The following is a 113,208-nucleotide window of genomic DNA, read 5'->3' on the forward strand; positions in this document are numbered from 1 at the left end:
CGATGTGGCGCTGTTCGCCGCGGCATCCGCCCCGCACCGTGCCGAGGCCTTCGATGCCTGCGAGCGCCTGGTCGAGATCATCAAGCGCGAGGTGCCGATCTGGAAGCGCCAGCACTACGACGACGGCGTATCGGAGTGGGTCGGGCTCTGACCCGCCGCGCGGCTCTGTGACAGGATGACGGCGTGATCGAAGCGCTCGCCGAACTCCTGCCGATGGCGTTCGTGCTCGCGCTCAGCCCGCTTCCGATCATGGCGGTGATCCTGGCGCTGATGGCGCCCTCGGGACTCCGAGGCGGAATCATGCTGGTCCTGGGGCGCCTGCTCAGCCTGCTGGTCGCGGTGGGGCTGGCAGGGGTCGCCGCCGAGTACCTCGCGGATCTCTCCGGAGGCGGGGTCTGGGGCGCCGTCCTCCAATTGCTCCTGGGTTCCGGGCTCGTCATCGCGGCCTTCGTGAGCTGGTCCCGTCGCCCGCGCGGCGGGAAGGCCGCGCTGCCCGCCATGCTGGAGTCGATCACCCGGGCCCAGCCGGCGCGTGCCTTCGGCCTCGGCCTGCTCGTGACGGTGACGAATCCGAAGGACCTCGCGATCGCGATCGGCGCCGGCCTGAGCATCGGAGCCACGATCGATGGCATCCCCGGCGCATTCGGCGCGGCAGCGGTGTTCGCGCTGATCGCAACGCTGACCGCCGTGGCACCCCTGGTGGCCTTCGTCGTGCTCGGCGAAGGCGCAGGTGACGTGCTCACAGCCGTGCGCGACTGGCTGACGACGAACCTGACGCTCGTGCTGGCGGTGATCCTGCTGCTGATCGGCGTGCTGCTCATCAGTGACGGCCTGGCCTTCTTCGGCGAATCGGCCTGATCAGCTCGGCGTCAGCCGCCGATGTAGCTCATCTCGATGCGCTTGCGCTGCTCGCGCAGCTCTGGCGTGAGGCTGGAGCGGATCTCGGAGTAGCGGTCCTCGCGACCGCCCCAGATGGACGCCATCGCCGCCGACAGCTCGTCATCGGATGCCCCGCCGCGCAGCAGCGCGCGCAGGTCGTGGCCCTCCGAGGCGAACAGGCAGGTGAAAAGCCTGCCCTCGGTGGAGATGCGCGCCCGGTTGCAGGTGCCGCAGAACGCGTTCGTCACGCTGGAGATCAGGCCGATCTCGCCCGATCCGTCGGCGTACCGCCAGCGCTTCGCCGTCTCGCCGTGCACGGCCTCACCGAGCGGCTCGAGCGGGAAGACCTCATTGATGCGTGCCACCACCTCGGACGACGGCACCACCTCGTCGAGAGACCAGCCGTTGGTGTTCCCCACGTCCATGTACTCGATGAATCGCAGCGTGTAGGGCGTGCCCTTGAACCGGCGCGCCATGTCGATGATCTCGCCGTCGTTGAGTCCCCGCTTGACGACCATGTTCAGACGGATCGGGCCGAGACCCGCCTCGTGAGCGGCATCGATCCCGTCCAGCACACGGCTGACCGGGAAGCGGACGTCGTTCATCTTCTGGAACAGAGCGTCGTCGAGGGAGTCCACCGACACGGTGACGCGGGTGAGACCGGCATCCCTCAACGCCGCGGCCTTCACGGCCAAGGCCGATCCGTTGGTGGTCAGCGCGATGTCGAGCTTTTCGCCCTCCGGAGTGCGCAGCTCGGCGAGCTGAGCAATGAGTTCCTCGATGCCCCGGCGCAATAGCGGCTCGCCGCCGGTGAGGCGGATCTTGTGCACCCCGTGGGCCGCCGCGACCCGCGCGATGCGAGTGATCTCTTCGAAGGAGAGCAGTTCATTCCGATCGAGGAATGCATAGTCGCGACCGAATACCTCTTTGGGCATGCAGTACACGCAGCGGAAGTTGCAGCGATCGGTGACCGAGATCCGCAGGTCGCGCAGCGGCCGGCTGAACCGGTCGGTCAGCGCGATGGGCATGCCGGTGGACGGCAGCCTCTCGGCGCCGTTAGGCCCATCGATGTGCGTGATCGTCATCGGTCATCCCCTTACGGATCGCAACGGTAGCACCGGTTTCCGAGTGCCGGATGCCGCGGAAGCCGGATCGTCACCGGCCGCTGGCTGCGTGTGCTCAGGTCGCAGTTCGCGTGGGTTGGGCCGTCTCGCAGCTGCCCAGGTTGCAGCTCGTCCCGTTCTGATGCCCGGAATCTGGGACCAGGTGCGACCCGGGCGGAACGAGGCGACACCCGGCCAGCGTGGCCGGACGGGGCCGAGCGGCGCGCTCCGCGGCGCTCGGGTCGCAGTTCGTCTCGCTCTGGCCGCGCTGCGATCGTTCAGAGCGCAGCTCGTCCCGTTCTGATGCCCGGATTCCGGGACTCAGCGCGACCTGAGCGGGGCGCTGCACGAGTCAGGACCGGCGCACCGAGACATCGTCGGGATGCACGGTGAAGCGCAGCCGCACGCCGGGGGCGACCCCGGCGGCGACGGCCACGGTCGACGGGCAGTCCACGGCGATGCCGGGCTGCTCCGTGGAGCGCAGCCGCATGCCGCCGGGCAGCGGCTCCAGCGTTGCGACCGTGCCTTCCCAGGTGTTCGCGGCGGTCGTCGCTGCGGTGTCGGAGCGCTGGATCCGCACCGATCCCGGCGCGAACGCGACAGTCGCCGCAGCACCGACCGGCACGGCTTCGCCGGCGCCTTGCCACACGAGATCCGCGCCGGGGGGCGCCGAGAGTTCGGATGCCGACCCGGTGGATTCGGTCGCGGCAGATACCTGGGCGGACTCGTCCGCGGTGCCGCCCTCCGGGGCACTGCGCACGGTTCCGTCCGCCGCACCGACGCCCGACACCAGGTTCACTCCCGCCAGCGCAGCGACGAACGTCGATATCGGGTGCCCGAGGACCTCGGCGGTCGGCCCCTGCTGCACGATCCGGCCGTCATGCACGATCGCCGTCCGCGCCGCGAGCACGACGGCATCGAGCGGATCGTGCGTCACCAGCACCAGCGGGATGCCGGCGCCGTCGCGCTGCTCGCCGATCAGGCGTCGCGCCTGCGCGGCGGTCTCCACATCGAGCGCGGCGAACGGCTCGTCCAGCAGCAGCGCGGCGGGCCGTGCCGCCAGCGCCCTGGCCAGGGCGACACGCTGCTGCTGGCCGCCGGACAGCTGCGCAGGTCGGTGACCGGCGAGTTCGCCGAGGCCCACCCGGTCGAGCCAGCCTCCCGCATCCGCCCGCGCCTGAGCGCGCGGCACCCCCTGCGCGCGCGGACCGAACGCGACGTTCTCGAGGGCGGACAGATGCGGGAAGAGCAGTGGCCTCTGGCCGAGCAGCCCGATGCGGCGCTGAGCCGGGGGCACGCCTGCGGCCCGTCCTCCGGCCCCCGAGCCGTCGAGCTCACGCCCGTCGAGCGCGATGCGCCCGTCGTCGATCGGCAGGTGCCCGGCCAGGGCGGCGAGCAGCGTGGACTTGCCCGAGCCGTTGGGCCCGAGCACGGCGAGCACCTCGCCGGGCGCGGCATCCAGCGCCATGTCCACGTGGAACGCGCCGGCGTGCGCGCGGAAGTCGGCAGAGAGGGTCATCGCGCACCTCGTCGCACTCGGGTCGCAGTCGGTTCCGGATCCCGCCGCACCGTGCCGCCCTGGTCGCAGTCGGTCCCGTTCGCGCCGCAGAACGTGACGAACTGCGACCGGAACGTGGGGGATGAAGCCGCAGTCCGACGGCCGAAGGCTGACGATCGGCGACCTGAACGGGAATCGTCCCGGCATACTGACGCGCTCATCGCACCGCATCCGCTCGCCAGCCGCGCATCAGCACGAGCACCGCGATCGCGACGAGGATCAGCATCAGCGAGAGGGCGATCGCGGTGTCCTCGCCGACGCCGGCGCCGTTGAACGCGGTGTAGATCGCGAGCGGCATCGTGCGCGTGACCCCCGCGGCGTTGCCGGCGAACAGCGCCGTCGCGCCGAACTCGCCGAGCGCTCGCGCGAAGCAGAGCACGGTGCCGGCGATGAGACCGGGCGCGACCAGTGGCAGCGTGACCCGGCGGAACACCGTGAAGGGCCGGGCGCCGAGCGTCGCGGCGACCAGCTCGTGCGCCGTGCCGCCGGTGCGCAGCGACCCCTCGACCGAGATCACAAGGAACGGCATCGCGACGAACGTCTGCGCGATCACCACGGCCGCAGTCGTGAACGGAACGCGGATGCCGACCTCGGCGAGCAGGTCGCCGAGCACGCTCTGCCGCCCGAGCAGGGCCAGCAGCGCGATGCCGCCGACCAGAGGCGGAAGCACCAGCGGCAGCGTGGTCAGGGTGCGCAGCACCGCGGCCAGCCAGCCCGGCGCGCGGGCGATGAGCATCGCCAGCGGTACGCCGAGCAGCAGGCAGAGCGCGGTCGCGATCGCCGCCGTGCCGAGTGACAGGCCGAGCGCCTGCAGCGCGGCATCCGAGGTGATCGCGGCCGGCACTCCGGCCCAGTCCAGTCGCGCCAGCAGGGCGACGAACGGCAGCACCAGCAGCGCCGTGCCCAGCGCCGCCGGAGCGATCAGCCAGGCCGGCAATCGGGTGCCGGACGCCTGACTCACGGCGCCTGGAACCCGAACTCCGCAAGCACCGCGCGGCCCTTGTCGCCGGTGACGAACGCCACGAACGCGGCGCCCGCATCGGCGTTCGGCGCGTCCTTCAGGGCGACGATCGGATACACGTTCGTCGCGGCATCCGCGCCTTCGATGTCGACGCCGGTGACGGCGTCGCCTGCGGCCTTGACGTCGGTCACGTACACGAGGCCGGCATCCGCCTCGCCGCTCTTGACCTTGGTGAGCACGGCGGTGACGTTCTGCTCCTCGCTGGCCGGCGTGAGCGTCACGCCGGCGTTCTTCAGCAAGGTCTGGGAGGCCGTGCCGCAGGGCACCTCGGGTGCGCACAGCACGACCGTGAGGTCCTTCGCCGTCAGCGACGCCAGATCGGTGATCCCCTTCGGGTTGCCCGGCGCTGTCACGATCTGCATGACGTTCGCGGCGAAGTCCACCGGGTCAGCCGCGAGCCCGGCATCCGTGACCTTCGCCATGTTCTTCTCGTCGGCCGAGGCGAACACGTCGGCGGGCGCCCCGCCGATCAGCTGGGTGGCGAGCACGGACGATCCGTCGTAGTTGATCGGCTTGACCGTCACGCCTGGATGCGCGGCGGTGAACTCCTTCGCGAGCTCGTCGAAGGCGCCCGAGAGGGATGCCGCGGCGTAGACCGTCAGGTCGCCGGAGAGGGAGTCCTCCGTCTGTGTGGCCGTGGGCTCGGCCGCGGGCGAGCCGGAGCAGCCCGCCAGCAGCAGGACGGCGGTCACGGCGGCGGCGAGGATGCCGGTGCGGCGGATGTTCACGGGTGGGTCTCCTTGTTGGTTGCTTCGATGATGACGGTGGTGGCCTTGACGATCGCGACTCCGCGATCTCCGACCTCCAGACGCAAGTCGCGCGCGGCCTCGGCCGACATCAGCGACACGACACGGAACGGCCCGCACTGCAGCTCGACCTGGGCCATCAGGCCCTCGATCTCGACCCGCGTGACGAGCCCGACGAACCGGTTGCGGGCGCTGAGCCGCCGGTCGCCGTCCTCGTTCGCCGCGCTGGCGAGCCATTGCGCGTGGGCGGCGAGCTCGTCGCCCGGCACGACCTGGCGCCCGGCTTCGTCGTGCGAGACGGTGAGCAGTCCGTCGCGCACCCAGCGTCGGACGGTGTCATCGCTGACTCCGAGCAGGGTGGCCGCCTCAGCGATCCGAAAATGCGTCATGGGAGCGACTGTAGCGCCGCAGATGCGGAAGTACAAAATGAAATACCGCGATGCGGTAAATGACTTTCGAATTCGCTGGACGAAGTGAGAAACGGTTGTTATGCTCATCAAGCCGCGGCGCTCACGAATTGTGCCCGGCAAGAAGCACAACCTAGCGGTTCGACGTATATCTCGTGGAACGACCCGATCCGGGCCCGACCCGATAAGCCGTATCACTGCGACGACAGCAAGGGAGCTTTCCGTGCACAGCACCGCTATATCCGATTCCGCGACTCGGCACACGCCGGCGGAGTACCTCGCCGAGGCGGTTCGCATAGCCGTCGACAACGTCCGCAACGAAGGCGGCCCGTTCGGGGCGATCGTCGTCTCTGCTGACGGGCAGGTCTTCGAGGGCGTCAACCGGGTCACCGCGAACCTCGATCCGTCCGCACACGCCGAGGTCACCGCGATACGGAACGCCTGCCAGGGCCTCGGCACGTTCGACCTCACCGGCGCCACGCTCTACACGAGCTGCGAGCCCTGCCCGATGTGCCTCGCGACATCGCTGTGGGCGCGGCTGGACCGGGTGTACTTCGCGGCCAGTCGTGACGACGCCGCTGACGGCGGCTTCGACGACGCCGTGTTCTACCGCTACTTCGAGGGTGATGCGGCCGATCGCGAGATCCTGCCCGTCGCCCAGGAGCCGCTGCCGCCGGCGGAGCGCGTCGCGCCCTTCACCGAGTGGAAGCTCACCACCACCCGCGTCGAGTACTGACGCGCGACCTCACCACCGCGTCGAGTACTGACGCGTGACCGAAACGTACTGACAACCCGGAGCCGATGATGTCTTCTGAACGCCCTGCTTCCACACGCCCATCCGCCCCCGACACGTCGTCGAATGCCGTTGCCGGCAACGACGCGACGGGGCTCTTCACCCGCAGCGAAGAGGAGCTGCCGCCCCTGTCCACAGGGGCCACCACCACGGTCGACGCCCAGCCGAAGAGCGCGTTCGACCGCTTCTTCGAGATCACCCGCCGAGGCTCCACACTGGGCCGTGAGATCCGCGGCGGCATCGTCACCTTCGTGACGATGGCCTACATCGTGATCCTGAACCCGCTGATCCTCGGCGGCGTCGACGACGTCGCCGGGAACGCCCTGGATGCTGCACAGATCGGCGCCGCCACCGGCCTCACCGCCGGCGTCATGACGATCCTGTTCGGCGTCGTCGCGCGGCTGCCGTTCGCGATCGCGGCAGGCCTCGGCATCAACTCCTTCCTGGCCGTGTCCGTCGTAGGACAGGTCACCTGGCAGGAGGCCATGGGCCTGGTCGTGATCAACGGCATCCTGATCGTGATCTTCGGTGCCACCGGCATCCGGACCGCGATCTTCAAGGCCGTGCCGCAGGCGCTGAAGGCCGCGATCACGGTCGGAATCGGCCTGTTCATCGCCTTCATCGGTTTCGTCGACTCCGGCTTCGTGAACCGCACGCAGGCCGGACCGCCCGTTCAGCTCGGCGTGGATGGGTCGATCACCTCCGTGCCGACGCTGATCTTCCTGCTCGGGCTGGTGCTGATCGGCATCCTCGTCGCGCGCAAGGTGCCCGGCGGCATCCTGATCGGCATCGTCGTCACCACCGTCGTGGCGCTGATCGCCCAGTCTGTGCTGAAGCTCGGTCCTTCGTTCAAGGACCCGAACGGCTGGCACATGACGATCCCCGAGCTGCCCAGCTCGTGGGTGACGATCCCCGACTTCGGTCTGATCGGCCAGTTCGACCTGTTCGGCTCCTTCGGCCGCGTGGGCGTGCTGTCTGCGACGATGCTCGTGTTCACCCTGGTGTTCTCGAACTTCTTCGACGCGATGGGCACCATGACGGGCCTGGCCAAGAACGCCGGTCTCGCCTACAAGGACGGCACGTTCCCGCGCCTGCGCTCGGCGTTCGTCGTCGAGGGCTTCGGCGCCGTCGCCGGCGGCATGACCTCGACCTCGTCGAACACGGTCTACGTCGACAGCGCCTCGGGCATCGGTGAGGGTGCACGCTCGGGCGTCGCCTCGCTGGTGGTGGGTGTGCTGTTCCTGCTGTCGATGTTCCTCACGCCGCTGACGCTGGTGGTGCCGATCGAGGTCGGCTCCGCTGCGCTGGTCGTGGTCGGCGCGATGATGATGGCGCAGATCCGCGAGATCAAGTTCGACAAGTTCGCGGTCGCTCTGCCGGCGTTCCTGACGATCGTGACGATGCCGCTGACCTACTCGATCGCGAACGGCATCGGCATCGGCTTCATCTCCTGGGCGCTGATCAACGCGTTCTCAGGACGTGCCCGCAAGGTGCACTGGCTGATGTGGGTGGTCGCGGCGGGCTTCGCGCTGTACTTCGTCCGCGGTCCCATCGAGGCGATGCTGGGCAACTGAGATCCCGTAGTCGCAGAAAAGAAGACCCGGCCCCGAAAGGGGCCGGGTCTTCTTTCATTCATCGGGCCAATTGCGCGCCTAAAGGAAACGCGAATATCCCGCAGCGGAATTCGCTGTGGGAAATGCCCGAAGACAATTCAGGCGGATGCCGCGGGCGCGGCCTCCTCGATCAATTGAAGAATTCTCGCCGCGACGCTCACGGCGATCACCGCCGGCTGCTTTCCGGAGACCTCAGGAATGCCGATCGGGGTGGTGACCCGTTCCAGGTCGGAAGGGGAGTGCCCGGCCTCGCCGAGCTTCTTACGGAATCTGGCCCACTTCGACGCAGACCCGATCAGGCCGATCGACGCCGGGGCGTCCGAGCGCAGCGCCTGATCGACGATCGCGAGGTCCTCGACATGGTCGTGCGTCATCACCAGCACGTGCGCCCCGGCCGGGATCTCGGCCAGGGCCGCCTCCGGCACGGGGGAGTGGTGCACCTGTACGCGGGCGACGGCACCCGAGCGCACGGGCTCGAGGCGCGCGGCATCCAGCATCTCCGCCCGGGAGTCGACCAGATGCAGGTCGATCTCGTGTCGCGACAGGATGCGGGCGAGCTCGACGCCGACGTGCCCGAGGCCGAACACGGCGACGGAGGGCACGACTCGGACGGGTTCCAGCATGATGGTGACCTCTCCTCCGCAGCACTGCACGCCGTACTCGGTCGTCGCGCGGTCGCTGAGCGTGAGCGTGAGCAGCTCGGGCTCGGCCGAGCCCGAGGCCAGCATGGCGCGCGCACGATCGGCGGCGGTCGCCTCGAGGTTCCCGCCGCCGATCGTGCCGAACATCCGTTCCGGCGAGACGACCATCTTCGCGCCGCCGTTGCGGGGCGCGTGCCCGCGCACCATGGCGAGCGTGACGATCACCGCGGGGGTGCGGGAGTCACGCAGGTCGCGGAGGGCGTCCAGCCAGTCCATGGTCTTCCTCAGGCGGTTGCCGGAACGAGTTCTCGCTCCGGCGCGCTCTCATCCGCGGCCGCACGGGCGGCCTCGACCGCCCAGAACACCGCCTCGGGGGTGGCCGGCGAACCCAGCTCGACCATGTGACCGACGGGACCGAAGGCCCCGACGGCCTCGCGGAGCGCCTCGCGTGCGCTGAACGCGAGCATGAACGGCGGCTCGCCCACGGCCTTCGAGCCGTAGACGGCGCCGTCCTCACGGGCGTTCTCGAACAGGCGGACGTGGAACTCCGGCGGCATCTCCGAGAAGCTGGGCAGCTTGTAGGTCGAGGCGGACTGGGTCTGCAGGCGACCGCGGTTCGGGCCGTCGCTGGTGTCCCAGCGCAGCTCCTCGAGGGTCAGCCAGCCCAGGCCCTGCACATAGGCGCCCTCGACCTGCCCGATGTCCAGCATCGGCGAGAGCGAGTCGCCCACGTCGTGGACGATGTCGACGCGGCGCACCGTGTAGGCGCCGGTGAAGCCGTCGACCTCGACCTCGGTCGCGGCGCAGCCGTACGCGAAGTACTTGAAGGGCGAGCCCTGCATGATGTCGGGGTTCCAGTGCAGGCCCTCGGTGCGGTAGTAGCCCGCGGCGAACAGCTGCACGCGCTGCAGGTAGGCCGCGTTCGCGACCTCCGCGAACGTGAGCCGCTGGTCGCGGTTGCCGAGCCCGGTCACGTACCCGCCCGAGAAGCGGACGTCGCGCTCGTCGACGTTCAGCAGCCGGCCGGCCACCTTCGCCATGCGCTCACGGATCTGGTCGCAGGCGTTCTTCACCGCACCGCCGTTGAGGTCGGCGCCGGAGGACGCCGCGGTGGCCGAGGTGTTCGGCACCTTGTCGGTGCGGGTCGGGGCGAGCCGCACCTGGTGCAGTTCGAGCCCGAGCGCCGTCGCCGCGACCTGCAGCATCTTCGTGTGCAGGCCCTGGCCCATCTCGGTGCCGCCGTGGTTGATCAGGACCGAGCCGTCCTTGTAGACGTGCACGAGGGCGCCGGCCTGGTTGAACGCCGCGAAGTTGAACGAGATGCCGAACTTGATCGGCGTCATCGCGATCGCGCGCTTGACGTCGGTGTGAGTGCGGTTGAACTCGGCGACCTTCGCCCGGCGGGCGTCGAGGAAGCTCTCGTCGCGCAGCTGGTTCCAGATGGCGGGCAGGCGATCGGCGTCCTTCACGAGCTGGCCGTACGGCGTGGACTGACCCGGGCGGTAGAAGTTGCGCTGGCGCAGTTCGAGCGGGTCGATGCCGAGCGCGGGCGCGACCCGGCCCAGGATGTCCTCGATGAGGAAGACGCCCTGCGGGCCGCCGAAGCCGCGGAACGCGGTGTTCGAGGTCTTGTTCGTCTTCGCGATGCGGCCGTGCGCGTGCACGTTCGGGATCCAGTACGCGTTGTCCAGGTGGCACAGTGCGCGGCCGAGCACGGGCTCGGAGAGGTCGATGCTCCAGCCGCCGTCGGCGGTGAGCACGGCATCCAGCGCCTGTAGGTAGCCGGCGTCGTCGAAGCCCACCTTCCAGCTGATGTGGAACGGGTGCCGTTTGCCGGTCATCGTGATGTCCTGCGTGCGATTCAGCCGCAGTCGCACCGGGCGGCCGGTGAGCTTGGCACCCAGCGCGGCGATCGCGGCGAAGCCGTGCGGCTGCATCTCCTTGCCGCCGAATCCGCCGCCCATGCGCAGCTGCTGCACGGTGACCTGGTTCGAGGAGATGCCGAGCACGTGCGCGACGATCTCCTGGGTCTCGGTGGGGTGCTGCGTCGAGCACTGCACGAAGTACTGCCCCTCGGTGTCGACGATCGCGAAGGACGCGTGCGTCTCGAGGTAGAAGTGCTCCTGTCCGCCGAACTCGGTGACGCCCTCGAAGACTCGCGAGGAGCCGGCGAGAGCGGATGCCGCGTCGCCGCGCTCCACGGTTCGCGCGATGCCCTGGAACGAGCCCGCGTCGACCGCGTCCTGCACGGTGATCAGCGAGGGGAGCGGCTCGTAGTCGACCTTCACCGCGGCGGCGCCGAGCCGGGCGGCCTCCTGGGTCTCGCCGAGGACCCACACCAGGGCGTGACCGTAGAACATCGCCTCGGAGGGGAACAGCGGTTCGTCGTGCTTGATGCCGGCGTCGTTCACACCGGGCACGTCGGCGGCGGTGAGCACGCGGACGACACCGGGCACGTCATACGCGGGGGAGACGTCGACGGTGACCTTGGCGTGCGCGTTCGTGGACTGCACGGGCCACGCGGTCAGGGTGCCATACGTGTGCGCGGCGACGTCGTCGGTGTACATGGCCGCGCCGGTCACGTGCAGCACCGCGCTCTCGTGCGGTGCGCGGGTTCCGACGACGGGGTTCTCGGGGCGGTCGGCGAGAGCGCTCATGCCGACACCTCCTTCGACTGGATGATGGTCTGGCTGTAGAACTTCAGAAGGGCGGTGCCCAGCATGTGCGACCGGTAGTCGCTGCTGGCGCGGTGGTCGGACATCGGGGTGCCCTCGCCCTGAAGGATCGCGGATGCGGCCTTGACGGTGGCGATGTCCCACGGGCGGCCGATCAGGGCCTCCTCGGTCGCGCGTGCGCGCAGCGGGGTGGCGGCGACGCCGCCGAGCCCGATCCGTGCGGCGGTGACGACGCCGCCGTCGATGTCGAACGCGAAGGCGATCGCGACCGACGAGATGTCGTCGAAGCGGCGCTTGGCGATCTTGTGGAAAGCGGTGGTCGTGGCCAGTGGCAGCGGGATGCGCACCGCGGTGATCAGCTCGTCCTTCGCGCGCACCGACTGGCGGTAACCCGTGAAGTACTCCGCGAGATCGACTTCGCGCTCGCCGTCGACGGAAGCCAGCACGAGGCGCGCGCCCAGGGCGAGCAGTGCCGGCGGGGTGTCGCCGATCGGCGATCCGGTGCCGAGGTTGCCGCCGAAGGTGCCGCGGTTGCGGATCAGGCGCGAGGCGAACTGCGGGAACAGCTGGGCGAGCAGCGGGATGCGGCCGTCCAGCCGGCGCTCCACCTCGGACAGCGGCAGGGCCGCGCCGATCTCGACGTACTCGTCGGTCTCGGTCAGGCCGCGCAACTCGTCGAGCTGGTCGATCGCGACGACGAACGGAGCGCGGCTGCCGCGGATGTTCACCTCGACGCCCCAGTCCGTGGAACCGGCGACGATCAGAGCGGTGGGCTCGTCGCGCAGGACCTGCAGGGCCTCGGCGAGGTCGGCTGGCCGCAGGAAGCGGGCGCCGTCGACGACCGCGTCGGTCGCGACCGGGGCGGGGGCCGGCTCCGTCAGGCGCTGCTGCAGCGGATCATCCGCCTCGGGGAAGCCCAGCGTGTACGCGGCATCCCGGATCGGGCGGTAGCCGGTGCAGCGGCAGAGGTTTCCGCTCAGGGCGTGCAGGTCGAAGCCGTTCGGGCCGTGCTCGGGGTCGTCGTGGACCGGGCATCCGTCGTCAGCGGCATCCGCCAGCGGCACGGCGCGATCGACGCCGTTCCTGTCGGCGCGGTAGTACTCGCCGGCCATCGAGCAGGCGAAACCGGGCGTGCAGTAGCCGCACTGCGATCCGCCCGCCTCGGCGAGCTTCTCCTGCACGGGGTGCAGATCCTCGACCGTGCCGAGTCCCTCGGCGGTGACGATCTCCTGCCCGTCCAGTGCGTACACCGGCACCAGGCAGGCGTTCACCGGCGTCCAGGAGGTGCCGCCGGCGGCATCCGGCGTCGCGAGCAGCATCGCGCACGCGCCGCACTCGCCCTCGGCGCAGCCCTCCTTGCTTCCGGACAGGCCCGTCTCACGCAGCCAGTCCAGTGCCGTCGCATGAGTCGCGACCCCGTCGAGGGGGCGGCTCTGCCCGTTCACCTTCACGGCGGGAACGGTGACAGCGATGTCAGTCATCCTGTGTCTCCTCAGGTTCTGCGCCGAAGCGCTCTGGCGGCACGTCCTGACGTGCCATCTGGAGATCCCGAGGTTCCCGCTCCGGCGGGCTGATCAGACGGCGCGCGCGGATGCGGTGAGTCTACGCCGCTTCGGCGCAGGGTGGAGGCCTCGGAATCGCGGTGGATTCCGGGGCGTCTCAGGCGCCGTGTGCGTACCAGTTGCCCCATGCGAAGGGGCGCTCGGAGGAGGGGGTGCAGGCATCGATGTGCGGCATGACGCTCCCTCTCTTCTTCGAGTTCCAGGATGTGGAAGGCCAATTCTGACCAATGAACATCGTAAGCTCTGGCGCGCGGGTGGTCAAGATGTTAAACTTGAGTCGTCTTAACTCAACTTTGAATAAGGAGTCTCCTCAGGAGGAACGAATGACCAACCCCAGCCAGCAGCAGGAAGAGCAGCAGAGCGCCCTCGAGCAGTTCGGAATCAACCTCACCGACCGTGCCCGTCAGGGCAAGCTAGATCCGGTGATCGGCCGCGACGGTGAGATCCGTCGCGTGAGCCAGGTGCTCACCCGCCGCACCAAGAACAACCCCGTGCTCATCGGTGAGCCCGGCGTCGGCAAGACCGCCGTCGTTGAGGGCCTCGCCCAGCGCATCGTCGCGGGCGACGTTGCCGAATCGCTCAAGGACAAGGAGCTGATCAGCCTCGACATCTCCGCCCTCGTCGCCGGTGCGATGTACCGCGGCCAGTTCGAGGAGCGCCTGAAGAGCGTGCTCAAGGAGATCACCGAGTCCGACGGCAAGGTCATCACCTTCATCGACGAGCTGCACGTGCTGATGGGCGCCGGCGGCGGCGAGGGGTCGGTCGCGGCATCCAACATGCTCAAGCCGATGCTCGCCCGCGGCGAGCTGCGCATGATCGGCGCCACCACGCTCAACGAGTACCGCGAGTTCATCGAGAAGGATGCCGCTCTGGAGCGGCGCTTCCAGCAGGTGTACGTCGGCGAGCCGTCCGTCGAGGACACGATCGCGATCCTGCGCGGGCTGAAGGGCCGGTACGAGGCGCACCACGGAGTGACGATCGCCGACAGCGCGCTCGTCGCCGCAGCGGCACTCTCGAACCGCTATCTGCCCAGCCGGCAACTGCCAGACAAGGCCATCGATCTCATCGACGAGGCCATGTCGCGGCTGAAGATGGAGATCGACTCCTCGCCGGTCGAGATCGACGAGCTCAAGCGCCAGGTCGACCGCATGAAGCTCGAGGAGCTGGCCCTGAAGAAGGAGAAGGACGACGCCTCGAAGGAGCGTCTGGCCACCCTGCGCGAGCAGCTCCGCGATCTCGAGAAGGAGCTCGCCGTGCTGCAGGAGCGCTGGTCGCGGGAGCGCCAGGGCCTGAACCGCGTGGGCGAGTTGAAGAAGCAGCTCGACGACGCTGTCACCCAGCGCGACCTCGCCATGCGCAACGCCGACTACACGAAGGCGTCCAAGCTCGAGTACGAGACCATCAAGCGCCTGGAGCGCGACATCGCCGAAGCCGAGGCGGCCGAGCGTGCGGTGTCGAGCGAGGGGCGCATGGTCAACGAGCAGGTCACCGACGAGGACATCGCCGGCGTGATCGCCGCGTGGACCGGCATCCCGGTCGGCCGTCTCATGCAGGGCGAGAGCGAGAAGCTGCTGCACCTCGAGAATGAGCTGGGCAGGCGGCTGATCGGGCAGAAGGATGCCGTTCGCGCGGTGTCCGATGCCGTGCGGCGCTCGCGCGCCGGCATCAGCGACCCCGGACGCCCCACCGGATCGTTCCTGTTCCTCGGCCCCACCGGCGTCGGCAAGACCGAGCTGGCGAAGGCCCTCGCCGAGTTCCTCTTCGACGACGAGCACGCCATGGTGCGCATCGACATGTCGGAGTACGGCGAGAAGCACTCTGTCTCGCGACTGGTCGGCGCCCCTCCCGGGTACGTCGGATACGAGCAGGGCGGCCAGCTCACTGAGGCCGTGCGACGGCGCCCGTACAGCGTGGTGCTGCTCGACGAGGTCGAGAAGGCGCACCCCGAGGTGTTCGACGTGCTGCTGCAGGTGCTCGACGACGGCCGACTCACCGACGGCCAGGGCCGCACGGTCGACTTCTCGAACGTCATCCTGATCCTGACGAGCAACATCGGCTCGCCGATCCTGATCGAGCCGACGCTGTCGGTCGAGCAGAAGCGCGAGCAGGTGATGGCGCTGGTACGGCAGTCGTTCCGCCCCGAGTTCCTGAACCGTCTCGACGACATCGTGATGTTCCAGGCGCTCAGCGAGGACGACCTCGCGCAGATCGTGTCGCTGTCGGTCGATCAGCTGCAGAAGCGGCTGCACGAGCGCCGGCTCTCGCTCGCCGTCACGCCGGATGCCCGGTCGTGGCTGGCCGAGCGCGGCTACGACCCGGTGTTCGGAGCGCGGCCGCTGCGTCGCCTCATCCAGACCGAGGTGCAGAACCGCCTCGCAACCGCGCTGCTGTCGGGCAACGTGCACGACGGCGACACCGTGCGGGTGGATGTCGCGGCCGACGGATCGGGCCTGGTGCTCACCAGCGCCGCGGCCTGACCGCGCTCAGAGCGCCTCGTGCACCAGTTGCGTGAGGCGCTCTGCCATCGCCTCCGGGTTCCAGGAGTGCTCGGATCCGCGCAGCTGTTCGGCGCTGCCGTGTGCGGCCGCGGCGGCGATCCCGTCCGCCGTCTCCTGCATCCCGGGGTAGGTCTCGGTGCCCGTCAGCGCGAGCACCGGGGCCGTCACTCCGGCGAGGACGTCAGTGTTCCCGCGCTGCTCGACCAGGGCGAGCGCCTCGCCGTCGGGCACCCAGCCGAGCACGAGCTGCGGGTACGCGGGTGAGGACTTGAGCTCCTCCAGCCACTCCGGCGGCATGCCGACCATGTAGCCGGCCACGGCCCCCTCGAGGTCGCCGTCGTCGATCGACGATCGCACTCCGCTCCACCAGGCGGGGGCGCCCTCGGGGAACAGGCCCAGCGGTGCCTCCCAGAGCACGAGCCCGGCGATCGTCGGCACGCGCGGTGCCGCGAGCATCCCGATGGCGCAGCCCGAGGAGTGCCCGACGAGGATGACCGGCGCCTGCGCGACCGCGGCGAGCTCGGCGATCGCCGACAGCTGCGCATCCAGTGTCACCTCCCCCTCCGACGTGCTCTCGCCGCGTCCGAGGCGGTCTGCGAAGAACGAGCGGATGCCGCGTGCGGCCAGCGCCTCTGCGGTGGCGAGTGTGATCGGGTCTGCGCGCGTCGGACCCGCGCCGGTGATGAACAGCACGGTCGGTGCGCTTTCGGGGCCGAGGTCGTCGTAGACGATGCCGTCGCCGCGCTGGGTGGTCAGGGTGCTCATGTTCGCTCACTTTCAAGACTGGACGGTATGATTTCTCTAAACTAGACTCATCGGTATGAAGACGTCAAGAGGTGAGCGGAAGCTGCGCCCGAGCTCGGTCGCCAAGCGCGAGGCGATCCTCGATGCGGCACAGGCGGCTTTCCTCGCGCACGGGTACGACGCGGTGACCATGGACGCGATCTCCCGCGACTCCGGTGTCGCGAAGCAGACGCTCTACGGGCACTTCGGCAGCAAGGAGGCGCTGTTCCTCGAGCTCGTCCGGTCGCAGACGCGCGGAGCCAGCGAACGCGTGCTCAGCGAGCCGCCCGTCGTGGCGCCGGGCGACGACGCCCGCGCCGTGCTGGCCCCGGTGCTGCGCGAGCAGCTGGCGACCGTGCTCGCGCCGAATCTGCTGGCGCTGCGTCGGCTGGTGATCGGGCTGCTGTCGCAGTTCCCCGATCTGGCGCGCGAACTCTACGAGCACGGTGCACAGCGCGCGATGCGATCGCTCGCGGGGCTGATCGCCGACCTCGAGGGCATCGGCGCGCTCGCCGTCGATGATCCCGACCGCGCCGCGGTTCAGCTGAACTGGCTGGTCATGGGTGATCCGGTGAACCGGGCGATGCTGCTCGGTGACGAGGCTGCCAACGAGAACCTCGACATCGCGGCCCACGTCGACGCCGCACTCGACGTCTTCCTCGCTGCGTACGCCGCGCCCGTTGCATCCGCATAGTGAGAATCTGCATCCGACATCCGGAAAAGTCTTGACCTGCGAGCCGGTATCGGTCATCATCGGATATGCCTTCGACGCCGAAGGCCCTGGATCAGCAGACAGGCGAACTGAGCTGGCTCACCACGGAGCCGCGCAGCGGCCCCGCCGATCCGACGATGGAGCCACTGAATGCCCGCCCCACTGCACACCACCTGGCTGAAGAACCCGCTCGGGATCCACACCGGCGACGCCGCAGATGCCCGTGGAGGCATCGTCATCGCGGGCGACCGCGTGCTCGAGAGCGTTCCGCTCGGAGCCGAGCCGGCGCAGCCGGTCGACGACGTCTTCGACGCCTCGCGGCACGTGATCATCCCCGGCCTGATCAACACGCACCACCACTTCTACCAGACCCTCACCAGGGCCTGGCGGCCGGTCGTCAGCGCCGAGCTCTTCCCCTGGCTCAAGGGTCTCTACGGGGTCTGGGCCGGGCTGACCCCGCGCGATCTCGAGCTCGCGACCACCGCCGCGCTCGCCGAGCTGCTGCTCTCCGGCTGCACCACCGCCGCCGACCACCACTACCTGTTCCCGAACGGGCTGGAGGAGGGCATCGACGTGCAGGTCGAGGTCGTGCGCAGCCTCGGGATGCGGGCCACGCTGACGCGCGGATCGATGTCGCTCGGCGAGAGGGACGGCGGCCTGCCCCCGCAGAGCACCGTGCAGGACGCCGACACGATCCTCGCCGACAGCGAGCGGCTCATCGGCGCCTACCACGAGCGCGGCGAGGGCGCGCAGGTGCAGATCGCCCTCGCGCCCTGCTCGCCGTTCTCGGTGACCACCGGCGTCATGCGCGACACCGCCGACCTCGCCGCCCGGCACGATGTGCGCCTGCACACCCACCTCGCAGAGACCCTCGACGAGGAGGACTTCTGCCGCGAGATGTTCGGTCTGCGCACGGTCGACTACCTGGAGAGCGTGGGCTGGCTCGGCGATCGCACCTGGCTCGCGCACGGGATCCACTTCGACGACGACGAGATCGCGCGACTGGGCGCCGCCGGCACGGCCGTGTCGCACTGCGCGACATCGAACATGCGCCTCGCATCCGGCATCGCCCGCGCGGTCGAGCTGGAGGAGGCCGGCGCGCCCGTCGGCCTCGGCGTCGACGGCTCGGCCTCGAACGACGGATCGAACATGATCCAGGAGGTGCGCCAGGCGCTCTACCTGCAGCGGCTGCGCTACGGCGCGGCATCCGTGACGCCGGAGCGCGCGCTGGACTGGGCCACGGCCGGCTCGGCGCGCGCCCTCGGACGCAGCGACATCGGCGTGCTCGCCCCGGGCAGGCAGGCCGACCTGGCCATGTTCACACTCGACGAGCTGCGCTTCTCGGGCAGCCACGACCCGGTCGCCGCGCTGCTGCTGTGCGGCGCGGAGCGCGCCGACCGCGTGATGGTCGGCGGCACCTGGCGCGTGCTCGACGGCCAGATCGTCGGGCTCGACGTGCCGCAGCTGATCTCCCACCACAGCGAGGCGGCGCGCGCGCTGCTCGCCCGCCATTCCTGAACCGCCCGAACCCCACCCACAACGACGAAGAGGTCGAACAATGTCACAGAGAGAGAAGAAGGTCGCGTCGAGGCCGGAGGACGAGCGCCTGCCGTTCGGCGCCACCCTCGGATACGGCATCCAGCACGTGCTGACCATGTACGGCGGCATCATCGCCCCGCCGCTGATCATCGGCCAGATGGCGGGGCTCAGTCAGGGCGAGATCGGCGTGCTCATCGCCGCCTGCCTGTTCATGGGCGGGCTCGCGACGATCCTGCAGACGGTCGGCGTGCCGTTCTTCGGCTCCCAGCTGCCGCTCGTGCAGGGCGTCTCGTTCTCCGGTGTCGCGACGATGGGCGCCATCGTCACGAGCGGAGGCGGCCTGCCGGCGGTGTTCGGGTCCGTGATCGCCGCTTCGGTGATCGGCCTGCTGATCGCACCGGTCTTCGCCACCGTCATCCGGTTCTTCCCGCCGGTGGTGACCGGCACCGTGATCACGACGATCGGCCTCACGCTGCTGCCGGTCGCGGCAGGCTGGATCGTCGGGGCCGGCGAGGACGCGGCGAAGGGGGCATCCGCCGACAACCTGCTGCTCGCCGGCATCACCCTCGTCATCGTGCTGGTTCTCAGCAAGATCCCCGTGGGTGCGATCTCGCGCCTGGCGATTCTGCTCTCGATCGTGCTCGGCACGATCGTCGCGGTCATCATGGGAAAGGCCGACTTCAGCTCGGTCGGGGAGGGCCCGATCTTCGCCTTCCCCCAGGTCTTCGGATTCGGTATGCCCACCTTCGAGGTCGCGGCGATCATCTCGATGTTCATCGTGATCCTGGTGACCCTGACCGAGACCACGGCGGACATCCTCGCCGTCAGTGAGATCGTCGGCACCAAGGTCGACTCCAAGCGCATCGCCGCAGGCCTGCGCGCCGACATGCTCTCCAGCGCCGTCTCGCCGATCTTCGGCACCTTCACCCAGTCCGCGTTCGCGCAGAACGTCGGTCTGGTCGCGATCACCGGCGTGAAGAGCCGCTTCGTGGTCACAGCCGGCGGTGGCGTGCTGGTCGTGCTCGGTCTGCTGCCGGTGCTCGGACGGGTCGTCGGTGCGATCCCCTCGCCGGTCCTCGGCGGCGCCGGCCTGGTGCTGTTCGGTTCGGTCGCGGCATCCGGTATCCGCACCCTCGCGAAGGTCGAGTACAAGAACAATATGAACCTCGTCATCGTCGCGACGTCGCTCGCCGTGGGGATGCTGCCGATCGCGATCCCGACGATCTACCACCAGATGCCGGACTGGTTCGTGACGATCTTCCACTCCGGCATCAGCTCGGCCGCGGTGACGGCCATCCTGCTGAACCTGCTGTTCAACCACCTCGGAAGCGTGCAGCGGAAGAACGCGTTCGTCGCGGCGCCGACGCGCAGCATCCCGATCGCGTATCTCGAGGCGTTCGAGGACGGCGACTCGATCATCGACGGCAAGATCGTCGACCGCGAAGGCAACGAGGTGGAACTCGCCAGGCCCGAGCACTGACGGCGGCGCGAGATCTCGGCGAGACCCCGAGCTCGGCACGAGACCCACGTTTCTGACGTGGGTCTCGTGCCGAACTCGGGGTCTCATGCAGAACGCGGCACGCGCGGGTTCAGATCAGCGCGAGCGTCGCCGCCAGCAGGGTGATGGTGACGCCGTTCAGTGCGACCCGCAGCGGGAGGACCGACTCCCACCGCGCCTGCAGCGCGCGGGCGTCGTCCGGAACCTCGTCGGCGAGAGCGGCCGCGGTCAGTGCCGTGTTGATCGGCTTCGCGATGCGCGCGTAGACGAGCAGCCAGGTGACCAGCAGGACGAGTCCCACCGCAGAGAGGATGCCGGAGAGCGTCGTGCCCCAGAGGAACGCGGCTGCCGCCGTGAGCGCGGTGAGGACGGTGGCGGGGATGCCGACGGCCGGCATCCGCCGGTCGGCGTAGAAGTGGCCGCGCCCCACGACCTGCACCATGGCGCGGTCGTCCAGGTCTGCGTAGACGGAGCGCTGGACGAGGACGCCGACGACGTCCGCGCCGAAGATCACGGCGAGGCCGAGCACGGCGAGTGCTCCGGTGATGGCGATGATGGCGGTCATGATTCCTCCATGGTCCAGGTGTTAGCAATGCTAAGTGTTAGCGGTGCTAATGTAGCTGCATGCCCCGAGCAGCGCAAGACATCGAGCGGATCCGCGAGCGCGAACTGCGAATCGTCGCTGCGGCGCGCGAGATCGCGGAGCAGGAGGGGTGGCCCGCCGTCACCGTGCGCCGCCTCGCCGACGCGATCGGATTCAGCCAGCCCATCCTGTACCGGCACTTCCCGCGTGGCCGGGACGAGATCGTCGAACGCGTCGTCATCGACGGGTACGCCGATCTCCTCGCCGCGATCAGCGCCGACGGTGAAGGGCTGGCGGCTCTCGTCGCCGCTTACCTCAGGTTCGCGGCGGACCATCCCGCCGTCTACTACGCGATGACCATGGCGCGCACAGGCGTCGTGTTCGCATCTGACGAGACGCCGGAGATCCTTCGGCAGGGATTCGCGATGTTCGAGCGCGCCGTCGGCGGTGAGATGCCGCGCGAGCGCGCGGTTCGCGCCGAGCTGCTCTGGAGCACCCTGCACGGCGTCAGCCGGTTCGCCGCCGACGGCCGACTGGATGCTGCGCTCGACGACCTGCGCGAGGACGAGATCGTCGCGCTGTTCAGCGCTCCCGCGTCCGGCTCCGGCTCCGGCTCCGGCTCCTGCCCCGGCTCCTGAGCGAGGAGCGCCAGCGACGAGACGAAGGACGCCCTTCGTCCCTTCGTCTCGTTTCGCTCGCTCAGGGTGCGGGGTGGAGGGCCGCTCGCTCAGGGTGTGGGAAGGCTTCGGCTCCTGAGCGAGGAGCGCCAGCGACGAGACGAAGGACGCCCTTCGTCCCTTCGTCTCTCAGCGCTTCGACGTCGCCCAGTCCGCAGGCCCCGTCGAGCCGGCCGGGTAGTCCTCGATCGGGACATCCCCGCGGTTCCAGGCATCCCGCACCGGCTGGATGATGCGCCAGCACTGCTCTGCGGCATCCGCCCGCACCGACAGCGCGACGTCGCCGTCGAGGATGTCGCTGATGACCTCGGTGTACGCCAGCAGGGTGCCCTTGCCGAGCTTGGTGGAGAGCACGTCGCGGCGCAGCGCGAACGGGTCGTCGCCGCCGTTGACGTTCAGCTCGAGGTCGATCCGGTCCGGGCCGAGCACGAAGCGCAGCACGCCGCCGTCATCCGGCTTGCCGGTCAGTCCCTCCGGAATGTGCCGCACAGGCCGGAACGTCACGACGATCTCGGCATGGCGGTCGGCCAGTGCCTTGCCGCTGCGCAGCGTGAACGGCACGCCCGCCCAGCGCGCGGTGCGCACCTCGCAGGTGATCTCGGCGAGGGTCTCGGTGTCGAGATCGGGGTCGACGCCCTCCTCGTCGACGTAGGACGGCACGTCGCGGCGGTGCTCCTTGTCGCCGATCGTCCCGGCGGTGTACCGGCCGCGGCGGGAGGAGCGCACCGGATTGTCGTCCCAGACGACCGTGGCGCGCAGCGCGGCGGCCATCGCGTCGCGCAGATCGATCTCGTCGAGGTCGGCGGGCTGCTCCATCGCGAGGATCGCGAGCACCTGCAGCAGGTGGCTCTGGATCATGTCGATCATCGCGCCGGCCCTGTCGTAGTACCGCGCGCGGTTCTCCAGGGCGAGCGACTCGTCGTAGCGGATGAGGACCGACTGCACGTGATCGGCCGACCACACCGGCTCCACCAGCCGGTTCGCGAACCGCACGCCGATCACGTTCAGCAGCGTCGACCGGCCGAGGAAGTGGTCCACCCGGAAGATCCGTTTCTCGGGCACCAGCTGCTGCAGCAGGTCGTTCAGCTCCCTGGCGCTCTTCTGGTCGCTGCCGAACGGCTTCTCCAGCGCCAGCACCGTGTTCTCGGGCAGTTTCACGTCGCGCAGCACCTCGCAGGCGGCCACGGCGACGGCCGGCGGCAGGGCGAAGTAGATCACCAGTGGCCCCTCGACGCCCTCGACCAGCCCGGCGAGGGCGTCTCGATCCGTGACATCCGCCATCGTGTACGTCGTCCCGGCGATACGGGCGACCTGATCCGCGGCATCTGATGACGCGAACGCCGTCTGCACGGCCTCCTGCCAGCGCTTCGCGCTCCAGTCATCGGAACCGGCGCCGTGCAGTGTGAGCTTTCTGCTCGGCTCGCGGCGCAGCAGCTGGCCGATCGCGGGCAGCAGCAGCCGCGAGGTGAGGTCGCCGGAGGCGCCGAGGATGAGCAGCGTGGTGTCGCGTGACATGCCTTCACGATAGGCCGCGAGGATGCCAGACTGCGAGGATGAGCGTGCCGATCGAGGAATACGCGCTGCTGAGCGACTGCCGCACGGCGGCACTGGTCTCGCGCGAGGGCAGCATCGACTGGTTCTGCCCACCGCGGCTGGACGCCGCATCCGTCTTCGGGGCGCTGCTCGGCGACGCGGAGCACGGATGCTGGTCGCTGCGCCCCACCGACCCGGATGCCGCGGCCACGCGGCGCTACGACGGCGACACGTTCACGCTCGTCACCCGGTGGGAGACCGACGACGGCGTCGCCGAGGTGCGGGACTGGATGCCGGTGGCCGGCGACCGCCCGGGGCGCACCGACATCGTGCGCGAGATCGTCGGCGTGTCCGGCCGGGTGGAGTTCGCGCAGGAGCTGCGGATGCGGTTCGACTACGCCCGCGCGCTGCCCTGGGTGCACCAGAGCGGCACGGCGGATGCCCCGGAGCTGACCGCCGTCGCAGGGCCGGATGCCGTGGTGATGCGGGGTGCTGCGCTGCACGCGCACGGACACCTGCACACGGGCACCGTCTCGGTCACGTCGGGGGAACGCGTGCCGCTCACGCTCACCTGGCATCCGTCCTTCCTGCCGGCGCCCGACGGTCTCGACCTGTCCGTCGCCGACCTGCGCACCCGGGACTGGTGGCAGCAGTGGGCCGCCGGGATCGCACACGACGGCCCCGACGATGCTGCGGTGCGGCGCTCGCTGCTGATCCTGCGCGCCCTCACCAACCGTGACACCGGCGGCATCGCCGCCGCGGTCACCACCTCGCTGCCCGAGGACTTCGGCGGGGAGCGCAACTGGGACTACCGCTACGTCTGGCTGCGTGACGCGGCCCTCACCCTCGAGGCGCTGCTGGACCATGGGATGACCGATGCGGCCTGGCACTGGCGGGACTGGCTGGTGCGGGCGGTCGCAGGCGACCCCGCCGACGCGCAGATCATGTACGGGCTGGCGGGGGAGCGCGAGCTCGCCGAGTACACCCTGCCCTCGCTGCCCGGCTACGCGGCATCCGCTCCGGTGCGTGTCGGCAACGGGGCATCCGGTCAGTACCAGGCCGACGTCGTCGGCGAGGTGATGGTGACCCTCGGCGCTGCCCGGCGGGCGGGGCTCGCCGAGTCGCACCGCTCCTGGGCGGTCGAGCGGGCGCTGCTCAAGCACGCCGAGACCCAGCTGGACCGACCGGACAACGGGCTCTGGGAGATCCGCGGCGAACCGCGCATGTTCACGCACTCCCGCGTGATGATGTGGGCGGCCTTCGACCGCGGCATCCGTGCGGTGGAGGATTTCGGCCTGCCGGGGCACGAGGACCGCTGGCGTGCTGCGCGCGACCGGCTACGCGAGGAGATCGACGCGCACGGGGTGCGCGGCGGCGCCTTCGTGCAGCACGCCGACACGGATGAGGTGGATGCCTCGCTGCTGCTCATCCCGCAGGTCGGCTACTGCGCGGCCGACGACCCGCGGATGCTGGCCACGGTCGACCGCATCGAGAAGACACTCATGCACGACGGGCTGCTGCTGCGGTACCGCACGACGTCCGGTGTGGACGGGCTCGCAGGTGCGGAGCATCCGTTCCTGGCCTGCTCGTTCTGGCTCGTCGAGCAGTACGCGGCGACTGCACGGCTGACGGAGGCGCGGGCGCTGATGGATCGGCTGTGCTCGTTCCGCAACGACGTCGGCATGCTGTCAGAGGAGTACGACCCGGTGGGGGTCCGCCAGGTCGGCAATACCCCGCAGGCGTTCTCGCACCTCGCGCTCGTGCGCGCCGCCGACGCGCTCGCCGCGGCCGCGCAGCGCGGGCGGTGAGGCCCGCGCGACATCCCGGTGAGGCCCGCGCGACATCCCGGTGAGGCCCGCGCGACATCCCGGCGAGGCCCGCGCGACATCCCGGCGAGGCCCGCGCGACATCCCGGCGAGGCCCACGCGACTTCCCGACTTCTGCACGAGGCCCATGACCCTGCAGCGGGTCTCGTGCAGAACTCGGGGTCTCACGGAGAACTCGCGCGGCTGCGAGTCAGAACCGCTGATCCCGGATGGTGCGGGCGCCCGCCGCGGCATCCGCTTCGAGCTGCTGTCCGAGCAGCGAATGCCTGCGCGAGTAGCCGAAGTAGATCACGAAGCCGATCAGCAGCCAGATCACGAACCGCAGCCAGGTCTCGGTCGACAGGTTCAGCATCAGCCAGAAGCAGGCGATCGCCGAGATCCACGGCAGCCACGGCGACAGCGGCACGGTGAACGGACGCTGCAGGTCGGGGCGGGACTTCCGCAGGATCGGGACGCCGACGCTGACCAGGACGAACGCCGACAGGGTGCCGATGTTGATCATGTCGCCGAGCACCTGCACGTTGGTGAAGCCGGCGATGATCGCGATGATCACGCCGACGATCAGCTGGATGCGGATCGGCGTGCCGCGCTTCGCGTCGGTGACGCTCAGCGACCGGGGCAGCAGGCCGTCGCGGCTCATCGCGAACACGATGCGCGCGAGCCCCAGCAGCAGCACCATGACGACCGTGGTCAGGCCGACCAGGCTGCCGATCGAGATGACCTTCGCCGCCCAGGTCGCGCCGACGATCTCGAAGGCGCTCGCCAGCGACGGCTCCTCGAGCTTGGCGAGCTCGGTGTACGACACCATGCCGGTGATCGTGATCGCGACCAGCACGTAGAGCACGGTCACGATGCCGAGGCCGAGCAGGATGCCGCGGGGCACGGTGCGCTTCGGATCCTTGGCCTCCTCGGCGCTGGTCGCGACGACGTCGAAGCCGATGAAGGCGAAGAACACCAGCGCGGCGCCGGAGAGGATGCCGAAGACGCCGTACACCTGCGGCGAGGCGCCGGTGAGCAGCGAGAAGAACGACTGCGTCCAGGCGCTGTCGGCGGCGGGCCCGGGCTGCGCCGGCGGCACGAAGGGGGTGAAGTTGGTCGGGTTGATGAAGAACAGTCCGACGACGATCACGAACAGCACGATCGCGACCTTGATCGCGGTGAACACGGCGTTCACGCGGCTGGAAAGGCGGGTGCCGAGGGCGAGCAGCAGCGTGAAGATCGCGACGATCACCACAGGGCCCCACTCGAACTGCAGCGAGCCGATCGGGATGGTCATCGGGATGTCCAGGTTGAACAGGGAGACCGTGTTGCCGAGGTAGACGCCCCAGTACTTCGCGATCACGGCGGCTGCCATGAGCATCTCGAGGATGAGGTCCCACCCGATGATCCAGGCAAGGAACTCACCGAGCGTGGAGTACGTGAAGGTGTACGCGGAGCCGGCGACCGGGATCGAGGAGGCGAACTCGGCGTAGCAGAGGATCGCCAGCCCGCACACGACGGCGGCGATGATGAAGGACACGATGACCGCGGGGCCCGCGTGGTGGGCGGACGCCTCGGCGCCGACCGAGAAGATGCCCGCTCCGACCGCGACGGCGACGCCCATGACCGCGAGGTCCCAGGTGTTCAGCGCCCGTTTCAGTGAGCGCTTCTCGTCATGCGTCTCGGCGATCGACTGCTCGACGGTCTTGATCCTCCGCGTGCTGCTCATCACAGCAGGGTACGCGGGGTGCGCCGGCCGGGGGGAACGTCCGGCGGAGTCGCCGAGTTCTGGGTCATCCCCCGAGTCCTCCGCGAGTTTCTGGCTGATCCCCCGAGTTCCGTGCGAGACCCATGTTCCTGCGGTGGGTCTCGCGCGGAACTCGGGGTCTCGCGCGGCGGCCTTCACCGCGCCCGGAAATGCCGAGACCCCTCCACGGACGTCGGCGCGGAGGGGCGCCGACCGGGAGGGGTCTCGGAACCGGGGGTCAGGCGCTGAGCAGCACCGTCTCGTCGATCGGGCGGCGCACGCGCGGGGCGACCTCGCGCTCCTGCAGCGGCTCGGGCAGGACGCCCGCGTCGCCGAGCTCGCCGAGGGCGAGGACGGTGGTCGGTGCGAAGCGCTCGTCGAGGCCGGTGATCTCGCGGATCTGCTCGGCGACGAAGCCGCTCATCTGGTGCACGACGAGGCCGTCGTGGTGGGCCTGCACCGAAAGGTGGGCGACGGCCTGGCCGAGGTCGTACACGGCGTGGGTGAGCGGGGTGCCCTGCTCGTCAGCGGTCTCGGCGACGGCGACGACCAGCACAGCGGCGTTGCCTGCCCAGGCCTGGTTGAAGCCCATCAGCGCGCTGTGGATCTGCTCGTGCAGTGCGGTTCCGCGGCGGGCCACGATGAAGCGCCACGGCTGCGTGTTGTTGGCCGACGGCGTCCAGCGGGCTGCCTCGAGAGCGGATGCCAGCTTCGCCTCGTCGATCGCGGTCTCGGCGTCGAAGGCGCGCGGGCTCCAGCGGTCGGCGAGCACGTCCAGGACGGGGTGCTCGGTGTCGGCGGTGCGGGTGGCGGTGGCGGTGCTCATCGGGTCCTTCAGGGGTACGGGGTGTCTCGCAGTACCCCGTTGTCCGCGCTCAGCACACTGTAACTCATGCGCCTGCATGGATATTCCGAGCCCGCGGGCAGAAGCCCGCGGGCTCGGAACGTCAGCCCCGCAGCGCCTCGCCGAGCTTGACCCTCGCCCCCATCCGCAGCAGCGAGTTCTCGTAGATCTTCGCGCCGACGAGGATCGCGCCGATGCAGGTCGCGATCAGGATCACCAGCGAGATCAGCGGCTCCCACCACTGCGCCTCACCGACGAACAGCCGCACCGGCATCGCGACGGGTGCCGAGAACGGGACGTACGACATGACCGTCATCACGACCGGGTTGTCGTTGAAGAAGATCACCAGGAAGTACGGCGCCATGATCAGCATCATCAGCGGCATGGTCGTCGAGCCGATGTCCTCCTGACGGGAGACCATCGAGGCGGCCGCCGCGTACAGCGCGGCGAGCAGGATGAATCCGAACAGGAAGAACACCGCGAACCAGAGGATCGGGGCGCCGATCCCGCTGAGCACCTGGTTCTGCCCGGTGACGATCAGGCCGATCACGGCGATCGCGGCGAGCAGGATGATCTGCGCCATCGCGAGCACGGTGTTGCCGATCACCTTGCCGGCCAGCAGGGCACGGGTCGGGATGGCCGAGATCAGCAGCTCGACCACGCGGGTCTGCTTCTCCTCGACGACGCTCTGCGCGATCGTGGCCCCGAACGTCGACGCCGCCATCAGGAAGATCACGCCGAACCCGATCGCCACCAGATAGCGCACGAGCGGATTCGTGTCGGCGGGTTCGAGGATGACGACCTGCGGCGCCTTCGACAGGCTCGCGACGAGCGACTGCGGGGCATCCTTCTTGGCGAGGATCACGAACCCGAAGCCGTCGTCCTCACCGGGCACGATCGCAGCGCTGACCTTCTCGCTCTTGACCAGCTTCTCGGCCTCGGCGCGGTCCGACACCTCGACGACTTTCACGTTCGGCAGCGCCGAGACCACGGCCGAGGTCTGAGAAGTCGCGGCGATCTCGTCCGGCGCCGACGTCTTGCTGGCGAATCCGCCGATCAGCACGCCGGCGAGCGCGATCAGCAGCAGGATGCCGGTGGAGATCAGGAACGCCTTGCTGCGCAGCTTCGACGCGATCTCGCGCTCGGCGACGAGCCAGACGGCGGACGACGTGGACGCGGGGGCGGGGGCCGTGGGGATCACTGGATGACCTCCTTGAAGATCTGGGCGAGAGACGGATGCTGCGGGGTGAAGCTCGAGACCGGGCCGCGCTCGACGGCGCTGCGCAGCACGCGCTGCGCGGTCTCGGGGCTGTCGACGTCGAAGACGGCCTCGCCGCCTTCGAAGTCGACGACCGTTACGCCGGGCTCGGCGCGCAGCCATCCGGCATCCCCCGATGACGCGAGCTCGTAGCGCGGGGCCGAGTGCGCCGCGCGCAGCTCGTCGCGGGAGCCGGCCGCGCGGATCGTGCCGCCGGCGATGATGACCAGATCGTCGCAGAGCCGCTCGACGACGTCGAGCTGGTGCGACGAGAACAGGATCGCGGCGCCCTGCGCGGCGCGGCTCTGCAGCACGCCCGCGACCACATCGACGGCGATCGGGTCGAGGCCCGAGAACGGCTCGTCGAGGATGAGCACCTCGGGGTCGTGCACCAGAGCTGCGGCGATCTGCGCGCGCTGCTGGTTGCCCAGCGAGAGCGATTCGATCAGGTCGTCGAGGCGCTCGCCCAGACCGAGCTCGGTCAGCAGCGCGGTGGCTCGGGCCGTGGCATCCGCCTTCTCGAAGCCGTGCAGCCGGGCGAGGTAGACGACCTGCTCGAGCACCTTCATCTTGGGGTACAGCCCGCGCTCCTCGGGCATGTAGCCGAAGCGGCGCCGGTCGGCGGTGCCGACCGGCGCTCCGCCCAGCGAGACCGTGCCGCCGTCGGCTGCGAGCACGCCGAGGATGATGCGCATGGTCGTGGTCTTGCCTGCACCGTTGCCGCCGACGAAGCCGGTGAGGCGTCCGGGGGTGACGTCGAAGCCGACATTGTCGAGCACGCGCCGCGAGCCGTAGCTCTTGGTGATGCCCTCGAGGTGGAGCGTTCCTGTTCGCATGCCCCCACGCTATTGATGCCGGATGCTGTCCAGCATCCCCCTGTGGGGGGAGCGTGCGACATCCGCCGTGCGGGGGAGCTCAGGAGATTTCCATTCACGGGAATGCACCGCCCGGGTGCCGCGTTGCAACCCCCGTCAGACCAGAAAGGGACACCCTCGTGACTCACAAGATCGGCTACATCGTCGGCAGCATCTCGTCCACCTCGATCAACCGCCAGCTGGCCACCGCGCTGGCGAAGCTGGCCCCGGCGGGCGCCGAGCTCGTGGAGATCCCGATCAAGGACCTGCCGTTCTACTCGCCCGACCACGACGCGGACTTCCCTCAGGTCGCCCGCGACTTCAAGCAGGCCATCGCCGACGTTGACGGCGTGATCATCGTCACGCCGGAGTACAGCCGCTCGATTCCCGGCGTGCTGAAGAACGCCCTGGACTGGTCGGCCCGTCCGTATGGTCAGGCCTCCTTCGACGGCAAGCCGGTCGCCGTCATCGGCGGCTCCGGCGGCGGCATCGCCACCGCGGCAGCGCAGCAGCACCTGCGCGCGATCCTCGGCCACTACAACGCCGTCACCATGGGCCAGCCCGAGGGCTTCATCCAGATCACTCCGGGCCTGATCGCCGAGGACGGCACCGTCACCGTCGAGAGCACCCGCGAGTTCCTGAGCGCGTTCGTCGCCGCCTTCGACCTGCTGATCTTCCGCGTCGAGGCCGCACGCGCGCACGTCGCCGCCTGATCATCGCGTCACGCCCGGATGCCCCGGAGCCGCACGGCTCCGGGGCATCCGTCGTGCGGGGGAGTCAGCGCAGGGTCGTGACGACCATCAGGTGGTCGGACAGCTGCGAGGGCACCACCTCCGCGTCCACCACGGTGAGGCCGGACACCAGCAGGTGGTCGATCTCCTCCTTCGGCGCATCCGCCGGAGAGGTGCGTGCCGGGCGGATGCCGGCGAGCGCATCCTCGGCACCGGTGGAGAGCAGAGTGTCCCAAGCATCCGAGCCCGGCGTCGTGTTCAGGTCGCCGCCGCCGACAGCAGGGCCGTCGCCTGCGCCGAGTTGATCGGCGAAGACCTGCGCGGCGCGCACGGTGGCGTTCGTCTCGTTGCCGTCTGGCTGCAGGTGTGTGGCGAGCACGCGCACCGGGGTGCCGTTCCAATCGACGGTCGCCATCGTGATGCCCGCACCGGTCAGTGCGTCGAACATCGGGTACTTCTCCGATCCAGCGCCGCTCACCGGCAGGCTGGTCAGGATCGCGTCGCCCCAGACCGGATCGGCAGCGGGGCCGAAGACCGCCCGCATGCCCAGCATCCTGGCGAGGATGGCGAGCTCGTCCTGCCCGCCGTTGAGCAGCCAGCCCCGGTCGACCTCGCTGAGCAGCACCACCTGCGCGCCCGTTTCGCGGATCTGCGCGGAGACCGCGACCGGGTCGAACCGGCCGTCGATGCCGTAGCCCATGCGCAGGTTGTACGCGGCGACGGTGAGGTCGTCGCCCCGCGCTGCCGTCGCGGATGCCGGCACCGTGACGAACGGCCCCACCAGTGCGATCACGGCCGCAGCGACCGCACCGATCGCGACACCGGCGACCGCCGGTCCGCCGGAGTCGTCCATACGCCTTTCGCTGGCCTGCACCTGGGCGACCGAGACCGGGCCGCCAGGTCGGTATGCGAGCGTCCATCCCGCGATCAGGACGGATGCCGCGACCAGCGCGACATCCGCGCGATAGCCCAGGTCGTACCCGGCGTAGTAGGCGAAGAAGAGCACGGTCCACAGCACCGAGCCGAGTCCGGCGGCGAGCGCGGTGCCGCGCGGCGAGCGACCGGGACCGGCGTGCAGCAGCAGCCGCGCGGCCGCCGCGGGGCCGACCAGGAACGCGACGAGCGTCCACGGCGGAAGCACCCCGGCGAAGCCGTTCCAGGTGATCTCGCCCAGCAGGGACAGGGCGATCGATGAGGCGAACAGCACGGCGGAGATCCACGGTCGCCTGCGCGGTGCGGGCAGCAGCGCCACCACGGCCGCGGCGCCGCAGCCCAGCACCGCGAAGACCGGGCCCCAGACGGTCGCGACCGTCGAGGCGCGGCCGATGTCGCCGAGGGCCAGAAGCACCAGCAACAGGGTCGGGAGCAGCAGCAGGGCGGTGCGCGACGAGACCGGCTCGCGCGGAGCCGCGTCGGCGGTGCGCACTGCGAACACGAGCAGCACGGCCTGGATCACCAGGAGCGACACGTCCCAGGCATCCGACCGCCAGACCGCGCCGAAGCCGCCGAGCATGGCGTGCGTCGCCGCACTGAGCAGCAGGCCGAGGAAGACGCTCGGCACGAAGGTGCGGCCCAGCGACCCGGCCGCAAGGCACAGTGCCGACACCGCGAGCACCACGCCGACCGAGCTGCCGTACAGCTGGATGTCTCCGCCGTCTGGGTTCATGCGCAGCAGTAGCCGCACCGCGAAGGCGGCGACCAGCATCCAGGCCGCGAGCACGGGTGCGGCACGGCGCACGAACGCGACGACGACGAGCGGCAGCGCCATGACCAGCAGCGCGTACGCGCCCATGATCTCCGGCGGTGTCTCGGCCGCACGGCCGAAGAGCGTGATGAGGGAGGGCGTCCAGAGGCGCCACAGATCGATGAGCAGCCACGCGGCGACGATGCCGGTCAGGCTGAGCGAGAGCCTTCTCATGGCCCGAGTCTGGCCGAACTCGGCGGCCGGCCCGCGGTCGGCGCGCCGGTCTACGCCAGCCCGTGCCGGTGCGCCAGCACGACCGCCTGCACACGGTCGCGCGCGCCGAGCTTCTGCAGGACGCGGGAGACGTGCGTCTTCACGGTCGCCTCGCCGATGTACAGCTCCGTCGCGATCTCGCCGTTGCTGCGGGCATCCGCCATCAGTGCCAGCACCTCGGCCTCACGATCCGTGAGCGGCTCGGCGAGGATGCTCGTGTCAACCGCTCGCGCAGTACGGCGCTCGTCGCGGCGCTCCTCGCTCAGGACCCGGGGGGAGGGCGGCGACGAGAACCGTGTCAGCACCCTGCGGGTCACCTCGGGTGCCAGCATCCCGTCGCCGGCGGCCAGGGCGCGCACGGCAGTGAGCAGCTCCTCGGGTCCGGCGTTCTTCAGCAGGAAGCCGCTCGCCCCGGCGTCCAGCGCGTCGAAGAGGTAGTCGTCGCGGTCGAAGGTCGTCACGATCACGACGGCGGATGCCACGGCAGGGTCGGCCACGATCCGCCGTGTCGCCTCGAGGCCGTCCATGTCGGGCATCTGCACGTCCATCGTGATCACGTCGGGCTGCAGAGCGGATGCCGCGGCCACGGCCTCCGCACCGCTGGATGCCTCACCGACCACCTCGATGTCGGGCTGCGTGCCGAGGATCGTCCGGAACCCCGCACGCAGCATCGCGTGGTCGTCGACCAGAAGCACCCTGATCATCGGGCCACCTCCTCCAAGACGCGAAGCGGCACGGTCACCCGCACCCGGAAACCGCCCTGCGGGCGAGGGGCGAGCTCGATCGTGCCGCCCGAGGCGTGCGCGCGCTCCCGCATGCCGAGCTGGCCGAGCCCGGGCCGCAGCGCGGTGATCGCGCGCCCGGTGTTGACGACTTCCAGCTCCACGGCATCCGGCTCGTACCGCACCCGCACGTCGGCGGTCGCGCCGATCCCGGCGTGCCGGCGGGCGTTCGTGAGCGCCTCCTGCGCGATGCGGTACAGGTTCACCGAGACGACGCCCGGCACCGGGACCGGGGCGCCGACGACCGTGTACGCGGTCGGAAGCCCGGCATCCGCCGCCGACGAGGCGAGCTGAGCGATGTCATCCAGCGTGTGAGTCGAGGCGGGCTCGTCGGTCTCGCCGCCGGGCGCGCGCAGCGTCTCGAGCAGCTGCCGGAAGTCGCCGATCGCCGCGCGGGACGCCTCTTCGATGCTCCCGAGCAGACGCTTCGCCTGCTCCGGATCCTGGTCGACGACCAGGCGCGCGGCGCCGGCCTGCACGCCCATCACCGACACGTGGTGCGCGACCACGTCGTGCAGCTCGCGGGCGATCCGCACCCGGTCCAGCGCGACCGCCTGCGCGGCCGACACCTCGCGCTCGGCCTCGAGCTCGGCAGTGCGTCGGGCGAGCGTGTCGCGCTCCTGCGCGGCGTGCCAGGAGCGCTCGCCGAAGTAGTACGCCCCGCCGAAGTACAGCACGTTCACGAGCAGGTTCAGCATCATCATCGCCACGTAGGGCGAGAACAGCCCGGCTGCGACATCCGCCTTGTCGGCCTGCTCGATCGCATCGCGGTACATCACGATGATCAGCCAGACGAACATGCCGAGGATGATCCCGGCGCGCACGTACATCGCGCGGCGACGGTCGTTCATCCAGGCGCCCACCGTGTACAGGGCGATGAACATCGCGATGTTGCCGACGTACATCTCGGGGATGCGCAGGGTGACGGCGACGAAGTACGCGAGCGAGACGACGATCGCGACCGTCGCCGGATACCTGCGGCGCAGGGCGAGCGGCCCGGTGACGATCAGCACGTAGGGCAGGGCGGTCCACGGCTCGGCCTGCGCGTCGCCGTAGATCCCGGCGATCGAACTGAGCGCAGCGCTGAGGATGCCGCCGACGAACAGCACGCCCGCGAGCAGCAGGTCGCCGCGCCGGTCGCGCTCGGACGGGGTTCGGGTGAACATGCCTTCCACGCTAGGCGGCGGCGGCCCTCCCGGCATCCCCCGCGAGGCGGATGCCGGGTGCGAGAATCGAGCGTGACCAGACCGCGGCTCGCACCCCTGTATCTCGCCGGCTTCACCACGGCCTTCGGTGCGCACGGCATCGCCGCGGCGCTCGGCGCCGAGAGCGAGGACATCGGCTGGACGCTGCTGGCCTTCGGGTTCACGCTCGCGCTCTACGACCTCGCCGAAGTGCTGCTCAAGCCGGTGTTCGGCGCGCTCAGCGACCGGATCGGCGTGCGACCGGTGATCGTCGGCGGCCTGCTCGCCTTCGCCGCGTTCTCGGTGCTCGGTGCGCTGGTGCCCGGAACCCTCGGGCTGGTCATCGCGAGGTTCGGGCAGGGGGCTGCGGCATCCGCGTTCTCGCCGGCGTCCTCGGCCGCGGTCGCGCGGCTCTCCGACGATTCGAGTCGCGGCACCTACTTCGGCCGGTACGGCTCGTGGAAGAGTCTCGGCTACGCGCTCGGCCCGCTGATCGGCGCGGTGCTGGTCATCTGGTCGGGCCTGCCTGCACTGTTCTGGGCGCTCGCCGTGTTCGGGGTGGCGGCGGCCGCATGGGTGCTGCTCGCCGTGCCGAAGGTGCCGGTGCTGCCGCGCAAGCGGGTCACGCTGGCCGATCTCGGCCGGGAGCTCACCGCTCCCGGATTCCTGCTGCCGACCCTCGTGCTCGCCGCGACCACCGGTGCTCTCGCCGTCGCGGTCGGCTTCCTGCCGCTGCTCGGCCGGCAGATCGGCATCGGCACGATCGGCAGCATGGCGCTGGTGACCGTGCTCGCCGTGGTGTCGAGCGTCGCGCAGCCGTGGGGCGGCGCCCGGCACGACAGGGGACGGATGCCGGTGCGCGCCGGCGCCGTCTCGGGACTGGCGCTGATCGCGGCGGGCATCGCGCTCGCCGCGGGCGTCGCATTCGCGGTATCCGGATCGTGGCTCGCGATCGCTGGACTCGTGGCATCCGCTCTGCTGGTGGGGGCGGGCGTCGGAACGGCGACACCGGTCGCGTTCTCGCACCTGGCCGCGTCGACGCCCGCCGACCGGATGGGACGGACGATGGGCAGTGCCGAGCTCGGTCGCGAGCTCGGCGATGCGGGCGGGCCGCTGGTCGCCGGGGCTGTTGGCGCGGCATCCGTTCCCGGGGTCGGTCTGGCAGTCGTCGCGGCGCTGACCGCGGGCGCCGGCGTGCTCGCGGCGGTCGGGCTGCGCCGGACGCACTGATTCTCACTTGCTATTGACAAGTTCGGTTGTTTTTTGCAAGCTAGCTTCGACGGGCTCAGCAACCGCAGAGATCCAGACCGTCATCGACAGAGGAGTCATCATGACCAAGGTCTTCGTCAACCTGCCCACCACCGACCTCGAGCGCGCCAAGGCGTTCTACACGGCGCTGGGCTGCACCATCAGCCCCGAGTTCACCGACGACAACGCCGCCTGCGTCGTGTGGAGCGACGACATCTACTTCATGCTCGTCACCCGCGACTACTTCTCGACCTTCACCGAGAAGCCGATCGCCGATCCCAACGCGGTCCTGCAGGTCTCGACCGCCTTCTCCCAGGACTCCCGCGAGGACGTCGACGCGATCATCGCCAAGGGCCTCGCCGCCGGCGGCGTCGAGCCCAAGCCCGCTCAGGACTACGGCTTCATGTACTCGCGCGACCTCGACGACCCCGACGGCAACTCGCTCGGCTTCCTGTTCATGGAGCCCGCCGCCGTCGAGCAGGGGCCGGAGGCGTACATGGCGGCCCAGGGCGACGCGTCGGCCTGACATGGCGGCGCGCAGCTACGGCCAGTACTGCGGAGTCACGACGGCCGTCGAACTGGTCGGGGAGCGGTGGGCGATGCTCATCATCCGCGATCTGCTCGTCGGCCCCCGGCGTTACACCGACCTGAAGCAGGGACTGCCGCGCATCCCCACCAACATCCTGTCCACCCGGCTCAAGGAGCTGCAGGAGGGAGGGGTGGTGCGGCGCGTGCCGCTGCTGAACTGCGGACTGGTATACGAGCTGACGCTCTACGGCAGGGCGCTCGAGCCGATCATGCTCGCCCTCGGACGCTGGGGGTTCCAGGCCATGGGCGATCCCGACGAGGGCGACGTGGTCACCCCCGATTCGCTCACCATGGCGTTGCGCACGTCTCTCGCGGACGGCGCCGACGACCTCGACATCGAACTGCACGTGGGCGACGTCTCGCTGCGTGTGCAGGTCGAAGGCGGCGAACTGCGCGTCGCGCAGCTCGCTCCGCCGGCACCTCCCGTGAGTGGCCGGCTCCCCGACGGCGAAGCGGATGCGGTGATCGTCGCAGGTCCCGGCATCCGCCGCCTGATCGCAGGAGAGGTGACCGCCACCGAGGCGGTCGCTCAAGACCTCGTCGCCGTGGTGCGTGGCGACGAGCGGATGCTGGATCGCTTCGCATCCGCTTTCCACATCGCACCGATACCGATGGGAGTTCTCTCATGACCGGACGCATCATCATCGACCTGTTCACCACCCTCGACGGCGTCGCCCAGGCGCCGGGCGGGCCCGAGGAGGATCCCTCTGACGGCTTCGTCTTCGGCGGCTGGCAGGCCGGTTATCCGAGCGAGGCCGTCATGCGCAGTGTGAGTGCGGGGATGGAGACCCTCGACGCGCTGCTGCTCGGCCGGCGCACCTACGACATCTTCGCCGGCTATTGGCCCCACCACACCACCGGACCGGAGGGCTTCATCGGGCAGCTGTTCGACCGGGTGCCGAAGTACGTCGCCTCGCGGGATGCCGGGATCGAGCTGGACTGGCAGGGATCCTCGCGGGTCGGGGACGATCTGGCATCCGAGATCGCTGCGATGCGCGAGAAGCACCAGGACGTGCACGTGATCGGCAGTGTCGACTTCGTGCAGACGCTGCTCGCGGAGAAGCTCTACGACGAGTTGCAGCTGTGGGTGTACCCGGTGGTGCTCGGGCAGGGCAAGAAGGTGTTCCCCGACGGAGCGGCCCCCGGGAACATGCAGCTGCTGAGCGCCGAGGCCGGCGACGGCGGAGCGGTGCTGCTGCGCTACGCGCCCCTGCCGGGGGAGGTGCGCACGGGGGTCATGGGGGAGTAGATCACCCGCGGCGGGTGATCGGGAGCGATTCGTTGCCTTCTGTACTAGGTGCAGATCCATTCGAGCGGATATGTTCATCACAATGCGCAACCGGCGCAGCATGACATTTGGTTGCGCGGGTGGCGAGGACGCCGTCCGCCGGAAGGACGGCGATGGTTCGATCGCTTTCACGCGCGCGCTGGCGCGCGTTGGTGGCGGGTGCTGCGGCACTCGCGGTGGTAATGACGGGAGCCGTAGGCGCATCTGCAGAGGACGATCCGGCTCCGGGGTCGATCTCCGGGGTCGTGACGAGTGATGTGGATGGTTCGCCTGTCGAGGGCGTCTCCGTCTCGGCCTGGACCGATGACGGCAGCAGTTCCGGCTACGCGACGTCCGGGGCGGACGGCAGCTACACACTCGAGGGGCTGACCCCCGGTGACTACAAGGTCGAGTTCGCCGGAGCGCCGGCGCCGCTCGTGGGCGAGTACTACGACGGGGTGCACGAGAGCTGGGAGGCGCAGTGGGTGCCGGTGGCTGCCGCCGCGTCCGTCACCGGGATCGACGCGTCGCTCGAGAAGGGCGGCGCCATCTCGGGGCGCGTGACGCGCGAGGCGGACGGGTCGCCCCTCCTCGACGTGATCGTGCAGGTGTCCAACCAGACCGGCGCCGGCTTCGCATTCGCCAGCACTGATGCCGACGGTGTGTACACCGTCTCGGGACTTCTGCCGGGGGACTACTCCGTGAGCTTCAACGGTGCGTCGGCATTCCCCGGTGAGACGGGGCTGGCGCAGGAATACTACGACGGCGTCGGGGTGTCCGAGGATGCCACGCTGGTGACCGTCGCGGGCACGGACACCACCACCGGCATCGACGCATCTCTGGTCCAGGGCGGTGTGGTCTCCGGGACCGTCACCCGAGAGAGCGACGGGACACCTGTCGCCGGGGTGAACGTCAGCGTCAGCACCGTCTCCGGTCTCGGTTCCGCCTCCGCGATGACGGACGAGAACGGCGCGTACCGGATCGTCGGGATCTTCCCGGGCGAGTACACCGTCGCATTCTCCGGTTCGGACGACGGCGAGCTGGCCGGGGAGTACTGGAACGGCGTGCACGAGATCGGCGAGGCGCAGCACCTTGTCATCGAGGCCGGAGCGGAGACCGCGTCCGTCGATGCGTCGCTCGAGGCGAAGGCGACGATCAGCGGGACCGTCACGAGGGAGAGCGATGGCAGCCCGGTCGCCGCGCAGGTCAACATCGCGGGCGAGGTCGTCGACACCGACGCCGAAGGGCGGTTCGAGGTCCGCGTGAACCCCGGGACGCACACCGCGTGGATCGTTCCCCAGGATCGGCTGCTGATCGACGAGTACTGGCAGGACACCCGCGACTGGTCGCAGGCGACGCCGATCACCGTCGCCGCGGGCGAGAACCGTGGGGGGATCGATGTGCAGCTGGCGTCGGCCGGCGTGATCTCGGGGACAGTCACGACGGATGCCCCGATAGCGGAGGCGTACATCGAGGCGTGGGACGGTGACGAGTTCGCAGGCGTGGCCTCTGTGAGCGAGGACGGGTCCTACTCGCTGTACGTCGCCCCGGGAACCTACACGCTCAGGGCAAGTGGCTTTGCCCAGTTCGGTGGCCACTTCGTGACGGAGTACTACGACTCGGCGTTCGCACCGGAGGACGCCACGGCGGTCACGGTCTCGGCCGACGGCACTATCGAGGGCATCGACTTCTCGCTCGAGCGCGGCGGGGACATCCGAGGCACGCTGTCCGCGTCCGACGACGGCGAGCCCGTGACGGCGGAGATCACCGCCTACCGTCGCAGCGGCGACGAGTGGCAGGCGATCCGCACCGTCACGACCACCACAGGTGAGTACTCGATCAGTCAGATACCCGCCGAAGAGTCGGGCGGCTGGCTCCCTGCGGGCACCTACACGCTCGGCGTGAAGGCGGACGGATACTGCGAGAGCTTCTACGGCGGCGGCACGTCGCTCGCCGGCGCGAAGACCTTCACCCTCGGAGCCGCCGAGACACTCACGGGCATCGACCTGAACCTCCAGCGTGAGTGCGCCACCCCGGCAGTCGTCGCGGGCACGCCGACCATCGAGGGCGAGCCCCGCATGGGCAAGGTGCTCGTGGCGCAGCCGGGCGAGTGGGGTCCGTCGGGCGTCGAGCTGCAATACCAGTGGTTCGCAGACGGCTCACCGATCCCCGGCGCGCAGAGCGACAGCCTGCACGTGACTGGCCGGCTGCGCGGAGCGCGCATCAGTGTCGCCGTGACCGGCACCCTCGCGGGGCATGTCACCGCCGAGGCGAGCTCCGTGATCCTCGAGCCGGCATACGCCGGCAAGAAACCGAAGGTGCCCGTCGGCTGACACGCCGACAGCCGAGAAGCGCCGCTCCGTGCGGAGCGGCGCTTCTGCGTGTCAGAGGTGCTCAGCCCGCCAGCATCCGCTCGATCACGACGGCGACGCCGTCGTCGGCGTTCGAGGGGGCGTGCTCGTCGGCGGCATCCCGCACGGCCGGCTCGGCGTTCGCCATGGCGACTCCGCGGCCGGCCCAGCGCAGCAGCTCGAGGTCGTTGAGCGCGTCGCCGAAGGCGAGCACCTCGGAGCGGTCGATGCCGAGGCGCGTGCACAGCTGTGCGACGCCGGTGGCCTTCGTGACGCCCTCGGCCATCACCTCGACGAACGGCGCCCCTGACAGGGTGGCCTCGAAGCCGGTCAGGCCGAGGCTCTGCAGGGCGGCGAAGATCTCCGGGATCGGCACAGACGGATGCCGGATCACGAGCTTCAGGCTGGGCGCGCCGAGCACGGACTCGAGCGGCACGCCGCCCATCGTCGCGGGGTCGCGTTTGTGGTCACTGAGGCTGGCGAGCTCGGCGTAGCCGTGCTGGGCGACGAAGCTCTCGCCGGCGTCGCGCACACTCGCGTAGACGAGGTCGGGGATCACCGCGCCCAGAGCCTCGGCCAGCTGCTGCTGCACGGCCGCTGGGATCTCCTCGGCGAAGAGGTGCTCGCCGGTGGTCAGGTGCACGCCGTAGGCGCCGTTCCCGCAGAGCGCCCAGTCGTCGAAGCCCGCGCCGGCGGCGATCATCCGCAGTCCGATCGGCTGTCGTGCGGTCACCGGCACCGTGCGGATGCCGGCCGCGCGGGCGGCATCCAGCGCGGCGCGGGTGCGTGCCGAGACGACGCTCTGCTCGTTCAGCAGGGTGCCGTCGAGGTCGGTCGCGATCAGTTTGAACATCGGTCCCTGAGCCTGACGAGGGTCAGGCGAAGATCATCGGCATGTCGTCGTCGTCCTCGGCGCCACCGAGGTCGAGATCGACGACCACAGGCACGTGATCGCTGGGCTGCTCGCCCTTGCGCTCGTTGCGGTGGATCTCCGCGCCGGTCACAGCGTCGGCGAGCGGCTTCGAACCGAGGATGAAGTCGATGCGCACGCCCTCATTGCGGGGGAACTTCAGGCGCTGGTAGTCCCAGTAGGTGAAGCCCTCCGGGATCAGCGGACGCACCACGTCGCTGACGCCGGCCGACTCGAGCGCGAAGAACGCCTCGCGCTCCTCGGGGGAGACGTGCGTGGAGCGGCCGATCACGATGTCGGGGTCGCCGTTGTCCTTGTCGAACGGGATGATGTTGAAGTCTCCGACCAGGGCGAGGGGGAGCGACGGGTTCGCCGCAGTCTCCGCAGCGGTCGCGTCGCGCAGCGCCTTCAGCCAGTGCAGCTTGTAGGCCAGGTGCGGGTCATCGAGCGAGCGGCCGTTGGGCACGTACAGGCTCCACACCCGCACGCCGCCGACGGTCGCGCCGAGCGCGCGGGCCTCGAGCGGGGCATCCGGCCCCTCGTGTCCCTTCGCGAAGCCTGGCATGCCGGCGAAGTGCGTCTCGACGTCGGTGATCGGTTCACGGCTGACGATCGCGACGCCGTTCCACTGGTTCAGGCCGTGCGCCTCGACGTGGTAGCCGGCGTCTTCGAAGGGCCCGTAGGGGAACTGCTCGGGCTTGCACTTGATCTCCTGCAGGGCGAGCACGTCGATGTCCTCGCGCACGGCGAAGTCGACGGCGCGGCCCACGCGCGTGCGGATCGAGTTGATGTTCCAGGTGGCCAGACGCATGGTTCCAGGCTATCGGTGGGGGCGGACACAGCTCGGACCGGGTCTCATGAGGACAGGATGCGACGGAGTGTGTCGAGCCGAGTTCGATCCGTAGGCAGCCGTCGTGCATCCAGAAGCCGGGCGACTTCGGCATCTAGCTGGAGAGTATCGAAGTGCTGGCCTCCCCGGTCGACCCACTCGCGGTCGTTCCTCTCGGGTCGAGACTCTCCAACAGGGGAGAGTGCGCAGACCACGCGGTCGAGCCATGCCATGGCCTCTTGGCCGAACCACGCGCGATTCCGATCGCGGAATGACTTGACTGCGCCGCGGGTGCTGTTCCTTCGGGTCGCACCATCAGGGACCTTACCCGCGCGGATGCTCTGGATGTATCCGGTGTAATTGGTGACCCAGCCATGGGTCTTGGAGCCGGCAATCTGGGAGTTCGTCAGTCCGTCGCGCTTGCCCCGAAACACGTCGCCTAGGCGAGTGTCGTCGTGTGCGAGTGCATCGTCAATCTCTTCGAGGGCATCGGGTGTTGGTTGAGTGTCCGTTTCAGGCTCCCATCCGTGATTCCGCCATGTTCGCTGCGCTGGGGGACGGATGCAACTGCGGGGCGAGGGCCTGGCCGCGATGCGGTAGGTAATGCGTGGGGCGGTTTTACCGTTTAGTCTGCTTTATTAGAACTTGATAAAGGTGTATAACACTTGTAAACCGAGGGAGTGGACATGGACAGCGTCTCCAACCCGTACACGCCGAACGCCGGTGCATCGCCAGACATCATCGTAGGGCGGCAGGAGCAGACCAAGGCGTTTGAGACACTACTCCGTCGATTGGCCCGCGGGCGTACACACCAATCGATGATCATCACCGGCTTGCGTGGGGTAGGTAAGACGGTGCTCCTGAACGAGTTCGGCGACATCGCCAGGCGCGAACACTGGGAGGTGATCGAGATCGAGGCGAGCAAGCACGACGACACGCGCTTCCGGCAGACGATGGCGTCGCTGCTCAAGGGTGCGCTCCTACGGTTGTCGCCTCGAGCGAAGTGGACGGATCGTGCTCGGCGAGCCGCCGCGGTGGTCGCATCATTCGCCCTGTCCGTCGATCAGCAGGGCACGTGGTCCCTGGCCTGGGATGTCGAGCCAGAAGAAGGGCTTGCCGATCACGGTGATCTGAGTCTGGACCTGACCGACGTGCTTGTCGCGATCGGTGAGATCGCACAAGAGCGGGAGCGCGGTGTTGCCATTCTCATCGATGAGGTGCAGTTTCTTAGCCCGAGACAGCTCGAAGCTCTCATCCAGGCGGTGCACAAGACCGTTCAACGCAAGCTGCCTGTTACCTTCGTCGGGGCAGGATTACCGCAGATCGCTGAATTGGCCGGGGATGCCAAGTCATATGCCGAGCGGCTCTTCCAGTTTCCGAAGATCGATTCCCTGGACGAGGATGACGCGGGCGAGGCGCTCACTGAACCGGCCGTGGGGGAGGACGTTGAGTATGAGGCTGACGCCGTCGCGCTTGCGATCCAGATCACCCAGGGGTACCCATACTTCATCCAGGAGCTCGGATACCAGGTCTGGGAGATCGCGGAGCAGTCTCCGATTACGCGCGCCGATGTGGAGAACGCGCGGGAAGGTTACGAAGCGAAACTCGACAGTTCGTTCTTCCGGGTGCGACTCGACCGTGCAACTCCGTTGCAGACCGCGTACATGCGCGCGATGGCGGAGCTCGGCCCTGATGCGCAGAAGGCGGCGGATGTCGCGCGTGTCATGGGACGCGAATCCACGCAACTGGGCCCTACTCGGGCCGAGCTGATCGACATGGGATTGCTCTACACACCTGAGCACGGTTACGCGGCGTTCACGGTTCCGGACTTCGACAAGTTCATGCTTCGTGCGGTGCCGGCCTTGGTCGTTCCGGAGGTGCAGAAGCGGCGAAGGAAGACGGCGAGACCGGTCTGACGAGCAAGCGCACCAGAGTGACGAAGGGGGCGGATGCCGCAGCATCCGCCCCCTCACTCATGACTGTCCGTCAGGCCTGCTCGGCCTTCTTCTCGCGGCGCAGGCCGTGCAGCAGCGGCTCGGTGTAGCCGCTGGGCTGCGCTGCGCCCTCGACGATCAGGCGGCGGGCCGCCTGGAACGCGATGCCGGGCTCGTCGCCCTCGGCGAAGGCCAGCTTCTCGTAGTTCGCGTCCCCGGCGTTCTGCTCGTCGACCACGACAGCGAGGCGGCGCAGGCTGTCGTCGATCTGCTCCTCGGTGATCACGCCGTGGGTCAGCCAGTTGGCCAGCAGCTGGCTGGAGATGCGCAGCGTGGCGCGATCCTCCATCAGGCCCACGTCATGGATGTCCGGCACCTTCGAGACGCCGATGCCCTGGTCGACCCAGCGCACCACGTAGCCGAGGATCGACTGAACGTTGTTGTCGATCTCGGTGGCGACGACCTCGTCGGTCAGGTCGCCCTCGCCGGCGAGCGGCGGAACCAGCAGAGCGTCCAGCGCCTCCTCGCCGACCGGCGGCAGAGTCGCGCGCACCGCGAACGGGTCGACCTGGTGGTAGTGCAGCGCGTGCAGCGTGCCGGCCGTCGGCGACGGCACCCACGCGGTGGAGGCCCCGGACTGCGGGTGCGCGATCTTCTTCTCGAGCATGTCGTGCATGAGGTCGGGCTCCGCCCACATGCCCTTGCCGATCTGCGCGCGGCCGTCCAGGCCGGATGCCAGGCCGATCGCCACGTTGCGGTCCTCGTAGGCCTTCATGAACGGCTGCTGCTTGATCGCGGCCTTCGGGAGGAAGGGGCCTGCGTGCAGCGAGGTGTGGATCTCGTCGCCGGTGCGGTCCAGGAAGCCCGTGTTGATGAACACGACGCGGTCGGACGCGGCGGCGATCGACGCGGCGAGGTTCGCCGAGGTGCGGCGCTCCTCGTCCATGATGCCGACCTTCATCGTGCGCGCAGGCAGGCCGAGCAGCTCCTCGACACGACCGAACAGCTCGGCCGCGAACGCGACCTCCTCCGGGCCGTGCATCTTGGGCTTGACGATGTACATCGAGCCGGTGCGCGAGTTGGTGCCCCTGTTCGGGCCCTCGAGCTCGGGCAGGGAGCCGAGCGCGGTCATGATCGCGTCGACGATGCCCTCGAAGACCTCGTCGCCGTTGCGGTCGAGCACGGCGGGGGTGCGCATCAGGTGTCCGACGTTGCGGATGAACAGCACGGCACGGCCGGGAAGAGTGATCTCGCCGCCGTCGGCGGTCCGGTAGGTGCGGTCGGCCGCCGGCACGCGGGTGAAGGTGCGTCCGTTCTTGGTCACGGACTCGGCGATGCTGCCGTCCATGAATCCGCGCCAGTTGCTGTAGCCGAGCGCCTTGTCCTCGCCGTCCACGGCGGCGACCGAGTCCTCGAGGTCGAGGATCGTCGTGATCGCGGACTCCAGGATGATGTCCTGCACGCCCGCGGCATCCGTCGCGCCGATCCGGCCCGAGCGATCGATGACGATCTCGGCGTGCAGGCCGTTGTGCACGAGAAGGATGCCGGTGGGGGCATCCGCCTCGCCGGTGTAGCCGACGAACGCGGTGGGCGTCGCGAGGCGGCGGTCGCCGGCGGCGGTCTGCGCGAGCAGGCCCTCCGCGTCGATGCGGTAGCCGGTGGCATCCGTGTGCGATCCCTCGGTCAGCGGGGCGATCTCGTCGAGGAACCGGCGGCCGCGGGTGACGACGGCGGCGGCACGGGTGAAGTTGAACTCCTTGCCGGGGGCCAGCTCACCGGTCTGGTCGATGGCGTCGGTGCCGTACAGAGCGTCGTAGAGCGAACCCCAGCGGGCGTTCGCGGCGTTGATCGCGAAGCGGGCGTTCAGCAGCGGCACGACCAGCTGAGGGCCGGCCATGGTGGCGATCTCGGGGTCGACGTTCTCGGTGGTGATCGTGACATCGGAGGGGACCGGAACCAGATAGCCGATCTCATTCAGCAGCGTACGGTAGGCGTCCTTGTCGGGCATGCCCGGGTTCGCCTTGTGGAACGCGTCGATGCGCTCCTGCAGCTCAGCGCGCTTGGCGAGCAGCTCGGCGTTGCGGGGGACGAGGTCGTGCACGATCGCACTCGCTCCGGCCCAGAACGCGTCGACGTCGCGACCGGAGTCGGCGAGCGAAGCCTCAGCGAACTCGACGATCGGCGCGGCGACCGAGAGGTCTGCGCGGCTGAGGTGCGAGGTCATATTTCCATTCCTTCTGTACGGGCGCCGAGGCGCGTGAGGGTCTCGGCGCCGATCGCGGCATCCACGGCGGGCGGGCCGCCGGCGATGCCGAGGCCGCCGACGTGCTGGTCGCCGAAGTAGATCGGCACGCCGCCGTCGATCGTGGTGAGCGCGCCGCCGGTTCCGAGCGGCAGAGTGGTCGAGAGCGCATCCGGGATCTGCGCCGTGCGACGCCGGGTGGATGCCGCGGTCGCGGCCTTCCGCCGGCTGGTCTCGGCGCTGTGCGGTGTGGCATCATCTGCCATGCCGTACGCGATCAGCGTCATGGACGGGTCGGCGACGGCGGCGACGACACGCACGCCGTGTTCTGCGCCGACCTCCATGGCGATGGCGACCGCGCGGGCGGCCGTCTCATAGGTGATCGTGGCGATCTGACGGTGTGTGGACAACGATGTCTCCTCACTTCTCGACCAACAAGAATTCACATCGCGAAACCGAAGTATCGCATGATGGAAGTATATGTCTTGATATCGAGAAATGTCCAGCGCCAGTCGCGGGCACGCCGAACGCCGCCCCGAGGGGGCTCACCGGTCGGTCGCGTCAGCGGTCGGCCGGGTCGGCCGTGCCGACCAGCACACCGCGGGCGAGGCAGTGGAAGTGACGGTTGAAGCCCAGGTACGCGGGTGTTTCGTCGCCGTCCAGGTCGATCTCGTCGACGTCCAGCGCATCCACCACGAAGAAGTAGCGGTGCACGCCGGTTCCGGGCGGAGGAGCGGCGCCGATGTAGCGCTGGAGTCGCGCCTCGTTCGGCAGTACGACTGCGCCGGCGGGCAGCGACGCGGCATCCCCGTCGCCGGCGGCCAGGGAGCGCAGGTCGGCGGGCAGGTTGCCGACCGCCCAGTGCCAGAAGCCCGATCCGGTCGGGGCATCCGGATCGAAGCACGAGATCGCGATGCTCTTCGTGCCGGCCGGCGGCTGCGACCACTCCAGCGTCGGATGCCGGTCCTCACCGCCCCTGCTGGACGACCAGGCCCACGCGGGCACCGGCCCGCCGGCCTCGAAGTCGGGGCTGGTCAGCGCGAGCGGCGCCACGGGGCGCAGCTCGGCGAGCAGGGCATACGGGTCGTAAGAGAACATGGACGACCTCCTCGGATGCCACGATAGGCGCCCGCGCAGATGAGGGCCAGCGCGCTTGCCGGTCTTCCACGACAATGGGCGCATGCTCTCCGTCCGAGTGACTGCGGCCGCCGGCATCTCCCGGCGCATCCAGGACCACCTCCGCGACGACCCGACCGTGTGCGATCTCGTGGTGCTGCCCGCCGCGGCGATGGACGGCAAGGGCGATCTCCTGCTGTTCGAGATGACCAAGGAGAACGCCAACAGCGTGATGCGGATGATGCGCAACGCCGGCGTGGCCGACGAGGGGGCGATCGTCGTGACCGATCCGCTTCTCGTCGTCTCCGCTGAGGCCGATGAGGCGGAGCGGACCGTCCCCGGCAATCCGGACGACGGTGTGCTCTGGATGCAGGCGGATGCCACGTCGCGGCAGAACTCTCGGATGTCGGGCACCTTCCTGGTGTTCCTGCTGCTGGCCACGCTGATCGCGAGCGTCGGCCGACTGCAGGATCAGCCGATCCTCATCATCGGTGCGATGGTCGTCGGACCGGAGTTCGCGCCACTCGCGGCGATCTGCCTGGCGCTCGTGCGGCGCCGGAAGGGGATCATCCTGCCGGCGATCGGCACGCTGTTCGGCGGCTTCGCGCTGTGTGCGCTGATCGCCTGGGGCCTCTGGGCCGTGGTGTACGCGTTCGGCGGGTTCAGCTATGAGGACGCGACCTCGGGGCCGCTCACCGACTTCATCATCTCGCCCGACATCTGGTCGTTCGTGATCGCGCTGCTCGCCGGCGTCGCGGGGGTGCTGTCGGTCACCACCGCGAAGTCCTCCGCGCTCGTGGGTGTCTTCATCTCAGTGACGACCGTGCCCGCGGTGGGTGCTCTCTCGCTGGCCCTGGCCGTCGGGGCGTGGCCGGAGGCGGGCAGCAGCATCCTGCAGCTCGTCCTGAACCTCGCCGGACTCTTCATCGCCGGAACGATCACCCTGTTCGTGCAGCTGCGCCTGAGCCGGTGGATCGGCCTGAGGGCTGCGCGACTGCGCCGTCGGGTGCGGCGAATAGACTGGTTGCCGTGACCGACCTCGCCGCAGACCGCCAGACCCTGCTCGATCTGATCAAGGGAGAGGCGGTGTTCCACGGCGACTTCACGCTCTCCAGTGGCAAGAAGGCCACCTACTACGTCGACATGCGCAAGCTGACGCTCGACCACCGGGCCGCTCCGGCCATCGGGCGCATCATGCTCGACCTCATCAAGGACACCGAGGTCGTCGCGGTCGGCGGACTGACGCTCGGTGCCGACCCGATCGCGAACTCGGTCATGCACGCCTCGGTCGCGTCTGCCGATCGCCCGCTGGATGCATTCGTCGTGCGCAAGGAGCCCAAGGACCACGGCCGCGGCCGCCAGATCGAGGGCGCCGACATCAAGGGCAAGCGCGTCGTCGTGCTCGAGGACACCTCGACCACGGGCCAGTCCGCGCTGAAGGCCGTCGAGGTGCTGCGCCGCGAGGGCGCGGAGGTCGTCGCCGTCGCAGTGATCGTCGACCGCAAGACCGGCGCGCAGGCCGCGATCGAGGCCGAGGGCCTGCAGTGGCTCGCCGCCTTCGACCTCGACGATCTGGGTCTCGCCCCCCAGTAAGCACTGTTCATCCGCCCGCTGAGGCGGGTGCCGCGTTGCCGATTCTGGACTCGGCAACGTTTTCATGCCACCCTTCTCAGCGAGGCGGATGATGAGCGGAATGAGCGACGGGCGGGGTGGACGCCCCACCATGAAGGATGTCGCCGCGCGCGCCGGCGTCGGGCTCTCCACGGTCTCCCGCGTGGTCTCCGGCAAGGTCGGCGTCAGCCGCGCCAAGACCCGCGCCGTCGAGCGCGCCATCGCCGAACTCGGCTTCAGCCGCAACGACTTCGCGCACACCCTGCGCACCGGCTCAGCCCGCACCATCGGTGCGGTGGTCACCCGTATCTCCGATCCGTTCTACTCCGAGCTCGTGGGAGCCATCGAGCGGCGGGCCCAGGAGCGCGACCTGCTCGTGCTCGTGGCATCCGCCGGAGACGACCCGGCCGAAGGAGAACGCGTGCTGCGCCGCATCCTCAGCCGCCGCCTGGACGGGCTGATCGTCGTCGCCCACGAGGAGGCCGAGGTCTCGTTCCTCACCGCCGAGCTCGCCGCCGGCACCCCGATCGTGTTCGTCGACCGGCCCCCGCAGCACCTGCAGGCCGACCTGATCGTGGTCGACAACGAGCGCGGTGCGGCCGAGGCTGTCGCCCACCTGGTGCAGGCAGGGCACCGCAGCATCGCCTGCCTCGCGCACACCTCGGGTCGGTTCACGTCGGAGCGCCGGCAGACCGGCTTCCGGCAGGGGATCAAGGATGCCGGGCTGCCGCCGAGGCCCGAACTCATCGTCGCGGTGGACGACGATGTGGACGTCTGCGTCGAGGCGCTGCGCGAACTCGCCTCCCTCGACGATCCGCCGACTGCGCTGTTCACGACCAACAGCCGCACGACCAAGGCGGTGCTGAAGGCGCTGCGGCTGCTGGACGATCATCCTGCGCTGGTGGGCTTCGACGACTTCGAGCTCGCCGAGCTGATGACGCCGCCGGTGACGACCATCGCGCAGGATCCGTGGGCGATCGGCGAGGCCGCGGCCGATCTCCTGTTCGACCGCATCGCGGGTCTCGCCGGCCCGGAGCGGCGCATCGTGCTGGGCACCCGTCTGGTCGAGCGCGGCTCCGGCGAGACTCCGCCGACCGCATCCTGAGCCAGGGTGTCCTGCCCGGTGTTACCGGGTTGTGACCGCACCCGGGTTGCGTTTGGCAACGTTTTCATATTTCATGGCAGACGGGCCGGCGGAACGCGGGCTGTACTCATCCAATGGAGGATCACATGCGCAAAGCACTCGCCGCAGTCGCGGGTCTTGCCGTCGCCGCCCTGGCGCTCGCCGGGTGCTCCGGCAGCACCGACGACACAGGCAGCAAGGGCTCTGACGACGCCAGCCAGGTCGAGGTGTTCACCTGGTGGGCTTCCGGTTCGGAGAAGACCGGTCTCGACGCCCTGGTCAAGGTGTTCAACGAGCAGTACCCCGACACCAAGTTCGTCAACGCCGCCGTCGCCGGTGGCGCGGGCTCGAACGCGAAGAACGCTCTCGCCTCGCGTCTGAAGGCGAACAACCCGCCGGACTCGTTCCAGGCGCACGCCGGTGCCGAGCTCACCGACTACATCGAGGCGAAGAAGATCGAGGACCTGAGCTCGTTCTACAAGGACAACGGCCTGAACGACGTCTTCCCGTCGACGCTGATCGACCGTCTGACCGTCGACGGCAAGATCTACTCGGTGCCCAGCAACATCCACCGCGCGAACGTCGTGTGGGTCAACAACGAGCTGCTCACCAAGGCGGGCATCGACCCGAAGACCGCCCCGGCGGATCTCGACGCCTGGCTCGCCGACATGAAGAAGCTCAAGGCGGCCGGCGTGCAGACGCCGCTGTCGGTGGCGACCGACTGGACCCAGGTGCAGCTGTTCGAGAACGTGCTGCTCTCCACCCTGGGCGCAGACGGCTACCAGGGCCTGTGGGACGGCAAGACCAAGTTCGACGACCCGAAGGTCACCGACGCGATCGACAAGTACACCGAGCTGCTGAGCTACGCGAACACCGACGGCACCGGTCAGGACTGGCCGGTCGCCACCGACATGGTCATCGACGGCACCGCCGCCTACAACGTGATGGGCGACTGGGCCCTGGCGGAGTTCGACGCCAAGGGCAAGACCTACGGCACCGACTACACCACCTGGCCGACGCCCGGCACGGACGGCATGTTCGACTTCCTCGCCGACTCGTTCACCCTTCCGGTGGGCGCACCGCACGCCGGCGGCGCGAAGAACTGGCTGAAGACGATCAGCTCGGCCGATGGTCAGAAGGCGTTCAACCTCGCGAAGGGCTCGATCCCCGCGCGCACCGACGCCGACCCGAAGGACTACCCGGAGTACCAGCAGGGCGCGATGGCCTCGTTCGCCAAGGACACCGTCGTCAGCTCGCTGGCTCACGGCGCCGCGGTGAAGGTGTCGTGGCTGAACGACATCACCTCCGCCATCGGTCAGTTCGTCTCCACCAAGGACGGCAAGACCCTGCAGGACGCTCTCGTCCAGGCGCAGACCAAGGGCCTCGGCCAGTAATCACCGTTCCGTGCGCGGGGCGGCGCGACAGCGCCGCCCCGCGCACCTCCTCGTGAGGAGCACTCCGATGCGCAAAGGCATCCGCAACTGGGGACCCCCGCTGCTGCTGATCTCGCCGACGATCGTGCTGCTGGGCATCTTCGTCTACGTGCTCATCGGCGTGAACTTCTCCACCGCCATGACGAAAGACTCGGCGCTGAGCGCCTCGGAGTTCGTCGGGCTGCAGAACTTCGTCGACCTGCTCACCGAGCCGCGCTTCCTGCACTCGCTGGCCAACCTCGGCATCTTCACGGTCGTGTTCATGTCCGGCACGATGCTGTTCGGGTTCCTGTGGGCCTGGATGCTCGACAAGGGCGTCACCGCCGAAGGCGCGTTCCGGTCGATCTACCTGTTCCCGATGGCGGTCTCATTCGTGGCGTCCGGTGTCGTCTGGCGCTGGCTGCTCGGCTCTGCGGTCGACGACCGGGCATCCGGTCTGAACCGCCTGCTGCTGTCGATGGGTCTCGGCGGCATGCAGAACGACTGGTACAACCAGCCGCTGTGGGGCATGGCCGCGATGGCCATGCCGGCGATCTGGCAGCTGTCCGGCTACGTGATGGCGCTGTTCCTGTCGGGCTTCCGCGGCATCCCCGAAGAGCTCCGCGAGGCCGCCCGCATGGACGGCGCCAGCGAGTGGAAGCTCTACCGGCACGTCGTCTTCCCGCAGCTCAGCCCGGTCGCGCTGTCGGCCCTCGTGATCGTCGCGCACATGTCGCTGAAGGTCTTCGACCTGATCATGGCCATCACCGGCCCGGTCTACATCACCGAGGTGCCCGCGACGTACATGTGGACCGCACTCACCGGCGGTGAGTACGGCAAGGCATCGGCGATCGCCACCATCCTGCTGCTGCTGGTCTGCATCTTCATCGTGCCGTACCTGATCTCCACGGCCCGCGCCGAGAGGAGGGCGCGCAAGTGAGCGTCGCAACCGGAATCGAGCGCCGCACCACGGCGCCGGCAAGCGCCCCCACCGCCCACAAGGGCCGGGCGCGGATGAGCCGCACCGTCAAGTACGTGCTGCTGCTGCTGTTCGTGGTCATCGTGCTGATGCCCGTCTACGTGCTGGTCGTGACGAGCCTGAAGCCGCCATCCGACGTGAGCGCGGTCAGCTCGTGGGCGTGGCCGTCGATCTGGCCCTGGCAGGCGGATGCCTCAGGCGCGACCGGCTTCGACAACTGGAGCACCGCCTGGGAGGCGCTCGCCGCCCCGCTCGGTCGCACCTTCCTGCTGGCGATCCCCGCCGCGATCATCTCCGCCATGCTCGGCTCGATGAACGGCTTCGTGCTGTCGCGGTGGAAGTTCCCCTACGCGAACATCGTGTTCACGCTGATCCTGTTCGGCATGTTCATCCCGTACCAGGCGATCATGGTGCCGCTGGTGCAGATGAAGACGTCGCTGGGCATGCCGAGCAACATCGCCACCCTGCTGATCGTGCACGTCATCTACGGTCTGCCGATCTGCACGCTGATCTTCCGCAACTACTACGAGGGCGTGCCCGAGGAGCTCATGGAGGCGTCCCGCGTGGACGGCGCCGGCATGCTCAGCTCGTACTGGCGCATCATCCTGCCGCTGTCGCTGCCCGGGTTCGTGGTGACGATCATCTGGCAGTTCACCTCGGCCTGGAACGACTACCTGTTCGCACTGTTCCTGTCCGACGCGAACCAGGGACCGGTGTCGCTGTCGCTGGTGAACCTGTCGCAGGGCGCGCAGCTCTCGAACTACGGCGCATCGATGGCCGGGGCACTGATCGCCTCGATCCCGACGCTGGTCGTCTACATCCTGCTGGGCAAATACTTCATCGGAGGTCTCATGAGCGGTTCGGTCAAGTCGTGACGCGGGTCGCACTCGCCGTCGACATCGGCGGCACGAAGCTGGAGGCCGCCCTGGTGCGCGAGGACGGGGCGCCGATCGCGGCGAGCCGCGTGCGCCGCCCGACGGGGCGGGATGCGGATGCCGAGGCGCTGCGCGCTGCGATCGGTGACGCCGTGGCCGTGGCGCTGGCCGCGCTGCCCACCGACGACGAGCTCGTCGGCGCGGGCATCGGCAGCGCCGGCCCGATCGACAGGGGCGCGGGCGTCATCAAGCCGGTCAACATGCCGTTCGCGCGCGGGTTCCGCGTCGCGGATGCGGTGCGGGATGCCGCTACCTCGGTGCTCCGCCGCGAGGTGCACACGGTGCTCGGACATGACGGAGGCGCGCTCGCGCTCGCCGAGTCGTGGCTCGGCGCGACGGAGGGGGCGAAGGCCTCGCTGTCGATCGTCGTGTCGACCGGAGTCGGCGGCGGCTTCGTGCTGAACGGCGTCTACGCGCCCGGCGCCACCGGAAACGCCGGGCACCTGGGCCAGGTGCGCCGCGAGGGAGGGCTGACGCTCGAGGAGATCGCCTCGGGACCGGCATCCGTCGCCTGGGCGCAGACGCAGGGCTGGACGGGAGAGGTCGGCGAGGACCTCGCGCGGGACGCCGCGGCCGGCGACGCCGTCGCGCGGGCCGCGATCGAGCGCTCGGCGAAGGCGGTCGGCGAGGCGCTGGCGGATGCCGCGACGCTGATCGACCTGGACGTCGTGGCGATCGGCGGCGGGTTCTCGCGCGTCTCGCACGACTACGTCGACCTGGTGCAGCACGCGCTCACGGCGCACGCCGCGCACGACTACTCCCGCCGCACTCGCGTGGTGCGCTCGGCACTGGGCGACGAGGGCCCGCTGATCGGCGCCGCGGCGTTCGTGCTGCGGTAGCCCTTGCCGAGGCGGCCGGCTCTCAGTCCGCGACGCGTGCCCGCACGGTGACGATGCTTCGCGGCGGCAGGGTCAGCGTGATCCGGTCGCCGCGCACCTGCACGCCCTCGAACGGGGTCACCGTCACGGCATCCGGCGTCTCGAACGTGTTGTGCGCGTCGGCCCGCTCCGCGGTGAGGATGTCGCTGCGCAGCAGCGCACCCACCGCGCCCGGCAGTACGATCTCGACCTCGGCCGGCCGGTCGAGTCCGTAGTTCACGGCGCTCGCCGTGTATGCACCGTCGCGGCGCGAGAGCGTGACATCCGTGTGCGCGGGCAGGACGCCTCGCGCGGGCACCGATGTCGCATCGTGGTGAGCGGTGTACATCGCGAACGCGTGATAGGTCGGGGTGCGCAGCATCCGCTCACCGTCGGTGAGCAGCATCGCCTGCAGCACGTTGACCATCTGCGCGATGTTCGTCATGCGCACGCGGTCGGCGTGCCGGTGGAAGACGTGGAAGTTGAGCGCGGCGACCATCGCATCGCGCATGGTGTTCTGCTGGTACAGGAAGCCGGGGTCGGTGCCCTGCTCGACGTCGTACCAGGTGCCCCATTCGTCGACGTACAGGCCGACTCGTCTCGCCGGATCGTGCTTGTCCATCAACTGGCCGTGACGGGTCAGCAGGGTGTCCATCATGAGAGTGCGGCGGATGGTCTCGTGCCACTCCGCGTCGCCGAAGCCTATTGCGGCGCCCTTCACGTCCCACTCGCCGGTGGGCAGGGTGTAGTAGTGCAGGCTCAGCGCGTCCATGTGGTCGGCGGCGCGCGCCATCACCACGTCGGTCCACTCGTAGTCGTCGGCGTTCGCGCCGCAGGCGACCTTGGTGATGCGGTTGTCGCCGTAGTCGCGCACGTAGGTCTGGTACTGCCGGTACAGGTTCGCGTAGTGCAGCGAGGTCATGTTGCCGCCGCAGCCCCAGCTCTCGTTGCCGACGCCGAAGAACTGCACCTTCCAGGGCTGATCGCGGCCGTGCCGCTTGCGCAGCTCGGCCATCTCGGTGTGGCTGTCGAGCGTCATGTACTCGATCCAGTCCTGCATCTCGGCCACCGCGCCGCTGCCGACATTGCCGTTGATGTAGGCCTCGGCGTCGAGCTGGTTCAGCAGCTCGAAGTACTCGTGGGTGCCGAACTCGTTCGGGTCGACGACCCCGCCCCAGTGCGTGTTGACCATCGCGCCGCGCTGCTCGCCGACGCCCTTCAGCCAGTGGTACTCGTCGGCGAAGCATCCGCCCGGCCAGCGCACGACCGGCACCTTGATCGCCCGCAGCGCGTCGATCGCGTCGATCCGCAGGCCGTTCCGGTTCGGGATCGGGGAGTCGGGTCCGACCCACAGGCCCTCGTAGATGCCGCGGCCGAGGTGCTCGGCGAACTGGCCGTAGATGCGGCGGTCGATGACCGGAGCGAGAGCGCTCGGTGCGGCGGTGATCATGGAGCTCCAGGCGTCGACGGGGGGCGGTTCCAGATCAACCTAGGGGATCGGGAAAACGTTGTCCAGCCCGGGAGCGCCGGTGTCAGCGATCGGGGTTCTGCGGGCCGCGGGGCTTGTCGTCGTCGTCCCAGGGGCCCTCGTACCAGGTGCCCTTGTCGTCGTGCTTCGGTCGGCGCAGCAGCTGCACGGCGAAGACGGTGGCCGCGGAGAGCCCGATGCCGATCATCACCAGGAACAGCAGATCCTGCTGGTTCATGGTCGTTTCCCTTCCGCGGCATCCGCCACGATCTTCGCGATTCGATTCGCGCGGGTCTCGGCGCGCTTGGCCATCGCGATCTGCGTGAGTCCCATCTTGCGCGCGGATGCCGGGAACGAGTCCCAGCCGGCGCGCGCCGCGGGCGCGGCGTCGAGCGCGGCGGTGAGCTCCGGCGGTTCGATGCCCGCCTCGGGGCCCTCCAGGATCGTCCACGAGCCGTCGCTCTTGGCTGCCTCGATCACTCGGATGCCCGCGGGCGCCAGCTGCCCCGCGGCCTCGAGATCGGCGATGCGAGCTTTGTTCGTCGCCGCCCACATGCTGCCTCGTCGCCGGGGCGAGAACCACTGTGCGTTCACCCCGTCGAAGACTCGCACCGGGCCGTCGATCCAGCCGAAGCACAGCGCCTGCCGCACGGAGTCCTCGTAGCCGACACCGACGGCATCCGTGCCGCGCACGCCCAGCAGCCACACACCGTCGGTGCGGGTGTGGTGCTCCTCGAGCCAGTCGCGCCAGTCCGCGGCATCCGCCGCCCTGATCCGCTCGCCGTCGTCGAGCGCACCCATCAGGGGTGCTCCCGGAAGAACTCCGCGACGCGGTCCGGCCAGGCCTTGATGGTCGGGATGTCCTCGGCGACCTCGAGCTCGGTGTGCGGCATCAGCTCGGCGAGCCGCTCCGCCGTGGAGAGCGGATGCCCGGGATCGGTCGCCCACGGCAGGATCAGCGTCGGGGTCTCGATGCGGGCGATGTCGGCTGCGTCCGGCAGGTCGCTTGCGCCTGCGCCGCGGAACACCGACGGCAGCACTGCCATGTCGATGCTGGGCGGACCGGGGTTCCACCGCTCGGCGAAGATCTCCGGCACCGGTGCGGCGGCGGATGCGGCGACGAAGTCGTCGAGCGTCATCGTCTCGGCGGCCGCGGCGGTCGCCGCGTAGGCGCGCTGCTGAAGCTGCCTGGTCTCCCAGGCGGTCGGCGGGGCGGTGAGGGCGACCGAGCGGAACCGCTCCGGGCGGCGCACCAGTGCGTGCAGAATCGTCGCGGTGCCCATCGACGAGCCGATCGCGTGCACCGGCGCATCCGGCGAGATGGCATCGGCGAGGGCGAGCAGGTCGGTCGCGAGGTTGTCCCAGCGGTAATCGTCGGGCTCGGCCCGCCCGGCGGTCTCGCCGTGGCCGCGGGCGTCGTAGGAGATGACCTGGAACCCCTGCTTCGCGAGCCGCTCCCACGGCGTGAGCCCCTGCTCGCGGTCGGCGGCGCGGCTCATCGTCAGTCCGTGCGCGACGATCACGACCGGCCCTTCACCGTGGACATCGAACGCCAGCAGCACAGAGCCGGCATTGAAGAAGCGCGTTCCCATGCGGACAGCCTATTCAGCCGCGCGGACAGCCGTCACGCGCTGAGCCAGATCACGCCGTCGGAGCCGTCGGGCAGCAGGACTGCGCGGCCGTCGCGCTCGACACCGGCGGCGGTCACGAGGAGTTCGGATGCCACATCGATGCCGAGCGCTTCCAGGGCGCGGAGCAGCTCCGGGTCGCGGTCGTCCACCCGCAGTACGCGGCCGGAATGGCCGGGCGGGGCATCCGCCAGCAGCACGAACGGCTCGCGGACGACCTGTCCCGCAGCATCAGGGATCGCATCGCCGTGCGGGTCGAACCGCGGGCGGCCCAGCCGCTCGTCGATGCCCTCCAGCAGGCGGTCGCTGATGGTGTGCTCCAGCACCTCGGCCTCGTCGTGCACCTCGTCCCAGGTGTAACCGAACTCGCGCACGAGCCACGTCTCGATCAGTCGGTGCCGGCGCAGCATCTCGAGGGCGCGCCGCTCACCGGCATCCGTCAGCTTCACGGCGCCGTAGGGGACGTGCGAGACGAGGCCCGCGGATGCCAGCTTCTTGACCATCTCGGTGACGCTGGACGGCGCGATCCCGAGCTTCGCCGCGAGCTGCGACGGCGTGATCGGGGCGTCCTGCCACTCGGTGTGCGAGTAGACCGTCTTCAAGTAGTCGTCCGCGGCGGGGGAGGCCATGATCAGCTCGCGAGAGACATGATGACGCCGAACGCGTACTGTCCGGCGAAGAAGCAGATCGCGAAGCCGCCCAGCGCGGCCAACAGCGAGAGACGGCCGTCGTAGTGGTTCACACCGCGCATGCCGATCGCGCGGGCGCGGAACGCGAAGATCAGCGTCAGGACGCCGAGGGCGAGCTGCACCCACGGGTCGCCGACGGGCACCAGCTTCGGGAAGAACAGCAGCAGCACCCCGAGTGCCGCTGTGCCGAGCGAGATCCAGGTGCAGATGCGCACCGCGCGGCGTGCGTCGGAGTCGTCTCGGTTCTGGGTGGCGGACACCCGACAAGCCTACCGGCGGGCCGGGGTGCGTCCGTCCCGGCTCAGGCGTGAGACAGGGCGTCCGTCTCGGCGGGCGCGAGGGGCTCGACCGGCTTCGGGCCCGCGAACAGCATCGCGATCAGCCCCACGACGAGGCCGGCGAGCAGACCGGTCAGCGCCGAGACCAGCACGTTGGCGATCAGCTGGCCCGCGTAGGTGCCCAGATCGGAGTGCAGCAGGAAGCTCTGCGCGACGCCGCGCGCGACGTTGCCCGCGACGAAGGCGAGGACCGTGGTCCACACGCCGCGGCCGAAGGCGCGCCGGCGCCCGGGACGCGGATGCTTCCGCGCGGCCGCGCGCAGCTGCACCCACGCGGCGAGCAGCATGACGGCGACGCCCGCCAGGTCGATCAGCCACACCGCGACCGTCGTCTCGCCGAGCGGCCACAGGCGCAGCGGCGGCCACAGCGCCGGCAGACCCGCGGCCGGTGGGAAGAGCAGAGCCGAGACCCAGGTGGCCGCCCAGCCGGACACATGCCAGATGCCGGCGAGCACCGCCAGCACGAGCAGCGAGACCAGCACGACCCACGAGACCCGGTCGATTCGCGGGTGGGACTGAGTGTCGGGCTCCGGTGCCATGGTGCACACGCTACCGTGCGAGGAGGCGACGAGGCCGGAAGGAGACACGGGATGCGGAATCCGAGTCGGTGGGCGCTGGCCGGAGCGCTCGTGCTCCTCGTCGCGGGCGGTGCTGTCGCGGCATCCCTCCGCGTGGCGCCTGAGGCCTCCACGCGGTTCATCACCGACTCCGAGGGCCGCAGCATCGTCGCGCATGGATTCAGCACGGCATCCAGCGCGAAGAGCACGCCCGACGGGTTCCCGCTGTTCACCGAGGGTGATCTCGCGCGGGAGCAGTCCGACATGGGCACGAACTTCGTGCGCTTCCTCATCTCGTGGCGGGCGGTCGAGCCCGAGAAGGGCGTCATCGACCAGGGCTACCTCGACGGCGTCGAGGAGCGCGTGCAGTGGTACGCCGACCGCGGGTACAGCGTCATGCTCGACATGCACCAGGACCTGTGGGGCTCGGCGATCACGCCGAGCGGCGACTCGGGCAACGGCGCCCCCGCGTGGGCCACGTTCACCGACGGCCTGCCGGTGAACACAGGGGACATGTGGGAGCTGGTGTACCTCGAGCCCGGCACGATCCGCGCGTTCGACCAGTTCTGGAACACCACCGGGAAGCATTCGGAACTCGCCGAGCACTATGCCGACGCGTGGCGCGCCGTCGCCGAGCGCTTCGCCGACAACGATGCGGTGGTCGCCTACGACCTGATGAACGAGCCCTACGGCGGCACGCTGCAGGGCGTGGCTTTCGAGTCCGGCCCGCTGACGGAGTTGTACCAGCGCACCACGGATGCCATCCGCGAGGCCGACCAGGACACCTGGGTGTGCGTCGAGCCGCAGGCCTTCGGATTCAACTGGGGGCTGCCCAGCGCGCTCGGCGCCATCGACGACCCGCGCGAGGGCGACGCGCGCGTGGCGTTCTGCCCGCACCTGTATCCGCTGCCGATGGACCTCGGCGACGGCTTCGCCGGCGCCTCGAAGGGACTCGTGCAGGGCACCGTCGCACAGTGGCGATCGAACGTGCTGCGCACCGCCGAGGTGCTCGGCCAGGGGCGCGGAGCCGTGCCGGTGATCCTCGGCGAGTTCGGCCTTGACACCACCGGCGAGGGGGCAGGCGACTACGTCAAGCTCGTCTACGAGACGGCGGATGCCGCGGGCATGGGTGTCGTGTACTGGTCTCGAGACGACGGCAGCTGGGGTCCGTACGAGTCGGACGGCACGCCGCGCAATCTGATCGGCTGGCTGGACCGGCCCTATCCGCGCGAGGTCGACGGTCTGGTGTCGTGGACCTCGTCGGCCGAAGGCGTCAAGTTCGAGGTGCGTGACGGCGGGACGGCGGTCGTGTACCTGCCGCCGGCGGCTTTCACCTCGCAGCCGACGGTGACCGGTGCAGAGGTGCGGTCGTGGGAACCGGCATCCGGTCTGCTGACGTTGGACGTCACAGGGGACGCTGCGGTGACCGTCGCGCGCTGACCACGCGCGCGGACTCGGGGGACGCCGCTGCGCACAGTTCTGTGCAACGTTGGAATGAATCGTGTCAAAACTCTTGACCCCGGCATCCTCTGCGAGTAACTTCGGGCGAGCACGGAAAGCGCTATCCAACGGGGCCCCAGCCCAGAGGAGATTCGATGATGAACCCGAGATCCCATCCGTTCCGCAGCGCCCTGGCGGTGATCGCCGCCGGATGCCTGCTCGGCGGCGGCGCACAGCCCGCCTCCGCCGCGCCACCCGCACAGCCCGCTGCGAACCACAAGCCCGCACTGAGCACTCCCCAGCTCGAGCATCTCGACCGCGGCCTCGTCGCCGTGTCGACCGACCAGGGCGTGTTCCTCAGCTGGCGCCTGCTCGCTTCTGAGACCACCGGTGCGACCGACACCGGCCTGGCCGGAGCCGACTTCGCCGTGTACCGCGACGGCGAGCGGATCGCCGTCGTCACCGACAGCACGAACTACTCCGACGCCGGCGGCACAGCCGAGTCGAAGTACACCGTGGCGCCCGTCGTGAACGGAGTCGAGCTCGCGGCATCCGCTCCTGTGACCGCCTGGGCGCAGGGCCACTACGACCTGCCGCTGCAGAAGCCGGCCGACGGCGTCACGCCGGCGGGCGAGGCGTACACCTATTCGGCCAATGACGTCTCGGTCGGCGATGTCGACGGTGACGGGCAGTACGAGTACGTCGTCAAGTGGGACCCGTCGAACTCCAAGGACGTCTCGCAGCGCGGCTACACCGGAAGCGTCTATCTCGACACCTACGAGCTCGACGGCACGCTCCTGAACCGGCTCGACCTGGGCGTGAACATCCGCGCCGGTGCGCACTACACGCAGTTCCTCGTCTACGACTTCGACGGCGACGGCCGCGCCGAGACGATGCTGAAGACCGCGCCGGGCACGAAGTCGATCCAGTACAGGGCCGACGGCTCGGTGAAGCGCGAGAAGTACATCACCATGCCGAAGTCCGACCTGAAGGCGGGCTACGCGAACACCGACGACTACCGGCTCAGCGCCGCCGACTACGAGGACCACCTGGTCGAGATGTTCCTCGGCTGGAGCTCACGCCCCGAGGTCGTCTCCGGTCAGTGGCCGGCGACGCTCGAAGAAGCGTGGGGGATGCCCGTCACGCATCAGTACCCGCTCACCCGCGCGAGCGCCGAGGAGCTCGCCGACACATTCATCGACGTGTACGCGCCGAGCCGCAGCGGCAACAACAGGCTGCGCGAGTTCGAGGGCTTCATCGTCGACGGACCCGAGTACCTCACGGTCTTCGACAGCGCCACCGGCAAAGAGCTGCAGACGATCGACTACCCGACGGCGCGCGGCGACGACGGCCTGCTCTGGGGCGACTACGCGATGTCGCGCATCGAGCCCGGCAACCGGGTCGACCGCTTCCTGTCCGGGGTGGGCTACTTCGACGGCCAGCATCCGTCCGCCGTCTTCGCCCGCGGCTACTACACGCGCACGACCGTGACCGCACTCGACTGGGACGGCAAGAAGCTCCGCCAGCGCTGGCAGGTCGACAGCGGACAGGTGCCGATGACGAACCCGTTCAACGACGGGCCGCACGGTCGCGACGGCACCGACCCGGTGTACGGCGGGATCACGACGCAGGGCGACCACTCGCTGACTCTCGCCGACATCGACGACGACGGCCGCTCGGAACTGATCTACGGGTCGGCGACGCTCGACGACGACGGCAGCCTGCTGTACAGCTCGCACGATGTCCTGCCGGCAGGCAGCGCCGACCCGGGCGCCGACGTGCGCCTCGGACACGGCGACGCCATGCACGTGGCCGACATCGATCCGAGCCGCCCGGGCAAGGAGATCTGGACCGCACACGAGGGCGGCACCTACGCTCCCTACGGCTCGGCGCTGCGCGATGCGGCGACCGGCGAGGTGCTGTTCGGCGCCTACTCGGGCAAGGACACCGGCCGCGCGATGATCGGCGACGTGCGTCCCGATGTGCCCGGCATCGAGATGTGGGCGAGCATGCCCGGCGGCACCGACGCCAGCGGCCTGATCAGCGCGAAGGGCGAGATCCTCTCGGCGGCGACGCCGGGAACGAACATGTCCATCCGCTGGGCCGGTGACCTCACCACCCAGATCGTGAACGGCAGCGGCACCCAGACGCCGACGATCGACGACTGGACGCGTGGCAACCTGCTCACCGCCGACGGCACGCTCACGAACAACGGCACCAAGGGCAACCCGTCGCTGGTGGCGGACGTCTTCGGCGACTGGCGCGAGGAACTGCTGGTGCGCACTGCGGACTCGAGCGCGCTGCGGTTCTACACGACCACCGAGAAGACCACGCACAAGCTCACGACGCTGATGCAGGATGTGCAGTACCGCACCGAGACCGCGCGCCAGCAGACGGTGTACAACCAGCCGGCGTACACGTCGTTCTACCTGGCCAGCGACATCGACTGGGCGAAGGTGCCGGTGCTGACCGCGCCGGTCACCCCGGCCGCGCCGGTGGTCAAGGACCGACCTGGCACTGCGCATGACGAGATCCAGTTGCCCAGGACCGACGGCGTGACGTACTACGTCGATGGCGAGAAGGCGGATGCCGCGAACCGCAAGGTCCGGGTCACCGGCGAGGTCACCGTCGTGGCCGTGCCGGACGCCTGGTACCGGATCGCCGACGGCGCGAGGTCGCAGTGGACGGAGGCGTTCTCCGGCTGACCGCAGAGACCGCCCCGGGGTCGTCGTTTCCGTGCCGATCCCGGGGCCCTGTGCTGTCTCGTGCGCGACCCGGGGACCGGGTGCGGTCGTCGGATGACCGGCGCGCTCATGCCCCGGTCGCGAGCAGCACCAGCAGCGTCGCGTTGAGTGCGATCAGCAGCACCGCGCACACGACGCCGAGCAGGGTGGTCGCGCGGCGGTTCGCGTACTCCCCGAGGATGCTGCGCTTCGCGGTGAGCGCGACCAGCGGGATGAGCGCGAACGGGATGCCGAACGAGAGCGCGACCTGGCTGAGCACCAGTGCGAGGGTCGGATCGACCCCCAGCCCGAGAATCAGCAGGGCCGGGATCAGCGTGATCAGACGGCGGGCGAGCAGCGGTAGTCGTACTCGAAGCAGTCCGTGCATGATCTCGGCGCCGGCGTAGGCGCCGACCGAGGTCGAGGCGAGACCGGAGGCGAGCAGACCGACGGCGAACAGCGTCGCGATGATCGGGCCGAGGTTCTCGGCGAGCGCCGAGTGTGCGCCCTCGAGAGAGTCGGTGCCGGCGACGCCGGCGAGGTTCGCGGCGGCGAGCAGCAGGATCGCGAGGTTGACGGTGCCGGCGATCGCCATCGCGATGCTCACGTCCCAGCGGGTCGCAGTGAGCAGGCGGGGTACGGAGGGTCCGGCATCGGAGTCGTCGTCGGTCCCTGAGCCTGTCGAAGGGCGCCCGAACCGATCGCGCGCCAGCGCGGAGTGCGCGTAGATCGCGTGCGGCATGATCGTCGCGCCGAGGATGGATGCCGCGAGCAGCACCGATCCGGCATCCGTGAATCGCGGGACGAGACCCGACAGGATGCCGGTGGCTGAGGGCGGGCCGAGGAAGAGGCCGGCCATGAAGCCGATGGTGATCACGGCCATCAGCCCGATGATGACGAACTCGAAGTGCCGCGGCCCGCGGCGGGCCTGCACGGCGAGGAGCACCATCGAGACGGCACCGGTGATGATGCCGCCGAGCAGCAGCGGAACGTCGAACAGCAGCTGCAGGGCTACGGCGCCGCCGATCACCTCGGCGATGTCGGTGGCCATCGCCACCAGTTCGGCCTGCAGCCAGTAGGCCCGGCGGGCCCAGGGTCGCTGCATCCGATGCCCGAGGATCTCCGGCAGGCTGCGTCCAGTGACGACGCCGAGCTTGGCGGAGAGGTACTGGATGAGCCAGGCCATCACGTTCGCGACGACGACCACCCATACGAGCAGGTAGCCGTACTTCGCGCCGGCGGTCATGTTGCTGGCGACGTTGCCGGGGTCCAGATAGGCGACTCCGGCAACCAGGGCGGGGCCGAGCAGCCACGCTCCGCTCGTCCTGGTCGCAAGATTTTTAGGCACGCCTAAATATTAGCCTGAGAGTGGCGACGGTACCGTGGGAACGTGAGCGACGAGTCGACCGGATCAGTGACCCAGCCCGGCTACGGCGTGGGGCCCTGGCAGGGTGAGTGGCCGGAGGGTGAGCAGTACGACCCTGAGCTGCTCGAGCTCGGTGACACCCGCAACGTGATCGACAGGTACCGGTACTGGACGATGGAGGCGATCGTCGCCGACCTCGACGCCCAGCGGCATCCGTTCCACGTCGCCATCGAGAACTGGCAGCACGACATGAACATCGGGTCGATCGTGCGCAGCGCCAACGCGTTCCTCGCCGACACCGTGCACATCATCGGCCGCCGCCGGTGGAACCGGCGCGGCGCGATGGTCACCGACAGGTACCAGCACGTCGTGCATCACCCGGATGTGGCGGACTTCGCTGCATGGGCGGTGGATGCCGGCATCCCGATCATCGCCGTCGACAACGTCGGCGAGGCCGTGCCCGTGGACAGGGCCGACCTGCCCGAGCGGTGCGTGCTGCTGTTCGGCCAGGAGGGGCCAGGGCTGTCGGAGGAGGCGCTCGCCGCGGCATCCGGTCACATCGAGATCACCCAGTACGGCTCGACGCGCTCGATCAACGCGAGCGCCGCCGCGGCCGTCGTGATGTACGAGTGGTGCCGGCGCCACGCAGGCTGATCAGGATCGATCAGTCGCGCTGGATGCCGAAGGTGTGTCGCATCAGGGCGTTCACGTCGGCGTCGAGACGATCGAGGCGATGATGCACGCCCTGGATCTCGGTGCGGAGGATGCGCACGAACATCGTGGAGATCAGTGTGATCATGCCGAAGAGACCTGCGGCGAAGACACCGATCAAGGTCCACACCTGCGGTTCGGTCATGGTCAACACCCTTTCATCATGACTTGTTCTGAACGGCGATGCCAGGGCGACTGAGGCGTGACTCGGGGCATGCGCCTGTCTGTGGACGACTCGTCGAGACGCGCGGTTGTGGAGTGAGGGAGGCCGGACGGTCAGCCCAGACGGCCGGTGATCCGGATCTGCTGATCGACTCGCACGCACAGGTCGTGGAACGCGGGTCCGCCCGCGTCGCGTGCCAGTTCTGCGCCCAGGTCGGTCGAGGTTCCTTCGGCCTCGCGGACGGAATCGCGGACGCTCTTCAGGCGCAGCGCCATGGCGATGAGCGGGTTTCGGCTGCCCAGGCGGATCTTCTGGACGGTGATCACGCCGTTCGGAGTCACGCGCAGGCTCACCCTGGCATGCGCCGACGCACCCAGGATCCTCCAGCGGATGGCACCCGACGCGGAGATCGTCACCTTCTCGCCGTGGGCCGCGACGTCGACCTTCAGCCTGCGCAGCTTCATGCCCTCGGCGGCCAGTGCCCTGCTCACCAGGGTCTGCACCAGCGGGCCGAGGTCGACCGTGCGCATCCGCAGCTCGATCGAACCGGTCGCCTGGCTGAGGCCGTGCACCGACTCGTCGACCGAGACGACCGTCTCGGGACGGCCCTCCTCGAGCGGGGCGGCGTAACGCACCCACCGGAGCGGCGCATCGTGCACCTGCACGTCGACGACGAACGGATACCCCTCGAGATGAGCCGGGGAGGCGAGGAACCGGATGCTGCGGGCGATTCCCTCCGTCGAGGAGATCGGCTCGGGGGCGGGAGTCTCGGTGGCGTCGGGGTGCGCGGGCGCCGGGTCTGTGTCGGGGGCGAAGGCCTCGTCGGAGAGGCGGATGTCGACCCCTGTCGCGTCCACGAGCAGGTCGGCGATGTCGTCGCCGTCGAGCTGGACGTCGATGCGGAGACGGTCGAGATCGGAGCCCGCGAGATCTGCGGGTATCAGTGCACGCAGCCAGTGCTGCACGTGGCCTGAATCACCAGGCCAGGGGGCGGTCGCCCAGTCCGATATCGTGTCAGATTCCTTGCGGTCTTCCCGCCCCCACATCAGTCGCGCTGGATGCCGAAGGTGTGCTTCATGAGGGCGTTGACGTCCGAGTCGAGCCGGTCGATGCGCTGGTGCATACCCCGGAACTCCGACTGCATCTCGGAGCGCAGCGAGCCGATCTCGGTCCGAACAATGCGCACGAACATCGTTGACATGAGCGTGATCATGCCGAAGAGGCCTGTGGCGAAGACGTTCTCCACCTCCGCACCACTCACCCGCCGGGGTGATGCGCCCCCTCTGTGCGCATGCCAGCATGGGGGACATGCCGCGCGCGTCCCTCCGGCTCGACCTTCTCGTCCCCGGGCTGCTCACGCTGATCCTGCTGCCGGCGTCACTGGTGGCGCTGGTCCAGCAGCCGACGGCACTCGCCCTGCCCTACGCGCTCGCGGCGGGCGCGATGTTCGTCGCGTTGCACGTCGTGTCGTTCCTGGCGTCGCGGCATCCGATCGGGGCGTTCATCGCGGCCAGCCTGATCATGCTGCTGCTCGCGCTGTTCCCCGTCGCGGTCGGCGTGACGACGGCGCTGTATCCGTCGGCACTCGCCTACCTGGTGTGCGTGCATCAGGTCGCTGTGCGGAGCGAGCGGCGGTACGCGTTGCTCGCGATCGCCGTCGCCGTCGTCGGATCGGCGTTCGTGGCAGTCACGGCTCCGGAGCTGATCGATCCGATCTGGAAGCTCGGTGCCTTCCTCGGCCTCGTCGCTGCGAACGCCGCGGCCTGGGCGTTCGGACTGCTGCAGCGCCTGCGTCGTGCGCAGGCGGCCGAGCAGGAGGAGGCACGGTTGCGTGAGGCGCTCGCGGACGAGCGGACGCGGATCAGCGTCGAGCTGCACGACGTGGTCGCGCACTCGCTGACGGTCATGATCGCGCAGGCCGAGGTGGCCCGTGGATTCCTGCGTGAGCAGCCCGACGTGAGTGAACGCGCCCTCGACGTGGTGCTCGAGAGCGGCCGCGGCGCGCTGCGCGGCATGCGGGGGATCGTGCGGGACGACGCACCGCTGCAGCCCGCCGAGGGGCTTGACGCGCTCGACGACATCATCGCGGGTGCCCGCAGCCCCGAGACCCGCATCGACTTCGGTGAGCACGGTCGGCGCCGTGCGCTCTCCGCCCCTGTGCTGCTGGCACTGATGCCGGTCGTGCGCGAGGGGCTGACCAACGCGATCCGACACACGGCTCCGCCGCGCGCGGTGCGGGTGCGGTTGGACTGGGGATCGCAGTTGAGGGTCACGATCGATGATGACGGCGGCTCCGGAGCATCCGGATCGGGACTCGGAACGGGAACGGGGCTCGCCGGGCTCGCCGAGCGTGTGCGCCTGGTCGGCGGCACACTCGAGACGGGACGGACCGAGAGGGGCTGGCGGCTGTGCGCCGTGCTGCCGGTGGAGGAGGACGGATGACGGTGCGGGTGCTGCTCGCCGACGATCAGGAGCTGCTGCGCGAGGCGCTCGCCCTGATGCTGGCCCGCGACGAGAGGATCGACATCGTCGGGTCGGTCGGCTCCGGTGACGAGGCGATCTCGTTCGTGCACGCGCGGGCGGTGGATGTCGTGCTGATGGACGTGCGGATGCCGGGGACGGATGGCATCGCCGCGACGGCCGAGGTCCGCCGCATCCGCCCCGACACCCGCGTGCTCGTACTGACGACTTTCGACCTCGACGAGTACGTGTTCGGCGCGATCCGCGCCGGCGCGAGCGGGTTCCTCACCAAGGACGCCACCCCGCAGGCCGTCGCCGATGCGGTGGTCGCGGTGGCCGAGGGTGAGGCAGCGATGGGTGACGCGGCGATCGCGGCCATGGTGGGATTCGTGCGTGAGGGCGTGACGACCGGGGGCGCGGAGGAGGCGCTCGCCGCGCTGAGCCCACGGGAGCAGGATGTGCTGCGGCTGCTGGCGTCCGGCGCCGGCAACGACGCGATCGCGCAGAGGCTCTTCGTGTCGCCGAACACGGTGAAGACGCATGTGAAGTCGGTGCTTGCCAAGCTCGGTCTGCCCGACCGGCTGCACGTCGTCATCTGGGCGTACGAGAACGGCATCCTGCGGCCGGGGACAGGTCACCCGCGGGGGTGAGGAAGATCGCCCCTGCGGGCGACGCGGGCGCATGCTCGGCATTTCTAGCGTCGGGGTATGGATATTCGGACGAGAACGACACTGCCCCTGTTGGCAGCCTTCTGCGCCGCGGCGATCGCGGCCATCTCGATGCTCCGGCTGACGGTTCCGGTGTTCGCCGACTGGTACGGCGGTCTGCCGCAGAGCCTGCTCGACCGGGTCGTGGATCCGTTCGCGGCCGGCCTGATCGGCCTGCTGGTCGGTACGGTCGGCGTCGTCGTGTCGCTGGCGCTGCTCGCCCGGACGCGCGGGCGCCAGAGCTCCGCGCCGATCGGGGTCGTCGCCGTGGCGGTGACCGTCGTCGCGCTGCTGCTTGCACCCGGCAACGCCATCCCGGTCGCCGGGTACGCCTTCGCCATGACGGCGATGTGTCTGGTCATCGTCGGGGCGGTGCTCCTGGCGATCAGGCGGCCGCTCATCGGGCTTCCGGTGGCGGCGGTGATCGTGGGGATCCTCGTGTTCGCGACGGTCCGCCTGGGCGGGGAGCCGCTGCTGCCGGACGTGCTCGCGAGCCTGATGGAGCAGGTGCCTCAGATCGCGGTCACCGCCGCCTACCTGGTGCTCGCCGCCGGCATCGTGCTCAGCGCGATCGGCGACGGGAGTGCGGGTCCCTCCGGCCGCGGCGCGGTCGCCCGGTGGGTGCTCGCGCACCGCGTCGCGATCACCGTGGTCGCCGCGTCCTGCGCCGCGCCGTATGCGGTGGTGCGGGCGACGTGGCTCACTCCGTGGCCACTGTTCGGCCCCGGCGCCGACGTGCTGGCGGCCGCTCCGGACGTGATGGTCATCGGGCTCTCGCTCGGGTTCGGGATGCTGATGGCCGGGGTGCTCACACTCGGGCTGGTGCTTCCGTTCGGTGAGCGGTTCCCGCGCTGGTTCGCGGGGATCGGCGGACGGGTCGTACCGGTCGGCCTGCCCGTGATCGCCGCGATGACCGTGGCCGTGCTGTTCATCGCCGGCGGTGCGGACTTCCTCGCCTCCGTGCTGGAGGGGCGTTACGCGCGGGTCGGCGCCGGCGCGCAGATCGAGTTCTTCGTGGTCTTCCCGTTCTGGCTGTGGGGTCCTGCTCTGGGCCTGGCTGCCTGGGGGTACGCGATGCACCGCGCGGATGACCGGGTCGAGGCGGCCGAGAAGGCGGCGGATGCCGCGTTCCCGTCGCCCGCGCTGCACGAGCTCGAGCTGCGGGAGGCCCGGGAGGCGTGAGCGCAATCGGTCGAGTTGCGGTGGATGCCGAACGCGTGGCGCGCCCGGAGCGCCTGGACGCTCAGCGTCGGGATGACCGTTCCGAGCACGATCGCGACCGCGCCGAACATCCCGATCGCACAGGAGCGCGGATCCCGCTTCAGGGAGGGGTCCGCAGAGACGGCGGCTGCGCAGAGGGCGTGGTCAGGCGGGCATCCGCATCCAGGCATCCGTCCTGACCCGCCAGCCGAGCGTGCCCAGGCGGGCGAGCAGGTAGACGCCGAAGAAGGCGACTGCGAGCCAGACCAGGCCCGCAGTGCCGGAGACGCCGGTCGCGGCGATGATCCAGAGGGCGGGCAGGAAGGGCACCAGGTTGAGGGCGCCGACGATCGCGAGGTACTTCGCATCGTTGGCGCCCATCAGCACGCCGTCGAGCACGAACACGACGCCGGCGATCGGCTGGGCGATGGCGAGCACGATGAGGGCGGGCTGGATGAGCGCGGCGATGGTGGGATCGCCGGTGAACAGCAGGCCGAGCACGCCGGACAGCGCGGCCACGATTGCTCCGACGATGACGCCGAACCACGCGCCCCAGGCGACGGTGCGGCGAAGCACGTGGTGCACCTCGGCGTCGTCGCCTGCGCCGAGGGACTTGCCGATCAGCGCCTGAGCGGCGATGGCGAGGGCGTCGAGGGCGAAGGCCGCGGTGGAGAACATGGTGAACACGATCTGCCAGCCGGCGAGCTCGTCGGTGCCGATGCCGGTGGCGACGCCGACGGTGGCGAGCAGCGCGACACGAAGGCTGACCGTGCGCAGGAACAGCCAGCCGCCGGAGCGGGCCGTGCCGCGGATGCCGTCGCGCTGCGCACGCAGGGAGGCGCCGTGCCGGCGGGCCAGGCGCTGCACGACGAAGGCGTAGGCGCCGACCATGCCCCACTGGGCGAGCACGGTGCCGAAGGCGGAGCCGGCGATGCCCCAGTGCAGACCGTAGATGAAGAGCCAGTTCAGCAGGGCGTTCGCGGCGAAGCCGAGGCCGGCGATCCAGAGCGGGGTGACCGTGTTCTGCATGCCGCGCAGCAGGCCGGTGGCGGCGAACACGATGAGCATCGCAGGCAGGCCCCACATCGAGATGGAGAGGTAGACGCGAGCCTCGGATGCCACGGCCTCGGATGCTCCGAACAGGGACACCAGCCAGGGTGAGGCGAGCGCGCCGACGACGGCGAGAACCGCGCCGAGGCCGAGGGCGAGCCACATGCCGTCGATGCCTGCCGAGACCGCATCACCAGGCTTGCCGGCGCCGAAGCGCCGAGCGACGGCGGGGGTGGTGGAGTACGCGAGGAACACCATCAGGCCGACGATGGTCTGCAGCACAGCGCTGGCGATGCCGAGCCCGGCGAGGGGCACGGTGCCGAGATGCCCGACCAGCGCCGCGTCGACGATGAGGAACAGCGGTTCCGCGACCAGCGCCCCGAGCGCGGGGACGGCGAGCCGCAGGATCTCGCGGTTCAGGGGCTGGGTGGGCACGAGTATGAGCCTATTCGAGTGCAGGTCGCGTGCTTCGGTGCGCTCAGGCGTGAGGAGTTGGGAGCTCGGGAGCCCGGGAGTCGGGGGACCGCGAGTCGGGAGTCGCGGAGCCGAGCTCACCGCTCACCTGGGACGCGGCAGGTCGCGGAGCCGCTCGCCCAGGGAGACCGGCGAGATACAACGGAATCGGAGTTGCCGCTCGCGCAGCAGTCGAGGGAGTCTCGTCAGGCCGCGATCGCGTACCGTGCTCTGCCGCCGAGGCGGGGCGTGCGGTACGGGTCGATATGCGGTGGTGGTACGAACCACACTCGGGCGGCGCGACCGGCGCCGTCGATGCGGATCTCCCAGCCGTTGTCGTGGATGCGGTGGTGGCAGCTCTCGCAGAGCAGGATGCCGTTGTCTAGGTCGGTCGGACCGGCGTCGCGTTTCCACCATCGCAGATGATGGACCTTGGCCATGCCCGGTGGAAGGTCGCACATCGCGCATCCGCCGTCTCGCTCGACCAGGGCGAGCTTCTGCGCCCTGGTGAAGAGGCGCCTCTCTCGGCCCCAGTCGAGGATCTCGCCGCCCGAGCCGAGCACGCAGGGGATGACTCCGCCGCCGGCGGCCATCCGCCGCACCGCACTGACGCTGATCGCGGCGTCGGTGCCGTCGATCGCGCCGTGACCGGTTCCGGAGGTTAGGTCTTCCAGGTCGATGCGCACGACGACCGTCGCGCCGTGCAGCGGCACGTCGGTGTGAGCGCAGGAGAGCATGTGCTCGCAGAACAGGGTGAACGCGTCGGCCTGCATCATCTGAACCGTGCGGTGGTCGGCGTCCGGCCCGTCAGGGTCGACGGCGTTCTTGCGCGCGGCGAACTGCCCCGAGACGTAGCCCTGCACGGCGGCGCGGATCGGAGCGCCCTCTTCGACGGGAGTGACGAGGTGCAGATGCAGGCTGCCGTCGCGCTCGAACATCGTCGCCGACCGCTGGGCCCGGCGCTCCTCTTCGGAGGGCTCGATGCCGTCCGGGTCGAGGTGGGCCTCGGCATGCGCGATCATCCTGCGCACGTTGTCGAGCGACTGCCCCGCTGCCTGGCCCGCGAGCAGCTGCTCCGCCTCGGCAGTCCGTTCGGCACCGATCTTGATGCGCACCCGGTCGAGGAGCGCGATGATCTGCGCGGCGGCGGTCATACTCAGCTCGCCGGAGACGACGCCCTGCTGCAGGAACGGATACTTCGCCGGCAGCTTCTCGCCGAGCAGGTTGGAGCGCGGCGCGATCGCCTCGCCGACCTTCACCAGCTGAGCTGCTTCACCGGTGGTGCCGCGGGTCGATGCCGCGATCAGCTGTGTGGTGCTGCGGTACCCGTGCTGCTTCGCGAGGCCATCCGGACCGAGTTCGGCTCGAGACTCGTGCGCGATCTCCGCCGCGACCTCGGCGAGCAGGGCATCCACCTGGCGCCGGACCAGCGTGAGCTCTTCGCTTGTGCGAATCAGTTGGTCGCGTGTCATCTCGCTGGCATCCTCAGCATCCGCCCACGCGTTCTCGAGGCCGGTGACGGTCTCGAGAAGCTGGGTCAGGTGGGTGGCCATGCCTCCACACTATAGAATAAAACTACTAAAGACAAGAGAATAGCAGGAATCTAACAACGAATATTTCAGCTAAGCAGCCAGGCGCGGATGCGGGCGATGTCGGCAGCATCCGCGGAGATGTCCTCGACTGCGTCACCCAGTTCACGCCGTTTGGCGGCCTGTCGGTTCTCGGCGCCGCGAGACGACAGGACCAGCATGGTGAATGGAAAGGTCCATGCCAGCATCCGATGCTGGAATCCGTGACGCTCCGCCCCGCGCTGGATCGCACGCCCCAGCCACGTCGCGACCAGGAACACCAGGAACAGCAGGACGAGGAGGGCGACGTCCGCGTACCAATCCGGTGCGGCGCGGAACGGCACCACCAGCGCCGCACCGGCCAGCAGCACAATGCCCAGGGTCGACAGGACGTGCGCGAGCCACGCGAGGCCAGCCACCATTCCCCGCTGCGCTTTCGCGTAGCCGGGCACATCGATGAGCAGTGTGAGCGAGACGACGAAGAGGGCCAGAGTCAGGGCCGCAGTCGAGCCGGGGAACGACGGCACGGTGACATCCACGAGCCACGCCAGAGCCGCGATCGCCACAGCGGGGGTGACCAGTCCGACAGAGCCGATCGCCCACGGGTGTGTGCGCGTGATGCCGGTGAAGTCCCTGGCGCGGAACGCGACTTCGAGCTCGAGGTCGTGGAGCTCGCCGGTCAGTCGCTCGAGCGGGTCGCGCAGAAGGTAGTACCGGCCGGCCAGTACTCCGCCGGCGACGACGAGTGCGGTCGCGAGTCCGGTGAACACGACTGCCGCGATCGGCAGCTGCGTCAGCGGCCGCACCACGAATGCCCAGCCGACACCGATTCCCGCGGCGAGCAGCCAGGCGGCGCCGGTAGCGGCGGCGATCACCACCGTGATGCCTGCGATCCAGTTGCGCACCGCCTGTTCGCCGGCGCCTCCGCCGTGCAGGCGCGGCGAGGTGAGCAGCTGCACGCCGACGAACACCATGCCGAGCGCCAGCGCGAACCACCATGGCTCGGAGGCGAACGCCCAGCGCAGCCAGGCGGCGCCCGTGCCGCGCGGGGGGATGCTGACCACGTCTCCGGCAACCGTGGTCACCGTCATTAGAGTGAGCAGCGCGACCAGCGTCAGCATGCCCATGAGTACGGCGCTCTTGCCCAGCGTGTGATGTCGACGCGACTCCGCCATGGTTCCCCCTCGAGGCGACTCTATGGTCGGCATCCGACATCGCGTCGGCGGAATGCCGCCCCGGTATCCGCCGTTGAACCCAGCATGACCACGCCCGCCGATCGCCTCGCCGCCACGACGCACATGGGCGCGGTGACCCTGCTCGTCGGCGATCTCGACGCGATGACGCGGTACTACCGCGACGTCGTCACGCTGCAGGTGCTCGCGGCCGAGGGCGACACGGTGACGCTCGGTCGGGCGGGGGTTCCGATCGTCGTGCTGCGGCATGAGCCGGGGCTGCGGCACGCGGCATCCGGCTCTGCAGGGCTGTACCACACGGCGATCCTGTTCGAATCGCAGGCAGCCCTCGCAGCCGCGCTGTATTCGGTGGCCCGGCACGCACCCGGCACGTTCACCGGCAGCGCGGATCACCTGGTCAGCCAGGCCTTCTACTTCACCGATCCGGAGGGCAACGGCGTCGAGCTCTACTGGGATCGCGCTCGCACCGAATGGTCGTGGACGCACGGACAGGTCGAGATGGCGACGCTGTACCTCGACCCCAACGCCTACCTCGACGAACACCTCACCGAGGCTGTCATCGAAGGATCGACGGCTGGCGATGCGGCATCCGTCGGTCACGTGCACCTGTCGGTGGGGGATGTCGCGAGCGCGCGCAGCTTCTACGTCGACTCTCTGGGCTTCGACGTCACTGCATCGCTCGGCGCAAGCGCCCTGTTCGTGAGCGCGGGCGGGGTACCACCACCACATGGCGATGAACGTGTGGGACTCGCGCGGCGCGGGACGACGGATGCCGGCACTCGGCCTCGGCCTGGTGGACCTGACGCTCCCCGATGCCGACGCGCTGGGCGCGATGACCGAGCGACTGCGCGACCACGGCTTCGCCGTGCGCGACGACGGACGTGCGGTGAGCTTCGAAGATCCCTGGAGCAATCTGCTGCAGGCATCCGTCGGCTGACCGCGCTCTGCGGGGGCGGGCCGCCGCCGAGGTTGCCTGCCCGGGGCGCCTGTCGGCGCTCCCGCCGAAAACTATTTGCCGTCGACAGCATCGGTTGTCGACGTCGATCAGAGCCGCCGAGCGAACCGCTTCCCGTCGCCTGCCGGTAATCGACGTCGATAGATGGTTCAGGCGCGACCAAGCGGTTCATTCGTCGCGAGGCGGTTCAGCCTGCGAGGTGGACTGCGGCAGCCGGTAGCGCTCCCCGTCGCGGATGATGCGCCCGGCGCTGATCCCCTGAGCGATCGCACGGTCGAGGCGCGACCGGACCGCGGGCGTCACTCGAACGAATCCGAATGCCTTGACGGTGTCGCTCGCGAGCTCGCCCTCGTCCATGCTGAACGCCTGCCGCAGCAGGACCACGATGCCGTTGACGAGTTCATGCAGGCTGATCTCGGCGAACGTCCGTGCACCCGATGGATCGGTCCTGGCGACATCGATCCAGGTGTCGGGGTGGGTGCCACGGGGCCAGACGAACGCTCCATGCTCGGTCATCGGGAATCGCCCTTCCAAGGCGCCGAGGATGTCGTTGCGCCGCCGTTCGACGACGCGACTCAACCCGAATCGTGCCCCGATCAGGCGTGCCAGACGTTCGGACTCGGTCGGTCCTTCGACGGCGAGGATCTCGTCCGCGTACCGCTCGATCGCCGGAGCGGCGAGTCGCGGATTGTCGAGGATGGCCGTGCGCGCCAGGGTACCGACCGGTGCCGCGGTGAACGCGGTGAAATCGACCGGGGCAACCGGCGTGGTCCTCGTCGCGAACGACGCCACCGGCGCGACGGAGCCGGATGCCGCCGCCGGGACAATGCCGGGGGCTGCGGCGGGCGCGGTCGCCGACGGCGGGAACAGACTCGCCGCAGCGCCGGAGGACTCGTCGCCGGGACGATCGGATGCACCGTTACCGGATGCTCCATGGTCGGTGCTGCCGGACGGCCCGTCGCCGGCCGCACCGGCCGGCGCACCCGTCTCGGCCTCGATCGTCTCGGCTCCGGTTGTTCCGGCTCCGACCGTTCCAGGTGCGGCCGAGCGCCTGCCCGACGACCCAGGGCCGGCTGTGCCGGATGTCCCGCCGCCGGTCGGTCCGGACAATCCTCCGCCGGACGCAGTGGACGACGTCTCGCCCGTCGACCCGCCCTCGAACGTGCCGGACGCAGTGCCCGGCACGGCCATCTCGCGCCCCACAGCCTGCTCTCCCGGCCCCGCGGCATCCGGCGTCTCACCGATGTGCGCGGCACCTGGATCGAACGGTGCGGTGGCGCGAGCCGTCTGCTCAATCCGGTCGAGCGCACCGGCACGGTCACTCAGCCAGCCGGGGAGCCACACCCGCTCGACGACGGGCCACTGCATGATCGAGTGCAGCAGCTCAGGAGATCCATCGCGGTCGGCGACCGTCGGGAGCCCCGCCCAGCTGGGCCCGTCCAGGAGCACTGCGACCCGCCAGCCGGTCTCGTCCTCGGGGAGGCGCACGGCGAGGTCGACCTTGAACCGCGACAGGCCGACCGTGTCGGCGACGACCAGCCCGCGGGCGGTGAGCTCATCGCGCAGCTGGTCGACGAGCACGGCTCTCGGAGGGGCGGGCATCGGCGCGGCCGCGGACTCGTCATCCGGCCGGACGGCAGGAAGGGGCCCGCCCGCGGCGAACTCGAGGTACGCCTTCAGGTCGGCGAGCCCGCGCGCCGAGCTGCGCGAGAGGTCGAGGTCAGCTGCCGCGAACGACGAGAACAGCAGGACGTGCTTGCGTGCACGGGTGATCGCGACGTTGAGCCGGCGCTCGCCTCCGGCGAGCACGAGCGGTCCGAACTGCAGCGGCACGCGGCCGGTTGCGGGGTCGGCCGAGAACGCGAGCGAGAACAGCACGACATCGCGTTCGTCGCCCTGCACGCTCTCGAGGTTCTTCACGAAGATCGCCTCGCCCGCCGGGCGATCGAGTGCGGCTCGGATCTGCAGGTCGGAGGAGTCCTCGAGGAGGTCGAGGATGAGATCACGCTGCTGGATGTTGAAGGTGACCACACCGATCGAATCGTCGCGGGTCACTGGGTCGGCGAGCCGGCGCGAGATCTCGGCCACGATCGCCTGCGCCTCGACGAGATTGGTGCGGGTCCGCCCTCGATCGAACACACCGTCGACGCGGCGCCACTCCAGCCCGAGGTCGGACGGACCGGCATCCGCATCGGACCGGGTGAGGCGCGGCGACGGCAGGGTGACGAGCCGCCCTCCGTAGTACGACTGGTTCGAGAACGCGATCAGCCGTTCGTCGTGGCTGCGGTAGTGCCACGTGAGCCACTCGCGGGGCAGGCCGGACTCGACCGCCTCGTCGAGGATGCTCTCGAGATCCTCCACGACCGGAGCGTCCGCGTCGTCGGAGGAAGCGGAGGACTCGACCGACGACGTGACCTCCATGATCCGCGTCGGCGGCATCTGCCGCGAGTCGCCCGCGATGACTGCGGATCGCGCGCGCCCGAGCGCGCCGATCGCCTGCGGCACACGGATCTGGGATGCCTCGTCGAAGACGACGACGTCGAACGTGAAGTCCGCCGGCAGATAGTAGGCGACCGAACCGGGGCTCATCAGAAAGCACGGGGCGATCGATTGCAGCGCCTGGCGGTAACGGCCCGCGATCTCGCGGAACGACAGCCCGCCGCGCTTGCGGTCGATCTGCCGCCGCAGCTCGGCGACCTCACCGCGCAGCCGCTGCGGGTCGAAGGGGCGTGCGGCCACAAGCGTGTTCGCCAGCTCGACGGCGGCGTGCGCCCTGGTGCCGGAGGACAGTTCACCGAAGCTGCGGGCGAGATCGGTCTGGCGGGAGCCGTCGAAGTCGCCGAGTCGCCCGGCCGCGGTGCGCTCGTCGATCGACGCCTGCGCAGCCCCGCGCAGAAGCGCGGCTGCGGCATCCGTGGCACTGATGCGCCCCGACAGCAGGTCGCTCGCGAAACCTGCGAGCCCGGCTTCCGCGAGGGATGCCGCCGATGCGCTGACCTCCGCGGCGCGCTGCGGGCGCAGCGCGCCCGTCGTCTGCGCATCGGACAGCCACGTCGCCTGGGAGTGGCGCCAGGCTCCCACCCAGGAGTCGCCGGCCCAGGCATCGAGCGTCAGCTCGGTGCTCGCGAGAAGGGTGTGCCATGCGCGCCACACCGTGTCGATCTCGATGAGCCACGCGCCCGGGTTCTGCTCGAGCGCGAGCAGTGCGATCACGGTCGCGGCATCCGGCATGGTGACTGCCGCGCGCGCCGTCGCCGCTGCGGCGTCGAACAGTTCCAGCGCGTCCTGATGCCACGGCGCCCAGTTCGCCGGGAGCGCGAGTGAGGTGCGCGCCGCGGCATCGCGCAGAAGCACGGCCGCCTCTGCGGCGGCCGAGACGGCTGCCGTCAGGAACAGCGTCACCTGCTCGCCGGTGAGTCCGGCTGCCCACTCGGGCTGGGTGAGTTCGCCGAGCCGGCGGCGGATCGGCCGGCGTCGCAGCTCGGGCAGGAACCACGATCCGTCGAGCTTCGCCGACTGCGCCTGCAGCGTGCCCAGATCCGTCGCCGTGAACAGCGCTTCACCGCCGTGCCGCAGTTCCGCCCCGTGCGAGGCGGCGAAGGCGACCAGCCGGGCGCGGAGCCCGGAGATCCGGTCGAGCTCGCCCGCGGAGCGCGCCGCATGCGCAGCATCCGCACTCGTCTGCCCGGCCTGCGCCCGGCGGACGAGATATGCGGCGGACGGCAGCACACGCTGTGGATGCAGCACATCCAGGAGCGTCGCGAACGGGGTGCCCAGAGCATCGACTGCTGCCACCGCCTGCTGCATCCGATCGAGCAATGCGGGATCGATCCCCGCGGTGAACTCCGGCCCGACGAGCGTCCACGGATCGTGGGGGCCTCGACCGGCCCGGGCGGCCGCCTGCGCGAAGTCGGCGACCGTCCGGGACAGTTCGTCGAGCGAGCGCTCGCCGGTGAGCACCGCGAGGGGGAAGTCGGCCACGGGGCCGTCGCCGAGGGCCTGCGCCTGCTCGTACGCCTGCCACAGCGACAGCCCAAGCGCGTTCCGGCCGTGCACCCGCGCGGGGTACTCGCCCAGTTCGGTCACGGTCGCGGTGAGCCGAGAGCTCTCGGCGGCCCAGGTGGGCGGCAGGGGCGCGGCGGCAGCATCCATCGCGTTCTTCAGCTGTCCCCGGATCGATCCCATCGACTGCTTGTCACCGTGCAGCTCCATGGTGAATCGGCCGAGGCCGATCGCATCGAGGCGGCGCTTGACCACCTCGAGCGCGGCCTGCTTCTCGGCGACGAACAGCACGGTCTTGCCGGCGCGCATGAGTTCGGCGATGAGGTTGGTGATCGTCTGCGACTTGCCGGTGCCCGGGGGACCCTCGAGCACGAAGCTCTGCCCGGCGACCGCACGGGCGATCGCGCCGAGCTGTGAGCCGTCCGCCGGGATCGACACGTGCATCCGGCTCTCCTCTACCGGGGGAGCGGTGTCGCCGGCTGGATCGGGGAACGTCTCGCCGGGGCGGTACACGAGGTGATCCACGATCGGGGATGTCGTCAGGCGGGGCCAGTTCTCGTTGAGGTCGTGCCACACCTGGAACGTGGCGAAGCGCAGGATCGCCAGCGTCGCCGACTCGTCGACTCGGAACGGCAGGCGCTGCTCGGCGAGCTCGCGTCGCAGCTCGGTGAACACGGTCGTGATCGCGAGGCCGTTCTCGTCGGTAGGAGGGTTCTCGAGTGCGGGGAATCGCACCCCCTTCGTCGAACGCAGCCACTCGACCAGGCACGGGTTCGGAACGGCCGACTCACCGGCATCCGCCTCGATCGAGTAGCCCAGCAGAGGCGTACCGCGCAGCTGCACGGGAAGCAGGAACAGCGGCGCACGCGCCTCGGTCCCGTCGGGCTTCGTGTGGATGAACGTGCCGAGCGCCAGGTACAGGTAGTTGCTGCCGGTCTCCTGCTGCAGCGTCTTCGCATCGCGCTGCAGCGTGCGCAGCCGCCGAGGGAATCCGCCCAGCTCGACCATGCTGAACAGTGATCGGGTGAGCGTGAACTGCCGCGTCACCTCGTCGGGCGCGAGCTCGGATGCCACGCGCACTCCGCGCTGCCGGGCCAGGTCGTCGACGCCGTCGGCCGGGAGCAGCATGATCCGCTTGCCCGAGTGGATGACATCGTCGATGCGGGCGAGCAGGCCGCCGGGGGTGACGAGGTCGAGCGTCTTGCCGGTGCGCGGCATGTTCAGCAGCGGATTGCGCAGGCTGAGGTCGATGAGGTCGCGCTTCCACGCCTTCACCCGTGGCGGTGCCGGATCGTCGGTGTCGAGCGTGCCGGTGACCCGCTCTTCGACATGGTCGAGTGTGAGCCCTCGCAGGCTGCCCTTCGCGACGAACGGGCGGTCGTCGGGGGCGGCAGCCATCGCCTCGGCCGTCACGCCGGTCGGGCGCTCGAACTCGAGCGACGGCAGCGGCAGAACGCCCGCCGCACGGGCGGCGGGCACATCGACCATGGTGCGAACGAGATCGAAGCTGTCACGGAAGTAGCGGCGGGCGACATCCACAGCCTTGCGGTACTTCACGTCGGAGCCAGGGTTGATGCCGGTGAGCTCGACGGGCACGACGGCGCCGGATTCCACCAGATTCACGATGAGGTTCGGATCGCGCACGACGGCGGTCTCGCCCGCGAAACCGTCGGCACGGTAACCGGCGAAGGCGTGATCGGCGGTGAGGAAGACGACGGGGGCCAATCCGGATGCCTCGAGGGCCGCCGCGTACACGACGGCCAGATCGATGCAGGTGCCGAAACGGTCGGCGAGCACCTGATCGACCGTGCGCACCTTCTGCCCGGTGCGCTCGAACGACGCCGGCGGATTGATGTAGGTGAGCTGCTTGCCGCGGAGCGCCTCGTAGACGGCGCCCGCGATGCGCTCCGCCCGCTGTGGTCCGCTCTGGTAGCCCTCGAGCGCACCCGAGCCGGTGCGACGCTGCAGCAGGTCGCTCGCCGCACGCAGCACGGGGGTGAGTGAGCGCGTGTTCGGGCGCACGAACGCGGCGACGGCGGCGTGCAGATCGGGCCAGTTCAGGAACTCGTTGCCCGCGAGCACGTGCACGGGCAGGTCGAGCGCGACCGATCCGGCATCCTGCACCGCCACACGCAGCGAGACAGCGCCTGCGGATGCCTCGGCCGCCTGCTGGAACGCGGCGGCCGTCGCCTGCCGTGCGCTCTCGCCGAGCGGCACGTGCGCGACGGCGCCGGGGAGATGAGGTCCGCCGACGACCGCGTCGAACACGGCGGGCACGGTCTGCCCGAATGCGAACGACCCCTCGACGCGGATGTCGCCGATGGTGCGTCCCGTCTCGTTGTGCACGGCCAGCGATCGGACGACGGGCAGGCCGCTCGCCGCGAGCGCAAGGTTGGGGGACTGCTGGTACTCGACCTGCACGCGTACGCCATCGGCGGAGGCGTCTCCGATCGCATAGACCTGCAACTGCTCGTCCGGCATCCCGACCGCTCCTTCGCCCGCGTTTCCCCTCCAGAGACTACTGGCGGTCGCCGACGCCGGCGGGCGAGGGGAGCACAGGCGACATAGGCTGGCGGTATCGGAGGTGCACGATGACGGAGCCGAAGGATGAAGCGGATGCTGCGGCATCCGGCGCTCGTGGATCTGCGCTGAATGCGCAGAACATGGCCGAACAGGTCGAGACGGCGATCCAGGTCGCGATCAGGCAGGGCGCGTTCGACAACCTGCCCGGAGCCGGCAAGCCCATCGAAGGGCTCGGCACTCACCACGATCCGGACTGGTGGATCCGTCGCAAGATCGAGGCCGAGAACCTCACCGGGCTCGGCCCGCCCGCGATCATGCTGCGCGACGAGGATCGTCGAATGCAGGAGACGCTCGACGAATTCCGGCGCGAAGAGGATGTGCGCGCGCACCTCGAGGACTTCAACAGGCGCGTGATCGAGGCGCGGCGGCAGCTCATGGGTGGGCCGCCGGTCGTGACGAAGACGCGGGACGTGGATGCCGAGGTCGTGAGCTGGCGGGAGCGGCGCGCTTCTCGCTGAGCGTCATCTGCCGACGCGCTCGAGCTCCAGGGTCAGCTCGTCGGCGAAAAGGCGGCCAGCTGGTGTGTGTCCGTGTCGCTCGGGGCGCACCAGTGACAGCACGTTCGCACCGAGCGTCGGGCCGCTGAGCGGGCGGAACGTCAGGCGACCCTCGCCCTCGTCGTCGGCGATATCGTGCCGGCTGAGGAAGGCGATGGCGCTGCCCAGCGCCGCCAGGCGGCGCATGGTCTCGATCGAGGTCGTACGGAACGCCGGCTCCACGGAGATCCCCGCCTGCGCGAAGGCGTCGGTGATGATGCCGTGCATCACCATCTCGAAGTCGGCGAAGATCAGCGGGTGCTCCGCGCACAGCGCGAGCGGAACAGTCGCCAGGCCCGCCAGCGGATGTCTGGGCGCGATGACCGCACCCAGCCGGGAGTCGCGATCCCAGCACACCTCCACCTGCGTCGACGCCGGGATGTTGAATCCGAGTCCCAGATCGACCTCGCTGGCGGCGACCGCGTTGAGGGTCTGGATCGAGGTCATGGTGCGAATCGTGACCCGCACATCGGGATGCCGAGCGCGGAATCGTGCGGCGACCACAGCCACGATGCTGCTGGCGAGCCCGGTGACGGTGGCGATCGCCACGTCGCCGCTGGGCAATTCCTGCAGGGCGTGCATCTCGGCGATGGTCTCGCGATAGCTCCGCTGCGTGCGGCGGATGTGTGTGAGCAGCACGGTTCCGGCGGGAGTCGGGCGCATGCCGCGGGGGAGTCGTTCGAAGAGAGGCTCGCCCAGCTCCTGCTCCAGCAGGATGATCTGCCTGTTGATCGCCGAGGCGGCGACGTGCAGTCGCGCACCGGCCGCGCGGATCGAACCCAGGTGTGCGACCTGGTCGACGTACTCCATCACCCGCGAGTGCAGCATCGGACCTCCTCAACAAGAGCGTACTCAATCTTCGTACAGTCTGTACGAAAACGGATGCTTGTCGGCAACGGTTCCGAGAGCTTCGATGGAGGAAGCAAAGATGCTGCACCAAGAAGTGAGTGAGGACCATGATGTTCCAGCAGGCGACCAGGACCGGGCACACCGGACTCGTAGTGAATGCCGAAGACGTGCGGGCCGAGGAAGGACACGTTCGCGAGATCTTCGGGATCCTGCAGGGCGAGCGTGAGGCCGATCTGCTGCTGCACGATCTGAACATCCTCGACGTGCACAGCGAAGAGGTCTTTCCCGGCTCGCTGCTCGTGCACAACGGCCGGATCATTGCACTGAACCCCGACGAGGAGGTTCTCAAGGTCAAGGAGCGCTTCGACGGCCAAGGGCTGTACGCGATCCCCGGTCTGATCGACGCCCACCTGCACTTCGAATCGCAGCTCGCGCACCCAGCGACATTCGGCGAGGCGATCGTCCCCAGCGGCACGACGACGATCTTTGCCGAGACGCTGGACTTCGCGAGCGCCGCCGGCGACGAGGGCATCGAGGCGGCCGAGGGGCTGTTCCGGAACCACGAGCGGCTGCCGTATCGCATCTACGCGTTCGCGCCGGGCAAGAAGGCCTCGGTCGAGGTCACCGAGGCGATGCTGCAGATGGAACCGGTCATCGGCCTCGGCGAGCTCGCGCACCTGTCGTACATGACCGGCGATGACGACGATTTCCGGCGTTCCGCACTCGGACGGGCCAGCGGCGGGTACGTCAACAACCACTGGGGCGTGACCGCGCTGCCGGACATGCTGCTGAACTACATGCCCGCGATCGGTGCGCACAACAACCACGATGCATGGAACGAGGAGGACATCGCGAAGAGCATCCGCTACGGTCAGCACACCCAGATCAAGTTCGGTGTCGGCAGCCCGCAGGTCATCCGCGACATGCTCCGCGCGATCGTGAAGCGGCGGTGGCCCGCCGAGAACTTCCAGCTGTGCGCCGACAACATCTCCGTCGATCGGGTGCTCAAGCACGGTCACATCGACTGGGTGATCTCGCTGGCGATCGAGATGGGCCTCGACCCGATCAAGGCGATCAAGATGGGCACGCTGTACGCCGCGCAGTCCTTCCACAGGGACGCGGATCTCGGGTCGTTGGCGCCGGGACGCTTCGCGGACATCGTGCTCACCGACAGCCTCGCACGCATCAATCCTCGCTACGTCTTCAAGGGCGGCGAGCTCGTCGCTCAGGACAGGTCCCTCCTGGCCGATCTCGACGGACTGGATTACTCGGGCATGGTGAAGCAGCCTCGCCCCGGCCTGGACGGCCTGCATGCCGAGCAGCTCGAGATCACGCCGCTCGAGATCTCTGAGGACGGCACTCGCGCGCAGGTCCTGCTGTTTGATGTGTACGGTCGCGGGCACCTGAAGTTCGCCGACGAAGTCTGGGTGCCCTATCGCGATGGCAAGGTCGTGCCCGAGGTCGACGGTCACCCGCTGAACCGGATCTCGGTCGTGCAGCGCTACGCGGACGGCGAGCGGCACATCATCAACGGCCTCTTCAAGGGCGTGAAGATCGATCGGGGAGCAGTCTCGGTCTTCTGGCCCGCCCCGTACCCGTACTATGTCTCGGTCGGCGCGGAGGTCGACGCGATGCATGACAACCTGCTCCGTCTCGACCAGCAGGTCGGCGGATGCCTGGTGACAGACGGCGGCGAGGAAGTCGCGTCGCTCGCCCTGGACATTTACGGCGTCATGGCGGACATGGACCTGGAAGCGCTACTGCGAGCAACCCGATCGATCGACGCAGCGCTGGAGGAGATGGGGAACAGCAACGAGGGCGAACCGGTGGTCAACAAGCTGCTGACGCTCTTCATCTCGCTGGACCGCTTCGGATTCATGGTCTGAATCCGTCGAACAAACGCAGACACAGAGCCAAAGGAGGCACTGTCATGGGGCACATCAACGCCAAGGATGTCGGGATCATCGACAACGGCAATCTCGTCCGTCGCTGGATCACCTACATCGCTGGCATCTACATCCTCACCCTCGGAGTGAGTCTCGCGATCCGGGCAGGCATCGGCATCTCGCCGCAGAGCAGCCTGACCCGGACGATGACGCTGATCTTCCCGGGGGTCAGTCAGGGCACCTTCAACTTCGCGCTGGAGATCCTGATGCTCATCCTCGCGTTCCTCGTGATGCCGAAGGGGTTCAAATGGCGCAATCTGCTCTCGCTGATCCCCTCGGCGATCCTCGCGTTCCTGCTCGACGTGAACCTGTCGCTGACGGAATGGGTGATGCCCGAGCCTTACGTCGCGAAGCTCGCGCTGCTGCTCTTTGCGGACGCGCTGCTGGCACTGGGGCTGTTCATGATGATCCGCGCGAGCCTCGTGCTGATGCCGATCGACCTGTTCGTCAACACTCTGCATCTGAAGACCGGACGCAAGTGGGGCAATCTCAAGACCATCTTCGACTGCTGCCTGCTGATCACGTCGGCGGCGATCGGTCTGCTGTTCCTCGGCGCACCGCAGTTCATCCGTGAGGGCACCATCCTCAACGCGATCTTCGTCGGTCAGTACATCAAGCTGTACACCTGGCTGTTCACGAAGATCACCGGGCGACGCAAGGCGGCCGCCGTTCGCGACACGGTTCTCGAGGTCTGACAGCCGCCGCCGCATCGCCGCTCTTCACTTCTGCGGAGCGGCGATGCGCGTGCGATGCCTCCGCAGCATCCCCACTCCGTACCTCCCCGCTCCCGGCACCGCCAGCACGACCGCGCTCAGCAGCACCATCACCGGGTACTGATCGACGAGCTGGTCCGAGCTCCAGTAGAGCATCAGCGTCGCGATCGACGCCAGCGCGGCGAGCCGCGTGAACAGCCCGGCGATCAGCAGCAGCCCCAGCGCCACCTCGAGCGCCGGGATCACGAACCCGAACAGCGCAGGGAACGCCTGCATCCCGGCATCCAATGGACTGAACCACCACGGTGTGCGCGGAGTGCGCGCTGCGCCGTCGGCGACGAGCAGGATGTCGGACGCGCCGAACCCGGCGCGGTACTTCTCGAGGCCCTCGAGCAGCCAGAGCACCCCCACCGCGACCCTGGCCGCGCCGCCGAGCAGCGGTGCGGCCAGGGCGGCGCTGCGGGTCATGACAGCTTCGCCGCCCCGAACACGGCCTTCGCCTTGTCGCAGTGGATCACGACGTACGAGTACTTCGACGTGTCGACACCGTCGAGCATGAAGGTCTGCGAGGCCTTGTCGAACGCTACCGCGTCGACCAGCTTGCCCTCGCCGACGGCCATCTCGTCGGTGCCGTTCGTCAGGTAGACGTGCAGGTCGGGGCCCTCGTCCGACGAGAAGCCCGACAGCACGACCTTGCCGTCCTCCACGGCGACCATGCCGCTGACGGTCTTGCCGTTCAGCCCCTCGAACTCGCCCGAGAGCTTCGTCATCATCATGTCGTCGGGCGACGCCGACGGAGACATGCTCTCCCCGCTTATCGGCTTGCTGTCCTTCTCGGGCGAACCGGTCGTCCCGGCCTGACTGCAGCCGGCCAGGGCGAGCCCGAGAGCGAGCATCGCGGTCGCGATCACAGGGGTCCTGCGCATGATGTCCTCCTTCCGCCGGGCGGCGGGATGCCGCATCCGAAGCGTGTGAACGACGCTAGGAACGAACCGGATGCCGGTGCGCGGAGCTTTCAGAACCGTAAGGACCCTCGGCGTCGGACCCTCTCGCGATTAGCGTTGTCGGCATGGAGCAGCCCACTCGCGTCGTGGTCGTCGAGGACGACCCGACGGTCCGGGGCGCGGTGAACGACTATCTGGGCCGGCACGGCTACGAGGTCGATGCCTACGGCGACGGCGTCTCCGCACGAGACGCGCTGAGGGATCGCACCCCCGACCTGGTCATCGTCGACCGCATGCTGCCCGGCATCAGCGGCGACGAGCTGTGCCGCGACATCCGATCGCGCAGCGACGTGCCGATCATGATGCTCACGGCGCTCGGCGACGTCGAGCAGCGCATCGAGGGACTCGAGTCGGGGGCGGACGACTACGTGTCGAAGCCCTTCGCGCTGCGCGAGCTGGTGCTGCGGGCCGACGCCCTGGTGCGGCGCACGAAGGCGACGACGGCGCAGGCCGCCTTCGCCGCCGGCGACTTCGAGATCGACGCCGCTCGGCGCCGTGCGCGGGTGCGCGGTGCGGAGATCGCACTGACCGGACGCGAGTACGAACTGCTGGTCTTCCTGGTGGGCAACCCCGGCCGCACGCTGCCACGGGAGGAGATCCTGCGCGAGGTGTGGGGGTGGACCGTCGGCGATGCCTCCACGGTCACTGTGCACGTGCGGCGGCTGCGCGAGAAGATCGAGCAGGATCCGCGCGAGCCGCGCTACCTGCACACGGAGTGGGGTGCGGGATACCGGTTCTCCGTCACCGGGAGCGCGGACTGATGCCGGAGATGATGCCGCTCGGCGCGACCGACATCCTGCTCATCGCCGGCACCAGCCTGGTGTGCACCGCGGTCGTCGCCGCCCTCGGGCTGCTCCTGCTGCGCGGCATGCGCCGCAGCACCCTGCTCGTGCAGCTGCTCGTGCTGGCATCCGTCGCGGCCGTGTCGATGACGGTGTCGGTGCTGGCGATCTCGCTCGAGATGTACATCTCGCCGCACGACCTCAGCGTGCTGGTGTGGGTGATCGGCATCTCGCTGCTGTTCAGCCTCGCCGCGGCATGGGTGGTCGCGCGCATCGCGCGGCACCGCCTGTCGCGGCTCTCGGCCGCGGTGCGGCGGGTGGGGGAGGACGCCGTCGTCGCACCCGAGACGCACGGGATGCGGGAGTTCGACGAACTCTCCGCAGAGCTCGCGGACGTCTCGGCGCGGCTGCACGCGGCCCGCGAGGAGCTCGAGCAGCTCGACTCGGCGCGACGGCGCTTCTTCGCCTGGATCTCGCACGATCTGCGCACCCCGCTGACGGCGGTGCGCGCGCTCTCGGAGGCGATCGAGGACGGCGCCTCCGCGCATCCTGAGCGGTACGCCGCTGAGGTTCGCGCGCAGGTCGAGACGATGAGCCGGATGGTGGACGACCTGTTCGAGCTGTCCAAGCTCACCTCGGGTGCGGTGCGACTGCGTACCGAACAGGTCGATCTGCTCGACATCGTCTCGGATGCCGTCGCCGACGTGCATGTCGCCGCGCAGACGCACGACGTGCGGATCGTGCAGCGCGGCGTCGAGGGGCATGTGCTGTGGGCCGACCCGCACCAGCTGGGACGCATCGTCGTCAACCTGCTCACCAACGCCATCCGGCACGCGCCCACCGGCACGGAGGTGCTGATCACCGCGGCCGAGGTCGACGGCGGGCGGCTCGTGCTCGGCATCCTCGACCACGGCGCGGGCGTCGCCGTGGAGGACCTGGACCGGATGTTCGAGGTGGGATGGCGCGAGGACTCGGCGCGGGCCGCGGGCCCGGCCGACCCCGTGGCATCCGGGGCCGGCCTCGGCCTCGCGATCGCGCGGGGCCTCGCCCGCGCGCACGGCGGCGACGTCTACGCCGAGCGTACGGGGGACGGATTCCGCATGAACGTCCTCATGCCGGTGGAGCCCGTCGCGGGCTGAGCCGCATCGACCTACCAGGCAACGACCCCGTCGACGTCGATGAAGGTGCCCGAAGGCGCATCCTCGGTGAGCGAGGCGGCGCGTGCGATCACCTCCGCGGCTTCCTGCGGGGTGGTGGGCGCCTGCTCCCTGTTGCCCGGTGCCAGATCCGTCTGCACCCAGCCAGGGCACACCGAGGTGACCTTGATCCGGGTGCCTGCGAGCGCCTTGGCCAGCACGATCGTGATCGCATTGAGCGCGGCCTTCGATGACTGGTACGCCGGCACGACCATCCCGTGCCACGGGGAATCCGGATCGGTCTGATGGGCGAGTGAGCCCACCGTGCTCGAGACGTTCACGATCCGCCCGGCGGGGCTCATGCGGATCAGCGGCAGGAACGCCTCGACGACGGCGACCGGTCCCAGCACGTTCGTGGTGTAGGTCTGCTGGAACAGCGCGAGGTCGATCACCTCGGCCTGGTCGGCGCCCGCGGCCTCGGGCAGGATGCCGGCGTTGTTGACGAGGACGTCCAGATGCCCGAAGCGCTCCCCGATCTCGGATGCCGCAGCACGCACCGTCGCCGCATCCGTGACGTCCATCACGACGCTGCTCGCGGCGAGCCCCTCGGCGGACAGCCGCCGGGCCGCCTCCGCGCCCGCGTCGGGTCTGCGGGCCGCGATGATCACGTGGGCTCCGTCCTGTGCGAGCCGTCTGGCTGCGGCGAAGCCGATGCCCTTGTTGGCGCCGGTCACGAGTGCGATCTTCATGGTCGTGTTCCTTCTCGTTCGTCCTCGGCAGCCGCACTGCTGCGCGGCCGCCGAGGACAAGCTCAGCAGCGGCGCGCGCCGGCTTCCGGCGGGAAACGGACCCGGCAGTGGTCCGGCCTCCGATTAGGCTGACGCCGTGACTCCCGACCCCGCTGACCGCGCCGGCATCGTGACCCGCGCCCGACGCGCCGCCACAGGCTGGCTCGCGAACGTGCCCTGGCCCGTCTCCGTCGCCGTGAGCGTCGCGGCGATCGCGCTCGGAGTCGTGCTGGTCATCCGCCCGACGACCTCGCTCGGCGTGCTCGCGATCCTCATCGGTGCGGGACTGGTCGTCGCCGGAGTGCTCGAATTCGTGCTTCCCGGCATCCGTCGCCCTGCACTGCGGATGCTGCTGGCGATCGCCCTGGCCATCGCGGGTGTCGTCGTGCTGATCCTGCCTGGCCTGACGGTGCGCGGGCTCGCGCTGGTCGTCGGCATCGCGATGATCGCACGCGGCGCGATCGGGATCGTGCAGGCGCTCGCCGAGCGCGACCTCACCATCGACCGCCGCGTCTCCGAGGTGCTGCTCGGCGCCGCGGCCGTCGCCCTCGGCGTACTGGCGCTGGTCTGGCCGGACATCACACTGCTCGTGGTCGCCGTCGTGTTCGGCGCGACGCTGGTGCTGATCGGCGCGGGCACGCTCATCGCGCTGTGGCGGAAGCACCGCGCCGCGGCATCCGATGAGCCGACGTCCGATGAGCCGACGTCCGGTGAGCCGACGTCCGATGAGCCGCGCACCGAGACCGTCGCGCACCGCTGGATGCGCACGATCGGCGCGGTGTGCGCGGTCGCGCTCGCCGCGGGCGCCCTCGTCGCGAGCGTCACCCTTCGCGAGGGGAGCCCGGTCGTCGACGAGTTCTACGCCGCGCCGCGCACGGTGCCGTCCGAACCGGGCAAACTGATCCGCGCGGAGGCGTTCGCCCGCGGCATCCCCGACGGCGCCGTGGCCTGGCGCATCCTGTACACGACCACCCACGGAGACGGATCGGCCGCGGTCGCGAGCGGCATCGTCGTCGCGCCCGATGACGGCGAGGCGCATCCGGTGATCGCCTGGCACCACGGAACCACCGGTTTCGCCGAGTCCTGCGCGCCCTCGCTGGCGACCGATCCGTTCGGCTCCGGTGCGATGTTCGTGCTGCCCGAGGTGATCTCGCGCGGCTGGACGATGGTCGCCACCGACTACATCGGCCTCGGCACCCGGGGGCCGCACCCGTACCTGATCGGCAAGGACAGCGCCCGCGCAGAGCTCGACGCGGTGCGCGCTGCGCGCGATCTGGACGGGACGGAGCTCACCGAGCAGACCGTCGCCTGGGGACACTCGCAGGGCGGGGGTGCCGCCCTCTGGACCGGCGCGATCGACGCGGACTACGCGCCGGACGTTCCGCTGGACGGCGTGGTGGCACTCGCGCCGGCGAGCGACCTCACCGCGCTCGTGGAGCACCTGCCCGACGTCGCCGGCGGCAGCGTGTTCGCCTCGTTCGTGATGAGCGGCTACAGCGGTGTCTACCCGGATGTCACGTTCGGGGAGTACATCCGCCCCGGTGCCGAGGTCACGGTGCGGGAGATGTCGCGGCGCTGCTTGGCCGCGCCCGACATGCTCGTGTCGGTGCTCTCGCTCCTCGCGCTCAGCGATGATCCCGAGATCTTCCGGAAGGACCCGGCGACCGGCCCGCTCGGCAAGCGCCTGAAGCAGAATCTGCCGCCCTCGCAGTCCGCGGTGCCGGTGCTGCTGGGGCAGGGGATCGACGACGACCTGATCGGCTACGACATGCAGTCCCGCTTTGCGGCGGGCCTCTGCAGGGCGGGGACGTACATCGACTTCCGTGGCTACGCCGGGCGCAACCACCTCTCGCTGGTCGAGGCCGATTCCCCGGCGATGGACGACGTGTTCTCCTGGACCGCCGACCGGTTCGACGGCGTGGAGACGACTGCCGCCTGCGCAGCGGGGTGATTGTCGCCCACCCGGCATAGGCTGGACCGCATGACTGACGCTCTGCCCTCCGGCCTCGCCCTGTCCGAGTTCAGCTACGGCATCCGCCCCCAGGACGACCTCTACCGCCACGTCAACGGCGCGTGGCTCGACCGCACCGAGATCCCCGGCGACAAGGCGCGCTGGGGCTCGTTCCACCAGCTCGCCGAGCAGGCCGAGAAAGATGTGCGCGCGATCATCGAGGAGTCGCAGGATGCCGCGCCCGGCACACTCGCCCGCAAGGTCGGCGACCTCTACGGCAGCTTCATGGACGAGGCGCGCATCGCCGAGGTCGGGCTCGCCCCGCTCGAGGCCGCACTGGCCGAGGTCGACCGGGTCGACAGCATCCCGTCGTTCCTCGCGACCGTCGGCAAGCTCGACCGCGACGGCGTCGCCTCGCTGATCGGCGCCTTCGTCGAGCCCGACCCCGGCAACCCCGAGCGGTACGTGCCGTTCATGCTCCAGGGCGGGCTGTCGCTGCCCGACGAGAGCTACTACCGCCTGGACAGCTTCGAGGGCACCCGCGCCGCGTACCGCGCGCACCTCGAGCGCCTGCTCACCCTCGCGGGCGTCGCGGATGCCGCGTCCACAGCCGACCGCGCCTTCGCCCTCGAGCACGAGATCGCCGCCCACCACTGGGACAACGTCGAGTCCCGTGACGCGGTGAAGACCTACAACCTCAAGACGTGGGACGAGCTGCAGCAGCTCGTCGGCGTCGACCTGTCGCCGTGGCGCGACGCCGTCGCCGTGGCGCACCCCGACGCGTTCGCAGAGGTCGTCGCGTACCAGCCCAGCTTCTTCGAGGGCCTCGGTTCGCTGCTCGCCGAGGAGCGCGTCGACGACTGGAAGGCCTGGCTGACCGCCAAGGTCGTGCACGGCCTTGCGTCGTACCTCACCGACGACCTCGTGCAGGAGAACTTCTCGTTCTACGGCACCGAGCTCTCCGGCGTGCCCACCATCCGTGAGCGCTGGAAGCGTGGCGTCTCGCTCGTCGAGGGCTCGCTCGGCGACGCGGTCGGCAAGATCTACGTCGAGCGGCACTTCCCGCCGGCCGCGAAGGCCGCGATGGACACCCTCGTCGCCAACCTCATCGAGGCCTACCGTCAGAGCATCACCGAACTCGAGTGGATGAGTCCCGAGACGCGCGAGCGCGCCCTGCAGAAGCTCGACACGTTCCGTCCGAAGATCGGCCACCCGGTCACCTGGCGCGACTACGACGCCGTCGAGATCGACGCGGCCGACCTGATCGGCAGTGTGCGCAACGCGACCCACTTCGAGCACGACCGGCAGATCGGGAAGGTCGGCCAGCCGATCGACCGCGATGAGTGGTTCATGTCGCCGCAGACGGTGAACGCCTACTACAACCCGCTCATGAACGAGATCGTGTTCCCCGCCGCCATCCTGCAGTACCCGTTCTTCGACGCCGGGCGCGACGCTGCCGCCAACTACGGTGGCATCGGCGCGGTGATCGGTCACGAGATCGGCCACGGCTTCGACGACCAGGGCAGCCGCTACGACCACGAGGGCCGCCTGTCCGACTGGTGGACCGACGACGACCGCGCCGCCTTCGAGGAGCGCACCAAGGCGCTGATCGCGCAGTACGACGCACTCGTGCCGGTCGGGCTGAGCGAGGAGAACAAGGTCAACGGCGCCCTCACCATCGGCGAGAACATCGGCGACCTGGGCGGCCTGGGCATCGCGCTGAAGGCGTATGAGATCGCCGGGGATGCCGGTGAGATCGACGGCTACACCGGCGTGCAGCGTCTGCTGCTGAGCTGGGCGCAGGTCTGGCAGCAGAAGAGCCGCGACGCCGAGACCATCCGCCTGCTGACGATCGACCCGCACTCGCCGAACGAGTTCCGGTGCAACCAGATCGTCAGCAACATCGGGGCGTTCTACGATGCATTCGACGTGGCAGAAGGCGACCGCCTGTACCTGCCGGAAGGCCAGCGCGTCACGATCTGGTGACCGTCTCGTGACCCCCGTCCGTCCGGGCCGCGGGCGGGGGTTACGATAGCCGAGGAGCCTGGGGACGAACTCCTGCGCGTCGTCGCGCGGAGACCGGCCCTCGGCACCTGAAATCTCCTCCGCAACCCCCCTAACGTGGAAGGAATCAGCGTGGGTTCCTCCTCCGCCCCGGTCCCTGAGCCTGTCGAAGGCTCCTCGGCGACGGTCCGCCGCTCATCGCGCGGCGGTGGTCGCCGGGTGCCCCGTCGTGCGGCCGCGGGGCGTCGCTCTTTCACGTCGACCCTGCGCGCCCTGGAGGAGCTGGCGGATGCCGGAGCGCAGGTCTCGGTGCACGTCGCCGACCTGGACAGCTCCCAGCCGGTGCTGCGCGGTGACGACCACGTCACGATGCCGATCGCGGGGCTGGGCATCGTCCCCCTGCTGATCGAGGTCGCAGCGGGCATCGAGGCAGGCACCATCGATCCTCTCGAGATCATCGACCGCGCCGATCTGGAGCTGGTGTCGTCGTCGGGGCTGTGGCGGCACCTTCGGGCCCCCGCGCTGCCGATCGTCGACCTCGCAGTGCTCGCCGCGACCGTGGGCGACCCGAACGCCGTGAACGCTCTGCTGCAGCGCGTCGGACACGAGCGGATCCGTGCGCGGATCGCATCGCTCGGCATGCCGCGCACCGCGTTGCTGGATCGCTACCGCGATCAGCGGGGCCCGGACGACGCGCCCCAGGTGGCGGTCGGCACCACCCAGGAGCTCGCGCTGCTGTTCTCGTCGCTGGTGAACTCCGAGGTGATCGACGCGGCCGTCAGCGCGCAGGTGGCGGAGTGGCTGAACCTCAACTACGACCTCAGCCTGGTCGCGGCGTCCACCGGCCTCGACCCGTTCGCGCACGACCAGGACGCGCACGGACTGCTGTTCATCAACAAGACCGGCCGCGACCGCGGCGTGCGCGTCGAGGCGGGCGTGCTGGGCGGCCCGCGCGCCGGCGTGGTCTACGCACTGATCGTCTGCTTCGACGACCTCTCGATCAGTCACCGGCTGCGCGCGCACGATGCGTTCCGCACCCTCGGCGTCGAGCTCATGGAGTACACGCACTAGGGTCGAGGGATGCTTCCCGAAGACTGGATTGCGCATCGCCGCGAGGACGGCGAGCTGATCGGATGGATCCGCGCCGCAGGCGACGACTGGGTCGCGATCGACGTGCTCGGCCGCACCGCCGGCGAGGGCCTGGACTGGCTCGCCGCCGAGGAAGCACTGGAGCAGGTCGGTCTGCACTGGCTCGCCGACGCCTGGATGCTGGAGGGCGAGGGCCCCGCACCGCTGCGTGTGAAGTTCGTCGAGGTGACGCCCTCGGACGGCGTCGAGACGGGCCGGATCGTCGTGAAGGTCGACGACTTCGGCGACATGCAGCGCCCGCCGACCGAGCGCTTCACGCTGCCCTGGCCGCTGCCCGACCGGCTGCGCCCGATGCGCCCCGGCGACCCCGACGGCCGCACGATCACCTACTGATCGGCGCGCAGGGCTAGGGTCGGGGCATGGTCAGCGTCGCCCCGAACGATCCGGCCGCAGCCCGCGGCATCTCCCGCCGGACCCAGTCCGACATCTATCGCGCCGGCATCAGCGGCATCCGTCCGGCCGTGCCCACGAGTGTCAAAGCGCTGGAGGAGGCGGCCCGCTCGGCACTGAGCGCCGAGGCCTTCGCCTACATCGAGGGCGGAGCGGGATCGGGGCGCACCGTCGCCGCGAACCGCGCCGAGTTCGATCGCTGGCAGGTCTGGCCGAGGCCGCTGCGCGACGTGTCGGCGCGCGACCTGTCCGTGGAGTTCCTCGGCCGCACCCGGCCGACACCGCTGGTGCTCGCACCGCTCGGGGTGATGGAGATGGCGCATCCCGAGGCCGACCTCGCGGTCGCCCGCGCGGCGGCATCCGTCGGCGTGCCGTACACGCTCAGCAACCAGGCGTCGTTCCCGATGGAGCGCGTCGCGCAGGCGGCGCCGGGAGCGCCACGGATGTTCCAGCTGTACTGGTCGGCATCGGACGAGCTGAACGCTTCGCTGATCGGCCGCGCCGAGGCATCCGGCTGCGAGGCGATCGTGGTCACGCTCGACACGCACCTGCTGGGCTGGCGCACCCGCGATCTCGACCTCGGGTACCTGCCCTTCACGCGCGGTCTCGGCATCGCGCAGTACACATCCGATCCGGTGTTCCGCGGGCTGGTGCGGGACAGAGCGGACCCTTCGTCGGGCTCAGGGAGCGACCCTGCCCCGTCCGTCAAGATCACCGCGAAGGCCGTCGCCGCGGGGCTCACGATCGCGCGCAAGGGCGCCGCGCTGACCGGCTCGCAGAACCTGCGCGACAACCTGCGCTCCCCGCTGCCGCGCACGGCGATCGAGACGTTCCTCGACGTCTTCTCGACGCCGGCGCTCACCTGGGACGATCTCGCCAAGGCACGCGAATGGACCAGCCTGCCGATCATCCTGAAGGGTGTCGTGCATCCCGATGACGCAGCAAGGGCGCTGGATGCCGGAGTCGACGGCGTCTGGGTCTCGAACCACGGCGGGCGCCAGATCGACCACTCCGTGCCCACGCTCGCGGTGCTGCCCGAGATCGCCGAACGGGTCGGCGGGCAGGCGCCGATCGTGTTCGACTCCGGCATGCGGACCGGGGCGGATGCCGCGATCGCGCTGGCGCTCGGGGCATCCGTCGTCGCGCTCGGCAGGCCGTACGCCTACGGACTGGGCATTGCGGGGGAGCAGGGCGTGCGCGAGGTGATCCGCAACGTGCTCGCCGAGCTCGACATCACGCTCGGCCTCGCCGGACTCACCACGATCGACCAGCTCGACCGCGACGCCCTGCGCGCCGTGTAACGGTGGGAGGCCGCGCCTCCGGCTCGTAGGCTGGCGGCATGATCGGCACGCATCCCTCCGGTTCGCAGCTCACCGTCGGTATCACCTTCCGCCCGCAGTCGCCGCCTGAGGAGCTGCGATCGGTCGTGCAGGCGGTGGATGCGGCCGGAGTCCCAGAGCTGTGGCTGTGGGAGGACTGCTTCCTCGAGGGCGGCATCGCCTCGGCGGCCGCCGCGCTGACCTGGTCGGAGCGCACGCGGGTGGGCATCGGCCTCCTCCCGGTGCCGCTGCGCAACCCGGCCCTCGCGGCGATGGAGGTCGCGACTCTGGAGCGGCTCGCGCCCGGCAGGCTCGTCGCAGGATTCGGGCACGGGGTGCAGTCCTGGATGGGGCAGGTCGGTGCGCGGAAGAGCTCGCCTCTCACGCTGATGCGCGAGTACCTGACCGCGGTGCGTGCACTGCTCGACGGCGAGACGGTCGACGTCGAGGGGCGGTACGTGCAGCTCCGCGGTGTCGCCCTCGACTGGCCTCCCGCCTCGCCCCCTGAGATCGTGATCGGGGCGACCGGCGAGAAGTCCCTGCGCCTGGCGGGAGAGCTTGGCGACGGCGTCGTGCTCTCGGCGTCCGAAGAACGGGACGAAGCCGCCGTCGTCCGCGCGGCCAAGGAGATCGTCGGCGAAGGCGCAGCGCACAGCGGCCGCGTCGGCCGCCCGCGCATCATCGTCTACACCGAGCTCGACCCAGGTCTGGACGCGCTGGAAGCACGCATCGCCGACCGCGTCGGTGCTCTCGCGGAGGCCGGTGCCGACAGCGTTGTGCTGCACGGCACGGCGGATGCTCCGGATCCCCGGCCCTACCTCGACGCGCTGCCCGCCTGGGCGATGCAGGACTGACCGTTTGACTCTCCCCTAGGAGGAGCCGGGACGCTGGAACCATGTTGGGAATCGGAGAATTCGCGGGACTGACCGGGCTGAGCGTGAAGGCGCTGCGGCACTACGACGAAAAGGGCGTGCTGTCGCCCGCCGAAGTCGACGCCGGTACCGGTTACCGCCGGTACGGCGAGGAACAGGTGCGCGCCGGTGTGGTGATCCGTGCGCTGCGGGATGCCGGAGTGGCGCTGCCCGAGGTCGCCGAAGCCGTGCGGTCGGGGCAGACCCTGGAAGCCCTGGACGCCCATCGGTGGCGGGTGCGGGAGGAGCGGGAGCGCGAGGATCTCGCCGCGGCGGCTGCCGCGACGGCACTGCGCGCACTGGGCGCGCCCGTCCGCGTCGAGGAGCGAACCCTGCCCGCGCAGCCTTATGTCGGCCGCGTGCTGAGCGTGCCGGTCGATGCCGCGGACGAGCTGACCGACGACCACGCGAACGCGGTCTTCGCCGACCTCTTCAGAGAAGTGCAGCGCGCCGGCCAGGGCCCGACAGGGCCGTTCTGGACGACGATCCGCGCTGGAGAGCAGGGGATGGTCGAACTCGTCTGCTGCTGGCCGACAACGGGCGAAGCGCCCGCAGGATCGTACGGAACGGACACCGTGGCCGACGTGCTCTCCGCACGCACCGACCTCGTCGCCGTGTGGAGCCCGACCGCAGGAGAGGAGCTGCCGGACGGCTACACGCATCCCGCCGTCGTAGCGCTGTTCGATGCGGTCGCGGAACGCGGCATCCGGATCGGCGACGCTGAGGTCCGCCAGGCGGTGCGCGGGACATCGGAGGAGGACTGGATCGTGGAAGTGTCGATCACTGTCGGCGTGCGATCCTGAGGGCATGACAGAGCCCTTCGCGCAGCATCCGGCCGACACCGCGTTCCACGCACGTCTCCCGATCGGTGAGCGCGCCGACGCCACCCCGCTCACCGAGGGCCTGCCCTGGGCCTTCGAACAGATCACGATGCGGCCGCTCGAGCCCATGCTCATCCCGGAGCAGCCGCGCGGCGGCGAAGTCGATCCCGCGGAATGCTCGTCCTGCAGGCCCAGCGAGCACACCATCTGGCAGGACGACCTCTGGCAGGTACGCGCCGGGTGGGACATCGGCGGTCTGCCCTTCGTCGGTGCGATCTCGCCGCGTGAGCACTGGCTGCTCGAAGACGCGCCGCACGACGTGCTGGCCGCCTACGGCCCGCTCATGCAGCGGATCTCACAGGCGGTGAAGAGCATCCCGGGTGTCGCGCGGTGCCACTTCGCGCGCTGGAACGACGGCTCCGCGCACCTGCACCTCTGGGCGCTCGCCCGCCCTGCCGGCATGATGCAGGGCCGCGGAGCAGCGCTCGCCTTCTGGGACGAGATGCTGCCGAAGATGCCGCAGGAGATGGGCGACGAGCACATCCGCATCGTCGCCGAGGCGCTCGCCGCAGGCGGGGGCGAGGCCTTCCCGAACCGCTGACCGTCGCTCGACGCTCAGCCCGGCAGCACGAACGCGCCGGTGTCGCCCGGGTTGACGGCGATCTCCCACCGGAAGCCGTCCGGGTCGGCGAAGTAGCCGGAGTAGCCGCCCCACTCCCGGCGCTGCGCGGACTGCACGCGCGCGCCGAGCGCGGCTGCCTCGGCGAGCACGGCATCCACTTCCGCCTCGGTGGCGAGGTTGTGCGCGAGTGTGATCGGCGCGACGCCGGATGCCGGAGCCTCCCCGATCTCGGCGGTGAAGCCGGCGACGCTCCACAGCGACAGGATCACCCTGTCGGCGACCGGCAGCATCAGCACGTCGTCGGTCTCGAAGATCGGCTTCCAGCCCAGCCCGTCGACGTAGAACGCTCGGGATGCCGCGACGTCTGCGACCGCGAGGGTGATGAAGCTCACGCGCTGGTCCATGTCAGCGCACGCCCTTCATCAGCGCCAGCACCGGCTTCGCGGCCGCCAGCAGTGCCAGGCCCATCACGATCGCGATCGTGCCGAGGATCGTGAAGTACGGCACCTCGTTCGAGGGGTCGTAGTACTGGGCGAGCCATCCGGCGATCGCGGTGCCGAGAGCGACCGAGAGGAAGTACAGCGACACCATCTGGGTGTGGAACTTCTCGGGCGCCAGCTTCGTCGTCACGGAGAGCCCAGGAGGAGAGATGAACAGCTCGGCCACGGTGAACACGAACAGGATCAGCACGATCGCCAGCAGCGGCGTCGAGTTCGGCGCTCCGTTCGCCCACGGCAGGAACAGCAGGAACGCGAGGCCCATGATCATCGCGCCGAGCGAGAACTTCACCGGCGCCGACGGCGCCTTCGAGCCCAGCTTCGTCCAGATCGCGGCGAAGGTGCCCGAGAGCAGGATCACGAAGATCGGCGCGATCGAGTTGACCCAGGGGATCGGCATCTCGAACCCGAAGACATTCCGATTCAAGCGCTCGGCGGAGTAGATCGTCAGCACCGTGAACTGCTGCTGGTACAGCGACCAGAACCCCACGTTCACGATGAACAGCGGGATGAATGAGACCACCCGCGAGCGGGCCGTCCCGTCGATCTGCTTCGACGAGATGATGACGAAGAAGTACGCGACGGCGGCCACGGCGGTGACCAGGATGACGACTCCGGCGAGATTGTCGGCACGGATCACACCGCTCAGCACCAGCACCGCGATCAGCACCACTCCCGCAGCGGCGATGCCGATCCACAGGGCGTACCGGTTCGCCGGCAGCGGGTTGGCGACCTCCCTGGCCGATTCGGGCAGCTGCTTGCGTCCGAAGGAGTACTGGATGAGGCCCAGCGCCATGCCGATCGCGGCCGCGCCGAACGCCCAGTGGAAGCCGACCTTGTCCTGCAGGATGCCGGTGATCAACGGCCCCAGGAACGCGCCGAGATTGATGCCGAGGTAGAACAGTGAGAACCCGGCATCCCGCCGAACGTCCTTCTCGCTGTACAGAGTGCCGACGACCGCGGTGGCGTTCGCCTTGAGGCCGCCGGAGCCGATCGCGACGAGGATCAGGCCGACGCCGAGACCCCACACGTTCGGCAGCACGGCCAGCGCGATGTGACCGGCCATGATCACCCAGGCGCTGAGGTAGAGCACGCGCTCCGAGCCGAGCAGCCGGTCGGCCAGCCAGGCGCCGAGGATCGTGGCCAGGTAGACGGTGCCGCCGTAGGCGCCGACGATGCCGGTGGCGACGCCCTTGTCGATGCCGAGGCCGCCGTCGGCGACCGAGAAGTACATGTAGATGAGCAGGATGCCCTGCATGCCGTAGAAGCTGAACCGCTCCCACATCTCGACACCGAAGATGTGCGCGAGCTCCCAGGGCTGCCCGAAGAACCTGGTGTCCTTGTCTCCGCGCGCTCGTTCCCCCCGAACAGTTGTCATGCACTCGAAGGTAGCGCTGTCCGGGGAACGTGCGGTAGGGGAGCGCGGATAGACTTGGGAGAGCCCGTGATCACGGGCAGTTTCCCGCATCCGACCATTGGAGCCACCGTGGCCGAACAGTCCCGTCTTGACAAGGTCATCGCCCTAGCCCGCCACCGCGGGTTCGTGTTCCAAGCGGGTGAGATCTACGGCGGTTCGCGTTCGGCTTGGGACTACGGTCCCCTCGGAACCGAGCTCAAGGAGAACATCCGCCGCCAGTGGTGGCAGACGTTCGTGCGCGGCCGGGGCGACATGGTCGGGCTGGACTCGTCGATCATCCTGCCCAAGCGCGTGTGGGAGGCATCCGGTCACGTCGCGACGTTCTCCGACCCGCTGGTGGAGTGCCTCAGCTGCCACAAGCGCTTCCGCGCCGACAACCTCATCGAGGATTTCGAGGCGCGCAAGGGCCGCAAGGCCGAGAACGGCCTCGCCGACGTGCCCTGCCCGAACTGCGGCAACAAGGGCCAGTACACCGAGCCGAAGGCGTTCTCCGGCCTCGTGAAGACCTACCTCGGCGTCGTGGACGACGAGTCGGGCCTCTACTACATGCGCCCCGAGACCGCGCAGGGCATCTTCGTGAACTTCTCGAACGTGCTCACCGCTTCGCGCAAGAAGCCGCCGTTCGGCATCGGCCAGGTCGGCAAGGCGTTCCGCAACGAGATCACCCCGGGTAACTTCATCTTCCGCACCCGCGAGTTCGAGCAGATGGAGATCGAGTACTTCGTGCCGCCGGCAGAGGCGCAGGAGTGGTTCGAGCACTGGGTCGAGGCCTGCTGGAACTGGTTCATCGATCTGGGCATCAACCCCGAGAACATCCGTCAGTTCGACGTTCCCGCCGACGACCGCGCGCACTACTCCGCCGGCACGATCGACGTCGAGTACCGCTTCGGGTTCACGGGCAAGGAGTGGGGCGAGCTCATGGGCGTCGCCAACCGCACCGACTACGACCTGTCGTCGCACAGCGAGGCATCCGGCACATCGCTGACCTACTTCGACCAGGCATCCGGCGAGCGGTACACGCCGTACGTGATCGAGCCGTCGTTCGGCCTGACCCGCGCGATGATGGCGTTCCTCGTCGACGCGTACGTCGAGGAGGAGGTGCCGAACGCGAAGGGCGGCACCGACACCCGCACCGTGCTGAAGCTCGACCCGCGCCTCGCGCCGGTCAAGGTCGCCGTGCTGCCGCTGTCGCGCAACGAGCGCCTGTCCCCGCTGGCGCGCTCGGTCGCCGAGGGCCTGCGCGGCCAGTGGACTGTCGACTTCGACGACGCCGGCGCGATCGGCCGCCGCTACCGCCGCCAGGACGAGGTCGGCACGCCGTTCTGCGTCACGGTCGACTTCGACTCGCTCGACGACGACGCCGTGACCGTGCGCGATCGCGACACGATGAGCCAGGAGCGCGTCCCGCTCGCGAACCTGCACGCGTACCTCGCTGAGCGCCTGCGCGGCGCCTGAGTCTGCGGCATCCGCTTGACGACGCCCCGGTCCGCGCGCGGACCGGGGCGTCGTCGCGTCCCGACGTGTGTTCGAGAACAGGAGATCTCGCGGTGGCAGGACGGATGCCGCGGATGGAGCCTGTTCTGGGGCGTCGTCCTGTTCTCGGCGACGGGGCCTCGTCGCACTAGGGTTGTCGGGTGACGCGAACGAACGACGAGGCGCACTCCGGGCAACCGAGGATGCTGCGCCCCGCCGTACTCACCTCGGTGCTGTCGGTGGTCGCGGCCTGGCTGCTGGTCCTCGTCGAACCGAGCGATGCCGACGGAGCATCCGTCATCCTGATGATGTTCGGCGTGCCGTCGCTGTGCGTGGCGGTGCTGTGCCTCGTCCTGATGACTGGTGCGAGAGCGAAGTCGGCGTTCAGCGGCGACCGCCGGTGGCTGTGGTGGCCGCTGTGCGTCATGCCGGTGGGTGTGCTCGGAGCTCTTCTCGTGAATGTGCTCCGCCACCCGGACTACTTCATCGGCGCTGAGTCACCGTGGATGCTGCTGTGGCTGCTGGTCTTCGTCGGGGCGGCCATGCTGTCCGGCATCCTGGTAGCAGCCTTCTGGCTGGGGCCGATCGTCGCCCTGGTGGTCACTGTGAAGTCGATCATTCTGCGGCAGGCGGGACCGAGTGCGCTGATCGGGCCGCTGGCTTGGCTCGCCGTGGGGGCACTGGTGTTCATCGGCGGGAGGTCGGTGGCTGCCGAGGGTGTCGGCCGTTTCGCGTACGGCAACATCATCGCCGCGTTCTTCGGGCTGCCCGGAGCGTACGTGATCACCTGGATGCCCGGGCTCTGGATCGTGCGCGGGATCGTCCTCGCGCTGCTGCTGACCTTCGGCATACCGATGTGGCGCGAGCGTCGGGCCGAGCGGGCGCAGCGCGTCTGACTCCGCTCAGCGCGCCAGCGGAGTCTCCGCATCCAGCGCGGCCAGCTTCTGCGGGTTCGCCACCGAAAAGACCTGCGCGATGCGACCGTCCTCGACGGCGAAGCTCACCGCAGCCTGCAGCATCCCACCGACCCGGATGCCGGCGGCGAGCATCCCGTTGATCTGGATCGGGATGACGTCGTAGACCTCGTCCAGCTTCGCGATCGAACCCGCGAGGAACGCGACCACCCGATCCGCGCCGTGCAGCGGACGCCGCGCGGCCCCGCGCACCAGCCCGCCGCTGTCGGTCACCGAGACGACGTCCGGCGCCAGCACGTCCATCAGCGCCTGCACGTCGCCGGTGTTCATGACTTCGATGAAACGCCGGACGACGCGGTCGTGCTCAGACGCCGCGACCTCGATCCGCGGCCTGCGTGCGGCCACGTGGTCGTGGGCGCGGTGCGAGATCTGCCGCACCGCCGCCGGTGTCTTGCCCACCGCTTCGGCGATCTCGTCGAAGGGCACGTCGAACACCTCGCGCAGCACGAACACCGCGCGCTCGGTCGGGCCGAGAGTCTCGAGCACTGTCAGCATCGCGACCGACACGTTCTCGGCGAGCACCACATCGTCCGCGACATCCGAAGTCGTGAGCAGTGGCTCCGGAAGCCATGGACCGACGTACTCCTCGCGGCGGCGTGACACCGTGCGCAGCTGGTTCAGCGACTGCCGGGTGACGATGCGCACCAGATAGGCGCGCGGATCACGCACGTCGTCGCGGTCGGCGGCGGCCCAACGCAGCCAGGACTCCTGCAGCACGTCCTCGGCATCTGCCGCCGAGCCGAGGATCTCGTACGCGACGGTGAACAGCAGGCCGCGGTGCGTGACGAACGGATCCTCGATCATGCCTGTGACGCTACGCCGGTCGAGCCCGCCGTCGCCAGGGGCGCGAGGCCGCAGGCATCCGCGAAGCCGTCGGCGTGGATGCCGAGTGCGATGTTCGAGCGGGCGGTCGCGTTCAGGTAGCCGACCTTCGCGGCAAGCTCGATCAGCGCGGGCGTGCCGATCTCGGCGCGCAGCGCGTCGGAGAGCTCGTCGGTGACCGTCGGTGGGGTCTGGCTCATCGCCTCGGAGTACTCCATCACGAGGCGCTCGAGCGGCGTGAACCGCGTCGACTCGCGCCAGATCGGCACCTCGCGCGCCTTCTCCTCGTCGAGGCCCTTGTCGTGCGCCATGAAGTAGTGCAGGTCGAGGCAGAAGCTGCAGCCGACGGTCGCCGCGGCAGCCATGGTCGCCAGAACCGAGAGGCTGTCGTCGAGCTCGTCCCACTTCTCGGTGCGACCGCCGAACTTCATCATGTCCATCATCACCGGCCGGTGCTGCCACAGCACGCCGAGCGAGTCTGGCACGAGGCCGAGCTTGCGACGCGCGATGGTCTTCACCAGGCCGCCGTACATTCCGGTGACCTCGACGGCGGGGACGCGGGTCTGGTTCGTCATGATCGTGCTCCTTAGCGGCACGGTTCTCGTGCCTTCGACATGGAGACACCGGCCGGCGCGGATGTGTGACATCCGGGCGAAGGACCGTGCCCCGCTGGGCAGGCCGCGCCCGAGAACAGGACGTCTCGTCAGAACAGGATGGATGCTGCGCACGGCTCCTGTTCTCGGGCGTTCTCCTGTTCTCGGGCGTTCTCCTGTTCTCGCGATGCCCGGCCTCGCGCGCATGGGACGATGGAGCACGTGGAGACGACGACTTTCGCCGCGACCGACGGCTTCCCGCATCCGGCCCTGATCGGCGTCACGAACGCGACCGAGACGCTGGCGGTGCAGGGTGATCCGCACCTGGTGATGCCGCTGGCATCCGTGTCGAAGCTGCTCAGTGCGTGGGGCGCGTTCGTCGCGATCGAGCGCGGGCTGATCGACCTCGACGAGCACGGCGGCCCTGAAGGCGCGACCGTGCTGAACCTGCTCGATCACACCAGCGGCCTGCCGATGGAGGGCGATGTGCCGCAGCGCGCACCCGGGGAGCGGCGCATCTACTCGAACGCGGGCATCGACGCGCTGGGCGCGCACGTGGCGGATGCTGCGGGCATGCCGTTCTCGGACTGGATGCTGCGCGAGGTGATCCTTCCCCTCGGCATGGACGACACGGACGTCACGGGCCGCCCTTCGGCCGGCGCCCGCTCGTCGATCCACGATCTGCTGGTCTTCGGGCGCGAGGTGCTGCGGCCGACGCTGATCCCCGCGGCGCTGCGCGACCTGGCGCTCATGGTGTCGCATCCCGGCCTGCGCGGCGTCGTGCCCGGGTACGGCGGCTTCGCCGACTGCCAGTGGGGGCTCGGGTTCGAGCTCAAGGGAGTGAAGAGTCCGCATTGGCTGGCCGACTCGTTCCCGCCCGAGACCGCGGGGCACTTCGGGGCGCTGGGCAGCTTCCTGTTCATCGACAGGACGCGCGACCTCGCCGCCGCGTTCCTGTCCGGGGTTCCGTTCAGCGACGAGCACAAGCGCATCTGGCCGCCGCTCACCGAGGAGATCGTCTCGCGGTACGGGCGGGCCTGATCAGGACCCTGCCACCGCGCGGGCGTACCTCTCCGACAGCAGCTGCAGGCGGGGGATCAGCTCGGGCGGGCTCTCGACGGTGAAGTCCATCATCAGCATCCCGATGTAGGCGGCGACGGTGTCGAGGCTGTCGGCGCCGGTGACCAGCACGCAGTGCTCGGCGTCGATCGGCTCGACGACGCCGACGGTCGGGTTGATCCGGTCGAGCACGCTCTGCGCCGAGGCGTCGATGCGCAGGCGGGCATGCACCTTCCAGCCGCTCGCGGCAATCGTGCGCATCGCGAAGGCGGTGTAGTCGCCGCCCTCGAGAGGCTGCGGGGTGAACGGGCGGCGGGTCGGCATCCGCAGCGACATCCAGTCCACGCGGTACGTGCTCCACGAACCCTGCTGCGGATCCCGGGCGACGAGGTACCAGCGGCGCTGCCAGCTCAGCAGCCGGTACGGCTCGACGAGCACGGGGGAGTCCTCGTAGTCGAAGCGCAGCCACTCCACATCGCGGATGGCGGCCGCGACTGCGCGCAGCACGGCCGGATCGACCTCGGGGTCCGGGGCATCCGTGCCGACGTTCTCCTGGCCACGATCGATCGTCGATCCGAGCGCGTCCACGATCGGCCGCAGATGCGCGGGAAGCACCTGCTCGATCTTCGCCAGCGCCCGCGCCCGCACGTCCTGGATCCCGGTGATCCCCGCCGCGGCCTGCAGCCCGACGGTGACGGCGACGGCCTCCTCGTCGTCGAGCAGGAGCGGCGGCAGCGACCCGCCTGCGCCGAGGCGGTAACCGCCGATCGCACCGCGCGCGGCATCCACCGGGTAGCCGAGTTCGCGGAGTCGCTCGATGTCGGCGCGCACTGTGCGTCCGCTCACGCCCAGCCGGTCGGCGAGCTCGGCTCCGGTGCGCGCGGAGCCGGTCTGCAGCAACGAGAGCAGGGCGAGCAGGCGGGCGGAGGGGCTGGTCATGAGGCATCCGAAAGAAGTTCAGCAATTAGGAACAGGATCAGCCTAATGGGCTCATATCGTCGAAGACATGAACAACGCAGCCGCCCTCGCTATCCGTCCCTTCACCGTCTCCGTCACCGACGACGAGATCGCCGACCTGCAGGACCGTCTGGCCCGCACCCGCCTGCCGCAGCCGGCTCCCGCCGACGACTGGACCACCGGCACCCCGAACGACTACCTGCGCGAGGCGCTCGCCGCCTGGCGGGCATTCGACTGGCGCGCCGCCGAGGAGCGCATCAACGCCCACTCGCACTTCACCGCCGAGATCGACGGGCAGAACATCCACTTCATCCACGTCCGCTCGCCGCACGAGGGCGCGACGCCGCTGCTGCTCACGCACACGTACCCCGGGTCGTCGGTCGACTACCTCGACGTGATCGATCTGCTGGTCGACCCGGTCGCCCACGGCGGTCGCGCCGAGGATGCGTTCGACGTCGTCGTGCCGGATGCTCCGGGCTACGGCTTCTCGCAGCCGGTGACGGACGCCGGCTGGACCACCGCCCGCGTCGCCCGCGCCTATGACACGCTGATGCGGGGTCTCGGCTACGACAGCTACGGCGTGCACGGCTCCGACAACGGCGCGATGGTCGCCCGCGAACTCGGCCTGCTGAACACTGAGGGCTTCCTCGGCCTGCACGTGCTGCAGCTGTTCTCGTTCCCCTCCGGTGACCCTGCCGAGTTCGAGAAGCTCGAGCCCGCCGACTACGCGGGGCTCGAGCACATGCAGTGGTTCCAGTCGGTGGGCGGCTACAACACGATGAACGCCTCCCGTCCGCAGACCGTCGCTGTGGGTCTGAGCGACTCGCCGATCGGACTGCTCGCCTACAGCGAGCTGTTCGAGTCCTTCGGCAACGGCACCGCGCTCGTGCCGATGGAGAAGCTGCTGCTCGAGGTCAGCGTGAACTGGTTCGCGAATGCCGCCGCGGGGATGAGCCGCAGCTACTTCGACAACGCGCAGACTCAGGCAGAGCCGCAGGTGAACCACGCACGCACCGGTGTCGCGGTGTTCAAGGACGACTTCCAGACCATCCGCGTCTTCGCGGAGCGCGACAACGACAACATCGTGCACTGGAGCCGGTTCGACGAGGGCGGCCACTTCGCCGCTCTGGAGCGTCCGGACCTTCTGGCCGGCGACATCCGGGCCTTCTTCACCGGGCAGCACGGCTGAGTCGCGACCCGCACATCTGGCGGGAGATAACACGGATGGCGGGAGAGCGCGCGGCGCTTCTCCCGCCATCCGTCGTTCCTCCCGCCATCCGCGGCGGGGAGCCGCGGCTAGGGTGAGGGGCATGATCGACGAGGATGCTGCCGGACGACGGGATGCCCGTGTGCGGCGTCGCACGTGGGTAACCGGGGGCATCCTGCTGGTGCTCGCCGCGCTGGTCGGCTTCGTGGCGCGCTTCGAACTCGGCCGGTTCGCCCAGGTGAAGGACCTGCTCTGGGCGGTCGGTGTCGTCGTTCTCGTGATCGGACTCGGACGCGCCGGCAGCATCACGGGCCGGAAGATGCTTGCATCCGTCGTCGTGCTGCTGCAGGTGCTCGTCGCGAGCCCGCTGGCATGGGCGTACGTCTCGAGCCTCGTGCTGAAGGATCCCGCGAGTCCGCAAGCGGAAGAGGACTCCTGGAAGAGTATCTTCCCGCTGTACTACCTCGTGCTGTCCTCCTTGACCGTCTTCGCCGCTCTGCTGATCGGGATCGCGCGGTCCCTGCCGAGCCCCTGGAACTGGGCTCCGGCCTGGGTGCTGGGCGCCGCGTTCATCTCATTGTTAGTGGGAGCCATGATGTTCCCTGGTATGGCCGGAGCCGTCCGGGTCGCGTGGGAGATCCCTGGTGTCGGCACGGCATTCCTCGGAGTGCTCGGCATCGTGCTCGGCTTGCGCGCGGCATCCGTCCGTACGGCCTCCCCGGCCCCCGCATCCGACCAGGAGTCGATCACCTCCTGAGCTCACGACGGTTCCCCGTCGGGTTGTCGAGGCCGTGCCTGGTTGCCGGTGATTCAGACATGGATTCGGCAGCAGAAGGGGTCTCGACGGGCTTGCGAGGCGGATGCCGGATGCGGGATGCCGCGAAGCGGGGCGTGAGGCTAGGGTGTGGGCATGGTCGACGTGGACTCCAGCGGGGCAGCTGCCGTGCAGCGCCGGCGGACGTGGATGACGGGTGGGATTCTGCTGCTGGCCTCCGTGCTGGTCACGATGATCGTCGGTACGCCGGGATTCTGGCCCGGCCGACTGTCGCCGCTGCTGTCCGCTGCCGCGCTGGTGATCTTCGCGATCGGCCTCGGGCGTGGCGGCAGCGTGACCGCTCGTCGCCCGCTGGGCACCGGTGCGCTGATCGCCTTCGCGGTCTGGGATCTCGCCTGGCCGTGGGGCATGGGGCTCATCCCTTATCCCGCCGCTGACGAAAGCGGCTACTTCTCCACGATGCAGATGCTGGCAACATCCGGCCAGGTGGTCAGTCTGATCTTGGCGATCATCGTCGTGACTCAGATCGGTCGCGTCCGCATCGTTCCGCGCCCGTGGAACTGGGCACCGCTGTGGGCGCTCGCCGCTGTGGTGGCGGGCCAAGTGCTGCAGAGGCTCCTCGTGACGGCGGATCTCACGGTGCTCCTCATGATGATCGGCCCGTTCTACGCACTGATCGCCGTCCTCCCGCCCGCCTTCCTCGGCGTGCCCGCGATCGTGCTCGCGACGCGGCGCGACCCGGCATCCGTCGTCGTCTACTGACGCCGAAACGACGACGCCCCCTCCGATCGGCAGCGATCAGAAGGGGCGTGAAGCGTGCGGGCGTCGGTCAGAAGTCTTCGCCCTCTGCCTGCGAGGGGTGCTTGTCGAACCAGTATGGACGGCCGAAGTGCTGGTGGGCGTCGATGTCGAAGAGTTCGGTGCTGTCGTCGCGGTCCATGAGGATCTCCCTGGGCTCGGATGGGTGGCTTGATTCCAGTCTCAGGGGCGATCATGCGCTCTTTCATACGAAGAGGGGCGAAAGAACCGAAGTTCCTTCGCCCCTCTTAAGAGCGTGCGTCAGGCGCGCGTGATCCGCAGGGTGCGCACCTCGAACGGACGCAGCGACAGCGCACCGCCGGTGCGCGCATCGTCGAGGTCGTCCTCGATCAGCGACACCTCGCGGATGCCGCTGTGCGGGAAGTCCACGGTCAGCTCACCGGTTGCCCGGCGGCCGAGTGCCTCGTACACGCGCACGATAACGTCGCCGGAGCGGTCGTCGGCGAGCTTCACGCTCGACACGATGATCCCCTCACCCGTGACGCCGACCAGCGGAGCGACCTCGTCGGCGCCGCGGACGAGCGTGGACGGTGCATTCAGCGCGATGCCCTCGGCGGTCGCGATCCCGGCATCCGCTCCGATCACGAATCCGACCTCGATCTCGTGCGCACCGTGATCGGTGTCCGGGTCGGGGAAGCGGGGCGCGCGCAGCAGCGACAGCCGCAGCGTCGTGGTCACGTCGTCGCCGTCGACCTCGCGGGAGGTGTCGTAGCCGTAGATCGAGTCGTTCACCAGGGCGGCGCCGAAGCCGTCGTCCTCCTGCGCGAGCACGAAGCGGTGCATCGAGGTCTCGAACTTCGCGGCCTCCCAGCTGGTGTTCACGTGGGTGACGCGACGCTGGAAACCGAACTGGGTCTCGGCCGCGGTCTCGCGGGCGAAGATGTCCAGCGGGAAGGCCAGCTTGAGCAGCTTCTCGGTCTCGTGCCAGTCGATGTCGTTCAGCAGCATCACCGTGCGCGAACCGGGGCGCAGGATGATCGTCTGCATGATCCGCGACTCGGAGAACTCGCGCTTCACGAGCACGGTCGCGGCGCCGTCGATGATGGATGCCGAAATGTCGGTGACCTGGGTCAGGTCGTCGACGCGGTTCTTGTAGTAGCGGTCGATGTCCCAGGCGTCCCACATGTTGGGGAAGTCCTGGTGCAGCTGGAACAGGTTCGCGGGCTTGCCGGCCGGGATCGTCTCGCGACCGGTCGCCTTGTCGATCGCCGAGGTGATGAGACCCTCGGCCGAGACGGTGACCGCGACCAGTTCGTTCTCGAGCAGGAATCCGTCGGGACGCTCGGTGAGCGAGGCCATCTCGCCGTCCTCTGCGGCCTCTGCGGCGCCGAGCGAGCGCCCCTCGCCGACCGAGGTCGGCGTGAACCGCAGCACCCTGTCGCCCTCGCCGGCGAGCGTCGTCCGCGCGGCGGCGGACAGCTCCTCGGCATCCGCCACGACCTTGGTGAGCACCTCGACGGCCTCGCGGTGCACCCAGGCGATCGACGTGCCGGGCAGGATGTCGTGGAACTCGTGCAGCAGCACGATCTGCCACAGCCGGTCGAACTCCTCGTGCGGGTACTCGGCGCCCTTGCGGACGCTGGCGGTCGCCGCCCACAGCTCGGCCTCGATCAGCGCCTGCTCGGCCCAGCGGTGCAGCGCCTTGGTGGCGTGCTGGCTGGTGAGCGTGCCGCGGTGCAGTTCGAGGTACAGCTCGCCGACCCAGACGGCGGGGTCGGTCAGCTCGGCCTTCGCCTCGTCGAAGAACTCGTCGGGATGCTTCCACTCGACCTTCGCGGAACCCTCGAGATCGGCAAGACGCGACGCCTTTCCGGTCATCTCACGGGTCGTGCCGCCGCCGCCGTCGCCCCAGCCGACAGGGGCGATCGACCGGGTCGCGACGCGGTTCTCCTTGAACTGGCGCGACGCCTTGGCGACCTCCATGCCGGACAGCTGCGAGTTGTAGGTGTCCATCGACGGGAAGTGCGTGAACATGCGCGAGCCGTCGATGCCCTCCCACAGGAAGCTGTGGTGGGGGAAGACGTTGCGCTGGTTCCACGAGATCTTCTGCGTGAAGAACCACTCGAAGCCGGCGCGGCGCATGAGCTGCGGCAGTGCGGGGGAGTAGCCGAAGCTGTCCGGCAGCCAGACGCCCTTCGAGCGGATGCCGAACTCGCGCTCGAAGAAGCGCTGGCCGTGCGAGAACTGGCGCACCAGCGACTCACCGGTGGGCATGACGGTGTCGGACTCGACCCACATCCCGCCCAGCGGCAGGAACTTGCCCTCGGCGACGGCGGCCTTGATGCGCGCGTAGACCTCGGGGCGGTGCTCCTTCATCCAGGCGTACTGCTGCGCGCTGGACATGCCGTACTTGAACTGCGGCTGCTCGTCGATGAGCGTCGTCATCGACGAGGTGGTGCGGGCGACCTTGCGCACGGTCTCGCGCACCGGCCACAGCCAGGCGGAGTCGATGTGCGCGTGGCCGATGGCCGCGATCTGGTGCGCGCTGGCCTCGGCGGGCGCGGCCAGCACCTCGGCGAGCTGGGCGCGGGCATCCGGCGCCGTCTCGATGATGCGCTGCAGGTCGAGCACGTCGAGGGCGTTGTCGAGGGCCTGCAGGATGCGCATGCGGCGGGGGCTGGTCTCGGGCAGCTCGGCCTGCAGCTCGAGGAGCACGTCGAGGTCGAGGGACAGCTCGAACACCTCGGACTCGAAGACGGCGAGGTCCATGTGCCGCACGCGGTACAGCGGCTCGGGCGAGGAGGTCTGGATGTCGCCCTCCTGCGTCGGCAGGAAGGGGTGGTAGTCGAGCAGCACCGGGTTGGATGCACCCTCGAGGTAGAACTCGACGGCCTGGCCGGCCTCGGCGTCGACCGGCAGCCACTGGTTGCGCGGGTTCAGGCTCTTGATCGGCGTGCCGTCGGGGCGGTAGGCGAGAGCCTCGCACTGGAAGCCGGTCATGTTCACGTCGAAGCCGAGGTCGACGAGCGCCTCGACCTTCCTGCCCGCCCACTCCGCGGGCACCTCACCGCGGACACGGAACCAGGTGGTGCCCCAGGCCGGGCCCCACATGCTTCCGGCGGTGAAGGGCTCGAAGTCGAGGGCGAAGCCGTCCGCGGGGGCGATGGGTTCACCCGGCAGCTGGTGCGCGGCGATCTCGAGCGGCACGCGCTTCGAGTGGATGGCGGGGACGACGCGCTCTGTCAGGACGCGCTTGACCCGGCCGACGGTGAGGGAGGTGTCTTCATGCATCGGTGTCTGTCCTTCGGATGCCAGAATGTGGGTGTGCTCGCCGCTGGGGACGAGCAACTAAAACGATCTAGTACGGTGAGTCTATGTCACGGTCCAAGCGTGTCACCATCTCGGACATCGCGCGCGAGGCGGGAGTCTCGCCCGGCGCGGTGTCTTTCGCGCTGAACGGACGCCCCGGTGTCAGCGAGGAGACTCGCCGCCGCATCCTCGAGGTGGCGGATCGGCACAGTTGGCAGCCGAGTTCCACCGCCCGTGCACTGGTCGGCGCGAAGGCCGGCGTCATCGGCCTCGCGGTCAATCGCCCCGCCCGCACGCTGGGCACTGAGGCGTTCTTCACAGAACTGATCGCCGGCGTGCAGTCGTCCCTCGCGACCCGTCGGATCGGCCTGCAGATCGTGGTCGTGCCGACCATCGAGGAGGAGATCGCCACCTATCGGCGCTGGAGCAGCGCGAATCAGGTGGACGGGGTCATCGTGCTGGACCCGCGGGATGACGACCCACGACTGGACGCGCTGAGCGACCTGCGGCTGCCCGCGGTCGTGATCGGCAGCGGAAGGCCCGCCGAGGACAGCGATGACACCGCGGTGATCTGGCTGGATGACGACGATGCCGCCCACACCGTGTTCGACTACCTCGCAGGCCTCGGCCACAAGCAGGTCGTCTATGTCTCGGGCCCGGCGGAGTTCCAGCACACCCGCATCCGCGCCGCAGTGCTGGCGGGACTGGAGTCGCGCGGCGTGAGCGGCGAGACGATCGCCACCGATTTCTCGCCGGCGCAGGCGTCCACCGCCGCGCGCAGGCTGCTCAGCCGGGCGGAGCGGCCCACCGCGATCGTGTTCGACAACGACGTGATGTGCATCGCCGGCCTTCGGGTCGCTCAGGAGATGGGCGTCGCCGTGCCAGGGGATCTGTCGCTGGCGTCGTTTGACGACTCGGTGGTCACGGGCCTGGTGCACCCGTCGATCACCTCGCTCACCCGCGACACGTTCGAGCTGGGCGTGCGGTCGGCCGATCTGCTACTGGAGCGGCTCGACTCGGCGGATGCCCCGGGCGACCGGCCCGGCCCGCGCCCGACGCTCACCGTCCGCGAGAGCACGTCCCGCCCGCGCGGCTGACGCGCGTCAGGCGGCGGGCAACCAGGGAGTCGGGTCCCAGCCGAAGCTCTCGGCCCAGGCCATCAGCTCGGTGCGCAGGCTCGCCGCGACCTCCGGATGCTGCGCCGACACATCGGTCGTCTCGGCCGGGTCGGCGTCGAGGTCGGCGAGGAACACGGATGCCGGGTCGAACGGTCCGCCGAGGTGCTCGCGTGCGGCGAGCGTCAGCTTGAACCTGCCGCGGCGCGCGGCGAGCTGCGGACCGTACTCCCAGAACAGGGTGCGCTCGGCGGCATCCGCTCCGCGCAACTCGTCCAGCACGCTGGCCCCGTCGATGCCGGACGCGGAGGGAAGCTCCGCGGCCTCGAGCACGGTCGGCAGCAGATCCATCATCGCCGCGGGCGTCTGCCAGGACGTCCCGGCGGACAGTCCCGCCGGCCAGGAGATGATCGCCGGCACCCGGATGCCGCCCTCGAAGAGCGAGCCCTTGTTGCCGCGCAGACCGCCGGTGGAGCCGCCCTGGTAGTCGATCTCCTCGCCGTTCAGCCAGTTGCGGCTCTCGGTCGACGGGCCGTTGTCCGACGAGAAGAACACGATCGTGTTCTCGGCCACGCCCGCGGCGTCGAGCGCATCGAGGATCCGTCCCACCCCGTCGTCCATGGCCGAGATCATCGCGGCCATGATGCGGCGGTCCTCGGGCAGCTCCGGAAACCGATCCACGTACTCCGCG

99 protein-coding genes and 1 pseudogene (2 of these 100 running past the window's edge) are annotated in these 113,208 nt (G+C 69.5%); 51 read left to right on the forward strand and 49 right to left on the reverse strand.

Annotation, left to right across the window (positions count from 1 at the left end; translation table 11 throughout):
• Both ACFVDO_RS08595 and ACFVDO_RS08600 read left to right on the forward strand, forming a co-directional pair.
• A protein-coding gene (locus ACFVDO_RS08595) for a molybdenum cofactor biosynthesis protein MoaE (protein ID WP_378858531.1) crosses the window boundary here: on the forward strand, nt 1-151 show its end. Its footprint begins 257 nt before the window's first position; the window shows 151 of its 408 coding nt (coding positions 258-408); its start codon lies off the left edge, out of view; it ends in the stop codon at nt 149-151.
• Between the two features lie 32 nt (nt 152-183).
• A complete protein-coding gene (locus ACFVDO_RS08600; RefSeq protein ID WP_378858530.1) occupies nt 184-858 on the forward strand; it encodes a GAP family protein in 675 nt (224 codons plus the stop codon).
• An 11-nt stretch (nt 859-869) separates the two neighbouring features.
• Here ACFVDO_RS08600 and moaA read toward each other — a convergent pair whose 3' ends face one another.
• From moaA to ACFVDO_RS08625, 5 genes are all read right to left on the reverse strand, one after another.
• Entirely contained in the window at nt 870-1,907 is a 1,038-nt protein-coding gene (gene moaA / locus ACFVDO_RS08605) for a GTP 3',8-cyclase MoaA (RefSeq protein WP_378858572.1), read from the reverse strand.
• 427 nt (nt 1,908-2,334) lie between these two features.
• On the reverse strand, nt 2,335-3,501 hold the full coding sequence (locus ACFVDO_RS08610) for an ABC transporter ATP-binding protein (RefSeq protein ID WP_378858529.1): 1,167 nt from the start codon (nt 3,499-3,501) through the stop codon (nt 2,335-2,337).
• A gap of 196 nt (nt 3,502-3,697) precedes the next feature.
• The gene (locus tag ACFVDO_RS08615) at nt 3,698-4,501 is read right to left on the reverse strand and encodes an ABC transporter permease (RefSeq protein ID WP_378858528.1); all 804 of its coding nucleotides are present in this window, start codon (nt 4,499-4,501) and stop codon (nt 3,698-3,700) included.
• Nucleotides 4,498-5,289 carry a molybdate ABC transporter substrate-binding protein gene (gene modA, locus ACFVDO_RS08620; protein WP_378858527.1) on the reverse strand — a complete coding sequence of 264 codons (792 nt, stop codon included), beginning with the start codon at nt 5,287-5,289 and terminating at the stop codon, nt 4,498-4,500. The genes ACFVDO_RS08615 and modA overlap by 4 nt, the downstream gene beginning before the upstream one ends.
• Nucleotides 5,286-5,696 carry a molybdopterin-binding protein gene (locus ACFVDO_RS08625; RefSeq protein WP_378858526.1) on the reverse strand — a complete coding sequence of 137 codons (411 nt, stop codon included), beginning with the start codon at nt 5,694-5,696 and terminating at the stop codon, nt 5,286-5,288. Before ACFVDO_RS08625 ends, modA begins: the two co-directional genes overlap by 4 nt.
• Nucleotides 5,697-5,937: 241 nt before the next feature.
• Here ACFVDO_RS08625 and ACFVDO_RS08630 point away from each other — a divergent pair, with 241 nt between their 5' ends.
• Both ACFVDO_RS08630 and ACFVDO_RS08635 read left to right on the forward strand, forming a co-directional pair.
• Nucleotides 5,938-6,450, forward strand: a complete 513-nt coding sequence (locus ACFVDO_RS08630) for a nucleoside deaminase (RefSeq protein ID WP_378858525.1) — start codon at nt 5,938-5,940, stop codon at nt 6,448-6,450.
• A gap of 68 nt (nt 6,451-6,518) precedes the next feature.
• Complete coding sequence (locus ACFVDO_RS08635) at nt 6,519-8,081, forward strand: NCS2 family permease (protein ID WP_378858524.1); 1,563 nt, start codon at nt 6,519-6,521, stop codon at nt 8,079-8,081.
• Between the two features lie 137 nt (nt 8,082-8,218).
• On the opposite strand, the gene xdhC is transcribed toward ACFVDO_RS08635, so the two are convergent.
• Genes xdhC through ACFVDO_RS08650 form a run of 3 tightly spaced genes read right to left on the reverse strand, consistent with a single transcriptional unit; the run spans nt 8,219 to nt 12,917 of the window.
• Nucleotides 8,219-9,037, reverse strand: coding sequence for a xanthine dehydrogenase accessory protein XdhC (gene xdhC / locus ACFVDO_RS08640; protein WP_378858523.1), 819 nt, complete (start codon nt 9,035-9,037; stop codon nt 8,219-8,221).
• An 8-nt stretch (nt 9,038-9,045) separates the two neighbouring features.
• The gene (gene xdhB, locus ACFVDO_RS08645; protein ID WP_378858522.1) at nt 9,046-11,418 is read right to left on the reverse strand and encodes a xanthine dehydrogenase molybdopterin binding subunit; all 2,373 of its coding nucleotides are present in this window, start codon (nt 11,416-11,418) and stop codon (nt 9,046-9,048) included.
• On the reverse strand, nt 11,415-12,917 hold the full coding sequence (locus ACFVDO_RS08650; RefSeq protein WP_378858521.1) for a xanthine dehydrogenase small subunit: 1,503 nt from the start codon (nt 12,915-12,917) through the stop codon (nt 11,415-11,417). The genes xdhB and ACFVDO_RS08650 overlap by 4 nt, the downstream gene beginning before the upstream one ends.
• Nucleotides 12,918-13,321: 404 nt before the next feature.
• Here ACFVDO_RS08650 and ACFVDO_RS08655 point away from each other — a divergent pair, with 404 nt between their 5' ends.
• Nucleotides 13,322-15,475 carry an ATP-dependent Clp protease ATP-binding subunit gene (locus ACFVDO_RS08655; RefSeq protein WP_378858520.1) on the forward strand — a complete coding sequence of 718 codons (2,154 nt, stop codon included), beginning with the start codon at nt 13,322-13,324 and terminating at the stop codon, nt 15,473-15,475.
• A gap of 6 nt (nt 15,476-15,481) precedes the next feature.
• Here ACFVDO_RS08655 and ACFVDO_RS08660 read toward each other — a convergent pair whose 3' ends face one another.
• Nucleotides 15,482-16,261, reverse strand: coding sequence for an alpha/beta fold hydrolase (locus ACFVDO_RS08660; RefSeq protein WP_378858519.1), 780 nt, complete (start codon nt 16,259-16,261; stop codon nt 15,482-15,484).
• 55 nt (nt 16,262-16,316) lie between these two features.
• On the opposite strand from ACFVDO_RS08660, the gene ACFVDO_RS08665 reads away from it, so the two are divergent.
• From ACFVDO_RS08665 to ACFVDO_RS08675, 3 genes are all read left to right on the forward strand, one after another.
• A complete protein-coding gene (locus ACFVDO_RS08665) occupies nt 16,317-16,973 on the forward strand; it encodes a TetR/AcrR family transcriptional regulator (RefSeq protein WP_378858518.1) in 657 nt (218 codons plus the stop codon).
• Nucleotides 16,974-17,141: 168 nt separating this feature from the next.
• Complete coding sequence (locus tag ACFVDO_RS08670) at nt 17,142-18,509, forward strand: 8-oxoguanine deaminase (RefSeq protein ID WP_378858517.1); 1,368 nt, start codon at nt 17,142-17,144, stop codon at nt 18,507-18,509.
• A gap of 40 nt (nt 18,510-18,549) precedes the next feature.
• On the forward strand, nt 18,550-20,010 hold the full coding sequence (locus ACFVDO_RS08675) for a nucleobase:cation symporter-2 family protein (RefSeq protein ID WP_378858516.1): 1,461 nt from the start codon (nt 18,550-18,552) through the stop codon (nt 20,008-20,010).
• Nucleotides 20,011-20,119: 109 nt separating this feature from the next.
• On the opposite strand, the gene ACFVDO_RS08680 is transcribed toward ACFVDO_RS08675, so the two are convergent.
• Nucleotides 20,120-20,593 (reverse strand): DUF1772 domain-containing protein, encoded by a 474-nt coding sequence (locus ACFVDO_RS08680; protein ID WP_378860103.1) that lies wholly within the window; start codon nt 20,591-20,593, stop codon nt 20,120-20,122.
• 59 nt (nt 20,594-20,652) lie between these two features.
• Between ACFVDO_RS08680 and ACFVDO_RS08685 the strand changes: the two genes are divergently transcribed.
• Nucleotides 20,653-21,249 carry a TetR/AcrR family transcriptional regulator gene (locus ACFVDO_RS08685; RefSeq protein ID WP_378860104.1) on the forward strand — a complete coding sequence of 199 codons (597 nt, stop codon included), beginning with the start codon at nt 20,653-20,655 and terminating at the stop codon, nt 21,247-21,249.
• Nucleotides 21,250-21,417: 168 nt separating this feature from the next.
• On the opposite strand, the gene ACFVDO_RS08690 is transcribed toward ACFVDO_RS08685, so the two are convergent.
• On the reverse strand, nt 21,418-22,803 hold the full coding sequence (locus tag ACFVDO_RS08690) for a glucose-6-phosphate dehydrogenase (protein ID WP_378860105.1): 1,386 nt from the start codon (nt 22,801-22,803) through the stop codon (nt 21,418-21,420).
• Nucleotides 22,804-22,841: 38 nt separating this feature from the next.
• On the opposite strand from ACFVDO_RS08690, the gene ACFVDO_RS08695 reads away from it, so the two are divergent.
• Complete coding sequence (locus tag ACFVDO_RS08695) at nt 22,842-24,629, forward strand: glycoside hydrolase family 15 protein (protein WP_378860106.1); 1,788 nt, start codon at nt 22,842-22,844, stop codon at nt 24,627-24,629.
• Between the two features lie 208 nt (nt 24,630-24,837).
• Here ACFVDO_RS08695 and ACFVDO_RS08700 read toward each other — a convergent pair whose 3' ends face one another.
• The 4 genes from ACFVDO_RS08700 to ACFVDO_RS08715 form a co-directional block, all read right to left on the reverse strand.
• Nucleotides 24,838-26,355 (reverse strand): APC family permease, encoded by a 1,518-nt coding sequence (locus ACFVDO_RS08700; RefSeq protein WP_378860107.1) that lies wholly within the window; start codon nt 26,353-26,355, stop codon nt 24,838-24,840.
• Between the two features lie 256 nt (nt 26,356-26,611).
• Nucleotides 26,612-27,199 carry a nitroreductase family protein gene (locus ACFVDO_RS08705; RefSeq protein WP_378859967.1) on the reverse strand — a complete coding sequence of 196 codons (588 nt, stop codon included), beginning with the start codon at nt 27,197-27,199 and terminating at the stop codon, nt 26,612-26,614.
• A 121-nt stretch (nt 27,200-27,320) separates the two neighbouring features.
• Nucleotides 27,321-28,418: an ABC transporter permease gene (locus tag ACFVDO_RS08710; protein WP_378859968.1), complete on the reverse strand. Its 1,098-nt coding sequence runs from the start codon at nt 28,416-28,418 to the stop codon at nt 27,321-27,323.
• On the reverse strand, nt 28,415-29,311 hold the full coding sequence (locus ACFVDO_RS08715) for an ABC transporter ATP-binding protein (RefSeq protein WP_378859969.1): 897 nt from the start codon (nt 29,309-29,311) through the stop codon (nt 28,415-28,417). The genes ACFVDO_RS08710 and ACFVDO_RS08715 overlap by 4 nt, the downstream gene beginning before the upstream one ends.
• Before the next feature lie 158 nt (nt 29,312-29,469).
• On the opposite strand from ACFVDO_RS08715, the gene ACFVDO_RS08720 reads away from it, so the two are divergent.
• Nucleotides 29,470-30,042 carry an NADPH-dependent FMN reductase gene (locus ACFVDO_RS08720; RefSeq protein WP_378859970.1) on the forward strand — a complete coding sequence of 191 codons (573 nt, stop codon included), beginning with the start codon at nt 29,470-29,472 and terminating at the stop codon, nt 30,040-30,042.
• Nucleotides 30,043-30,106: 64 nt separating this feature from the next.
• On the opposite strand, the gene ACFVDO_RS08725 is transcribed toward ACFVDO_RS08720, so the two are convergent.
• From ACFVDO_RS08725 to ACFVDO_RS08735, 3 genes are read right to left on the reverse strand one after another with little or no spacing between them, the layout of a single operon-like run.
• The gene (locus tag ACFVDO_RS08725) at nt 30,107-31,978 is read right to left on the reverse strand and encodes an endonuclease/exonuclease/phosphatase family protein (protein WP_378859971.1); all 1,872 of its coding nucleotides are present in this window, start codon (nt 31,976-31,978) and stop codon (nt 30,107-30,109) included.
• 50 nt (nt 31,979-32,028) lie between these two features.
• Complete coding sequence (locus tag ACFVDO_RS08730; protein WP_378859972.1) at nt 32,029-32,721, reverse strand: response regulator; 693 nt, start codon at nt 32,719-32,721, stop codon at nt 32,029-32,031.
• A complete protein-coding gene (locus ACFVDO_RS08735) occupies nt 32,718-33,965 on the reverse strand; it encodes a sensor histidine kinase (protein WP_378859973.1) in 1,248 nt (415 codons plus the stop codon). The genes ACFVDO_RS08730 and ACFVDO_RS08735 overlap by 4 nt, the downstream gene beginning before the upstream one ends.
• A 72-nt stretch (nt 33,966-34,037) precedes the next feature.
• On the opposite strand from ACFVDO_RS08735, the gene ACFVDO_RS08740 reads away from it, so the two are divergent.
• The 5 genes from ACFVDO_RS08740 (at nt 34,038) to ACFVDO_RS08760 (ending at nt 39,419) form a co-directional block, all read left to right on the forward strand.
• Nucleotides 34,038-35,213 carry an MFS transporter gene (locus ACFVDO_RS08740; RefSeq protein WP_378859974.1) on the forward strand — a complete coding sequence of 392 codons (1,176 nt, stop codon included), beginning with the start codon at nt 34,038-34,040 and terminating at the stop codon, nt 35,211-35,213.
• A gap of 100 nt (nt 35,214-35,313) precedes the next feature.
• A complete protein-coding gene (locus ACFVDO_RS08745; protein ID WP_378859975.1) occupies nt 35,314-35,757 on the forward strand; it encodes a VOC family protein in 444 nt (147 codons plus the stop codon).
• 1 nt (nt 35,758) lies between these two features.
• The gene (locus ACFVDO_RS08750; RefSeq protein ID WP_378859976.1) at nt 35,759-36,448 is read left to right on the forward strand and encodes a winged helix-turn-helix transcriptional regulator; all 690 of its coding nucleotides are present in this window, start codon (nt 35,759-35,761) and stop codon (nt 36,446-36,448) included.
• On the forward strand, nt 36,445-37,068 hold the full coding sequence (locus ACFVDO_RS08755) for a dihydrofolate reductase family protein (RefSeq protein WP_378859977.1): 624 nt from the start codon (nt 36,445-36,447) through the stop codon (nt 37,066-37,068). The genes ACFVDO_RS08750 and ACFVDO_RS08755 overlap by 4 nt, the downstream gene beginning before the upstream one ends.
• Before the next feature lie 221 nt (nt 37,069-37,289).
• Entirely contained in the window at nt 37,290-39,419 is a 2,130-nt protein-coding gene (locus tag ACFVDO_RS08760) for a collagen binding domain-containing protein (protein WP_378859978.1), read from the forward strand.
• 61 nt (nt 39,420-39,480) lie between these two features.
• Here ACFVDO_RS08760 and ACFVDO_RS08765 read toward each other — a convergent pair whose 3' ends face one another.
• Nucleotides 39,481-40,290 carry a Cof-type HAD-IIB family hydrolase gene (locus ACFVDO_RS08765; RefSeq protein ID WP_378860019.1) on the reverse strand — a complete coding sequence of 270 codons (810 nt, stop codon included), beginning with the start codon at nt 40,288-40,290 and terminating at the stop codon, nt 39,481-39,483.
• Nucleotides 40,291-40,312: 22 nt separating this feature from the next.
• Nucleotides 40,313-41,158, reverse strand: coding sequence for an exodeoxyribonuclease III (locus ACFVDO_RS08770; protein ID WP_378860020.1), 846 nt, complete (start codon nt 41,156-41,158; stop codon nt 40,313-40,315).
• 704 nt (nt 41,159-41,862) lie between these two features.
• Between ACFVDO_RS08770 and ACFVDO_RS08775 the strand changes: the two genes are divergently transcribed.
• A complete protein-coding gene (locus tag ACFVDO_RS08775; RefSeq protein ID WP_378860021.1) occupies nt 41,863-43,092 on the forward strand; it encodes an AAA family ATPase in 1,230 nt (409 codons plus the stop codon).
• 70 nt (nt 43,093-43,162) lie between these two features.
• Here the strand turns inward: ACFVDO_RS08775 and ACFVDO_RS08780 are convergent, their stop codons facing one another.
• From ACFVDO_RS08780 to ACFVDO_RS08790, 3 genes are all read right to left on the reverse strand, one after another.
• A complete protein-coding gene (locus tag ACFVDO_RS08780; protein WP_378860022.1) occupies nt 43,163-45,334 on the reverse strand; it encodes a malate synthase G in 2,172 nt (723 codons plus the stop codon).
• Nucleotides 45,331-45,762, reverse strand: coding sequence for a heme-binding protein (locus ACFVDO_RS08785; RefSeq protein WP_378860023.1), 432 nt, complete (start codon nt 45,760-45,762; stop codon nt 45,331-45,333). The genes ACFVDO_RS08780 and ACFVDO_RS08785 overlap by 4 nt, the downstream gene beginning before the upstream one ends.
• A gap of 151 nt (nt 45,763-45,913) precedes the next feature.
• A complete protein-coding gene (locus ACFVDO_RS08790) occupies nt 45,914-46,450 on the reverse strand; it encodes a YbhB/YbcL family Raf kinase inhibitor-like protein (protein WP_378860024.1) in 537 nt (178 codons plus the stop codon).
• Nucleotides 46,451-46,532: 82 nt separating this feature from the next.
• On the opposite strand from ACFVDO_RS08790, the gene ACFVDO_RS08795 reads away from it, so the two are divergent.
• The 7 genes from ACFVDO_RS08795 to ACFVDO_RS08825 all read left to right on the forward strand — a co-directional run bounded on the left by ACFVDO_RS08795 (nt 46,533) and on the right by ACFVDO_RS08825 (nt 53,367).
• Entirely contained in the window at nt 46,533-47,501 is a 969-nt protein-coding gene (locus ACFVDO_RS08795) for a DUF389 domain-containing protein (RefSeq protein WP_378860025.1), read from the forward strand.
• On the forward strand, nt 47,498-48,061 hold the full coding sequence (gene pyrE / locus ACFVDO_RS08800; RefSeq protein ID WP_378860026.1) for an orotate phosphoribosyltransferase: 564 nt from the start codon (nt 47,498-47,500) through the stop codon (nt 48,059-48,061). Before ACFVDO_RS08795 ends, pyrE begins: the two co-directional genes overlap by 4 nt.
• Nucleotides 48,062-48,161: 100 nt before the next feature.
• Nucleotides 48,162-49,184 carry a LacI family DNA-binding transcriptional regulator gene (locus ACFVDO_RS08805; RefSeq protein ID WP_378860027.1) on the forward strand — a complete coding sequence of 341 codons (1,023 nt, stop codon included), beginning with the start codon at nt 48,162-48,164 and terminating at the stop codon, nt 49,182-49,184.
• 125 nt (nt 49,185-49,309) lie between these two features.
• A complete protein-coding gene (locus ACFVDO_RS08810; protein WP_378860028.1) occupies nt 49,310-50,596 on the forward strand; it encodes an ABC transporter substrate-binding protein in 1,287 nt (428 codons plus the stop codon).
• 67 nt (nt 50,597-50,663) lie between these two features.
• Entirely contained in the window at nt 50,664-51,554 is an 891-nt protein-coding gene (locus ACFVDO_RS08815; RefSeq protein ID WP_378859156.1) for a carbohydrate ABC transporter permease, read from the forward strand.
• Between the two features lie 74 nt (nt 51,555-51,628).
• Entirely contained in the window at nt 51,629-52,468 is an 840-nt protein-coding gene (locus ACFVDO_RS08820; RefSeq protein WP_378859199.1) for a carbohydrate ABC transporter permease, read from the forward strand.
• Nucleotides 52,465-53,367, forward strand: a complete 903-nt coding sequence (locus ACFVDO_RS08825) for an ROK family protein (protein ID WP_378859157.1) — start codon at nt 52,465-52,467, stop codon at nt 53,365-53,367. The genes ACFVDO_RS08820 and ACFVDO_RS08825 overlap by 4 nt, the downstream gene beginning before the upstream one ends.
• Nucleotides 53,368-53,389: 22 nt before the next feature.
• Here the strand turns inward: ACFVDO_RS08825 and ACFVDO_RS08830 are convergent, their stop codons facing one another.
• The 7 genes from ACFVDO_RS08830 to ACFVDO_RS08860 form a co-directional block, all read right to left on the reverse strand.
• Entirely contained in the window at nt 53,390-54,835 is a 1,446-nt protein-coding gene (locus tag ACFVDO_RS08830; protein ID WP_378859158.1) for an alpha-N-arabinofuranosidase, read from the reverse strand.
• 82 nt (nt 54,836-54,917) lie between these two features.
• A complete protein-coding gene (locus tag ACFVDO_RS08835) occupies nt 54,918-55,091 on the reverse strand; it encodes a hypothetical protein (RefSeq protein ID WP_378859159.1) in 174 nt (57 codons plus the stop codon).
• A complete protein-coding gene (locus tag ACFVDO_RS08840; RefSeq protein ID WP_378859160.1) occupies nt 55,088-55,654 on the reverse strand; it encodes a YdeI family protein in 567 nt (188 codons plus the stop codon). The genes ACFVDO_RS08835 and ACFVDO_RS08840 overlap by 4 nt, the downstream gene beginning before the upstream one ends.
• Complete coding sequence (locus tag ACFVDO_RS08845) at nt 55,654-56,445, reverse strand: alpha/beta fold hydrolase (protein WP_378859161.1); 792 nt, start codon at nt 56,443-56,445, stop codon at nt 55,654-55,656. Before ACFVDO_RS08845 ends, ACFVDO_RS08840 begins: the two co-directional genes overlap by 1 nt.
• A 32-nt stretch (nt 56,446-56,477) precedes the next feature.
• Complete coding sequence (locus ACFVDO_RS08850; RefSeq protein ID WP_378859162.1) at nt 56,478-57,110, reverse strand: metal-dependent transcriptional regulator; 633 nt, start codon at nt 57,108-57,110, stop codon at nt 56,478-56,480.
• Nucleotides 57,111-57,112: 2 nt separating this feature from the next.
• Nucleotides 57,113-57,430: a hypothetical protein gene (locus ACFVDO_RS08855; RefSeq protein WP_378859163.1), complete on the reverse strand. Its 318-nt coding sequence runs from the start codon at nt 57,428-57,430 to the stop codon at nt 57,113-57,115.
• A gap of 41 nt (nt 57,431-57,471) precedes the next feature.
• The gene (locus tag ACFVDO_RS08860; protein WP_378859164.1) at nt 57,472-58,047 is read right to left on the reverse strand and encodes a hypothetical protein; all 576 of its coding nucleotides are present in this window, start codon (nt 58,045-58,047) and stop codon (nt 57,472-57,474) included.
• A 51-nt stretch (nt 58,048-58,098) separates the two neighbouring features.
• Here ACFVDO_RS08860 and ACFVDO_RS08865 point away from each other — a divergent pair, with 51 nt between their 5' ends.
• Complete coding sequence (locus ACFVDO_RS08865) at nt 58,099-59,505, forward strand: glycoside hydrolase family 5 protein (protein WP_378859165.1); 1,407 nt, start codon at nt 58,099-58,101, stop codon at nt 59,503-59,505.
• A 158-nt stretch (nt 59,506-59,663) separates the two neighbouring features.
• A complete protein-coding gene (locus ACFVDO_RS08870) occupies nt 59,664-62,210 on the forward strand; it encodes a rhamnogalacturonan lyase (RefSeq protein ID WP_378859166.1) in 2,547 nt (848 codons plus the stop codon).
• Between the two features lie 106 nt (nt 62,211-62,316).
• Here ACFVDO_RS08870 and ACFVDO_RS08875 read toward each other — a convergent pair whose 3' ends face one another.
• The gene (locus ACFVDO_RS08875) at nt 62,317-63,576 is read right to left on the reverse strand and encodes an Nramp family divalent metal transporter (RefSeq protein ID WP_378859167.1); all 1,260 of its coding nucleotides are present in this window, start codon (nt 63,574-63,576) and stop codon (nt 62,317-62,319) included.
• A 42-nt stretch (nt 63,577-63,618) separates the two neighbouring features.
• Between ACFVDO_RS08875 and ACFVDO_RS08880 the strand changes: the two genes are divergently transcribed.
• Complete coding sequence (locus ACFVDO_RS08880; protein ID WP_378859168.1) at nt 63,619-64,248, forward strand: TrmH family RNA methyltransferase; 630 nt, start codon at nt 63,619-63,621, stop codon at nt 64,246-64,248.
• A gap of 10 nt (nt 64,249-64,258) precedes the next feature.
• On the opposite strand, the gene ACFVDO_RS08885 is transcribed toward ACFVDO_RS08880, so the two are convergent.
• From ACFVDO_RS08885 to ACFVDO_RS08895, 3 genes are all read right to left on the reverse strand, one after another.
• Nucleotides 64,259-64,450, reverse strand: coding sequence for a hypothetical protein (locus ACFVDO_RS08885; protein ID WP_378859169.1), 192 nt, complete (start codon nt 64,448-64,450; stop codon nt 64,259-64,261).
• A gap of 131 nt (nt 64,451-64,581) precedes the next feature.
• On the reverse strand, nt 64,582-65,433 hold the full coding sequence (locus tag ACFVDO_RS08890; RefSeq protein WP_378859170.1) for a hypothetical protein: 852 nt from the start codon (nt 65,431-65,433) through the stop codon (nt 64,582-64,584).
• An 80-nt stretch (nt 65,434-65,513) separates the two neighbouring features.
• The gene (locus tag ACFVDO_RS08895) at nt 65,514-65,669 is read right to left on the reverse strand and encodes a hypothetical protein (protein WP_378859171.1); all 156 of its coding nucleotides are present in this window, start codon (nt 65,667-65,669) and stop codon (nt 65,514-65,516) included.
• A gap of 107 nt (nt 65,670-65,776) precedes the next feature.
• Here ACFVDO_RS08895 and ACFVDO_RS08900 point away from each other — a divergent pair, with 107 nt between their 5' ends.
• The 3 genes from ACFVDO_RS08900 (at nt 65,777) to ACFVDO_RS08910 (ending at nt 68,817) form a co-directional block, all read left to right on the forward strand.
• Entirely contained in the window at nt 65,777-66,910 is a 1,134-nt protein-coding gene (locus ACFVDO_RS08900; protein WP_378859172.1) for a sensor histidine kinase, read from the forward strand.
• Entirely contained in the window at nt 66,907-67,578 is a 672-nt protein-coding gene (locus ACFVDO_RS08905) for a response regulator (RefSeq protein ID WP_378859173.1), read from the forward strand. The genes ACFVDO_RS08900 and ACFVDO_RS08905 overlap by 4 nt, the downstream gene beginning before the upstream one ends.
• 90 nt (nt 67,579-67,668) lie before the next feature.
• Nucleotides 67,669-68,817 carry a hypothetical protein gene (locus ACFVDO_RS08910; protein ID WP_378859174.1) on the forward strand — a complete coding sequence of 383 codons (1,149 nt, stop codon included), beginning with the start codon at nt 67,669-67,671 and terminating at the stop codon, nt 68,815-68,817.
• Between the two features lie 183 nt (nt 68,818-69,000).
• Here ACFVDO_RS08910 and ACFVDO_RS08915 read toward each other — a convergent pair whose 3' ends face one another.
• From ACFVDO_RS08915 to ACFVDO_RS08925, 3 genes are all read right to left on the reverse strand, one after another.
• Nucleotides 69,001-70,320, reverse strand: coding sequence for an MATE family efflux transporter (locus ACFVDO_RS08915; RefSeq protein ID WP_378859175.1), 1,320 nt, complete (start codon nt 70,318-70,320; stop codon nt 69,001-69,003).
• A gap of 224 nt (nt 70,321-70,544) precedes the next feature.
• Nucleotides 70,545-71,891 (reverse strand): DUF222 domain-containing protein, encoded by a 1,347-nt coding sequence (locus ACFVDO_RS08920; RefSeq protein WP_378859176.1) that lies wholly within the window; start codon nt 71,889-71,891, stop codon nt 70,545-70,547.
• 65 nt (nt 71,892-71,956) lie between these two features.
• The gene (locus ACFVDO_RS08925; protein ID WP_378859177.1) at nt 71,957-73,081 is read right to left on the reverse strand and encodes a hypothetical protein; all 1,125 of its coding nucleotides are present in this window, start codon (nt 73,079-73,081) and stop codon (nt 71,957-71,959) included.
• 84 nt (nt 73,082-73,165) lie between these two features.
• On the opposite strand from ACFVDO_RS08925, the pseudogene ACFVDO_RS08930 reads away from it, so the two are divergent.
• Nucleotides 73,166-74,036, forward strand: a pseudogene (locus tag ACFVDO_RS08930) (VOC family protein).
• A 186-nt stretch (nt 74,037-74,222) separates the two neighbouring features.
• Here the strand turns inward: ACFVDO_RS08930 and ACFVDO_RS08935 are convergent.
• On the reverse strand, nt 74,223-80,537 hold the full coding sequence (locus tag ACFVDO_RS08935) for a DUF4011 domain-containing protein (RefSeq protein WP_378859178.1): 6,315 nt from the start codon (nt 80,535-80,537) through the stop codon (nt 74,223-74,225).
• A 110-nt stretch (nt 80,538-80,647) separates the two neighbouring features.
• Between ACFVDO_RS08935 and ACFVDO_RS08940 the strand changes: the two genes are divergently transcribed.
• Nucleotides 80,648-81,097, forward strand: coding sequence for a DUF1992 domain-containing protein (locus ACFVDO_RS08940; RefSeq protein WP_378859179.1), 450 nt, complete (start codon nt 80,648-80,650; stop codon nt 81,095-81,097).
• 3 nt (nt 81,098-81,100) lie between these two features.
• On the opposite strand, the gene ACFVDO_RS08945 is transcribed toward ACFVDO_RS08940, so the two are convergent.
• Entirely contained in the window at nt 81,101-82,003 is a 903-nt protein-coding gene (locus tag ACFVDO_RS08945; RefSeq protein WP_378859180.1) for a LysR family transcriptional regulator, read from the reverse strand.
• Nucleotides 82,004-82,131: 128 nt separating this feature from the next.
• On the opposite strand from ACFVDO_RS08945, the gene ACFVDO_RS08950 reads away from it, so the two are divergent.
• Complete coding sequence (locus tag ACFVDO_RS08950; RefSeq protein ID WP_378859181.1) at nt 82,132-83,910, forward strand: amidohydrolase family protein; 1,779 nt, start codon at nt 82,132-82,134, stop codon at nt 83,908-83,910.
• 44 nt (nt 83,911-83,954) lie between these two features.
• On the forward strand, nt 83,955-84,665 hold the full coding sequence (locus tag ACFVDO_RS08955) for a YitT family protein (protein WP_378859182.1): 711 nt from the start codon (nt 83,955-83,957) through the stop codon (nt 84,663-84,665).
• A gap of 24 nt (nt 84,666-84,689) precedes the next feature.
• Here the strand turns inward: ACFVDO_RS08955 and ACFVDO_RS08960 are convergent, their stop codons facing one another.
• Together ACFVDO_RS08960 and ACFVDO_RS08965 are read right to left on the reverse strand one after the other, a co-directional pair.
• Nucleotides 84,690-85,151 carry a DoxX family membrane protein gene (locus tag ACFVDO_RS08960; protein ID WP_378859183.1) on the reverse strand — a complete coding sequence of 154 codons (462 nt, stop codon included), beginning with the start codon at nt 85,149-85,151 and terminating at the stop codon, nt 84,690-84,692.
• Nucleotides 85,148-85,609 carry a DM13 domain-containing protein gene (locus ACFVDO_RS08965; RefSeq protein ID WP_378859184.1) on the reverse strand — a complete coding sequence of 154 codons (462 nt, stop codon included), beginning with the start codon at nt 85,607-85,609 and terminating at the stop codon, nt 85,148-85,150. Before ACFVDO_RS08965 ends, ACFVDO_RS08960 begins: the two co-directional genes overlap by 4 nt.
• 143 nt (nt 85,610-85,752) lie before the next feature.
• Between ACFVDO_RS08965 and ACFVDO_RS08970 the strand changes: the two genes are divergently transcribed.
• Entirely contained in the window at nt 85,753-86,448 is a 696-nt protein-coding gene (locus ACFVDO_RS08970; RefSeq protein WP_378859185.1) for a response regulator transcription factor, read from the forward strand.
• On the forward strand, nt 86,448-87,608 hold the full coding sequence (locus ACFVDO_RS08975) for a sensor histidine kinase (protein ID WP_378859186.1): 1,161 nt from the start codon (nt 86,448-86,450) through the stop codon (nt 87,606-87,608). The genes ACFVDO_RS08970 and ACFVDO_RS08975 overlap by 1 nt, the downstream gene beginning before the upstream one ends.
• Before the next feature lie 11 nt (nt 87,609-87,619).
• Here ACFVDO_RS08975 and ACFVDO_RS08980 read toward each other — a convergent pair whose 3' ends face one another.
• Entirely contained in the window at nt 87,620-88,354 is a 735-nt protein-coding gene (locus tag ACFVDO_RS08980; protein ID WP_378859187.1) for an SDR family oxidoreductase, read from the reverse strand.
• 136 nt (nt 88,355-88,490) lie between these two features.
• Between ACFVDO_RS08980 and ACFVDO_RS08985 the strand changes: the two genes are divergently transcribed.
• From ACFVDO_RS08985 to ACFVDO_RS09020, 8 genes are all read left to right on the forward strand, one after another.
• Entirely contained in the window at nt 88,491-90,344 is a 1,854-nt protein-coding gene (locus ACFVDO_RS08985) for a lipase family protein (RefSeq protein WP_378859188.1), read from the forward strand.
• Between the two features lie 30 nt (nt 90,345-90,374).
• Nucleotides 90,375-92,330, forward strand: coding sequence for a M13 family metallopeptidase (locus ACFVDO_RS08990; protein ID WP_378859189.1), 1,956 nt, complete (start codon nt 90,375-90,377; stop codon nt 92,328-92,330).
• 150 nt (nt 92,331-92,480) lie between these two features.
• Nucleotides 92,481-93,419 carry a serine hydrolase gene (locus ACFVDO_RS08995; protein ID WP_378859190.1) on the forward strand — a complete coding sequence of 313 codons (939 nt, stop codon included), beginning with the start codon at nt 92,481-92,483 and terminating at the stop codon, nt 93,417-93,419.
• Nucleotides 93,420-93,428: 9 nt separating this feature from the next.
• Nucleotides 93,429-93,830 (forward strand): hypothetical protein, encoded by a 402-nt coding sequence (locus tag ACFVDO_RS09000; protein WP_378859191.1) that lies wholly within the window; start codon nt 93,429-93,431, stop codon nt 93,828-93,830.
• Between the two features lie 26 nt (nt 93,831-93,856).
• Nucleotides 93,857-95,188: an alpha-hydroxy-acid oxidizing protein gene (locus tag ACFVDO_RS09005; protein ID WP_378859192.1), complete on the forward strand. Its 1,332-nt coding sequence runs from the start codon at nt 93,857-93,859 to the stop codon at nt 95,186-95,188.
• A 38-nt stretch (nt 95,189-95,226) separates the two neighbouring features.
• Nucleotides 95,227-96,060, forward strand: coding sequence for an LLM class flavin-dependent oxidoreductase (locus ACFVDO_RS09010; protein ID WP_378859193.1), 834 nt, complete (start codon nt 95,227-95,229; stop codon nt 96,058-96,060).
• A gap of 41 nt (nt 96,061-96,101) precedes the next feature.
• Nucleotides 96,102-96,920, forward strand: a complete 819-nt coding sequence (locus tag ACFVDO_RS09015; RefSeq protein WP_378859194.1) for a MerR family transcriptional regulator — start codon at nt 96,102-96,104, stop codon at nt 96,918-96,920.
• 4 nt (nt 96,921-96,924) lie between these two features.
• Nucleotides 96,925-97,539 carry a hypothetical protein gene (locus tag ACFVDO_RS09020; protein WP_378859195.1) on the forward strand — a complete coding sequence of 205 codons (615 nt, stop codon included), beginning with the start codon at nt 96,925-96,927 and terminating at the stop codon, nt 97,537-97,539.
• 14 nt (nt 97,540-97,553) lie between these two features.
• Here ACFVDO_RS09020 and ACFVDO_RS09025 read toward each other — a convergent pair whose 3' ends face one another.
• Complete coding sequence (locus ACFVDO_RS09025) at nt 97,554-97,952, reverse strand: VOC family protein (protein ID WP_378859196.1); 399 nt, start codon at nt 97,950-97,952, stop codon at nt 97,554-97,556.
• A gap of 13 nt (nt 97,953-97,965) precedes the next feature.
• Nucleotides 97,966-99,435 carry a peptide MFS transporter gene (locus ACFVDO_RS09030; protein ID WP_378859197.1) on the reverse strand — a complete coding sequence of 490 codons (1,470 nt, stop codon included), beginning with the start codon at nt 99,433-99,435 and terminating at the stop codon, nt 97,966-97,968.
• Between the two features lie 108 nt (nt 99,436-99,543).
• On the opposite strand from ACFVDO_RS09030, the gene ACFVDO_RS09035 reads away from it, so the two are divergent.
• Together ACFVDO_RS09035 and ACFVDO_RS09040 are read left to right on the forward strand one after the other, a co-directional pair.
• Nucleotides 99,544-100,929 carry a glycine--tRNA ligase gene (locus ACFVDO_RS09035; protein WP_378859198.1) on the forward strand — a complete coding sequence of 462 codons (1,386 nt, stop codon included), beginning with the start codon at nt 99,544-99,546 and terminating at the stop codon, nt 100,927-100,929.
• Between the two features lie 179 nt (nt 100,930-101,108).
• Complete coding sequence (locus tag ACFVDO_RS09040) at nt 101,109-101,843, forward strand: hypothetical protein (RefSeq protein ID WP_378858185.1); 735 nt, start codon at nt 101,109-101,111, stop codon at nt 101,841-101,843.
• A gap of 6 nt (nt 101,844-101,849) precedes the next feature.
• On the opposite strand, the gene ACFVDO_RS09045 is transcribed toward ACFVDO_RS09040, so the two are convergent.
• Together ACFVDO_RS09045 and ACFVDO_RS09050 are read right to left on the reverse strand one after the other, a co-directional pair.
• The gene (locus ACFVDO_RS09045; protein WP_378858186.1) at nt 101,850-102,725 is read right to left on the reverse strand and encodes an RNA polymerase sigma-70 factor; all 876 of its coding nucleotides are present in this window, start codon (nt 102,723-102,725) and stop codon (nt 101,850-101,852) included.
• On the reverse strand, nt 102,722-103,318 hold the full coding sequence (locus ACFVDO_RS09050) for a carboxymuconolactone decarboxylase family protein (RefSeq protein WP_378858187.1): 597 nt from the start codon (nt 103,316-103,318) through the stop codon (nt 102,722-102,724). The genes ACFVDO_RS09045 and ACFVDO_RS09050 overlap by 4 nt, the downstream gene beginning before the upstream one ends.
• A gap of 231 nt (nt 103,319-103,549) precedes the next feature.
• Between ACFVDO_RS09050 and ACFVDO_RS09055 the strand changes: the two genes are divergently transcribed.
• Nucleotides 103,550-104,377 carry a serine hydrolase domain-containing protein gene (locus ACFVDO_RS09055; protein WP_378858188.1) on the forward strand — a complete coding sequence of 276 codons (828 nt, stop codon included), beginning with the start codon at nt 103,550-103,552 and terminating at the stop codon, nt 104,375-104,377.
• Here ACFVDO_RS09055 and ACFVDO_RS09060 read toward each other — a convergent pair whose 3' ends face one another.
• Entirely contained in the window at nt 104,378-105,334 is a 957-nt protein-coding gene (locus ACFVDO_RS09060; protein ID WP_378858189.1) for a helix-turn-helix transcriptional regulator, read from the reverse strand. It lies immediately after the preceding gene.
• Nucleotides 105,335-105,401: 67 nt separating this feature from the next.
• Here ACFVDO_RS09060 and ACFVDO_RS09065 point away from each other — a divergent pair, with 67 nt between their 5' ends.
• The 3 genes from ACFVDO_RS09065 (at nt 105,402) to ACFVDO_RS09075 (ending at nt 108,096) form a co-directional block, all read left to right on the forward strand.
• Entirely contained in the window at nt 105,402-106,541 is a 1,140-nt protein-coding gene (locus ACFVDO_RS09065) for an epoxide hydrolase family protein (RefSeq protein ID WP_378858190.1), read from the forward strand.
• Nucleotides 106,542-106,662: 121 nt separating this feature from the next.
• On the forward strand, nt 106,663-107,316 hold the full coding sequence (locus ACFVDO_RS09070) for a hypothetical protein (RefSeq protein ID WP_378858191.1): 654 nt from the start codon (nt 106,663-106,665) through the stop codon (nt 107,314-107,316).
• 153 nt (nt 107,317-107,469) lie between these two features.
• Nucleotides 107,470-108,096, forward strand: a complete 627-nt coding sequence (locus ACFVDO_RS09075; protein ID WP_378858192.1) for a hypothetical protein — start codon at nt 107,470-107,472, stop codon at nt 108,094-108,096.
• 297 nt (nt 108,097-108,393) lie between these two features.
• Here the strand turns inward: ACFVDO_RS09075 and ACFVDO_RS09080 are convergent, their stop codons facing one another.
• Nucleotides 108,394-111,384: an alpha-mannosidase gene (locus ACFVDO_RS09080; protein ID WP_378858193.1), complete on the reverse strand. Its 2,991-nt coding sequence runs from the start codon at nt 111,382-111,384 to the stop codon at nt 108,394-108,396.
• An 83-nt stretch (nt 111,385-111,467) separates the two neighbouring features.
• On the opposite strand from ACFVDO_RS09080, the gene ACFVDO_RS09085 reads away from it, so the two are divergent.
• Entirely contained in the window at nt 111,468-112,499 is a 1,032-nt protein-coding gene (locus ACFVDO_RS09085; RefSeq protein WP_378858194.1) for a LacI family DNA-binding transcriptional regulator, read from the forward strand.
• 6 nt (nt 112,500-112,505) lie between these two features.
• Here the strand turns inward: ACFVDO_RS09085 and ACFVDO_RS09090 are convergent, their stop codons facing one another.
• Nucleotides 112,506-113,208, reverse strand: the 3' portion of a protein-coding gene (locus ACFVDO_RS09090) for a sulfatase-like hydrolase/transferase (RefSeq protein WP_378858195.1). 602 nt of this gene lie beyond the right edge of the window; the window shows 703 of its 1,305 coding nt (coding positions 603-1,305); its start codon lies off the right edge, out of view; the stop codon is at nt 112,506-112,508.

Origin of the sequence: Microbacterium sp. NPDC057741, from assembly GCF_042798735.1 — a bacterium.
GTDB lineage: Bacteria > Actinomycetota > Actinomycetes > Actinomycetales > Microbacteriaceae > Microbacterium.

What these genes read in the sequence shown, in the direction of transcription:
- moaA (WP_378858572.1), bottom strand. Translation starts at nt 1,907, where the DNA reads ATGCCCATCGCGCTGACCGACCGGTTCAGCCGGCCGCTGCGCGACCTG.
- ACFVDO_RS08610 (WP_378858529.1), bottom strand. Translation starts at nt 3,501, where the DNA reads ATGACCCTCTCTGCCGACTTCCGCGCGCACGCCGGCGCGTTCCACGTG.
- ACFVDO_RS08625 (WP_378858526.1), bottom strand. Translation starts at nt 5,696, where the DNA reads ATGACGCATTTTCGGATCGCTGAGGCGGCCACCCTGCTCGGAGTCAGC.
- ACFVDO_RS08635 (WP_378858524.1), top strand. Translation starts at nt 6,519, where the DNA reads ATGTCTTCTGAACGCCCTGCTTCCACACGCCCATCCGCCCCCGACACG.
- xdhC (WP_378858523.1), bottom strand. Translation starts at nt 9,037, where the DNA reads ATGGACTGGCTGGACGCCCTCCGCGACCTGCGTGACTCCCGCACCCCC.
- xdhB (WP_378858522.1), bottom strand. Translation starts at nt 11,418, where the DNA reads ATGAGCGCTCTCGCCGACCGCCCCGAGAACCCCGTCGTCGGAACCCGC.
- ACFVDO_RS08650 (WP_378858521.1), bottom strand. Translation starts at nt 12,917, where the DNA reads ATGACTGACATCGCTGTCACCGTTCCCGCCGTGAAGGTGAACGGGCAG.
- ACFVDO_RS08655 (WP_378858520.1), top strand. Translation starts at nt 13,322, where the DNA reads ATGACCAACCCCAGCCAGCAGCAGGAAGAGCAGCAGAGCGCCCTCGAG.
- ACFVDO_RS08660 (WP_378858519.1), bottom strand. Translation starts at nt 16,261, where the DNA reads ATGAGCACCCTGACCACCCAGCGCGGCGACGGCATCGTCTACGACGAC.
- ACFVDO_RS08665 (WP_378858518.1), top strand. Translation starts at nt 16,317, where the DNA reads ATGAAGACGTCAAGAGGTGAGCGGAAGCTGCGCCCGAGCTCGGTCGCC.
- ACFVDO_RS08670 (WP_378858517.1), top strand. Translation starts at nt 17,142, where the DNA reads ATGCCCGCCCCACTGCACACCACCTGGCTGAAGAACCCGCTCGGGATC.
- ACFVDO_RS08675 (WP_378858516.1), top strand. Translation starts at nt 18,550, where the DNA reads ATGTCACAGAGAGAGAAGAAGGTCGCGTCGAGGCCGGAGGACGAGCGC.
- ACFVDO_RS08680 (WP_378860103.1), bottom strand. Translation starts at nt 20,593, where the DNA reads ATGACCGCCATCATCGCCATCACCGGAGCACTCGCCGTGCTCGGCCTC.
- ACFVDO_RS08685 (WP_378860104.1), top strand. Translation starts at nt 20,653, where the DNA reads ATGCCCCGAGCAGCGCAAGACATCGAGCGGATCCGCGAGCGCGAACTG.
- ACFVDO_RS08690 (WP_378860105.1), bottom strand. Translation starts at nt 22,803, where the DNA reads ATGTCACGCGACACCACGCTGCTCATCCTCGGCGCCTCCGGCGACCTC.
- ACFVDO_RS08695 (WP_378860106.1), top strand. Translation starts at nt 22,842, where the DNA reads ATGAGCGTGCCGATCGAGGAATACGCGCTGCTGAGCGACTGCCGCACG.
- ACFVDO_RS08700 (WP_378860107.1), bottom strand. Translation starts at nt 26,355, where the DNA reads ATGAGCAGCACGCGGAGGATCAAGACCGTCGAGCAGTCGATCGCCGAG.
- ACFVDO_RS08705 (WP_378859967.1), bottom strand. Translation starts at nt 27,199, where the DNA reads ATGAGCACCGCCACCGCCACCCGCACCGCCGACACCGAGCACCCCGTC.
- ACFVDO_RS08715 (WP_378859969.1), bottom strand. Translation starts at nt 29,311, where the DNA reads ATGCGAACAGGAACGCTCCACCTCGAGGGCATCACCAAGAGCTACGGC.
- ACFVDO_RS08725 (WP_378859971.1), bottom strand. Translation starts at nt 31,978, where the DNA reads ATGAGAAGGCTCTCGCTCAGCCTGACCGGCATCGTCGCCGCGTGGCTG.
- ACFVDO_RS08730 (WP_378859972.1), bottom strand. Translation starts at nt 32,721, where the DNA reads ATGATCAGGGTGCTTCTGGTCGACGACCACGCGATGCTGCGTGCGGGG.
- ACFVDO_RS08735 (WP_378859973.1), bottom strand. Translation starts at nt 33,965, where the DNA reads ATGTTCACCCGAACCCCGTCCGAGCGCGACCGGCGCGGCGACCTGCTG.
- ACFVDO_RS08745 (WP_378859975.1), top strand. Translation starts at nt 35,314, where the DNA reads ATGACCAAGGTCTTCGTCAACCTGCCCACCACCGACCTCGAGCGCGCC.
- ACFVDO_RS08750 (WP_378859976.1), top strand. Translation starts at nt 35,759, where the DNA reads ATGGCGGCGCGCAGCTACGGCCAGTACTGCGGAGTCACGACGGCCGTC.
- ACFVDO_RS08755 (WP_378859977.1), top strand. Translation starts at nt 36,445, where the DNA reads ATGACCGGACGCATCATCATCGACCTGTTCACCACCCTCGACGGCGTC.
- ACFVDO_RS08760 (WP_378859978.1), top strand. Translation starts at nt 37,290, where the DNA reads ATGACGGGAGCCGTAGGCGCATCTGCAGAGGACGATCCGGCTCCGGGG.
- ACFVDO_RS08765 (WP_378860019.1), bottom strand. Translation starts at nt 40,290, where the DNA reads ATGTTCAAACTGATCGCGACCGACCTCGACGGCACCCTGCTGAACGAG.
- ACFVDO_RS08770 (WP_378860020.1), bottom strand. Translation starts at nt 41,158, where the DNA reads ATGCGTCTGGCCACCTGGAACATCAACTCGATCCGCACGCGCGTGGGC.
- ACFVDO_RS08775 (WP_378860021.1), top strand. Translation starts at nt 41,863, where the DNA reads ATGGACAGCGTCTCCAACCCGTACACGCCGAACGCCGGTGCATCGCCA.
- ACFVDO_RS08780 (WP_378860022.1), bottom strand. Translation starts at nt 45,334, where the DNA reads ATGACCTCGCACCTCAGCCGCGCAGACCTCTCGGTCGCCGCGCCGATC.
- ACFVDO_RS08790 (WP_378860024.1), bottom strand. Translation starts at nt 46,450, where the DNA reads ATGTTCTCTTACGACCCGTATGCCCTGCTCGCCGAGCTGCGCCCCGTG.
- ACFVDO_RS08795 (WP_378860025.1), top strand. Translation starts at nt 46,533, where the DNA reads ATGCTCTCCGTCCGAGTGACTGCGGCCGCCGGCATCTCCCGGCGCATC.
- ACFVDO_RS08805 (WP_378860027.1), top strand. Translation starts at nt 48,162, where the DNA reads ATGAGCGACGGGCGGGGTGGACGCCCCACCATGAAGGATGTCGCCGCG.
- ACFVDO_RS08810 (WP_378860028.1), top strand. Translation starts at nt 49,310, where the DNA reads ATGCGCAAAGCACTCGCCGCAGTCGCGGGTCTTGCCGTCGCCGCCCTG.
- ACFVDO_RS08815 (WP_378859156.1), top strand. Translation starts at nt 50,664, where the DNA reads ATGCGCAAAGGCATCCGCAACTGGGGACCCCCGCTGCTGCTGATCTCG.
- ACFVDO_RS08820 (WP_378859199.1), top strand. Translation starts at nt 51,629, where the DNA reads ATGAGCCGCACCGTCAAGTACGTGCTGCTGCTGCTGTTCGTGGTCATC.
- ACFVDO_RS08830 (WP_378859158.1), bottom strand. Translation starts at nt 54,835, where the DNA reads ATGATCACCGCCGCACCGAGCGCTCTCGCTCCGGTCATCGACCGCCGC.
- ACFVDO_RS08835 (WP_378859159.1), bottom strand. Translation starts at nt 55,091, where the DNA reads ATGAACCAGCAGGATCTGCTGTTCCTGGTGATGATCGGCATCGGGCTC.
- ACFVDO_RS08840 (WP_378859160.1), bottom strand. Translation starts at nt 55,654, where the DNA reads ATGGGTGCGCTCGACGACGGCGAGCGGATCAGGGCGGCGGATGCCGCG.
- ACFVDO_RS08845 (WP_378859161.1), bottom strand. Translation starts at nt 56,445, where the DNA reads ATGGGAACGCGCTTCTTCAATGCCGGCTCTGTGCTGCTGGCGTTCGAT.
- ACFVDO_RS08850 (WP_378859162.1), bottom strand. Translation starts at nt 57,110, where the DNA reads ATGGCCTCCCCCGCCGCGGACGACTACTTGAAGACGGTCTACTCGCAC.
- ACFVDO_RS08860 (WP_378859164.1), bottom strand. Translation starts at nt 58,047, where the DNA reads ATGGCACCGGAGCCCGACACTCAGTCCCACCCGCGAATCGACCGGGTC.
- ACFVDO_RS08865 (WP_378859165.1), top strand. Translation starts at nt 58,099, where the DNA reads ATGCGGAATCCGAGTCGGTGGGCGCTGGCCGGAGCGCTCGTGCTCCTC.
- ACFVDO_RS08870 (WP_378859166.1), top strand. Translation starts at nt 59,664, where the DNA reads ATGAACCCGAGATCCCATCCGTTCCGCAGCGCCCTGGCGGTGATCGCC.
- ACFVDO_RS08885 (WP_378859169.1), bottom strand. Translation starts at nt 64,450, where the DNA reads ATGACCGAACCGCAGGTGTGGACCTTGATCGGTGTCTTCGCCGCAGGT.
- ACFVDO_RS08895 (WP_378859171.1), bottom strand. Translation starts at nt 65,669, where the DNA reads ATGTCAACGATGTTCGTGCGCATTGTTCGGACCGAGATCGGCTCGCTG.
- ACFVDO_RS08900 (WP_378859172.1), top strand. Translation starts at nt 65,777, where the DNA reads ATGCCGCGCGCGTCCCTCCGGCTCGACCTTCTCGTCCCCGGGCTGCTC.
- ACFVDO_RS08905 (WP_378859173.1), top strand. Translation starts at nt 66,907, where the DNA reads ATGACGGTGCGGGTGCTGCTCGCCGACGATCAGGAGCTGCTGCGCGAG.
- ACFVDO_RS08920 (WP_378859176.1), bottom strand. Translation starts at nt 71,891, where the DNA reads ATGGCCACCCACCTGACCCAGCTTCTCGAGACCGTCACCGGCCTCGAG.
- ACFVDO_RS08925 (WP_378859177.1), bottom strand. Translation starts at nt 73,081, where the DNA reads ATGGCGGAGTCGCGTCGACATCACACGCTGGGCAAGAGCGCCGTACTC.
- ACFVDO_RS08935 (WP_378859178.1), bottom strand. Translation starts at nt 80,537, where the DNA reads ATGCCGGACGAGCAGTTGCAGGTCTATGCGATCGGAGACGCCTCCGCC.
- ACFVDO_RS08940 (WP_378859179.1), top strand. Translation starts at nt 80,648, where the DNA reads ATGACGGAGCCGAAGGATGAAGCGGATGCTGCGGCATCCGGCGCTCGT.
- ACFVDO_RS08945 (WP_378859180.1), bottom strand. Translation starts at nt 82,003, where the DNA reads ATGCTGCACTCGCGGGTGATGGAGTACGTCGACCAGGTCGCACACCTG.
- ACFVDO_RS08950 (WP_378859181.1), top strand. Translation starts at nt 82,132, where the DNA reads ATGATGTTCCAGCAGGCGACCAGGACCGGGCACACCGGACTCGTAGTG.
- ACFVDO_RS08955 (WP_378859182.1), top strand. Translation starts at nt 83,955, where the DNA reads ATGGGGCACATCAACGCCAAGGATGTCGGGATCATCGACAACGGCAAT.
- ACFVDO_RS08960 (WP_378859183.1), bottom strand. Translation starts at nt 85,151, where the DNA reads ATGACCCGCAGCGCCGCCCTGGCCGCACCGCTGCTCGGCGGCGCGGCC.
- ACFVDO_RS08965 (WP_378859184.1), bottom strand. Translation starts at nt 85,609, where the DNA reads ATGCGCAGGACCCCTGTGATCGCGACCGCGATGCTCGCTCTCGGGCTC.
- ACFVDO_RS08970 (WP_378859185.1), top strand. Translation starts at nt 85,753, where the DNA reads ATGGAGCAGCCCACTCGCGTCGTGGTCGTCGAGGACGACCCGACGGTC.
- ACFVDO_RS08975 (WP_378859186.1), top strand. Translation starts at nt 86,448, where the DNA reads ATGCCGGAGATGATGCCGCTCGGCGCGACCGACATCCTGCTCATCGCC.
- ACFVDO_RS08980 (WP_378859187.1), bottom strand. Translation starts at nt 88,354, where the DNA reads ATGAAGATCGCACTCGTGACCGGCGCCAACAAGGGCATCGGCTTCGCC.
- ACFVDO_RS08990 (WP_378859189.1), top strand. Translation starts at nt 90,375, where the DNA reads ATGACTGACGCTCTGCCCTCCGGCCTCGCCCTGTCCGAGTTCAGCTAC.
- ACFVDO_RS09000 (WP_378859191.1), top strand. Translation starts at nt 93,429, where the DNA reads ATGCTTCCCGAAGACTGGATTGCGCATCGCCGCGAGGACGGCGAGCTG.
- ACFVDO_RS09005 (WP_378859192.1), top strand. Translation starts at nt 93,857, where the DNA reads ATGGTCAGCGTCGCCCCGAACGATCCGGCCGCAGCCCGCGGCATCTCC.
- ACFVDO_RS09010 (WP_378859193.1), top strand. Translation starts at nt 95,227, where the DNA reads ATGATCGGCACGCATCCCTCCGGTTCGCAGCTCACCGTCGGTATCACC.
- ACFVDO_RS09015 (WP_378859194.1), top strand. Translation starts at nt 96,102, where the DNA reads ATGTTGGGAATCGGAGAATTCGCGGGACTGACCGGGCTGAGCGTGAAG.
- ACFVDO_RS09020 (WP_378859195.1), top strand. Translation starts at nt 96,925, where the DNA reads ATGACAGAGCCCTTCGCGCAGCATCCGGCCGACACCGCGTTCCACGCA.
- ACFVDO_RS09030 (WP_378859197.1), bottom strand. Translation starts at nt 99,435, where the DNA reads ATGACAACTGTTCGGGGGGAACGAGCGCGCGGAGACAAGGACACCAGG.
- ACFVDO_RS09045 (WP_378858186.1), bottom strand. Translation starts at nt 102,725, where the DNA reads ATGATCGAGGATCCGTTCGTCACGCACCGCGGCCTGCTGTTCACCGTC.
- ACFVDO_RS09050 (WP_378858187.1), bottom strand. Translation starts at nt 103,318, where the DNA reads ATGACGAACCAGACCCGCGTCCCCGCCGTCGAGGTCACCGGAATGTAC.
- ACFVDO_RS09055 (WP_378858188.1), top strand. Translation starts at nt 103,550, where the DNA reads ATGGAGCACGTGGAGACGACGACTTTCGCCGCGACCGACGGCTTCCCG.
- ACFVDO_RS09060 (WP_378858189.1), bottom strand. Translation starts at nt 105,334, where the DNA reads ATGACCAGCCCCTCCGCCCGCCTGCTCGCCCTGCTCTCGTTGCTGCAG.
- ACFVDO_RS09065 (WP_378858190.1), top strand. Translation starts at nt 105,402, where the DNA reads ATGAACAACGCAGCCGCCCTCGCTATCCGTCCCTTCACCGTCTCCGTC.
- ACFVDO_RS09070 (WP_378858191.1), top strand. Translation starts at nt 106,663, where the DNA reads ATGATCGACGAGGATGCTGCCGGACGACGGGATGCCCGTGTGCGGCGT.
- ACFVDO_RS09075 (WP_378858192.1), top strand. Translation starts at nt 107,470, where the DNA reads ATGGTCGACGTGGACTCCAGCGGGGCAGCTGCCGTGCAGCGCCGGCGG.
- ACFVDO_RS09080 (WP_378858193.1), bottom strand. Translation starts at nt 111,384, where the DNA reads ATGCATGAAGACACCTCCCTCACCGTCGGCCGGGTCAAGCGCGTCCTG.
- ACFVDO_RS09085 (WP_378858194.1), top strand. Translation starts at nt 111,468, where the DNA reads ATGTCACGGTCCAAGCGTGTCACCATCTCGGACATCGCGCGCGAGGCG.